Source organism: Nostoc sp. 106C, from assembly GCF_002154725.1.
GTDB lineage: Bacteria > Cyanobacteriota > Cyanobacteriia > Cyanobacteriales > Nostocaceae > Aulosira.
Map to the genome: position 1 here is coordinate 1 of NZ_MTAW01000127.1, position 115343 is coordinate 115343.

Genomic DNA, 115343 nt, shown 5'->3' on the forward strand with positions numbered 1-115343 from the left:
TTCGGTTTGGAGTGTCAGCTTCTCCCCCGACGGCAAGACAATTGCCTCTGCCAGTGATGACAACACCATCAAACTCTGGAGTCTGGATGGCAAAGAACTCAAAACCTTCAAAGGGCACAGCGATTCGGTTTCTTGGGCCAGCTTCTCCCCCGATGGTAAGACAATAGCTTCTACCGGTCGTGATAAGACAATTAAACTCTGGAATTTGGATGGCAAGGAACTCAAAACCTTCAAAGGGCACAGCGATTGGGTTTGGGGTGTCAGCTTCTCCCCTGATGGGCAGACCATCGCTTCCGCCAGTGCTGACAAGACCATCAAACTCTGGAGTCTGGATGGCAAGGAACTCAAGACCTTTAAAAGGCATAGTGATGGGGTTTCTAGCGTCAGCTTCTCCCCAGACGGCAAGACGATCACTTCCGCCAGTCGTGACCACACGGTAATTCTCTGGGATTTGGATTTAGATAATCTTCTGATTTTGGGGTGCAATTGGCTGCAAGATTATTTGCATAATCATCCTGAAACTTTAGCTGAACTACAGCCATGCCAAAACAAGTCTATGCTAATAGCAGCAGCGCCAACTTTAGTTGCCGAAGGTGAGGAGTTAGCCAGTGCAGGTGAATTTGAGAAAGCAGTTATCAAATTCAAACAAGCTAAAGAATGGAACCCTGAATTAGATATTAATCCAGAGACGAAAGCAGAAACTCTAAACTTGATTTTTCAAGGCAAAGAATTGGCGAAACAGATTGATATTCAGGGTGCAGTTGCTAAGTTCAAAAAAGCACAGCAGCTAACGCCTAACATCGACCCTGAGCCAGAAACAACAACCTTAGACAATAACCCAGAAGCATTTGCTAGAAAGCTTGCAATCTCAGAATTACTTAGTAAAGGAAAGGAACTAGTAAGCAACGGCGATGTCAAACAAGCTATTTCAGCCTACGCTAACGCTGAAAAACTCGACGCAAAACTCGAAATCTCTGCTGACGATTGGAACAGCCTGTGTTGGAGGGGTAGCTTGCATGGGTATGCATCTGATGTGATGTTTGCCTGTGAAAAAGCTGTTACCCTTGCACCCACACATGGAGGTATTTTGGATAGCCGTGGACTTGCTAGGGCGCTAACTGGCGATAGTAAAGGCGCAATTGAAGATTTCCAAGCCTTTATTAAATGGTCTGACAATCCTGAGAGGAAATCACAGCGCCAAGGTTGGGTTAATGCTTTAAGTGCGGGGAAAAATCCGTTTACAAAAGAAGAGTTGCAGAAGCTACGCCAGCAGTAGTGGACTGTCTAGGCTAAAATGTTGCATTAGGAACACCTGATTCTTGGGGTTCAAAAATCGGATAAAGATGTTTAAGTTTGACACGAGCATCTTCAGTAGTAAAACGCCAAATAACTTTACTAGCAGTGGAGTTGCGTTCCTGCTGCCAAGCTGCTAACTCCAGAGAAAGTTCTGCCACTGAAGAAATACGTCGCTCTAAACATTGTCGGCTTAAAACACTTAATTCCATCTCCGCAACATTGAGCCAACTACCATTACGAGGGGTATAGTGAATCTCCAGTTTTCGAGCTAAACGATGAGCTTCTGGGGCGGGAAAAGCTTCATACAAAGAGGCAATATTGTGAGTGTTCAAGTTATCACAAAGTAATTTGACTTTGTGGGCATGAGGATAGTCTTCATCTAATAACCGACGCACTTCAATAGCCCAATCTACACGAGTTCGATGGTCACGATTGCTGACTCTTCGCCAACCTCGATTCGGATCGAAGAACATAAATAAAGCTTGGACTCCTTCACGAGTGTAGTGATAATCTTCTTTAGCATCATGACCTGGTTCGGCTTTAATTGGCTCACAAACATGTCCAGTTAACTGTATAGAAGCTTCATCCATACAGATTAGCGGTTCCAATTCACTATGTAGTTGACTATAAAGATCCAAAACTACTTCCATTTGGGAAATAAAACGTGCTAAATCCCGTTCTGGGATACAAAACCTTTGTATTTTCCACGGGCGTAGCTCGTTTTTTTTAATATGCTTCTGACTGTCTCTACGGCAATTTCTGTGATGATATTTCTATTTTTAATTTCTTGAGTTAATAGTCTCAGACTCCAATGCGCTCTTCCTGTGGGTGGGTCAGAACAACACAGTGCGATGATTCGTGCTTCCGTATGACCATCAATTTTGGCTGGTACTGGTGGACTTTTTCGTTGACTGCGATTTAGAGCTGGTTGTTCACCTTGCTCCAAAAATCTTTTCCTTATTCTTCCTACTGTATTGCGATGTAAGTTGAGGGCTAAACTGATTTGTTCATCTGTCCATTTTTTCGTCGCACCCTCACCTTCATCACACATTAATAGCACTTGTGCGTGCAATATTTTTTTGGCTGGGGCATAACCATTACGACTTATCTCTTCTAGCTTTCGCCTTTGCTCTGTATTTAAAAGCACTTTGTCTCTACGACCTTTGCCCATCAACTTACCCCAATTCTCTGTCTTTTTTATTGCACTATTTTAGCCTAGACAGTCCAGTAGGGTGTGTTATGCCGTAGGCTAACGCACCTTGAATCGTTGATGATGCGTCGGTGCGTTGCGCTGCGCGACAACACACCCTACATTTACTACATTTACTTTTAAATTTCTCATTTTGAGCTTAGATATCGCGCTTGATGATTTCTTTAAATTAGCTACTCATTTTTATATTTTGAGTAAACAAAAAGGCTTGTAACTTTCTCATTTAGCTGTTTCAAGTAGGCAAAAAGCCATTTCACCTACCCAAAAAGCCATTTCATCTACTCAAAAAGCCATTTCACCTACTCATTTTGGTGTTTTCCGCAAGCAAAAAGCCATTTCACCTACTTAAAAAGCCTTATCGCTTACTCATTTTAGTAAATCACGCACTCATTTTGGTGTTTTCCGCAAGTAAAAAGCCTTATCGCTTACTCATTTCGGTAAATCACGCACTCATTTTGGTGTTTTCCGCAAGTTTTTGGGCTGATTACTTGCTCAAAAAGTGTGATGTCTGACAACACGCTGCTGTGCAGCTACGCTTTCTTGTTTTTTGCGATGCCTACGGCGGGCTACGCCTACGCATTTGTTCTCAAATCAAATTGGATAGTTGAATGTAGACACCCGAAGCGGGTTTCGGTGGGCAATGCCCACCCTACAGATACTCGTTTTTTACTATTAATTACAAATTACGTCTTATACCAATTTAATCTGAAGTTGCATATATCTTGATCCCCCTAAATCCCCCTTAAAAAGGGGGACTTTGATTCTAGTTCCCCCCTTTTTAAGGGGGGCTAGGGGGGATCAAATTCTATGCAAACTCATAAAAAATCGGTATTACTAACTTGTACTCTTGCAAGTCGAAGTATGACGATTTCGTATTAATTGATTCCTGCTCCAAACTGGGGAATTACTAACAAAAATTTTTGCCTTTAATAATTGACAAGTATAAAATTATACTTTATATTAAGAAATATAAAGGCGATCGCCCTTATGTAACATCCAAAAGATAAAGGCGATCGCCCAATCCCGCGAAGAAGAAAGCGATTGCCCTTATGTAACATCCAAAAAATAAAGGCGATCGCCCAATCCCGCGAAGAAGAAAGCGATCGCCCTTATGTAACATCCAAAAAATAAAGGCGATCGCCCAATCCCGCAAAGAAGAAAGCGATCGCCTTTATGTAACATCCAAAACGGAGTACGAATACCATGATGGCACAATCAGAAGATTCCGCCCAGTCAAAATTAGTACAGTTCTTAGGCGAAGATTCAAATACACCAAAGCCACATCAACCAACTCAAAACCCGTTTCCCAACAGAAAACCGATAAAGCATCTGCTGATTGGTTCAGCCAAAGCTGTTACCAGTACAATTCACTACTTGCAAGTAGTTGGCTACGCAGGCGTGGGGGAATGGAGTCCACTGTTACCCACCGATAAACCAGATGAGGTGATGAGTATTTTAATCCGCCAAATTCTTATGCAATAAACCTCAATCTTAGATCCCCGACTTCTTTAAAAAGTCGGGGATCTAAATCTTTTTAAGTATTTTTGTCCTTGATTTATGAGGACTTTTTTTAAGAAAATGTTAAGGCTTAGAGTGTGTCGTGCTACACTCAACAGACCCTAATTGCCTTGCGATCGCGTAAATGCAGCAGTCTTTAGAATGAACCACAGCCACGTTAAGCTGGATAAAAGTAGCAATTTGTTGCACTTTTGAGGATAAAATTCGCGCTTTGCTGTTAATTTTTAATTTTCCCTGCTTGAGATACCTGGAATGCTAGATCGAATTTTTGATTATCTTCATTTTCACTTCAGCGTTGAAGCTCCTATAGTCCTGCTAATCCTCGTGTTGTTAGAGGCTGTGCTATCTGCTGATAACGCGATCGCCCTCGCTGCGATCGCCCAAGGATTGGAAGACAAAAAGGTTGAGCGTCAAGCCCTTAACTTGGGTTTGGTTGTGGCTTATGTGCTGCGGATTACCCTAATTCTTACTGCCACTTGGGTACAAAACCTCTGGCAATTTGAACTTTTGGGTGCTGTTTACCTCCTATGGCTAGTATTCCAACACTTTACTTCCCAAGAAACCGATGAGGACGATCACCATCACGGGCCGCGCTTCAACTCTTTGTGGCAAGCGATACCTGTAATTGCCTTTACAGATATGGCATTTTCTTTAGATAGTGTGACAACTGCGATCGCTGTTTCTCAAGAAAGATGGCTAGTACTAACGGGCGCAACAATTGGGATCATTACCCTGCGCTTCATGGCTGAATTATTTATCCGTTGGCTAGATGAGTTTGAAAATCTAGAGGACGCAGGCTATATAACTGTGGCGTTAGTAGGTTTGCGTCTGTTATTGAAGGTGGTAAATGATAGTTTGGTTCCACCAGAATGGTTAATGATTACTGCGATCGGTCTGATCCTAGCTTGGGGATTTTCCAAACGTACTCTCATTGAAGTACCCCAGGAAGTACCTGAAAAAACTGAAGTGTCGAAGTAGAAAAGGAAAAAGGGACATCAGGATACTATTGGCGAATGGTGGGTTTGAACCCTCAATTCAAATTAAAAAAGTTCTCTCGCACACCCGATCTACCGCCCGCAGGCTGGAAGCCTGGGGCTAACGCTACAAAGCCCACCTTCGTGGGCTAAGAAAATTTAGCCCACGAAGGTGGGCTTTGTTCGATTAGCCACACCCTTCTAGGGTGATGGCGAGATTGTGGAATAAGCGAGAGTATTACCTTTGATTCGCCAGATGCATCCATAGGGACGCGGGGAAACGGAGAAAATTTTTATCTCCGCGTCCCTGCGTCTTCCCCTCTCCGCGTCTTCTTCTACTCGCGCAACCAACGAGTTAATTCTGGTTGCCAGTTTACTAATTCTTCGTCCTTAAACCACAGAGCAACTTCCTTTTGTGCTGTCTCCGGAGCATCAGAACCGTGGATGATGTTACGACCGATGTTGATCCCCAAATCACCGCGAATAGTTCCTGGTTCTGCGTTTAAAGGATTAGTCGCACCAATTAACTTTCTAGCAGAGGCAATTACGCCATCACCTTCCCAAACCATCGCTACTACTGGGCCTGAGGTGATAAATTCTACCAATCCTGCAAAAAAGGGTCTTTCGCGGTGAACGTCGTAGTGTTGTTCAGCTAATTCCCGGCTGGGTTTGAGCAATTTCAAACCAACAAGGGTAAAACCTTTTTTTTCCAAGCGACCGATAATTTCACTCACCAGTCCGCGCTGTACGCCATCGGGCTTAATTGCTAAAAATGTGCGTTCCAAAGCTATCTCCGAAAACTTAATAAATTTTTCAAGATCAATTGTCTTTTGTCCTTTGTCCTTTGCATTTAGTCATTTGTTGATAGTCTAGGGATTTCACCCATGTGACTAATGACTGATGAATAATGACTAGTAACACACGACTCTTGACCAATCAGAGTTTATCTCAGAAATTATCACTGGGAGCATTTGCGATCGCAATTAAAGAGGGAACAGGGAACTGGCAACGGGCAACAGGGCTTTATGTTAGGGAATACCTCATCCAAGACTCCTCCCAATAAGGGCTGTGAGAATTTCTGATTCCTATAAGGAAACAGAAAATATAAAAATCTGTTCCCTGTTCCCTATTCCCTGTTCCCTTGTTCAATGAATGCGTTAAATTGAAAATTCGTGGGTGAAACACAGAGGTCAGGAAGAAATGGGTGTTGAATCAACTGCTACATCTGAAGAGGTAGTTAAGCTGTCGTCCAATGGACACAAACCGGAAGTGAAGAACAATAAGCCCAAAAAGCTTTTACCACCTAGTACTAGTACAGAAGATTCGCCTCGTTCCTGGAAAATAGAGGACAGCGAAGCCCTGTATCGGATCGAAGGTTGGGGACAACCTTATTTTTCGATTAGTGCTGCCGGTCATGTCACTGTTTCCCCCAAGGGCGATCGCGGCGGTTCGCTAGACTTGTTTGAATTAGTCAACGCTTTAAAGCAGCGCAATTTGGGGCTGCCGATGTTGATTCGCTTTTCTGATATTTTGGAAGATCGGATTGAGCGCTTAAACGCTTGTTTTGCCAAAGCGATCGCCCGGTATAACTATCCTGGCGTCTATCGTGGTGTATTTCCTGTCAAATGCAACCAGCAGCGCCATTTAATTGAAGATTTAGTCAAATTTGGCAAACCCCATCAATTTGGTTTAGAAGCCGGTTCCAAGCCCGAATTAATGATTGCTCTAGCTATCTTGGATACACCAGGAGCATTGTTAGTTTGCAATGGCTATAAAGACCAGGAATACATTGAAACGGCGATGTTAGCCCAAAGGCTAGGACAAACGCCGATTATTGTCTTAGAACAAATTGAAGAAGTCGATCTAGTAATTGCTGCTAACCGTCAGTTAGGTATTAAACCTATCTTAGGAGTACGGGCAAAACTCAGTACCCAAGGCATGGGACGCTGGGGAACCTCAAGCGGCGATCGCGCTAAGTTTGGTCTAACTATGCCTGAGGTTATTGAGGCGGTTGACAAGTTACGCGAAGCTAACTTGCTAGATTCTTTGCAGTTGATGCATTTCCATATCGGCTCGCAAATCTCAGCCATTAATGTGATTAAAGATGCCATCCAAGAAGCCAGCCGCATCTACGTAGAGTTGGCAATGCTGGGGGCAGATATGAAATATCTCGATGTCGGTGGTGGCTTGGGCGTAGATTACGATGGTTCTCAAACTAACTTCTACGCCTCGAAAAACTACAACATGCAAAACTATGCCAACGACATCGTGGCAGAGTTAAAAGATACCTGTGCCGAACGGCAAATTCCCGTACCAACCTTAATTAGTGAAAGTGGTAGAGCGATCGCTTCCCATCAATCAGTACTGATTTTTGATGTTCTCAGTACTAGCGATGTCCCTCTCGATACCCCAGAACCACCACAAGAGGGCGAATCCCCAATCATTAATTATCTGTGGGAAACCTACCAATCAATTAACAAAGAAAATTATCAAGAGTTCTACCACGACGCCGCCCAATTTAAAGAAGAAGCCATTAGCCGTTTCAACTTGGGCATTTTGCGCTTAAGAGAACGGGCTAAAGCCGAACGCCTTTACTGGGCTTGCTGTCAAAAAATTCTTGAAATTACTAGGCAGCAAGAATACGTACCCGACGAACTAGAAGACCTAGAAAAAATTATGGCTTCTATTTACTACGCCAATATGTCGGTGTTTCAATCCGCACCCGATTGTTGGGCGATCGACCAATTATTCCCGATTATGCCCATACACCGTTTAGATGAAGAACCGACGCGGCGGGGAATTTTGGCTGACCTCACCTGCGATAGTGATGGCAAAATCGATCGTTTTATTGATTTGCGTGATGTCAAATCTGTTTTAGAGCTGCACACCTATAAGCCAGGAGAACCTTACTATTTAGGGATGTTCCTCAGTGGAGCTTACCAAGAGATCATGGGTAATTTACACAACCTATTTGGCGACACTAATGCAGTTCACATTCAATTGACCCCCAAAGGTTACCAAATTGAACATGTCGTCAAAGGCGATACCATGAGCGAAGTGGTGAGCTACGTGCAGTATGACTCCGAAGATATGGTGGAAAATATCCGCCAGCGTTGCGAAAAAGCTTTGGAGGAAAAGCGGATCACCTTAGCCGAATCTCAGCGCCTTCTGCAAACCTACGAACAGAGCCTCAGGAGATATACATACTTGAATAGTTAGGCAAAAAGTCAAGAGTCAAGAATCTAAAGTCAAGAGTCCAGAGTCCAGAGTCAAATGACAAATGACAAATGACAAATGACAAATGACCCTTGACTCTTGACTAAATCACAGTAGTATTGAGCAATTCTGCGATCGCTTGTCGCTCAGCTGGAGTATGAGATGGCGGTGTTTGACGGGCATCGGTAATTAACCAGTCTAAAGCCGCAGCTTGAACGTCAATAGTTGCCCCAGTTTTATCGACGCAGTAACGTCCAAACACGAGTTTATCAACCAAGCGGACTCCCGGGCCCAGACGCGACCATTCAAAAATCACGCTGTTTTCTACAGTCGCACCACTGCATATCCAACAGTTGGGGCCGATCATCGCTGGACCAACAATTTTGGCTCCGTCTTCGATTCTGGTCATAGCACCGATGTAAACTGGGCCTGTGATATCCACTTTGTCCCAATTTACAGCTACATTTAAGCCAGTGTAGATGCCAGGCGCAACTTCATACCCAGGGATTTGCACATTTTTAATTTCTCCTAACAGCACACCCTGAATTGCTCGCCAGTAGTCTGGTACTTTACCAATATCTACCCATTCAAAGTCCATAGGGATAGCATAAAAAGGCGCACCAATTTCCACGAGTTTGGGAAATAGCTGGCTTCCAATGTCGTACTCTACTCCAGAAGGGATATACTTAAATACTTCTGGCTCAAAGATGTAAATACCTGTATTAATGTTGGTGCTGAGAGCTTCTTCTGTTGAGGGTTTTTCTTGGAAAGCCTTAACACGTCCATCTTCATCAGTAACCACTACACCGTAGCTCGAAACCTCTTCCAGAGGCACGGATTTCGTAATAATAGTAGCGATCGATCCTTTGGATCTATGCCACTTGACAGCCGCTGTTAAATCTAAGTCAATCAACGCATCACCGCACAATACCACAAAGGTATCGTCAAAAAACGGGGAGAAATCTTGGATACGCCGCATTCCCCCAGCTGAACCAATTGCTTCCCCAACTAATTTACCGTCGTCATCAATTTTGCCTTCAAAAGAATAGGCAATCTGTACACCAAACCGCTGACCATCACGGAAATAGTTTTCTATTTCTTCAGCTAAATGGCTAACGTTGACCATAATTTGGTCAAATCCATGCTGACGTAACAGTTCTAGTAAAAATTCCATCACTGGCTTTTGCAGGATAGGAATCATCGGTTTGGGAATTGTATAGGTAATCGGACGGACACGAGTACCTTTACCCGCCGCAAGAATCATCGCCTTCATAAAGATTTATTCCTCAACCACAAGCCAGTTTACTTTCAACGAGTTATACTTCATTGGTTTACTGTTTTATTCATCCCTGATAGCACAAATTAGGTGAATTTGCTGGTTGTTGCAACAAGCGGTAAAACGAAATAACAAGCGATCGGTTATATATTTAATTTACTTAGATTTTAGAGTTTGCTGATGCAACAAGATTAAAGTTGCTCAGTTTATTGGTTGCTCCAAGGGTTGGCAGGTGCTAGCTGAATCTATAAGTAAGCGGATTTTAATTTCCTGGTAAAACTCCTCCTGCAATAGCTCTACCTTGGATTGAGCTGATAGCAGTAGCAGTGCCCAGAAAACACTAACTAAGTGGCTGTGTTCTGATACATGGGCTGAACCATTTTGGTATGGTTGTTTACTTTGAGTCCATAACTCCACAAGCTGTTCTAAATTCAGCCAGTTTTGCTCTAAATGTAACTTTGTTGCCGAAAGATGCAACACTTGCTCTAATTCTCCAGCTACTTCTGTCAGATTTTCCTGGTGAGCCAATTCTAGAGCTGCACGCATAGATTGGACAGTTGGCTGACGCCGAGGGCGGACAGGTTTGCTGGTTTTCTGTACAAGTTTTAGCTGATTCGCCATGACCTGCAATTGCTCAATTAACTCTTGCAGAGTCACGCGACGTTTCGGTGGTGGCATAGCTGCTGGACGACGACGCAAGTGATGCTCTAATGGCAGGCGAGGGGTTGGATGTAACAACCCATCTTCACTTTCTAGCAGATCTTCGCCTAGTGCAATTGCTTGTTCATCTGCGGCTGATTGTAATTGCATTAAGGTGTTGGCTTTAAACAATACCAACATTGATGCTGATAAGAAAGCCTGTCCAGATTGAGACAAGTCGGCTTCATAGCCTCTTGCTGTGGACTCCGGTGCCATTAGTTCTAAGTAACGGTCAATCACCTCAATGACCTGGACATCCCAAGGATCAATTTCTCCCTGCTCAGCTTGGTGGATCAGAAGTGTAATTGTTTCTAATAGCTCGGATGCATCCATCAATTAGTTTCTGTAATTAAGTTAAAAGTACGTGGATTAACAGTCGAATTATAGAACGAGCAATTATGCTTCTTTGCTGAAAGCATCAGTTGCTACTATCTAGATAAAATTAGCACAAGGCTTACCAGTTGCATTAAGAATCAAAACTTACGTAGGAAATTATACTTAATTTTTCTCAAGATGTGCATTCAATTTCATTGTGAATTCTATTGTCAGCCATTTTGAAATATAGGTTAATTGCACTTTGACTAGCCAATGCTATGGTTCTTTGCTGAAAAACTCAAGTATAATATGATATTTTTATAATTTTATCTATGTAAAAAATAGTAATTTTTAATACTTTTTTGGTGAAAATGTTAAGTATATTTAGTTGCTAAAGATGAGTAAGTTAAATAGAAATTTGATGAAATTGAAAGTAAAAACCTGAGTGAATTGAAATGGCGCGATGTCTACGACAAGCCGCTCCGCGTCTACGCTGTGTGCAATAAAATCCGATTCTAGAGGCTAGGTGTGGTTAGCGCAATTAAATTACAATTTTTCCTAGTCTTAAGATTACAAAAATTTTTTTAAGTTTTACCATCTTCATCGCAGTCAGATTCATAAGTAATTCTAAAAGGTGATACAAATTCACCGGATTGGCCACTCTTAATCGCATCAAAAGTCCCTTTAATAGTACCGGCAATCGGGACAGCAACGAGTGTTCCCAACAAACCAGCGATTTCAAATCCCATGAGAATAGCAACAAAAATCCAGATGGGATTAAGCCCAATAAAATCACCGAGTAACTTAGGCGCTAAGAGGTTATCTTTAAGCTGCTGCATCAGAATCGCCGCCAAAGCAACTTGAACTGCTAACCACCAATTTTGTAGCAGCACCAAAATTGTTACTAAACCAATAGCTAGAGTTGCTCCCACAAAGGGAATTAATTCACCTATGCCAATAACTATGGCAAATAGTAGGGCAAATGGAACCTTTAGAACTAAGAAAATAGGAGTTAGGGTAACTACCATAAATAGCCCCAATAACAACTGACTAAGGAAAAAATTCTGAAAATTTAAGCGTAAGGATGTAGTTAAGGGGATTCTAATATTAGACGGTAACAGACTGATCAGACCAGACCAGACGCGATCGCCATACAGGAGCATGTAAAACGCCAGCACGACTACTAATACCAAATTTAGTAATCCTGATAATAGCGTTCCAGCAAATCCTACCGCACCAGAAGCTAGCTGCTGCACTAAATTTTGAATATTAGCATTAATTTGATTACTTACCACTCTCAAATCTATGGGTAAACGCCGCTGTCTTGCCAACGCCTCCACATTCTCCAGGTTTCTTTGACTGCTGCTTAACCAATCAGGGATTTTATTCAATAGTTGTATTGTTTGGTCAATTAGGATCGGCACTAAGGTTATGCCTAGAATCACCACCAGTGTTAAAGTAACGAGCAAAACCACGATCACAGCCTGAGCATGAGTGATCCGCGCACGTTGAAAAAACTGAACTGGATAATTTAATAAAAAAGCCAGAATTGCTGCAATGCTCAGAATAGTGAAGGGATGCTCGAAATAATGAAACAGTACTGAGAGCAGCCAGACGTTGAGAGCGATAATCGGACCGCTCAGACCGTAAATTAATAAACGTTGAAGAGAGGCTGAACGGCGCATCATACCAATTTTGGATTTTAGATTTTGGATTGCAAGCCTTGAGTGTAAGAATTCTCTAGCGATCTCAAATACTACCTATCTCAATTTGGTATGTAATGCAATATTTTTTCGAGACTCCTAGAAAAAATTTGTTTAACTGGCATTGGTGCCAATCGCCATAATAGATATTTTGAACAAAGATGTATCTACCCATATTCGATCGCAAGGAAGTAAATCACGATGCATCAACCCATTGCCGACCTTCGCAAAGATTACACATTACAAGATTTGAGCGAATCTGAGGTTGACCCTAATCCTTTTATACAATTTAAACAATGGTTCGAGCAGGCATTGTCAGCCCAACTTCCTGAACCCAATGCTATGACTATAGCAACCGCTACACCAGACGGTAAGCCCTCGGCCAGAATGGTGCTACTTAAAGATTTTGATGAACGGGGCTTTGTTTTCTTCACCAACTATAACAGTCGTAAAGGGCAAGAACTGGCAGAAAATCCCCAAGCGGCATTGGTTTTTTGGTGGGCAGAATTAGAACGTCAAGTTCGGATTACTGGAAGGGTGGAGAAAGTTTCGCAAGCCGAGTCTGATCGGTATTTTTACAGCCGTCCCCAAAACAGCCGTCTCGGTGCATGGGCATCTAATCAAAGTGAAGTGATAGCCAGCCGAGAATTCCTAGAGCAAGGCTTACAAGAGTTGCAGCATAAATATGAAAATCAGGAAATTCCTCGCCCACCGCATTGGGGAGGATTGCGAGTAATTCCTACAGAAATTGAGTTTTGGCAAGGAAGGTCAAGCCGCCTGCATGATCGCTTGCTCTATAGTTACTTAGATGATGGCAGTTGGAAAATCGTGCGGTTATCACCTTAATGAGTGCTAGTTTAGATCCGCGACTTTTTGTAAAAGTCGCGGATCTAAATTGAACTACTTTATTCAGCAACAGCACTTTGAGAAACTGTTGGTTTTGGTGCAAACTGAATCCTAGGATCTGGCATAAATGTATATCTAAGATAAATTCCACCCCAGACAAACAAGGCAATCAGCAACGCCCCAATACCGAGAGGACTGGGAAGCCAGAAAACTACTTCTATGTGGTTTAACTCACCAGTTCTCAACTTCCACACCAATTGATTTTTGTTCTTTTCCGGCTCGATCGCATTTTCTGCGATCGGAATGTTTTTAGCGCCGAAAGGAGTTTTCAAACTAAAATCCAAATCGAGAATTGAACCTGTGTTCGCTAGAACATTACCATTGCTGGCAATCAAAGATAGCGATCGCAAATCCAAATCATAAATTAAGCGATTGCGCACAAAGAGTAAAAAGTTATTCTGCTCGATTAGCAAGTTTGATTCAATTTTCGGCAGTTCTGAATTAGATCCAGACTGTACGGATTCAGGTTTTTGATTGGTACGGGAATTAAAAAACTCGTTAAACTTCTCTTGCAGTTCCTGCCCATTACTAAAGGGAACTGTCACAATAATTTCTTCTGGAGAAATCCGTCGAGTTTTTCCTTCTAGTTTCCGCGCGCGACGTTCTATGCTGTTTAACCATTCATACACGTAATCGCCACTAAAACTAGTGAGCCGTTCTCCTAATTTAATATGTTGCACCAATTCGCCGTGATTGGAGTTGTCAAAGTTCACTCCTACGTCGTACTGGACACAACCAGATAACAGCAAGGATGCTAACAGTACCATCCACAAAATAGGTTTGGGGATTTTGGCGTTCCGGCTGTTTCCCGGGGTAGGAAAGTTGTGGTTAATCGACTTGTAACGAGTAAATTTTGTAAACAATTCTCTTTTTTTACTCACAAAACTTAATGGTCTAATTAACCATACTAAAATCTTTCCTAAAAACGACCAATTCATTAGTATAAATCTCCGAAACTAGGGAATATTTAACCAATCTTTACTTCTAACGCTTGGCACTGTTGATGTAAAGAAAGTTTTCCTTAAAAACTCAACCAAACCAAGTAAGAAAGCATTAATCCAATAACAATTAACGCTAGCCAGATAAAGCGATTATCTCTGGTATTGACTTGGCTGAGATCAACAAATTCCGGTTCCGCAGATTTCTTTTCCCCAGAAGATTGGCGAGGATTGACCGTTACACGAATTTGGGACTCATTTTCTGGTAATTTGCCCAAATCGGGAATTTCGGTCATCCACTCACTGGGTCTTTTAAGCTTTGGTGCTTTTAAGATGTAGAGTAAATGTCGAGCTTGCTTGTTAGTTTCTGAGTAGGGATGACGTTTAAGTTGTTCGCAAAGTGCGATCGCATCCTCAGTCCTTCCAGCAGCTTCATAAGCTGTCACTAGCCATATATCCACTTCACCCCCAAGGCGAGAATTGCGCGACAAGAGAGCGCTGGCTTTTTCCAGATTTTCTACAGCTTCTCGGTATTGCCCATTTTCAAAAGCAACTCTCCCAGCTTGGTAGCGAGATTTGGCTATTTCTAAACTTTCTGTATTCACGTTCTACACACAAATTAGTACTGCTTTAATTTATTTTGCCAATGTCAGTAATCTTTGTGGAATCTTTAATGAATCTGGCAAAATTAGATTAGATAGACATTTAAAATTTTCATTAAGTAGCTACAGGTATTTATTCGGTGTTTGTAGCTATTAATTCCAGGTTAACAAATTTACGGGGAAGCAAAATATGAATAACATCAAGAATTGGCTGGGCGCAGGTGTGACTCTAGCATTGATGAGCGCTACAATTGCCCCCGCTGCTGCTCAAACAGTGAGGATTATTAATGGCGTCGTAAAAGAAGTACCAGCTGAGAGTTCGTATATTTACAGTAGCCCGATTGAGACGTCCATACCTCTGAATCAAACCGAGAGTTCGTATATTTACAGTAGTCCAATTGCGACGCCCATACCTCTGAATCAAACCGAGAGTTCGTATATTTACAGTAGTCCGGTTGCACTTCCAATACCTTTAAATCGGGTAACGAACTATAGACGGTATAACAATGATTTCTACTATGGCCGTCGCTCTAATTACTACCATCCCAGAACCACTATTTACTCTTATCCGCAATACCAGCGAACCATCATCAATCCTAGTATTACTTACCCGAACATGGTTAATCCCATCTTCCGCAACGCACCGCTGAGAAATCCCGTGTTTGAAGAGCGTTCCAGGTATCATCAATACCGTCAACCATTTAGGGGAAGAACGCGGGGAGTTTTTATCTATCCGCGTTAAGCTGAATTCCATCTCTGAAGGGAGTGAAATTTCAGTGCAAAATACCTTGGATTGCATGAAGATACAGGGCTAGGTGGGCGATGCCCACCTTACGATTCTCTTGATTATCCTAGCCCCTAGTTGGGATTAGGACCTAAACTGGGAACTGAGAATCATTGTCCCAATCCCAACGTCGGTAAAGATTTCTAGTAGTAAAGCGTGGGGAATACGACCATCAATAATATGTGCGGCTTTCACGCCTTGAGCAAGCGATCGCACACAACAATTCACTTTCGGAATCATCCCACCACTGACTACACCAGAGGCAATCAAATCACGGGCTTCTGGAATATCTACTTTTGGAATCAACGTGGAGGGATCTTTGTAATCTTTTAAAATCCCTCTGGTGTCAGTCAGTAAAATTAACTTTTCTGCCCCTAGTGCTGCTGCTATCTCCCCAGCTACAGTATCAGCATTAATGTTGTAGGCTTGTCCTGTCTCATCTGCAGCGACACTTGAGACGACGGGAATATAGCCATTGCTAGCTAAAGTTTCCAAAATTTTGATATTCACATTGCTAACTTCGCCAACAAAGCCGATACCTTCTTGGCCTTGGGGACGAGCTGTAATTAAATTACCATCTTTACCACACAGTCCCACTGCCAAGCCGCCAGCTTGGTTAATCAGCTCGACAATTTCTTTATTAACTCGACCTACTAATACCATTTCCACCACATCCATTGTGGGAGCATCAGTGACTCGCAGACCATTCTTAAATTGCGCTTCAATTCCCAGTTTATTTAGCCAACTGTTAATTTCTGGCCCGCCACCGTGAACGAGAATTGGTCGCAAGCCGACGCAAGATAAGAAGACAATATCGCGGATAACTTTATCTTTGAGGGTGCTATCTTTCATGGCCGCGCCACCATATTTCACAACAACAGTGCGACCAGCGAATTGTTGAATATAAGGTAGCGCTTCACTTAGCACTTGTACACGAGTGGCTTCGGCTTGCCTAATGTACTCAGTATCGTTGACCATTATGAGGAGCTTTTAAGAATTAACACCTATCCAGTCAGTGTAGAAGACTTTGGAACTGGTAACAATCTCTTACGCAAAATTCGAGTATCACATTTGTTATTAGTATATTTCTCTACCAAGTAATGAACCTATAAATCTGCATAATTTTTTTATGCTTATTTTGTTGCAACCCAGATATTAGTAATAGAACAAGCTTACTTGTATTGCCAATTTTCATCTTTTTAACTGTAGTTAGCAAATTAAGTAATAATTCTAGCTAGCACTGTATTAATTAATCTATGAATTCTCAAAAAGAAACTACCTGTAAGTTGGCATCCTCAGGCAATTCCAGGCAATCCTTTTCCGCAAAATGCTGTAAAACTTTGGGGTGGAAATGTCAATTGGCGCACAGCAACAGCTTATGATGCCACTATAGCGATCGCTAAATGTTTACAACAAGCTAATACCCGCGATGACTTGCAAAAGGTGCTGCATAGTTCTAGTTTTTCCGCCAATGGTGCCACAGGCAAGATTCAATTTCTTCCATCAAGCGATCGCAGTGGTACAGTTATATTAGTTAAGGTGCAACCAAGTAGTAAATCTGCTACCGGCTATGACTTTGTGCCTTTTTAGTGCTGAGTGCTGAGTTGTGAGTGCTGAGTAAAGAGTAATTGTCAGTTTCATCGGCGGTTAATTATTCACAATTTTAGACTTTTTCAACTTTCATCTCTTGAGAAATTTCATAATTTTCTTCTTTTTCAGAACTCAGTATTCGTTACTCAGTACTTAATTTTGTTGGTGAACAACAGGCTTTTTCAAAATGCTAGGTATAGCTGCAACTACTTTAGTAGCAATTTGTTCTGGTGTTTCCCCTGCGCTGATGGTAATGTGCAAATCTGCTTGAGAGTAAAGCCGTTGTCTTTGTTCGAGAAGCGATCGCAATTTGCCTTGAGGATCGACATCTTGCAGTAACGGTCTTGTGCTATCTTCTTGCAAGCGGCTATAGAGTAGCTCTACTGGTGCGTCTAGCCAAACAATCAAACCGTGATGCAGGTAACTCCAGTTTTCTTGTCGCATTACAATACCCCCACCAGTCGCTATAGTCAACTTGGTAAAAGCACAAATCTGTGCTAGCACATCACTTTCTAACTGACGAAACACCGCTTCTCCTGATTCGGCAAATAGCTTATTGATGGATTTTCCAGCAGCTTGGACAATAACATCATCAGTATCCACAAATCCATAACCTAGATGTTTTGCCAACAAGCGTCCTACTGTCGTCTTACCACTACCCATCATGCCAATTAGGTATAGGTTAACCCCTTGCAATAAGCTACTCACGAGTCACTGTGCTCCAGTTATAAATTGTCTTAACTCCTATCTGTTACTTTAACAGTTATCAGTTATCAGAGCTTCATTGCTTACTTAAACAACACTAATCAGTGGTAATCGGGTTCTGTAATTTCTAACCCCGCCATCACTCTGGCAAATCTTCGCTAATTTAATACTCAATTTCTGCGTTGAGACCATTATCTCTAATATAATTTTTGAGGTGTTCTGCAAAAATTGTATGATTCATAAATAAGTTGCCATCTTTGTCTTTGCTTAATTGAAAGTTTTCTTCAATTAATCGTTCAACTATGTACTCGCTCAAAACTGGAGTCAGGGAAAAGCGAGATGCTTGTTTTTCAATTAGAGAGCGTCTTTGCAATAATTCCATACCCTCCAATATTAATCTGCGCGACATTTGCGGCGATAATCCTGGTAGTATTATATTTCTTTGTAAATCTCTAACTGAAATAAAACTTGGATGCAGAGACAGCCAGTATAACAAGTGTTTTTCTAACTGCGACAAACGATTGAACTGCTGATCGAAAATACCTCGTATGTTTCCAAAAACTATGGTTCCCTGTTCTATAAACTCAGCTATATTTCCATCAAATAATTCTTGAATTGTACTGGCAATAAATTTAATAAATAAAGGATTGCCTGCATACCTATCAAGTAATACTTTACATTCCTCGAGTGAGGATTTATTGATTAATCCTTTAGCTTTGAGAATTAAAATACCTTCTTCTGGATTTAAACCACTTAATTTTAAAGAACGAACAGGTAATTCTTGCCCTTCGAGAGCAGCAATTTCCTGAGGTTTTTCTCGACTAGTAAATACTACACAGCTTTGATGTGGCAAATCTCCTAATCTTCTAATTAGTTCGCCGTAACCTTCATATCCTTGACGATACCGGATTGAGGTAATAAGGTGAGTAGTCAAATTTTTTATACCTGTGCTGCTTAACCCATCACTATCATCACAGCCTAAAATCGAGTCCAAATGATCTAATACAATCAAACACCGAGAAGAACGCAAACGCTCAATCAGTTGCGAAATTCTACTTTCTAGTGCTTCTGCAATATTTATATTTGTATTGGCCGCTGGAGATACAAGTTGAATCAGTTGATCTAAGAGTAGCTCTAGAGGTGGCGCAAATCGTAGCGATCGCCAGATAACATATTCAAACTGATCCTTAATCTCGTCTAAGATCTGAACTGAAAAAGCAGTTTTACCAATTCCACCCATACCCAAGATTACCAGTACCTGACAGCGCTCTTGCACAATCGATTCTTGAACTTGAGCAAGTTCTTTCCGCCGCCCATAGAACACACTGGTATTAATGGATTCACTGTTATTTTGGGTCAGAGTTGATTGATCAGACAATAAATCCAAGTCCATATCTTTGTTGACTTTGATTGGACTAGTTATTGGTTGTAAGTGAAACCAACCTTTTTTATAACCCGCCTTTTCTAGCAAATGAGTAACCCGACTCCAAGTTTTAACTTTTACTGAGTCTCCCACCTGATTACTCAGCATTTCTTCTATATATTTATATAGTCCGTTAGATAGATAAACTCTCACAGTACTGCTACTGCCACTTTGGTAAACTACCTTGGCAATTTCCGCAGGACTACAACCACAAAGCAGACCTCTGAGAAATTTTTTTTCTACAGGTGTCAGAGCTTTTCCCTTCGCTGATGCTAAATCTACGTATAATTTTTCTAACTCCCAATTATTTCTAGCTTCTATAAAGTCTTCTTCTAGGCGATGAGAATCCCCTGCTGCCATTAGCGTTATTTATGTAATTAAAGTAACTCAGGCAATATATTAACGATTCTTTTATAAAATCAGAATAAATTAACGATGAATTTCTAACGAATTTAATAACAATCGTTAGGTGACTAGGTAGTTGTTGCTTGGTTATCTTTGGCTTAACTGAAATTTAATAAAGATTGTTTGAAACTTTAAGTGAACAAATCCTGTCTATCTGAATAGCTAATACTCTGTTTGCTGGAAAGATTTTAGTTTTACAAAATACTGTGTTTCTAGTAACACAATACAAACAATGTAAAATTGACTTCTTGCAAGCTTTTATTCCTAAATCTGGCAGATAAAGGTGTAAATAATGACTCACTTTCTAACTGAATATTGTACTAAAAAGTTTTGCCAACTTGACGGTTTCGTCGCAAAAATTACTGTAAATCTCACCTGAGTCAGTCCAGATCAATAAATGTGGTATGTATGAGGTGCCGATGATGACTCGAATTCGTGACGTTGTGCAAAAAGCTTTAGCAAGTGGCTATTTAACTGTGGAGGCAGAAAATCAATTACGGCGTCTGTTAACCACTAGGTATGATTTAGAAGATTTGAATGCTTTCATGACTTTGCAAGAAGCCGCTATGAATGGTAATGTCAGGCAGGAATCCCGCGAGCGTTGTGGGATTAAGTAAGCATGGTTTTACCGACGGGGTCGCTCATCCTCATCCTCAGAATCTTCGTCATCAAAAAAGCCCCAATCATCATCATCAGCTTGATTAGTGGTCGGAGGTTGATAGGGGGGGATGATCACTCGGTAATCAGCATCGTAAATTGATTCAGTTTTTCCAACTGCTGTATTTTTCGGCTCGCGATAGTTGTATGAGTAAACAGAACCAGATTGAGAAGAACTTTGAGGTTGTTGTTGACGCTCGTAGGTTTTAGAGTCTGAAAAATCTTGAGTTTGCTGTCTAGTCTGAGATGCTTCCCGTGGCTTTTCATCAAAGTTCCAGTCATTATCTTGAGTATTTGTATTCCAATCATCAAAAGCATCACTGGAACTATTATCTGTTTTACTAGCTGACGGTGGCGAACTAGCGGGGGGAGGACTTGGTTGTGGCCGATAGGTTGTCTTGGTACGCGGTGAGGCTGCTTTAGAGCGAGTTTGGCGTTGTTGTCTGCCAAAATAAGTTGATAATTTAAACAAAGTAGTAATAAATAGAGAAGTCAAAGCACCTGCGGTAGTAGCAAGTAACATCCACATGGCCAGTGGTAATGGTTGAGTCCGCATACCTAAAAATACTAACGATATGACAGGCGACCAATTTTGGGTTAACAACAGTGTTAGTCCCCCCAATATAGCCACCAACAGAATTAAGCGAATTACAGTCATAACAATTTTGTCAGTTGTCAGTTGTTAGGTGTCAGTTGTCAGGTTTTTTAGTATTGGCCATATACTACTGATAACTTAAAGGCAATTAGCTATTAGTTATGCTCACATCTTGCAGCAAAATCTGGCGATAATCATCGACAAGTGATCCTTTGAAAATCTGTTGGTAAAGCTTCAAAACATCAGGTCTGCGATTTTTGATTGCCAAGTGCAAGATGTGAGCATTTCCATCATTACCTTTTTCGGACTACCTGAAAATTCATGATGAATTCTTTGACGGTTCTTCGCGACGACCTTGCCATCGCTGAATCGGAATGCAGTCAATATCGAGTTGATCTAAAACACGAGCAACTACAAAATCAACTAAATCCTCAATGGTTTGAGGTTTGTGATACCAAGCAGGAATTGCAGGGACAACTCGAACTCCAGCTTCTGCTAAAGCAGTTAAGTTACGTAAGTGAATTAGGCTAAAAGGAGTTTCACGAGGCACAATTACCAACTTCCGACCTTCTTTGAGCTGCACATCCGCTGCCCGTTCTAGTAGATCAGAACTCAAGCCAACTGCTAGTTTAGCAACGGTGCTCATGCTGCACGGCATAACAATCATGCCTAAGGTACGAAAGGAACCACTAGCAATCCCAGCGCCAACATCGCTCCAAGGATGACAGCGTAGTTTACCAGAGACGCTGACTTGGGCTTGCTCGCGCCAGAATTGCTCTTGAGCGGCGGTTTCTGCTGGCATTCGGATATCCTGTTCCGATTGCCAAACCATGTAGGTTGATCTGGAGGCAACCAGTTCAATCTGATAATCTGCTTCTAGCAAAAATTTGAGAGCACGAACAGCGTAAATCAGACCAGATGCACCTGATACGCCGAGAATTAAAGGAAGTGTATTATTCGGCACTTTTCTAAAACGTTTATTTACTCATCCTCCTCGTAAGGTTCTAAGTCAGTAGGATCGAGATGGGATGCTAAGTAAATGTCTGACAAATCATCATTCTGGTTGCTGATATCTAAACCTTTAGCTACACCATCGCTACCAACAGTTACTAAATCGATTTGCTGACGGTAGTAATCGACACTTTTTACTTGTACAGAGACGCGATCGCCCAGTCTGTAAGAAGCACGATTTTTCCGCCCAAATAAGGCCTGTTGTCTGGCGCGATATTCATACCAATCGTCTTTGAGAGAACTGACATGTACTAGTCCTTCTACCCGTAACGGTACACCCAGATGACCGCTGGCTTCAACTTCCGCGGCAGGGACTTCAATTTCTACAAAGAAACCGTAGGATTGCACACCAGTAATTACTCCCTGAAAAACTTGACCGATCCGCTGTTTCATCAGTTGGGCTTTTTGCAGCCCGGCTAAATCGGCTTCTGCTTCTTGAACTTCTTTTTCCCGATCGTTAATTTGGATAATTACCCGCGTTAAATCGCTTTGGAGTTCCTGTTGTAATTCCGGAGGTAAGACGTTCCAGTTGATTTCTAAGTGGGAAGAGGAGTGGCGCAAGTTCACACGGTCTTTGACACGAGTGTTACGGCGATCGCGTCCGTGTTCTAGTAACGTGTAATACACTCTCTGCAAAAGCAAATCTGGATACCGTCGCAAGGGCGCACTAAAGTGGAGATATTGCGGTAACGCCAGTCCAAAGTGCGGGGCTTTGGTGGTACTGTAACTCGATGGCTTGAGGGTATCCTGCAACAAGTAAGTCAGCACTTGCTCAGATGCAGATTCTACAAAAGCTCTGGTTAAATGTTGATAATCTAGGGGTTGGATATCTACTTCTGGCTCTAAGGCTAGTTCCACACCAAGATTGATCGCTAATTTCAGCATTTCTTGGACATCTTCAGCATCGGGTGTACCCTGGACTCGCCAGATGGCTGGGACTCCCAAAGCGCTGAAATGGCTTGCTATCAGTTGATTTACCAATAGTACCAACTCTGTCAGCAGAGAATGCACGGGTAAATCATTTACCACCACAGCTCCCAAAATCCCCTCATCGTAGTAGGGGTTTTGACTAGGCGGCAAATTTAACTGCAAACTACCACGAGCCAAACGCACCTGTTTCACAGCTTTGCGTAATCCTTCCAGGTTTTGTAATGTCTGAACAACCTGTTCAGATTGATCTACAGATTGACCTGTGAGAATTGCTTGGGCTTGTTGTTTATTTAGGGACGTATCTACATTAATGACGCTAGGTTGAATCTCCCACTCTTCTATCTCTCCCGATTTGGGGTCGATATTAATCAAAAATGAGAGAGTTAAGCGATCGCTACCCGCTACTAAAGAACAGCGATCGGCTACAGTATCTGGCAACATCGGTAGTACTAATTCTCCCAGATACACTGACCTACCACGCTTCAGTGCTTCGCGATCAAGCGCTTCGTCTGGTTGGATATAGTGGGAAACATCGGTAATATGTACTCCCAAACGCCAAAAGCCAGCAGCGGTTTTTTCCAAACTAAAGGCATTTTCTACAACTTTCGGGTCACCGTTCACCCCCGCAATGGTGAAGGTAAATAAACTTCGTAAATCGAGGCGATTTTTCAGGTCTGCTTTCAGTAGTCTTTTTGGTAACTTTGTAGCTGCTTCCTGAACGCTATCAGGGAAATTACGAGCAAGATCGTGCTTGCAGGTGACCAAATCTATATCAGCAGCGGCTTCCGCGTCGCTACCGAGGATTTGCACCACCCGACCCAGTGGGGGATATTGTGCTAGGGGGTAACGTAGCACTTCTACGTGGGCCAGGTGATCGAGCGCCTCTTCTAATTTCATGCCATTTGTTTGCAGTTTGAGTTCAAACAGCAGGCGATCGTCTAGAGGAACCGCACGAAAGCCACTTTCTACTTGCTTAATCCGTGCCAGTAAAGTGTGATTGGAGCGTTCGAGAATCAGCTTAACTTCGCCTTCAGGAGAACGGCGGCGACTACCTTCTTTGAGAACTCTTACCAATACGCGATCGCCATTCCAAGCATTACTGAGATGGCTTTCACGGATGTAAATATCCTCAGCACCTTCCACATCTTGAATTGCGAAGCAAAAGCCTTTACTAGAACAACGGAGTTTTGCTTCGATCAATCCTTCTTCTACAACCCGGCGATACTTGCCGCGTTCCTTCACTAAAATCCCGATTTTCTCTAAAATATCTAGGGCAATGTGAAGTTTTTGTAAACTAATGTCATCCTCGCAGCCAAGTTTCTTTTCCAAAACTTTACGAGCTACCAATTTATCATCGGTGAAATTGGCAAGGAGTGTAGCGATTGAAAATTCCATGCAGTGAACCGACCTTTGGTCAAAACATCATTTTTCTTTTAATCTGGTTGTTTCCTGTATACCCTCATGGACTACAGACACTAGCTAGAAACTAAATACCCGCAAGCAGGGATTCTGAAGTTCCAAGGGATGTTGCCGACCCACCCTGCGAAAATCCGCAGAAGTGTCTACATTCTCACTGCACGACAATCTCAGAGTTCATCTGCATTTGAGTTCCTTCATCCAGTCCAACTGACAAAGCACGCCTGATAAGATTTTGCCCCACGAGGTAATTACGCGACCGATTTTTGAGAGGCTTGGTTGGTAGAACTATCCATGCTACCCAAAAATGTTATACAGGGGAACAGGTGTTTAATTGTCTAGACTCAAGGTACTTTTACGCCATTAGACTCTGATTTTTAACTAGGAGAAACTGCCGATAAACCTAACTTTCCCATATGTAGAATCGGTAACAATTAGGTAAGCAGCTTAACAGGCAGTGAGGGCGAACCTTATCTTCATTATTGTAGATTTAGAGCGCACTTCCAGAAAATAGTTCTGCATATCGAATTGGGTAATTAGTATAGCATTGAAGGCGATCCTACTCAGATTTAGCTCTCAGTAGCCAAAAATGTTTTTGCAAAAGAGCTACTGCTACAATCGGGACACAGGAGTGAGGTAAGAACAGTACTTTGATCCATGAGAGCATGGCAAAGTAAATCATCATCTAGCCAAAGTGTCAACTCAAGCCAAGCTGCTTGAGAAATTTAGGCTGGAGAGGATGTCCAATCCTAGTAATCAACCAAAGTAACTTTGTCTCGTGCGTAGTAAGCACACTTTGTGCTTAAGAGAGCGTTTAAGCACTCACTACATACTCGCAAAATTTGTTTGGCAAAATACTAGTACATCACGCTAAAAATCAACATATCATCTGAAAAAGTCTTAAGAGCTACACAATACAATTCTTTTGACTTTTGACTTACTCGGCAGCGGTACTAGCTTGTATATATAGGTAGTATCAACCCCCTTATTCAACAGACTTAAAATTGGTGGCAGTATTATGTTGGCTCAATTCCAGAGCTTGTATCCCAAAGGTAGTCTTATTTCTGAGTTAGTGCAAATTTTTCAAGGAAAATATATTGTCCGTGCTAGCGTGCAAATTGAAGGTGTTACCCGCGCCACCGGTTTAGCAGCAGCAGAAACAGTAGAAGCAGCAGAAGACCAAGCACGAAATAGGGCGCTGATGGTTTTGGGAATAGCAAACGTGCCTCAGCAAACAGTAGCGTTTTCCCCACAACTCACACCACAAATGCAGGCTAACCCTTCCTTAAGCAAAACTCGTGGGTCGAATGAGTCTGCCTATACTTCTGCAAAAGAGACAGACTTTGTTAGCAGTGATTGGTCAGTAGCAAGTAGTAAGGAAGTATTGATACCGCCTTCCAGTGGACAGCACAGCCCACCAAATTCTGTTACCACTGACAAGGAAAAATTACCTACAGACAGCCACAGCACAAGTAAAAGTGATATCTACAGCCAAGACTTAGATGAGCATTTTCCTATAACTACAGAGCTAGAAGCTCAATTTGATACCCCAATCGAAAATTTAGAAATTACATCTCGTAACCAACCTGAAAGTCAACCCTTATTAGGGATTACGGCTAGTAATGTCACCCCGTTTACACCGCGCAGTTATAGTTCCTCAGAAGATGTAGGTACGCCAACAGCGACGGGGAAGAAAAAGAAGAAAAGCGAACCCGTGGATTTATCTGATGTAATTGCCAAAACTGATGTTGAACTTCAGCGCTTAGGTTGGACACCAGAACAGGGGCGGGAGCATTTAATTAAAACTTACGGTAAACGAGGGCGGACTTTGCTTACAGAAGATGAATTACATGGATTTCTCAAATATTTGGAATCTCAACCGACACCAAAAGACCCGTTAATGGGATTTTAATCGGTTTGTCTATTTGTCATTTGTCATTTGTCATTTGTCATTTGTTATTAACAAAGACCCCCCTTAACTTTTCCTCGTTGTTAGTGAAGAGGGTTGAAGGGGGGTCAATGGCATAGATGAAGGTCTATAACCACCAGTCAATTACAACGAATGACCAATGACAGTGACCAATAACTTATAACTAAACAACAGCCATTGGTCGGCTACCTGCGGAATGACGGTCAATCACTTGGTCGATTAAGCCATAGTCTCTAGCTTCTTCTGGCGACATGAAAAAGTCGCGTTCAGTATCTTCCGCAATGCGCTCAAGGGGCTGACCCGTATGTTCGGCTAAATAGTCATTTAACCGCTTTTTGTGGTACAAAATTTCCCGCGCCTGAATTTCAATATCAGTTGCTTGTCCTTGAGCACCACCTAGAGGTTGATGAATCATAATCCGGGAATGGGGTAAACTCATTCGCTTACCCTTAGTACCTGCACTGAGTAAGAAAGCACCCATGCTGGCAGCTAATCCGGTACAAATGGTACAGACATCAGGGCGAATATGCTTCATAGTGTCAAAAATGCCCATACCAGCCGTCACCGAACCGCCTGGAGAATTGATGTACAAATAAATATCTTTCTCCGAATCTTCAGCATCTAAAAACAGTAGTTGGGCAACAATCAAGTTCGCTATGGAATTATCAACCTGTTGTCCTAAAAAGATGATCCGCTCACGCAACAGCCGTGAGTAAATATCAAAGGCGCGTTCGCCGCGACCCGATTGTTCAATGACTATAGGAATCATGCAGCCTGCTTGTAGCTATTTAAATCCATTTTATCGAGGACAACGGCTAATTGCTGTCTCTCACTACAGTAGAGCTTATTTTTTCTTTGTTTGACAAAGAAGATTAATTTCAACGGGCACTTTTTATCCGTAGGTTGGGTCTTAGCAAGTATCACCCAATCATCAGTAGTCACTAACCCTCTAATTTTAGGGTCTGCTGCACAATATTTGTAGCTTAGTGACCAAAGTAACCAACACATCCACATTAATAGTGGAAACTTGTCAAGTATTGGTAACTTTTTAAACATTTTTTCAATATTACTATGAGTAATTATCCGGAATGTCTATCAAAATCCGGTAATTCAATAGTAAAGGGTGTAGTTAAACAAACCAATTCTATCGAGAAATGCTGTCCACCAACAGGGAGACCTGCCATGCTGGAAAAACTTGTGCAAGCCGCCATCATCACCTTTTTACTTCACCTCATAGCAGGACTCAGCCCAAATACTAGAGTTCAGACAAAAGTAGCCATGCCTTTGCCGGAAACACCAGCCGCAATTGTCGGCTCGTTGTTTTCTTCTTTGCGGTAATAAGATTTTGTGAACTACCACCCACTGGTTCTGCATTCTCTACACTTTGGCCTCTTGACCTTAGTCATACCAATTCAAATAATGTTTGCGACACATCAATATATTCTAGAGGTCACGGCAGTGCCGTGCCCCTACAATCTGTCGCATTCTTTTTTCAAATTGGTATCACTACATATTGCTGCCAGAAACTCTATTGCCCCTTTAACTCATCATGCTCATGCTTGATATTGCTAAAGGGGCAACTCGGTTTTATATCAATACGGTTCAGTCATAGCAAAATTAGGACTTACGCAAAAGTCATGGAATTACGTCATTACGAGCGAAGCGACGTAATCGCCCCAAACTCTGCGATTGCTTTCCTACACTACGTTCCGGTCGCAATGACAAATTTTGCTTGCGTAAGTCCTGAAAATTTCAGAGGATGCTTTATGCAGTCCGGTAGTGAGTGCATTGAACTCTTGCTGCATCTGTAATGTTAGGGATCTTAAAAAGAGAACTTAGTGCTGCAAAAAATAAATTATCCAAATTTCTGAACTCAACACGACTTTTCCTCCCTCCTGCTCCCTTGCAAAAAGAGCGATGGGATATTTTTTTATTTGGAAGTTCCTTAATGCGTTGAAGTTCAAAAATTGTACGTACTTCTAACCCCTCAACAATCAGCTTTTGAACCCAGTGATTAAATATCCAGCGACCGAGTGCATCTAAGGGTAAGATAGCGATCGCCACAAGATCAGCAATGTAGTTGTTAGTACTTAGCCCTATAATGCGGAAAATCTCAATAAACAAGGCAATCGAGTTTTTGTAGCTAAATGTTGACTTCTTCGCTAACGCTTTTGAACGATAGACTGAGCAAAGAAGGCAACTCACTCCCATCCGCTCATGACTAATCGTCTTATTGAAGCTAAGAGTCTCTACCTCCGCAAACACGCACTAAACCCTATTGATTGGTGGCCTTGGTCTGAAGAAGCTCTCGCAACTGCAAGAGCAAAAAATCGACCGATCTTTCTCTCTATTGGGTACTCTAGTTGTCACTGGTGTACTGTCATGGAAGGTGAGGCTTTTTCTGACCTCGCTATTGCTGAGTATATGAATGCCAATTTCCTCCCCATCAAAGTAGATAGGGAAGAAAGACCTGATATTGATAGCATCTATATGCAAGCTTTGCAAATGATGAGCGGTCAGGGAGGTTGGCCATTAAATGTGTTTCTTTCTCCAGAAGATTTAGTACCGTTCTACGCTGGTACTTATTTTCCTTTAGAGCCGCGCTACGGTCGTCCTGGGTTTTTGCAAGTGCTGCAAGCGATTCGTCGTTACTACGATTCAGAAAAAGATGATTTACAGCAACGCAAAGCTGCAATGGTCGAAGCATTACTCACCTCGGCTGTGTTACAAGATGGTCAGGCGGGGGATGTTGCAGAAAATGAATTACTCCGCCAAGGCTGGAAAACTAGCACAGCGATACTTGCTCATAATGAAACTAGTAATAGCTTCCCGATGATTCCCTATGGGGAATTAGTATTGCGCTTAAATCGATTGAATATTGCCTCTGAGTATGATGGCGTACAAATTGTTACCCAGAGAGGTCTAGATTTAGCCTTGGGTGGAATTTACGATCATGTCGGTGGTGGCTTTCACCGCTATACTGTTGACCCTACTTGGACAGTACCCCATTTTGAAAAGATGCTCTACGACAACGGTCAGATTGTCGAGTATCTAGCAAATTTGTGGAGTGCAGGAGTACAAGAACCAGCATTTGAACGAGCGATCGCTAAAACTGTAGAATGGCTCAAAAGAGAAATGACTGCGCCTGAAGGTTATTTCTACGCAGCTCAAGATGCTGATAGTTTCACCAACTCTACAGCAGCAGAATCAGAGGAAGGCGCATTTTACGTTTGGAGATACAGCGAATTAGAACAACTGCTCACCACTGAAGAACTTACCGAATTACAACAGCAATTTACTGTCAGTCCTCATGGCAACTTTGAAGGGCAAAATGTGTTGCAAAGGCGACATCTTGGGCAACTAAGCGACAAGCTAGAAATCGCTTTAGAAAAGTTATTTATTGCTAGGTACGGTGTAAATGCTGAATCGCTAGATACTTTCCCACCCGCACGCGATAACCAAGAAGCTAAAACCACCAACTGGCCAGGACGCATTCCCTCGGTGACAGATACCAAGATGATTGTGGCTTGGAATAGCTTAATGATTTCTGGTTTAGCAAGAGCGGCGGCGGTATTTCAACAACCATCGTACTTGGAAATAGCAGCAAAGGCGGCAAACTTTATTTTGGTGCATCAGTTTGTCGATGGGCGTTTTCATCGACTCAATTATGACAAGCAACCCCACGTTTTAGCTCAATCTGAAGATTACGCCTTTTTTATTAAAGCTTTGTTGGATTTACACCAAGCTTCTTTGGGGATGGGAAATGTCTCTTCCCCTGCTTTCTGGTTAGAAAAAGCGATCGCACTGCAAGATGAATTCAACGAATTTCTTTGGAGTGTAGAATTAGGTGGCTACTACAACGCCTCATTTGATGCTAGTCAAGATTTAATTGTCCGCGAACGCAGCTATGCAGATAATGCTACACCATCAGCCAATGGCATTGCGATCGCTAATCTTGTCCGGCTCACTTTACTCAGCGATAATCTGCATTATCTAAATTTAGCCGAACAAGGTTTGAAAGCATTTAAGAGTGTTATGGGTCGTGCGCCTCAAGCTTGTCCCAGTTTATTTACGGCTTTAGATTGGTATCGAAACTCAACCTTGATTCGCAGCAATCCTGAACAAATCCATTCTCTTACCCCCAAGTATTTGCCTACTGTAGTATTTTCTGCGGTATCAAATTTACCAGAAAATAGCGTTGGCTTAGTATGCCAAGGTTTAAAATGCCTAGCACCAGCAGAAAATATAGAGCATTTGTGGCAGCAAGTGCAGCAGAGTCAAAGTAGGGGATAAGGCAGATGAGGGAGATGAGGAGGACATAGAGAAGCGGGGACGCGGGAAAATGAACAATGACCAATGACTATTGACTATTGACCAATGAATAAACAACCTGTACTGAAAAACATTAGTCCCTTAATTCCGGCTGGTAGCGATCTGGAAAAATCCATTGCTTTTTATGAACAAAAGCTTGGCTTTAAAACAGTACATAAAGAAGGCAATCCAGTCAAGATGGCAATTGTCAAACGCGACTTTGCAGAAATTTTTCTGCTGGAGAATGACGATAGACATCTTGCAGAAGGGACATCCTTTCGCATCCAAGTTGATAATATTGAGCAACTGTATGAAGAATTCCAAGCAAAAGGCGGAGAAATTATTCATCCAAATGACCAGTTACAAACAAAACCTTGGGGAATGAAAGAGTTTGCGATTACTGATATAGCTGGCGTATGCATTACATTTTGTGAGCCGGTAAATTTATGATTACCAGCAGCGAATTAACTGCTATTGTGCTAGCAGGTGGACAAAGTTCGCGCATGGGTGAAGATAAAGCCCTGATCCAAATTCAAGGAATACCTTTGCTACAGAGTGTTTGTAGCATTGCGATAGCTTGTGCTGACACCGTTTATGTAGTCACTCCCTGGCCGGAACGTTATCAACACTTGCTTCTACCTGGTTGCCAATTTATCCCAGAAATCCCCTCATCCCCCTCATCCCTCCCATCCCACGGACCACTGGTAGGATTTGCTCAAGGAATGGCACAGGTACAAACAGATTGGGTACTTTTGCTGGCTTGCGATTTGCCCAGGTTAAGAGTTGAGATGTTGCAAGAATGGATAATTAGACTTGATAGCGTAGGGGATGATGCGATCGCAGCTTTGGCTCATCATGCTAAAGGATGGGAACCTCTATGTGGTTTTTATCACCGTCGCTGTTTACCAGAACTCCTAAATTTTATCAATCAAGGCGGGCGATCGTTTCAAAAGTGGTTAAAACAACATCCTGTGCAAGTTTTACCAGTGCTAGAACCAGAAATGCTCTTTAACTGTAATACACCAGAAGATTTGGCTGGTAATTAATAAACTTCACGCAGAAGTTAGAGAAAGGGTAAGGACTGAAAGCAAGTTAATTTTTTTACATTTAATTTTTCCTTAACCCTGGCAAAAGCTGTTTACCTTTAAAAGGTTAGATTTTCTGTATTAAAAATAGCAATTATCCTCAGCGTCAAAGTTAAAGATTAAAAATTTTGGAATTATTAATGAAGGTAAAAAAATTTACTAAAAACTCTTGAAAACCTTAAAATATTTGTTTTTGGATAGCAATAATCTATGGAACTAATAAACTATATTAAAAATAGGATTTCTCACTAAACCTTGTATAGATGCTAGCGAGTAACGCAGTCATGTCTTCCAGAAAGATTTTGACTTGTGTCTGTACTCGCTTTTTCTTTAGATAGTTTTGTATAATAATTTACAAAAAAAATATCAGATACTTTTTAAGTCTTTAACACCAATTCACTAAACTTAGACTATTTATAATTTGCTAAATTTGATTAATATAATACTGAGTTTGCTATTTATTACATAGATAATCACTAAGGATTTTATAATGTATCATCGTTTGATATTATCTGCATTAGCACTTTTATTAAGTATGTTTTTAGCTGCTTGTAACACTGCAACCATTCAGCAGCCATTAACAAAAATACCTACTAACACTAGCTCTCAAGAATTACCAAAACAATCTGCTAAGAGAGTTGTAGCTCTCTCTTCGCTTTCTGGTGATATTATTTATCAACTTGATAAAACAAAGCTAGTAGGTATTACTGGCAGCAAATTGTTTAAAGATGACTCAAGATTAACCAATATTCCTCGTGTGAGTGAGGGACAAAGTCCACCTAATTTAGAAAAAATTATCGCCCTGCAACCAGATTTAGTTATTGGTGCGGAAGGGTTTTCTAATCAACCAATTCAAAAATTGCAAGAGCTAGGTATTCCGACTTTGCTCACGCAGGTTAATAGTTGGGAATCGCTAGAGAAATTGACTCAAAAACTTGCTGAGTTAATTAATGCCGATCCTCAGCCTTTATTAAACAGCTACAAAAGTTTCTTGGCAAATAAACCGACTCATAGCCCTTCCACTTTAGTACTGGTTAGTCGCCAACCGATTTTGGCACCAAATAAAAATAGTTGGGCTGGGGATTTACTGACGAAGTTCCAAGCAAAAAACCTTGTAGCAGAATTACAAGGAAAAAGCCCTATCAATGGGTATGTGACGCTTTCAGCAGAGAAAGTTCTAGAAGCAAATCCAGATGTTTTAATAGTAGTTAATAATGCCGATCCGCAACTTCTAGAGTCTCTGAAAAAACAAAGTTTTTGGCAGCAACTCAAAGCCACTAAAAATAATCATGTCTATACTTTTGACTATTACGGACTTGTGAATCCAGGTAGTATAGATACAATTAAAAAAACTTGTCAGCAACTAGCACAAGCATTATCTGCGCAATAACGAAATTTAGCTTTCAACTTAACGCTCTTCCGTCACTTTGGGCAGAGAAAATAAATGTAGGTTGGGGAGCCACTCACGTGGGCGGGTTTCCCGACTTGAGTGAAGTGGCGTTTGAACGCAGTGAAACCCAACTAGATCAAGGTTTAAGGATGTTGGGTTTCGTTCCTCAACCCAACCTACGCCTAAATTTATAAAAGTCCGGCATAATAAGGGTGGTAGATTTTTATCTCACGAGAGTGATTAAAGAGCGTTAAGTAGGTCGGCGTGAATATTTATCGTTGGGATGAGGCAGGAGGCAGGAGGAAAGAGGGTTTAAGCCTATTTGATTTTTCTTAACATAGTTTTGTTTTTCCACACCGTTCTACTTAGTATGTTTAATCAAATTAAATTGTAGGGTGTATTATGCCGCATTCTTATCACCATCAGCAATCAAAGGTGCGTTATGCTAAAGCGATAACACACCCTAATTCTAATTTTTTATTTTGAATTTTGAACTGCTTATCTTATATTTTTAATCTTTTACTGGAGCAATTGGTTTATGTGCAGATTTGATAGTTTTTGCATTTTGAGGAGAACTACCAGTTATACTGCGCAAATAAGTACCTCCGACGGTAAGCAAAAATGTTAGGTAACCTACTGCTTGTACAAGGTAGAGATTTTCTCTATAGCCAAACAAAGTTTTGAGAATGATACCCGGGAACTGTTCATCAGGTAAGATTTTAGAAGTATTCCAAACCATTGGGCCCAAAATACAAGAGTGAACTTTAGTAAAGCGCTCGTAATAGAAACAATAGCTTTCTGTAGCACGACTACTAAGGGCGAGATTAGCTACAGATTCGTCAAAATGTTTCAACGCAGAAACTACCAAACCAGCAACTATCAAAACTAATAAAATGCCCATTACTTGAAAAAATTGGCGAATATTAATTTTGACACCCCATTTAAATAACAGTACTCCAATGGCAACTGCTGTCATTAAACCAGCAATAGCGCCCAAAGCGGGCATAAATCCTTGTTGAAAATTAGCAGCAATAAATAGAACAGTTTCAAAACCTTCACGAACAACTGCAACTAAAATTAAGGTAAAAACGCCCCAACCTGCATTTGAATTTTGTGTTAGCGCTTCCGTTACAGCTCCCTCAACATTAGCTTTCATGAATCTGGCTTGTTTAGTCATCCAGATCAACATCCAGCTGAGCATGATAATTGCTAATACGCTGAATATACCTTCCAACATCGGCTCAACTACAGAGGTGTATTGAGGATTAATTGCACCTAATGCTTGAATTACCCAGCTAAAAAGTACGCCTATCAGCGCACTGACGACAATACCAACACCAACACCAGCATATACCCAAGAGTTAAGTCGAGATTGTTTGCCTTTTTTCAGTAACGCCAGCACAATTCCAACAACAAGGGCTGCTTCTACTCCTTCTCGGAGTGTAATTACAAAAGTAGGTAAGGCAGTACTAAAATTCATCTTTTGTCCTTTGTTCTTCTCTTACAAAGTTGAGGCAGTCCGGTGGCGGGGTTCCTCCGCTTAAAGGAACTGCCGTCTGTTCGCCGGAAGCCGGCGCTCAAAGCCAGTACTCTCCGAGAAGCCGCCCGGAGGGCGTCTACGTTCAAGTCGGGAAACCCTTTCGGCAGTTCCTCCTGGGGGAACCCCCAAGATCGGACTGCCTCACCACACGACTGGCTCGACTTTGCGATTTGTCATTAGTCATTAGTCATCACTTATTAGCTAATGACTAATGACTATTAACTATTAACTAAAATCGCGTAACATTTTTTTCAGTTCAAGATTATGCATCTCTTCTTGACCAATCATGCCACGAGCGAACTCTTCTAGATAAATGCTGGCATTGGTGACAGTTTCTAGGAGAGTTTTATACAAATCTAGCGCCTTCTTTTCATGGGATAAACTTTCTGCCAAGATATCCTTAACTGAGTGTTGATAAGTTTCTTCCATTTGAGCAATTTTCAGGGAAGGATGCCCATCCAAACCAGTGAGAATTTCTCCTACTTGTTGCGCATGAAGGAGAGATTCACTGGCTTGTGCTTTAAAAAAAGCCACAATTGGTATACGGTTAGGACCAGTCACCATCAGGGAATAATGTGTATAGCGCACTACTCCAGCTAATTCAAATTCCATGATGGCGTTTAGTAGGTCAATGGTCTTTTTGTGGTCAAGCTCTTGCATCAGTTGTTAAGTTAAACAAAGGTTACGAATGTAGAGTCATGAGTAAGAAGTTAGGAGTGATACTCTTTTGAAGTGTTAAAAGTTGAGATGGTCTTCACTCTTAGCTCCTAACTATTTCCTCACTATTTAATCATTTTAAACTCCTCTCTCTACATCTTTAATGCAGGCAAATTGCTATTGCTGTGCTTGGGTGCTGGCTTTGTCAATTACTTGTTGAGAGTTTTGTTCAATGGTTTTCACTAGCTTGGTGACATCTTCAGGGGTTTTAACTGGCTTGGCTGGTGGGATAGCGGCGGGCCAAACTTTCAACAGGTCAGCAAAACTCGCTTCAATTGCTTTGTTTGCATCCGGGCTTGTTTGTGCTACTTGGCTAGAAATACTTTTATACAAATCATTCGCGTAGATGACAAAGCCACGAGAGTCTTGATATTCAATGGCAGCAGCTATTTTACCATTGGCGATCGCAGCTCCATATTCTGAATTTGCGGCATCTAACAATTCGTTAATTACCTGGAGCACAAATTCCGGTTTCGAGCGTTGAGATTCTGGTAAAGTGGCGATCGCTCCATCAACAGCTTGCACTGAAGAAGTAAAATTAGTTTTGACTTTGGCATTCTTGGGATTGGATTTAACTAAATCTTGCAAACTTACCAAAGTTGTTTTAAATTCTTTAACCTTGCGCTCATTCAATTGATCTTCTACATCAACATAAATCTCCTCAACTGGATGTCCAATATGAGGTTCAGCCTGTTTTGGTTGATTTTGATCCAAAAGTTCTTGAGCTACTAAAAGATGCCCTTTCATTAAGCCCAACTTGGTCATGTAATCAACATCTTTTGCCTCTCCTGTAAGTACTACTTCCTGAACGCTAACTAAGTCTTTGATTTGGTCAAATTGCTCTTGAGTAATTACCTTTTTACTCACTAAATCTTCTGGAGCAGCGTAGGGACGGCTAGCTTGAATTTTATTTGATAATGCTGGCACACCCAGCTTGGCTTCAAACTTATCTAACTCCGACAAAATCGCAGTATTAATATTAATTTTTGCTTTGCTACCGTGGCTATTGTGACTTGCTGCTTCAGTAACTTGAGCAGGAGAGTTAGCAGCCGAAGGTAAAGGTGAATTATTTGCAGTAGGCGTACCATCACTACAAGAACTTAGAGAAACTATGGCACAAGCAGTAATAGCCAAGCAGATATAGCGTAATTTGATCATTTTTGTTCCTAGAGAGTTTGCAAGCAGATAATTTCAAAGAATTCCAACTATTACTAGCAGGTAAAATTGATAGGATTTTTTAGTAGTTACTATTTTCATTTATCACAAATGATATTTCCTATCAACTAAGTCATAAAAATTTGATAGTAATTTAATAGTTTTTACAACTTTTTCGAGTTGGTACATATCAAAATTTAGACAAATTAATTTTTATTCCCAGGTTAAAGCCTGGGAATGCTAACATTAAAAAACAAGAAAAATTAATTAGGCTCCATATCAGCTATCTGTATTGATACTGTATGGGGTCTTTACTTTACAGAATCATTGCTGATTTTGCCGTCTATCTGTAAAGATTTCACATGAAAACCTTGAAACTTAGGCTTTTGACTAACACGAATCATTGCTGTTGGGTAGCTGGCAGCTAATAAAGTAAAAACCCCTACCAATATCCAGATATATTTATGCATATCGCGGGAGGAAATTCGACTTGGTTGTTTCTCCATAACTCAAATTTTTCTTGACTTTTGATTAACTCAACGGTAGATAAGGAAATAGAGGATGCCAACTCATAGCAGTGGCAGCAATAATTAAGGTAGACATCCAAAAAAATATTGTTCTGGATGTAATTTTTTTGCTATTCCATAGCACAGAAAGAATAGACCAACTTACAAGCCAGCCCAGTAGCAACATCGTTTCTTTGCCAGTATAACTGCCAATATTTCCCCATAGTTTACTAGGGTTATGGCTTCCCGGTATCCAACTACCTAGTCCCCAAACTATATTTTCGATATCTTTAGATGTATCTGATAAATGGTGGGTAACCATCATCGCAAAACATCCAATGCCAACACTGAGCAATGCTGCTGCTGCGGGGCCAGAAACAGTTGGAGGATTATTTGAACCTGCGGCTAAAATTCTGGGAAAACCTTTCAATTTTTCCCAAATTCGGGTGTATAAAGGTGGAAATTTTAATTTCTCACTACGATATATTTGTCTACTCATTTAATCATCCGCAATGTGAATTTTTTGTCATCCAAGTTTTTGTATTTACATATTACAAAGCATGGATTTTGGCAACACCAATTCCTGTGACTAACCCACCCATAGCAAAAAACATCATCGCCATCAAAGCCACACAAGTAGCTGTTAGAATCGAGCGATTTTGCTTCTCCAAAATTGAGTCACCATACTTCCATAAAATCCAAGTACAAGCTACGCCTAATGGCAAGGTAAACAATACGCTAAATTCGTGATATTCCATAAGTACGTATTGAGCCAAAGGCGAGTTTTCTTTTAGCCAAGCTCTAGCACCACCAACTTCTGCACCTGCACGGTAGCGCATATATGCTAAGTTGCCAGTGGCAATCCCCAAAAAGGCGATCGCACTTGACCAAAATGTTAAAGTACGCATCTGAGGCAAAATTTGACCGACTCCCCGCAATAAGGGAAAGGCTAAATGCCCGGTATATACAGTAACTACTGTGGCAAGTAATGCGCCAAAGCCATGTATTGTTCCTAGCCATCGCTGCCAAGGACTAGGATGCAATAGATTAATGAAGGGTAAAAATAAAAACATTCCCGCTGACAAAATGCTTAATCCATAAACAGCCACCTTTGCGATATCAAACTGTCTGGGAAAAGGGCTGGAAACCGAATCAACCTGTGAATCTACCGCCATAACAAAACTACCAAGCAATTGAAAATTGAAAATTCAGAGTCTCATCACAAATGACAAATGGCCCTTGATCCATAACTCATGAATTCATGACTTCAAATACACCCATGCAACCGTTCTCTGCGATCGCATCTTGATGGGGATGAAACATATACTTACCTGGATAGCGAAAAGCAAATTCCAAGATGTGTCTTTCTGCTACACCCATCGTGATTACATCGGTTTTCTCGCTAGGAGTCAAAGTCATCCCTGTGCGATAGACATTAAAGAAATTGGCATGAAGGTGAAATGTCACTGCCGGATCGTATTCAATGATGTTAAGGACATACAGCCGAATTAACTGATCTTTGTAAATTCGGATGGGATTGTCCATGTAGTGGTGAGGCAGTCCATTGAAAGCGTAATATTCATTGTGGCTATCGTCATTTACGTCATACCCAGCCATCACTAGTACGATCTCATCAGCTGGCGGACGGGGAGTTGGCGGATCGATGATAAACATCCCGTATAGCCCCTTGGCAATGTGACGAGTAACGGGTTCAATGTGGCAGTGATACAAATGAACGCCGTAAGGTTCAGCATCAAATTCATAAATTGTGGCAGTACCGTTACTGACTGGGCGAATACCATCCATGTCTGATGAATGAATCCCATGAAAATGTAAAGAGTGGGAATGTCCTGCATTATTGAGAAATAGTATCCGCACTCGTTCGCCCTGTTTGACCCTGAGTGTCGGCCCTGGTATATGACCGTTTAAATCCCAGATGTTGTAAGAGACAGCACTATTGAGCTGAATTACAGAAGTACCCGCAGTTAACCGAAATTCTCGGATAGTGCGTCCATTTTCTTGCTTTAGCGTCCCATAATCGAAATTTCTTAGCATCTTCATGGGTTGAGCCACGCCTTCAGGTGCTGCAATTTCGAGATCTGGCACTTTGACTATTGACTTACTTTTGGCATTTGCCATGTGCCAAAGTGCTGCCACTCCTGTCACACCAGTACTACATAGACCCAGCTTCAGCAGTTGACGACGGCTCCAAAATGTTTCTTTCCCCAAAGCTAAGTTGTTGGGCATGACATTAAATAACGGTTAGCGCTACAATGAAAAGTTGCAAATTATTTGCAATTACTCTTGTGTATATTAGAGGACTTAGGAATTATTGTCAATAATCCTCAAATATTTTCCAATAGCTAATATGAGACGTTAATCAAGTTAATTCGCTACAGCAAACTAGAAAAACGACCTCAAATTATCTCTTATTTATTGACTTACGTAATTATTTTTACTGATTTGTAAGTCAGATATTTTACTAATAAATCTTCTTATTTTATATAGATTCCTGATACCGATGTTTTTTAGCTGTTGACGCTTCTTTCCTGTAAATATTTTAGTTACGTTACTAAATCAGTAAATTATATTGAATATTCTGCTATCAAGAAAAATTTTATTTGTAAAGTTTAAATTGTGATATTAATCACTTACTAAAGATAAATGTGCAAAGAAAATCAAGCCTAAAGAAGTAATTAGACACTATTGAAGATCACTATTTTGTCTTATGAGAATTGTTGACTATAGTTAGATATTTATTTTTGGCCACCTGCTGAGAAAAATAGATAAATATCAAATGAATCTGTGGCTAAAGATAGATAAATATAAATAATCGTCACTTATAAAAAGCTGAAATACAGTTCATAGCACCCTGTAGCAGTGTAAATCTAGCCAGTTTCTTACTTAATCTAAAAATAAACTTAACAAAAATTTAAATATTAAAAAATAAGTATATTATTTAACGCATATTTTATTGTCAATCTGCCAGAAGAATCACTATAAAATCCCCCAAGGGGGCATTGTAAAAAGAGTTAAATTTCTGCTTTTTATTAATTTAATGCCGCAGTTACATTGAGTAATTTGTGTGAATAAAAACATGACACACGGGGCACATCATGCATATTCCTGATGGATTTGTTTCTGTACCAGTGGCAGGGGCTACGGGTCTAGCGAGTGCGGCTGCACTCGTAATTGCTTTAAGGCGATCGCAAGCAGCTTTTGGAATTCGTCGCGCTCCAGTACTGGGTTTAACTACAGCCTTTATTTTTGCTGCTCAGATGATTAATTTTCCAGTGGCCGGGGGCACCAGTGGACACTTATTAGGAGGAACCTTAGCAGCAGTTATTTTAGGTAGCCCTTGGGCAGGAACATTGTGCATCGCTACAGTATTAATTATTCAAGCTGTGCTATTTGCCGATGGTGGAATCACAGCTTTAGGAGCAAATATTTTCAACATGGCAGTTATTGGTGTTTGGGTAGGCTGGGGCTTAACACATACATTGCAAAGGTTATTTGGTGGATCGAGAGGGCGCTTACCCCTAGCGGCTGGTATTGCCGCAGGTGTGAGTGTAGTAGTAGCAGCAGTAGCTTGTGCCATTGAGTTAGCGCTTTCAAGAACAGCGCCAGCAGGCATAGTTTTACCAGCAATGACTGGTACTCATATCCTGATTGGTATTGGTGAAGGACTAATTACTGGAGGCGTGTTGACGTACCTCGCTAGAGAAAGACCTGATTTATTACCAGGGGAACAACACCAATTTCGTGGTTGGTTAGTACCTATTGTCAGCATTGTTTTAGTGGCTGGGGTACTCTCACTGTTTGCCTCAGCTTGGCCTGATGGCTTAGAAAGAGTTGCCGAAAACTTAGGGTTTATCCACTTAGCCGACAAAGTGCGAGTGATTGTCCCAACGCCCTTAGCTGATTACAGTATTCCGGGTTTAGGAACAATTGGCACCAGTATCGCTGGGCTTGTAGGAGCTGCGGTTTGCTTTGCTGTCGCTTTTGGGATAGCCAAGGTGGTGAAACCGAATAATGCTTAAAATTTCCTTACCTTTACGCTTGCAACTTTCCCTAGTGATTGTCATCGGGGCAGCTTTGTTAAAGCATCATGCTTGGTATAACTTGGGTACATACGGAGCGATCGCAATTTTGTGGGCTTGGGTGTTACGTGTACGCCTTCCCCAGCTAGGAAAATTACTCGGCACTGAATTAATCTTTCTATCTTTGCTGGCTTTGCCCTTGGGATGGGAGCGCGCTAGTTTTTTGCTAGTTCGTTCTCTCATCTGCCTGATCGTTATGAATAGTTTTTTGTTAACCTTACCAGCTCATAGCTTCGGCATCGCACTCAAAAGCTTAACCCTACCATTACCGTTAAAAGAAAATTTGCTCTTAGCTGGACAATACTTGGAAATTTTGCTGTCAGAAGTCAAAAGAATGCAGCGTAGCGCTCAATTACGAGGTTTAAATGGTTCGGCTGGCTGGCTGCGCTACGCCAGTGCTGCCATGATTGGAGCCTTGTATCTCCGTAGCCTCGATAGGGCAGAGCGCGTTTACACCGCGATGGTAACTCGTGGTTACAACGGGCAGTTACCCATAGACTCGACATTAAGACTAAAAGAGCGTTTTGTGCTGTTAGCAGCTTGTGCGATCGTTGCTTGTTTAACCATCAGTTCCTACCAGTTAACCGTTAACAGTTAACACTTAGTAGAAGTGCAGTTGTAAATTTTGAGTTGTGAATCTTGGAATCTTTAACTTCTAATCCCAAATCTTCAACCCGTAACCCCCAGGCTGCTGTAGTAGAGGTGCAAAATCTGGTATATGCTTATGCCAACTCCGAAGCAGTATTAAAAGACATTTCTTTTAAATTGAATCCAGGCGATCGCGTGGCGTTGATGGGTGCAACTGGTTCTGGCAAAAGCACCTTACTAGAAAATCTCATTGGCTTAAAACAACCACAAAGCGGGAAAATTTGGATTAATAACATTCCCGTAGAACACAAAACACTATCTCAAGTACGTCGTCAAATTGGTTTTAGCTTCCAAGATGCCAACGATCAGTTATTTATGCCGACTATCTTAGAAGATGTGACCTTTGGGCCCCGCAATTATGGTGTACCACCAGCCATAGCAATTGATCGAGCACGCCAGTTATTAGCTGATTTTGGGCTTGAAGCCTATGCCAACCGTTCTGCTCATCAACTCTCTGGAGGACAAAGACGCTTGGCTGCTTTAGCAGCAATCTTAGCCTTAGAGCCTACTATTTTGATTTTAGATGAGCCAACTAACGGTCTAGATCCTGCATGGCGGCGTCACTTGGCGCAGGTGTTATTAAATTTGCCAGTGCAAGTGATGTTAATTGCCTCCCATGACCTCAATTGGTTGGGTAAAGTGACTCAACGTGCTTTAGTGCTGGCTGGTGGCCGCATTCCCATAGATAAAGACATTCAACCACTTTTACAAGATGGCAATACTTTAGATGAGTTGGGTTTGCCAGTAGATTGGTAATCCGCAATCATAATGCGGGATACTTCATCCCGCTTCTTGTTACTGTTTGGTAGATTGCTGGCAAAACTGCAAAACATGAATTGTTAACTGCTGTTCCACACCCATGATCTACTTCAAGATAGAAGCAGTAATTTGATTGATGTATCCAATTAGTTTAATTCATCACAAAATTACTGAATTATTGGATACTATGGTTGGGATTTTACTGCTGGTGGGTCTTCATGTTTGTTTTGCGTAAATATAACGTTATTGTTCCTGTTAGCCTGAGTATCGCTTTGCTGATGAGTGGTTGCAATCAGAATAAAGTTACCCAGTGTCAGCGATTGATTCAGGCGGTGAATGAAGGAAATTCTCTAATTGATAAAAATAAAGGGCAGCAGGTGATCACAAGCTTGCAACTGTCCAAGGATTTAGAAGCTGTTACCAAATCTATAGAGGATCTGAACTTACAAGATCCCAAGTTAAAACAATACCAAAGTCGTTTTGCGAAGGTATTCAGGAATCTTAGTCAAGCGATCGCTAAAGCAGCTAAAGCTCTTAGCGCAGCTAAGACAGCCGAAGCCTCGGAATCTGGTAGGGAAAAACTGCAAAAAGCTAGAACAGAAATCGACACAGCACTGACAGCAGTCAGCAAAACTGCTGGTAAAGATTCCGATAAGTTAGTGGGTGAACTTAATAAATACTGTAGCCAACCTGAGTAAATGAAAGCTACTGAACTTTTAAATTAATAGGAGCAATTAGCAGATGAAATCCAGTTATATTTAATGATATTTGGTGAAATGACTAGGTTTACGACTTTTAAAGTTAATCTACGAGTTGCAAAACTTGATTCCCGAGTCGCAAACTTGCTCTGCTTTGGATAAAGCTGTTCTTGTTAAATGAAATTAGGACAAACTTAACTGTTCAGCTTTTCCAGTAGTGTTACCAAATGCTGCAAATTACTCAAGTTGCATTCAGGCGGAGGTTGATCAGCGCGATCACTCTGCCGATTATTTTGTTATTGCTATTGTCAGGAGCCTCGATCTGGCAAATTACCCGCCTGCTTTCAGCTATGCAGTGGGTTGATCATACCGATCGAGTGATTGCTCGGGCAAATCATTTGCAAAAATTGCTGCTGGATATAGAAACTGGAGTCCGGGGTTATCAGATCGCAGGTACTCCAGAGTTTTTGGAACCCTACCAGCAAGCTAGCTCTCAGATTAATACTGCTTTTGATCAATTGGGTGACTTAGTTACCGATAATCCTGGACAGGGTAAACGCTTAACTCAGATCAAATCAGAGCAAACAGTATGGAAAAGCTCCATTACCCAAGCGATCGCTCGTAAACAACGCGGTGAAGTTGAACTTGTATCAGAGCTGAAGTCTCGCAAACAGAGAATGGATGCAATGCGCCGCCAGATTGCTGATTTTATCGCTACCGAAGAGCAGCTACGCAATCAGCGTGCTCAAACAGCACAAAAGACTACTGAGCGAGTCATCTTCACCAGTGTTAGTTTATCAATCGGAATTGGTAGTTTTCTTAGCTACTTTATCAGGTGGCAGTTGGCAAAAGTTTCCCAGAGTTATGAAAAAGCTCTCTCAACTGCCCAAGAACAAACAGAAATTGCTCAACGTTCGGCTCAAAGACTGGTTGCTTTACATGACATTGATCTGGCAATTTTAGCAGCCGAGTCTATTGAATTGCTAATCCGAACTGCTCTCACAAAAATGCATCAATTAGTACCCTATCAGCAGGCATTTGTTGCCCTGTTCGACTTTGATACAGGAGTTGGTCGGATTATAGCTGGTAACAGTGTCACTGGAGAATTACAAATTCCTGAAGGTACTCAGATGTCACTGACAGACTTTGCAGCTGAGCAAAACTTGCAGCAAGCTATCTATTATATAGAAGACTTGACAACTGCCAATTCCTATCCGCTGATTTTAGCTCAGCTACGCTCAGAGGGAATTCGCTGTTGTCTGTGTATTCCGATGCTGGTTGAAGAAACGCTGCTTGGGGAACTCTATCTAACCACGTCTGAAATCGCCGCCTTTGATACTCAGACTCAGGATATTGCTCGTGAAGTCAGCGCGCAATTGGCGATCGCTATTCAACAATCTCTGCTACGTGAGCAACTCCAACGCTACGCCTCAGAGTTAGAGCAACGTGTTAGCGATCGCACTGCCGATTTGCAAGCAGCAAATCAAGAGTTAAAAGCTTTTACTTATTCCATTTCCCACGATTTACGGGCACCATTACGCACTATGCAAGGTTTTGCCCAAGCATTACTAGAAGACTATGGCAACCAACTTGACTCGGTGGGGCAAGAATACATTGAGTATATTACTGAAGGCGCTGTGCAGATGGATACTTTAATCAATGATTTACTCACATACAGTCGCCTCAGTCGTGTTGACATTCAACTGCAACCTGTGGATTTAACTTCTGTTGTAGAAGAAGCGTTAAAGCAAATTAGCAGCCAAATTCAGGAGCAACAGGCCAAGGTAACAATAATTCCACCGCTGCCAAAAGTAATAGCGCACCGCCCTACCCTAACCCAAGTAGTCACAAATTTACTAAGTAATGCGATTAAGTTTGTCAAGCCAGGAATACAGCCAAAAGTCGAGGTTTATGCACAGGAACAACAGAATTGGATACACTTATGGGTGATAGACAACGGCATTGGCATTGCGCCCGAACATCAGGAGCGCATCTTCAATGTCTTTGAACGACTGCATGGTGTTGAAACTTACCCCGGTACAGGGATTGGTTTAGCCATTGTGCGGAAAAGTATTGAGCGCATGGGTGGCCGAACTGGGGTTGAGTCACAACTAGGTATCGGCAGTCGTTTTTGGATTGCTCTACCAAAAGCTACTTTTCATCCTTATGCCACAAGGAACTCAAGCACTCCGCATTCTAGTAATTGATGATAATCCAGGTGATCGCGCTTTAGTCATTCGACAATTGCGACGAGAATTGACGCAACTTCAAGCACAAGAAATTCGCGATGCCGCAGAATTATCAAATGCGATCGCAATAGATAATTTTGACTTAGCGATCACTGACTATCAACTGCTCTGGAGTAATGGGCTAGAAGTACTACGAACCATTAAGCAGCACTATCCTTCCTGTCCGGTGATTATGTTTACCAATACAGGCAGTGAGGAGATTGCGGTAGAGGCGATGAAATCAGGGTTAGACGACTATGTTCTTAAACAACCCAATCGCTACACGCGTCTAGCAACTACTGTCCGAGTGGTTTTAGAACGGGTAGAAATTCAACGACGAGCTAACCTAGTCGAAATTCGCCTTCAAGGATTACTTAACCAACTGAAGTTGGGTGTTTTTCGTTCCAATTCCTTGGGAGAGTTATTAGAGTACAACAGAGCATTTCTGGAATTATTGGGTGTAAATTCATTGGCGCAAGCTCAGGCAATGCAGCCGTTGAATTTGCAGGAGAATTATGCACAACTCATAAGCCTGTCTCCGCCTCAGCAGCAAGAACTTGAAGTACAGTTACGCCGTGCTGATGGAACGCTGATGTGGGCTTTGTTAACTACAACCTTGAGCGTGATTCAAGGTGAAACCGTAATTGATGGCTTAATCGAAGATATTACTGCTCGCAAACAGGCTGAAATTGAAAAGTCTCAACTCAACGAAATCTTAGAGCAGCGAGTCAGGGAGCGTACCAGACAGTTAGAGGATACAAATCACCAGTTGGCTGAGACGAATCAGAAATTAGCTGTTGCCAATCAAGATTTGGAAGAATTTGCTTACACTATTTCCCACGACTTACAAGAACCATTACGTGCTATCTCTGGGTTCAGTTCCATCTTGCTCAGTAACCAAAGCGAACAATCCCGAGTCAACCGTCAAGACTATTTGCGCCGGATTATTAGCAGTACACAGCAAGCAGACCGACTCATTGAAGATTTACTGGCTTATAGTCGTCTCAGCCGCACTGATATCCCACTACAACCGATTAATTTAGCCTTATTAATTCCAGAAATTCTCAGGCAGTTACAACCAGAAATACAGCAGCGTCAGGCACAAGTGCGGATTGAAGCGCCTTTAGCTGAAGTTATCGGCAACCGCACCATTTTGATACAAGTTCTGACCAACCTTCTAACTAACGCTATCAAGTTTGTCTCACTAGGAATGAAACCCCAGGTACGTGTGTGGAGTGAACAACGAGATAGCTTAATCCGCCTTTGGGTGGAAGACAACGGCATTGGGATTGCACAACAGTATCAACAGCAAGTGTTTCAAGTATTTAATCGCTTACATAGTAATGAAGTTTATCCTGGCACAGGCATCGGTTTAGCTATTGTGCGCAAAGGAGTTGAACGTCTGGGAGGAAACGTTGGTGTGGAATCCCAGCTGCAACAGGGAAGCCAATTTTGGATAGAATTACCAAAAGCTTTAGATTGAAAATGAATCCAGATCCAGACCAGATTCTGCTTGTAGAAGATAATCCTAAAGATGTTTTGCTGATGCAACGAGCGCTGCGTAAGGCCAACATCTTCAATTCGCTTCAAGTGGTAAACGATGGCGATGCCGCAGTGTTGTATCTGTCTGGAAAGGAACCTTATAGCGATCGCATTCTTTATCCTTTACCTGTGCTCATTTTACTTGATCTCAAACTACCGCGTAGGTCAGGGCATGAAGTGTTAATGTGGTTACGACAGCAACCAGTACTCAAGCGCATCCCTGTGGTAGTTCTCACCTCTTCTAAGGAGTATGCCGACATTAATCTTGTTTACGACCTGGGTGTCAATGCTTACATAGTTAAACCTGTTGCCTTCAACGATCTAGTAGAAATAGTTAAAACCCTTAACTTACATTGGATCATTTTTAATGAAAAGCCACAAGTCGGAACTGTGTAACATTATGAAGAAAGGCAGAGGGCAGTGGTTCGGCTCTCTTTGGCTACCCTCAGGGCAAGTCGCTTACCAAGCAGGCAGGGGGCAGAAGGCTGTCTCAATGAAAAAATTTCACAGCCATAAATAAAAACCTCTCTTGTGTCTGTGTGGTTTGATATTTTTTTACCACAAAGACACGAAGGCACAAAGTATTTTGAAGTTAGGCATTCACGCCCTGTTTTGAACCAAGCTAGAAAATTCTTACCGCTTCCTCCTGCTCCATTTCCCAGCTACTTCATAGAACCTCGATGTTACGCATTCTCCTAATTGATGACAATCCTAATGACCGTCATCTGGCTATTTATGCCCTAAAGCAAGAGTTCTCTGATCTTCAAATTCAAGAGATTGGTCAAGCACAAGATTTAGAGCAGGCATTGGCGGTAGGGCAATTTGACTTGGTAATTACCGACTACCAACTGCGGTGGAGTGATGGCTTGACTGTGCTCAAGGCAATTAAAAGCCGCTATCCTGACTGTCCAGTGGTGATGTTTACCAATAGTGGCACCCAGGAAATCGCTGTTGAAGCGATGAAGTTAGGCTTGGACGACTACGTAATCAAGTCAGCTAGCCAATTGCGTTTACCCAAAGCCGTGCGTCGTGCTTGGGAAAATACTGAAGCTAAACGCAAAGTAGCAGGACTAGAGACACGCTTGCAAACCCTGCTGAATAATTTAAATGTGGGGGTATATCGTTTACAGGCGGATGGAACTTTATTAGAAGGTAATCCCGCGTTTTTCCGTCTAGTCGGTTTAAACCACCTCAATAATCTCCCCGAAAGTAAAACTCTTGAGTCTTATTTTCAGCCAGAAGAGTATGCCGAACTGCTGAGTCAATTAAAACACAATAGCCAAGGGCGCGATGCCTACGGCGGGCTTTCCTGCGGAACGCTACGCGTAGCTTGCTTCCCCGAAGGGGTACACCTACACCAAGTTCCAGAGAAAGAGGTGCGCGAAATCCCACTGCGACGAGCTGATGGCACAGTAGTATGGGTACGGCTCAGTAAAACCTTCACTACAGTTAATGGCATCATCATAATTGACGGGTTGATGGAAGATATTACCGAGCGCAAACTCTCTGAGCAGCAACTGCGGGAATCGCTGGCACGTGAACAAATACTTCGTACTAAAGCTGAGGCACTAGAGCACCGCTCCAGTTTTCTGGCTGAGGCCAGTCGGCTGTTGGTTTCTTCTTTAGACTACCGCACAACCTTAGCTCTGGTGGCATGTTTGGCAGTGCCTACTCTCGCTGATTTATGTCTGGTAGATGTTGTTGGCGACAATAAGTTAATTACGTATAGCGAACCAATTGTCGCAGCATCTAACTCAGAACTAGAAGCACTAGCACTCGAACTCAGGCGCAGCAACCCACCGCCAGCCAACGCCAATTATGGCTCCCCCAAAGTACTACGAACTCAACAGCCAGAGTTGGTAATGGAAATTCCTGATACGTCAACGCTCGCTACTGTAGAAGATGCAGCACATGTCAACTTTATTCAACAACTAAATATCACCTCTTACCTGATCGTGCCACTGATAGCACGGGAGCGAAAACTAGGCACAATGACATTTGCTTTAGTTCAGTCGCAACGTCATTATGGTCGAGCAGAGCTAGAAATATGTCAAGAACTAGCTCAACGAGTTGCCTTGGCAATTGATAACGTCAGACTTTACCTTGATGCCCAAAAAGCTAACCGAGTAAAGGACGAGTTTTTAGCGATCGTTTCCCACGAACTGCGCACACCACTCAACGCGATGCTGGGATGGACGAACTTGCTCAGAACTCGGCAGATGGATGCCGTAACTCAGGCAAAAGCGTTGGAGACTATGGAGCGCAATGCCAAACTCCAAAGCAAGCTCATTAATGACATTCTGGACATTTCCCGCATCACTCAAAAAAGCCTGCATTTGAATCTACACCCTCTTTACCTGCCTCCAGTTGTCAAGGCTGTGATTGATGACTTACAGCTAATCGCCCAAGCTAAATCCATCATTGTTGAGTCGAGTTTTGATGCTGCGGTTGATCGAGTATTAGGCGATACAGATAGATTACAACAAATAGTGTGGAATTTACTATCAAATGCTCTCAAGTTCACTCCGCAAGGCGGACGGGTAAGCGTTGAACTCAAGCAAATTAATTCTTGCGCTCAGCTCACTGTGAGTGACACTGGGCAAGGAATTAGTGCTGACTTTCTCCCCTATGTATTCGATGCCTTCCGGCAGGCAGATGCAACCACGACTCGAATACATACAGGATTGGGATTAGGATTAGCGATCGTTCAACATTTAGTTGAAATGCATAACGGCAGAGTTTTTGCCACTAGTGATGGCGTAGGCAAGGGAGCCACATTCACAGTGCAATTGCCTATGTATCAGCCTAAACTTAGGCAGCCCAATCAGGACAACCAAGCCAGAAGAGAGAATTTTCCATCTCTTCATGGCTTACGGATACTAGTAGTAGATGACGATCAAGACACCCGTGAAATGCTCACGTTCATCCTTGAGCAATGCGAAATACAGGTGAGCACAGCAGCATCTGCCACTGAAGCTTTAAAAGTACTTTCCCAATCCAAACCTGATATTCTGCTATGTGATGTGGGAATGCCAAATGAAGATGGTTACTCGTTGATTAGCAAGGTAAGAAACCAAGAAAAAGACAGCGAAATGATCCCAGCCGTTGCCTTAACTGCCTTTGCTAGAGATGAAGATCAAGAAAAGGCAATAGCAGCAGGGTTTACCAAACACATAGCTAAACCTGTCAATCCCTTTGAATTAGTGACAGTAGTTGCCAGCTTAGCTCAACGTACTTAAACTACCTGAGTATGTATTGATAGCTAATAAATAACTTAATTTTTAATAAACGGTAGTTATGAATCAAAACATGAATTTATTTATTACGTGTTATTACTTGATAGAGTCGTAATATTTAACACTTTATTATCTTTTTAAGTCCAACGGATTTGCCTCTAATAATTTTCTAGCTATACTAATGGATTAACCCGCTTAATTCAGCAATGAGATAGTGGCTATTTTCTTTATTTGAGTTAGAACTTACCGTAACCCTTTAATTTTGCTCATATCATTCTGTGTATTAGGTTTGTAAGAACCTAAAAATCTTGTTTGCAGTCTAAGAAAATAGATTTTATTGGAGATTCACAAAAACAGCAGTTCGATTTGAAATTTTTATTAGTATATAACTGAAATTCACACCATATAGCAAATCCACATTAATCACACCATTGCGAGTCAGCATCTATGAAAGCGGAATTGATAGAATTGATAGCCAGATTTCTCCAGGTCTTACGAATTAATATGAGATGGATGACTTGGAATCTGTTCCTAGCTTTTATTCCTTTGGCCTTGAGTGTTTGGCTATTTCGGAGAAATCGTGGACGGTCTTGGGTGTGGTGGTTAGGATTCATAGTTTTCTATGCTTTTTTACCAAATGCACCTTACTTATTGACCGATGTCATTCATTTGATAGATGATATCCGCACAATTCAATCAGTGTGGGTAATTACCTTGGTGTTAATTCCTCTTTATTTATTAGTAATCTTGGCTGGATTTGAAGCTTACGTAATATCTTTAATTAATTTAGGTTATTATTTACACCGGATTGGCAAGAGTCAATGGATTCTATGGGTTGAGTTGATTACCCATGCTCTCTCTGCTGTGGGTATTTATTGGGGCCGCTTCTTGCGTTTCAATAGTTGGGATTTCATTACACAGCCAGATGCTGTGCTGACCAAAGGTGTGGAAGAACTTCTGGGCAAACAGCCCTTAGTTATTATTTTGATCACTTTTGTGATCCTTATAGGTTTGTACGCGATTATGAAACGAGTGACTTTAGGGTGGGTTCGACAACCACAAACTGAGATACCCATCAATTCACAACAAACGAAAAATGGGTAGCAGAAGAGCTGGAGGAGACAAAGGAGAAATAACCAATGACTATTGCCTTTTGACCTCAATAACAAAAGATATATGTACCAGTTGGGTAAGTCTTAAGAAAGATGAAACTTCTCCCTCCTTGACGTGAAATAAATCCAGGTAAAACGGTTGTGGCTTCAAATGCCGCATCTAGAACACATTTCATCAGACTTAGAAATATTAACGTTCTGATGTGATGTGTCTAGTCTCGTTGCTAGGAGGGAGATCATATGCAAATAATTTCTAGAGAAGAAATCAAGCCGCTGCTAGAACAGCCAAAGGGAAATTGCGTTTCAATTTATATGCCAACGCATCCAGCTGGGCCAGAAGTGCGACAAGACCCAATTCGGTTTAAAAATTTAATTAAAGAAGCTGAAGCTCGGCTGATTGATGCTGGTCTGGAACCGCAAGCAGCAACGGCATTGTTGCAACAAGCCATTGATCTTGATACCCAAGAATTTTGGGAGCAAATGGGAGAGTTGGGACTGGCAATTTTTATCTCTAAAGATTTTTTTCGTTACTATACCCTGCCAGTCAATTTTCAAGAGTTGGTTGTAGTTACAGACAGATTTCACATCAAGCCACTGCTACCGATTTTGAATGGTAATGGTCGTTTCTACCTCTTAGCTTTAAGCCAACAAGATGTCAGGTTTTTTGAGGGCACACACTACACCATTAACAAAGTGGAGGTAGAAAATCTGCCTAAAAGCCTAGAACAAGCTCTTAATCAAGATGAAACTGCCAAAGAAGGTCAGTTCCGCATTGCCACATCTAAGGGAGGAACTGCTAATTCCTTTGTACAGCCAGGTGCGTTTCACGGACAAGGAAGTCCTGATAGAGATCAGCACCAGGAAGAAATTCGACAATTCTTTTTCGTGATTGATAAAGCATTGCATGAGAAACTGCGAGACGAAACAGCGCCTTTGGTGATAGCTGGGGTAGAGTATCTTCTACCTTTGTACAGACAGGCGAATTCTTATCAGCATTTGATGGAAGAAGGTATTACTGGTAATCCAGAAATTCTCAACGCTCAAGAGTTACATGACAAAGCTTGGCCGATTGTTGAGGCTGATTTTCAAAAGTCACAACAAGAATTTATGGAGCGTTTCCAGCAATTGTTTGGTGGTGATAGTGACAAAGCTACCAACGACCTTAAACAAATCATTCCCGCGGCTTATTATCAACGAGTAGATTCATTGTTGGTTGCAGTTGGTCAGCAGCAATGGGGTTTGTTCGATCCGAGTTCGGAAACTGTTTATCTACACGAAGAAAAAGAAACTGGTGATGAGGATTTGTTAGATTTGGTTGCTACTCATACCTTATTAAACGGTGGTACTGTCTACGCCGTTCCACCAGAACAAATACCTTACAGCACTCCTGTTGCAGCAATTTTCCGATATTGAAGATTATCATGGTGTTGTATAAAATCGGTCTTCATATATACAACACCAATAATGATTTCTATTCGTTCCAGCTTCAATCATTCTTTAATCGCTTTTGCGCTTGTGAGTGCTGCGGCTGTATTGGCTCAAACTGCTACAGCTGCAACAATAACTGGCAAATCCGGTAATGTACAAGCACAAATATCCTATGAGAAACCACAGGAATATCAGTATAAAAATGTGCGGTTAAAAATTATCCGCTCAGGTCAAACGGTTTTAGATCAAAAGCTGCCCCAAGACAGTGAATATGACCGACCTGTGGGGGATTTGTTGGCAGCGCCAGACAATAAGTTACCAGTGCTAGATTTAGACGGTAATAAAGAACCAGAAATAATTGCTGATTTCTTTACAGGGGGAGCACATTGCTGTACTTATTCACTAATTTACCGTTACGACAGTAAATCGAAGCAGTACAAAAAGATTCGTCATGAATGGGGTAATGGTGGCTATCGACTCCGAGATTTAGACAAGGATGGATTACCAGAGTTTGATAGCCGAGACGATCGCTTTGCTGCTGCTTTCACTGCTTATGCGGCTTCTGGCTACCCACTGCAAATTTGGCAGTATCGGCAAGGCAAGATGGTTGATGTTACGCGTCGCTATCCCAAGTTAATTGCCAATAATGCCACAGAGCTGTGGCAAACTTACACTCAGGCACGCCAACAAGGCGATGATGGTAAGGGATTTCTCTCAGCATACTTGGCAGATAAATATATGCTGGGTCAAGGAGAGGATGGTTGGCAGCGGGTGCAGCAAGCTTATAAAAAAAGCGATCGCTCTCAATTTTTCGCGGAATTACGTAAGTTTTTACGTGAAACTGGATACATTAAATAGTCATTTGTCATTTGTTCTTCCTGTCCCCCTGCTCTCTACTCCTTAACCCTTGAGTTGACGCCGTGCGGCTTCTAAAATTAGGCGTTGTTCGGCACGGGCGATCGCCTGATATGTTCGCTCTACTGCTTCTGGCTCTACAGAAATTGCTGTAATGCCCCATTCCACCAGCCGATCGATGATTTCTGGATACAGTGCTGGTGCTTGACCGCAGATTGCACAAGGAATTCCGGCATCTTTGGACATCTTAATCAGTTGGGCGATCGCACCCATGACGGCGGGATGCAGTTCATTAAATCTTCTTGCTAGCTGTTCTTGCTCTCGATCTACTCCCAGCAAGAGTTGTGTGAGGTCATTTGTCCCAATTGAAATTCCAGCTACACCTGCTTTGACATAATCTGGAAGCAAAAACAGTACGCTTGGGACTTCTGCCATAATCCATAGTTGAAACTGCGGTACTTGGGTTAATCCTGCTTGCTCAACTTTTTGGCGGCAAAGGGAAAACTCTTCTACACTGCGAACAAAGGGCAACAACAGCTGGATATTGGTGTAACCGGCTTTTTGTACGGCTGCTAAGGCAGACAATTCCAACTCGAACACTGCGGGATTAAGTAAATAGCTAAAGATGCCGCGTTCACCCAAGACAGACTTTGGCGAAGATTGGGCTAGATTAGGAAACGATGGCAACTCATGCGATCGCCAATCCAAAGAGCGATATAGAACTGGTCGCGGTGTAAAGCCACGGGCAAATTGCATAATCTGCTCAGTCCAGCGTTCTAATAATTCTGCCTGACGCCCGTCTGCTAGCCAGCTATTGGGGTGTTGTCCGTCTAGTATGGTTAGCATCATCAGTTCTGAGCGCAATAAACCTACCCCATCCACAGGTAAATTTTGTAATTGTTCTATTAAGCTGGTTTGGCTCAAATTCAAGAGCAGTTGGGTCGCAATTATCGTTTGCGGGCGAGTTAAGTCAGAACCAGGCGCTAGAGGTTGCCAAGAATTGGAAGACAATGAGGGTACGGAGGAATGAGAGTCATTAAAGTGTAGATTTTCCCTTGCACCCCATTTTTGCGGAATGCCTTCTGATGCTATATGTTCTTTAATCCGAGAAACTTCTCCGCGATCGCCATCTACGAGTAGTCTTTCTCCAGATTGAATTAAGGCAGTGACATCTATTGCACTAACAACTGCCGGGATTCCTAATTCTCTAGCGAGGATTGCGGCATGGCTGGTCAATCCTCCTTGTTCTGTAATAATACCTACAACTTTTTGTAATAATGGCAACCAATCAGGTTTGAGCGTGCGTGCAACTAAAATCACACCTTGGGGTAGCTGTTCTAGTTTTGATGAAGAATTACTAGCAATCACATAGGCAGTTGCCGTCACCCGTCCTCTTGCTGCCCCTAGCCCTTTGATGATCTGTAGATGGGGTATTGCAGATTGGGGGGCGCTAACTTGTGTGAGGTAGAGCTTAGGAGTTAAAGCTTCCTGTGAAATAGTCCATTTGATATAAAAATTTTTACCTAATTCATTTACAAGTTGATTTCCTAAAACAATTACTTGTTGCAAGAAATCTTCAGGCAAAGCATACTGTTTTTGTTGAGTTTCCTCAAGCAGATAAGCAACTAAACAAGCATTATCTAATGTCAATATTGATTGTGGTAATGATTGCAAGTCATCTTTAGTTGCTGTATTGTCAACACGATAAGCTAAAATTTTACTGCCTAGCTGTTGCTCTATTAACTTCCCGGTTTCTGGTTGGATATAGTAAACATCTGGTAAGACTTCACCATTAGCGATCGCCACTCCCAATCCCCAAGTAGCTGCAATTTCCCATCCAGAGGTATTGGCGTTGAATAAGCCGCTAGCAATGGCATTGCGGATAGGTTGTACCAAAACTGCCAAATTAACTTGTTGCAAGTTAGTACCTAAGCGTTGCCAATATAGTAGACTTCTCGCACGAAATAGCTGACTCCAAGTACGCTTTAATCCGAGAGCGATCGCCTCCTCATTACAAGGGCAAAATACTGACTCTAGCAAACCAGATATATTCCCTACTGGCTGTGTAGTATTTGACACTATCACAGTTGGGCGCAAAATTAGATAGTTACTTTCCCAATCTCTGGCTGCTGTGAGAATTTTGCCCACCCAAGGCGATGGTACAGTGGCAGTAATAATTTCTTGACGCAAGCGATTAGCTACCTGCTGAAGTTGCCGCCAATTAGCGACATCTAAATGCAATGAAGAATGGGGTAAGTCGGCGACTAATGACTCTGAACTATTAAGAGTTTCTAAAAATTGTTGCAGAATTTCTGTCCCAACTACAAAGCCAGGTACTACAGGATAGCCGCGCTGCATAATTCGGCTCAAGTAAAACGCTTTATCACCTACTTTGTCGCGGTCTTGAAATTTAATTTGGTCAAGCCAGTAGAGTTTGTCCACTCAATTTTGTTGTTCTCATTTGTCATTGATTTGCTAGAGCCACCGTTGTGACCATCACTGTAACAATTCGGATCAAATTATCTCTGGTACTTAACGTCAAATGGCTCTTTTTTCTCTGACTGTGCCTTAAACTTCACGTTGTCTGAGCATGTAAGTTTCCTCATCTTTATCTGGGAATAAGTGCTTTACCAGAATATAGCCTGGGTCACTTTACCTAGAGCACTATAGTTCTTCGTGGAGTTTGACTATCCTTAGAACTGCTGGCTCTCTTACCGATGTACGTCTAATTTTTTACCCAGTGTCTGGCACAACTAAATTTATAGAGAATCAGAAGTCAAGTCTGAAAACTATACCAGTATTAGTTTTTTCCAAATTTAACACTCTTAGTTATTGCCTGAGTCTCATTACCTTGTAAATGCATAGTTTTCTTTGATTCATGCTATCTGCACTCCCCAAAAGTGATATCTCATTCATTTAATTATTGAGTCTATAGTTAAATCTAGTAATTTGCAGTAAAATGTTAGGATTAGATGATTTTACAGAATTCAATATTCTTAGAACCAATAAGCCTTAATTGACTAGCTTTACCAATAGCATAAATATTACTGTGACTGTTGATTAGAATCATCTATCCCTAGTCGAAATCATCAGTTCTTGTTTTATAATCTGCAAAATTATAAATTTTTATTAAGTATTTTTAAAAAATATCATACTCAACATTTCAGTATGACTTAGGTTTGAGATATTCTCATCCAGACAGTGGAGTTAAACTCATCAAATAAGTTAGATTATTTTTTTCTTAATTTTAATAACTAAATTACCAATTAACATAAGATATAATTACCTATACCCAAAGCAAGTACTGTTCATTACTAACTACATAATAATCTGATTTGATTCCTTAACTACTCATAGAGGATGGGGAGCAGAAAAGAACAAAGATATAAATGTACCTAGCTTCGCAAAAATTAAATAGAAGTATTATATTTGAAGTTCGATGAGCAATGATGATCTGCTAAATATCACCTTTAGGCTATGCATGGCACTACTGTGTGGGGCAATTATCGGCTTAGAACGGCAGCTGAGACACAAGCCAGCAGGTTTAAGAACTCATATGTTAGTCAGTCTAGGTTCAGCTCTATTTACTGTCATACCTCTGCATACAGTAGGGCTAAAACCCAGTGCAGACGCTCTTAGTCGAGTTATTCAAGGTATTGCAGCTGGCGTAGGATTTCTTGGTGCTGGAGAGATCTTGCGCGAATCTTCTCAAGACTCACAGCGATCTGAAGTTCACGGATTGACATCAGCTGCGGCTGTTTGGGTTTCGGCAGCTCTAGGAATTGCTGCTGGATGTGGCTTGTGGCAATTAGGGTTAATGGGCGCTTTGCTAACTTTTTTAGTTCTCAATGTTTTCAAAAAATTTGAAAAAAGAAATAAGTGATAGGTCATTAGTAAATATGACTATCAACTGACAAATAAGTAAAAGCTTAATCAAACAATTTTAAGACTTTAGCAAAAATATTTTCTGCCGATCTAGTTTCAAGAATTAATCTGACTAAGTTAACAAATTCCCAATTAGTTTGAATATCATTTTCAATTGTTTTACTAGCCGCATAAAAGCTGACATCGTTGTAATTTAGTTCATTAGTAGTGCCAGTTTGAAATCGCGCTCTTCTACTATCCCAAGAAAGGGATTTACCACGTAAAGTAAATTGAAACCATAAAATTTCATCATTTTTTAATTCAAAGAAAACATCAAAATACGGTTCTTCTCCTTGGAACCACATTCTAGTTGTACCTGTTTGCTGTGATTGTTTAAGTAGCTTCTGCTCAATTCCTCTTAATGATGCACCTAGTGCAGCAATCTCATCTTTATTTAATATCTGATTTTGTTGAGACATATCTAAATGTACTGTAAATCTATAGCGTTTATGGGTTGGAAACAATTTGCTCTAGTAAAGGCATAGGTAATAGTACTGCTAGCCAATGACAACCCTTCAGGAAATGCGGAATTGAAAATTCGCAAACTTTATTTTAGGCTTTCTAGCTCTTTTATTAGACTATCTGTATTGCTGCTGAGGTGTACTAAATTATTGTATTCCATCCACATAAAGTCGCTGGAATTTATGATAAACGAAAACTAAGTTAGTGTGAAATAATCCTAAAAGACCATTTATAAAGTAAATATTAAGTAGGGTCTGTTACAGCTATGCAAAGATTTGGGAGTTTGAGAGAGGGATTATTTAGCCGTAGAACACCATCTTTCTCGGTGCGTTAAACTTTGCTATAACGCAACGCCAGTTGCTACAACGGAGGGAACCTCCTCAACGCACTGGCTCCCCTACGATTTAAACTTTACTTTATAAATAACCTCTAAATAACTTCAGTGAATTCAACTAGAAAATTAGAGTTTTTACTAATAAAAAAATTTGTTAATAAATAATATTTTTCTTCAAATTTATCAAACAATATTATGACCAATTGCGGAACGAATAGAAAAAATATTCAACAGTGACTTTATACGCATATTGATAATTGCCAGCAACAATTTAATTTTTGTGTCTGGATTTAGCAAATAGGATTTGGCAATGAGATCTCTCCTGACTTGACAAGCAAAATTTGGGATGAATTCAACCACTGTGAGTCAAAAGAGCCTAGGTGAGTTGTCGTAATTAAAGTTTGAAATCGGTCTTGAATTGCATCAAGTAACTGATTTTGACGGTAGAGATCTAATTCTGCTAAAACATCATCTAGCAATAACAGTGGTGCCTCTCCCACAACTTCTTCAATGAGTTGTAATTCGGCTAGTTTGAGGGCTAAAACTAAGGTTCGCTGCTGACCTTGAGAACCGTATTGACGAGCGGGCGTTTGGTTAATAATTAATTCTACTTCGTCACGATGAGGGCCAACAAGAGTAGTGCCTTGGCGAAGTTCAGCAACTGCTCGCTGCTGAATTTTTTCTAGAAAAGCTTGCTGCACTTCTTGGGGATAGTTTTCCCCCAAAGGCACACTAGGCGCATACTTGATCTCAAGTATTTCCGTACTACCACTGATAATAGAGTGCCACTTAGTAGCAATCGGTGCCAATCTTTGTATAGCTCGTTCGCGCCGTCTAATGACTCTTGTACCTGTGGTAGCTAATTGTGCATCCCAGACAGCCAATTGTTCTGAGTGCTGAGTACTGAGTGCTGAGTCTTGAGTACTTTTTAAATAAGCATTGCGTTGCCGCAAAACTTGATTGTACTGCTGCAAAATATGAGCATAAACAGGTTCAAGTTGAATTAATAGAGTATCGAGCCAGCTGCGACGACCTTCGGGACCGCCACGCACTAGATCTAAATCTAAACTAGAAAACTCCACTGCATTCAAAATGCCAAGAAAGTCCATTTGACGGCGCACAGACTCGCCATTAAGAGCAACGCTGCGACGACCATTACGGCGGAAACTTAAGGTGAGGTCACTAACACCAGCTTTCCGTTCTAAGGAGGCATTAATTTGGGCGATCTCCTCGCCTTCTTGAACTAAATCACGATCGCGCGCCATCCGATGCGATCGCAATGTTGCCAACAACTCCACCGCCTCCAACAAATTTGACTTTCCCTGAGCATTATTGCCTACCAAAATCGTTTTGGCAGCAGTAAACTCCACTTTTTGGTCTTTATAATTGCGAAACTGTCGGAGGTGAATGGATTTGAGATACATAGTGGAGAAATTACAAGATGGGGAAGAGAACGCGGAGACACAGGGACAGAAAGACGCGGGGAAATTGCTCTTTGCGTCCCCGCGTCCCCCTTTCTTTGCGTCTTTCCAATCACCCTCACACAGTCTTTTTGCCAACTAATCGGAAGAATATCTTCTCCAATTCCACCCAAACAAACATCAAGGCACTAAAACCAATACAAATAGCTAATTCTGTACTATCTAGCAAGTGAGTACCAAAGAAATCTCGCAGGGGTGGAACGTAAATTAGCATCAGCTGCAAAATTGTGGTGACAACCACAGCTCCTAATACAAAGAGATTAGAGAACGGATTCATCTCTATGGTTAGTCGGTTATTTGAGCGAATAGCTATGGCATGACCCATTTGGGCAATACATAGGGTAGTAAATACCATAGTTTTCCAAGCATCGCGATCGCCTCGATATCCTGGTGCATGAGTATGGCTGTAAGCCCACCACATTAAAGCTATGGTAATAATCGCAAAGATAATACCAATGCGAATCATATAAGAACCCAAACCCCTAGCAAAAATACTTTCTCGGGGGCTGAAAGGTGGACGCTTCATCACATCTGGCTCAGGAGGTTCCACTGCTAATGCTAGGGCTGGTAAACCGTCTGTGACCAAGTTCATCCAAAGAATTTGTAGAGGTGTAAGCGGAACGCCTCCCAGACCAATTAATGGCGCAGCGGCAATTGTCAGTACTTCACCAATGTTACTGCCCAGGATGTATTTGATAAAACGGCGAATGTTGGTGTAAACGACTCTACCTTCTCTAGTGGCGGCGACAATTGTAGCGAAGTTGTCATCTAGCAGCACCATGTCGCTGGCTTCTTTACTGACATCGGTGCCGGTGATGCCCATCGCAATGCCGATGTCTGCTTGTTTTAACGCTGGGGCATCATTTACACCATCACCTGTCATCGCCACAAATCTACCCCGACGTTGCAGCGCTTTGACAATTCGCAGTTTGTGTTCTGGGGAAACACGAGCGTAGATACTTACCAAGTCAACATTTTGCTCTAGTTCTTCATCGCTCATCCGTTGCAATTCTTGACCTGTAAGAACGCGAGCGCCTTCCTCGGCTATACCTAGATCGGTAGCAATAGCCCTTGCTGTCAATTGGTGGTCACCAGTAATCATTACTGGACGAATACCAGCTTCGCGACATTCTTGAACTGCTGCTCTTACTTCTGGACGTGGTGCGTCTAGCATTCCCACTAATCCCAACCACACCAAACCTTGCTCTGAGGTTTCATCTGAACCTTCTGGCGGGATTTCCGCAAGGGGTTTGTAGGCAAAACCCAGCACCCGCAAACCTTTACTCGCCATTTGGTCGTTTTCTGCCAAGATTTTTTGGCTTTGTGCCTCTGTTAAGGAGACTGGGTGCGTACCCAAATAAATTTGACTGCAACGCGCCAAAATTAATTCTGGGGAACCTTTGGTAAACATCAGGTAATTTTCAGATTGCAAAAAGCCAGAAATTGCTGGATCAATTCCTGTCAACGAAGATTCACCTGTAGCGACTTCTTCAACTTGGGAAATTACGCTCATGCGCTTGCGTTCTGAAGAAAAGGGAAACTCTGCAACTCTAGGTAATTTACTACCCCACTGATCTTTTTCGATACCGGCTTTTCCTGCCAAGGTGAGTAAAGCCCCTTCCGTGGGGTCGCCTAAAATTGCCCATTCCCCTTTTTCTTTTTGCAGCACAGAATCGTTACAAACGGCACAAGCGACTAGCAAAGCAGCAATTTCGGGATATTCATCTACAGAAATTCTTTGCCCATTTAATTGAAAATCGCCTGTAGGTGCGTAACCTTCGCCTGTAATCCGAAAAGTAGAATTATTTGTATAAATTGATTGCACTACCATTTTGTTCTGAGTCAGCGTGCCAGTTTTATCAGAACAGATGGTAGTTACAGAACCCAAAGTTTCCACTGCTGGCAGTTTGCGAATCAAGGCATTGCGGCGTACCATGCGCTGAGTTCCCAATGCCAGTGTCACAGTGATTACGGCAGGTAAACCTTCTGGTACTACAGCCACCGCCATACTTAAGGAAACTTCCAAAAGTTCTTGTAAGTTGCTAAAACCTCTAGCCTGGATGATACCGCCGATGACAACGATCGCTACAAGAATCAAAGAACCAGTCACCAGGACATTGCCTAGTTGAGTCATTCGCTGCTGTAAAGGCGTAGGTTCACTTTCCACCGATTGCAACATGGTAGCAATTTTGCCTAGTTCCGTTTGCATACCAGTGTTGGTGACTAGCACCTTACCTCGTCCTTGGACAACTTCCGTTCCTTGAAAGACGACATTGAGGCGATCGCCTAATGATGTTTCTTCTGGCAATTGTAATTTTGCCTGTTTATTTACAGCTTCGGCTTCACCAGTTAACGCCGATTCCCGGATTTGCAAATTAGATTGTTCAATTAAGCGTCCATCTGCGGCTATCTGCACCCCAGCTTCCAGCAGCATTACATCCCCTGGGACTAATTCCTTAGCTGCTACGTCTACCAGTTTGCGATCGCGGATGACTCGCACTAAGGGAGAGGAGAGTTTTTTCAGGGCTGCTAGGGCTTTTTCTGCACGGCTTTCTTGCACATAGCCCAGGATGCCGTTGAGGATGACAATTGCCATGATGGCGATCGTATCTTTGAATGGCACTTCACCTGGCTTTAAGTTGCCTCCTCGCCAAGCCACTAGGTCTAAAACCCCAGAAATTATAGCTACAGCAATCAGCATCAACAACATAACGTTCTTGAACTGATCCCACAGAATCTCCCAAGCGCTACGGCCACCATGTTCTTCAAGTTCATTGGGGCCGTATTTATGCAACCGCTGTTCAACTTCTTGGGGTGTCAAGCCACTGTCTGCATTACTATCAAGCAGGTCTAGCGCTTTATCAACTTCTAAACTATGCCAAACGGCGGCACCTTCAGGCAGAGAATTAGCAGACATCGTGTAAGTCACAGGAAATGGTTACAAAATTCGATCATAATTTAGTGATGGCAGGAATTCCATCAACTAAAGTAACATTAAGGCTTTCGCCAAGCTGTATTAGTGTAGATGTGATTCCTGGCATTTGTCACTTTCTCCTCTGGGGATTTGTGTGTGTTATTTCCTACGGAAGAGTTTTTTTGGAACACATTGCACTGATAATTGTAAGTAACACCAGTCTGAAGCTTGGTCACATGGGACGTACCACAATTTATTCTAGGCGTGCTAAACGGTTAAATGAATATGCTTAATATGAGTTTTGCACTTCCCAGTATGACCGTTAGCCAGATGTTTGGGCAAAGAACAATTCGACCGCTAAGTGCTGCCGCATTGGGTGGCATTGCTTTCATTAAAGATACACTCATTGCTATTGATACTGTTAAAGGTCATCTGCTAGAAATTGACCCCATATCTGATAACAGCAAAATTCTTAATTCTCATCAAGTCAAAGAATTTACTGAAGTCACAGGTCTAGCAGTTTGGGAAGATACCCTTTGGGTTACCCGTGGCAACAGTGTTTATCGCTGTAAGCTGAATGCTTTAGGTCTAGAACATTTCGTAACATTGCCTTATCCGGCTGACGGTGTTGCTGTTTGGGAATCAACCATCTATGTCAGCTGCCAAAAGTTAGGCTACATCTTGATTTTTGAATCCGATAGCCGCAAAGAAATTACTAGATTTTATGCACCTGGAGTTGGTGTCGAAAATTTAGCAGTTAGTCAAGACACTCTGTGGGTCAGCGATCGCACAGAACAAACAGTTTATTGTATCGATCGGGCAACAGGGGAAATTCAATTCAGTGTGCTGACGCCCTTTGACTCGCCTACAGGTATAGCTATACATAAAGACGCTGAGACAGCCAAAGAAAGTCTTTATGTCGCTTATGCCTCTGAGGAACCTTATATCCGGGATAATCCTAATGCCGATCCCAATCATGAGCTAACATATCGCGATCGCACTTTTATTCATCCCCTGTATTATCATTACGAGCCAGAGAAGCGTTACGCCCTCTCTAATGGCTATCTCATTGAAATGTCCTACGCTGAGGAAATTTCACCCTTAGAAGAGGTTTATTTAACAAATTTAGAGTGGCGGATAGCCTTACCTTCAGAAACCGAACGCCAAAAGGTCAAACAAGTTGAACCCATTGGCTTACCTTTTACAGAAGAAGCGATCGATGGGCAACGGGTAGCTGTATTTAAATTTGATACCCTTACCCCCGGCGAACGGCATATATTTGGCTGGAAAGCAATTTTGGAAGTACGCGGGATTAAGTATCGCATCACACCTAAAGATGTAGAAAATATTCCTGAACTAGCACCAGAATTTGAAACCCGCTACCTGGTGGATGATGATGATTTAGCAATGGATACTACCATTGTCCGCCGTGCTTCTCGGGACGCAGTCGGCTCGGAAACCAATCTGTTGCGGAAAATGTACAGCATCCGCAATTATGTTTACGATGAATTGTCTTATGGTATTAAACCATACATTGATACACCAGATATCGTTTTAGAACGGGGTGTTGGTTCCTGTGGGGAATATGTGGGTGTATTGCTGGCTCTATGCCGTTTAAACGGGATTCCTTGTCGCACGGTGGGTAGGTACAAATGTCCTCCGCATGGTGAACTACAAGGTGTGCCTTTACAACCAGATTTTAATCATGTTTGGTTAGAGTTTTACATACCCAACATTGGTTGGTTGCCAATGGAATCTAACCCTGATGACGTGGGAAATGCAGGACCTTATCCTACACGCTTTTTTATGGGCTTATGCTGGTATCACATCGAAATTGGCAAAGGTGTTCCTTTTGAAACCCTTTCTAGTCAAGGTGTACGTCTTACCAAAGAAGATATCCCCCTTGGCGACCTGGCAATTAATCATATCCGATTTACAATTCTTAAAGAGTTGCCGCCGTTTTAAATTGATCATTTGTCATTGGTCAAAAGTCAACAATCAAAAAGCAATAGGCAATAAGTAAAAGTAAATAGACATTTGTCATTTTTCCCCTGCTTTTCCTGCGCCCTTGCCCCCTGCCCAACTAGCCATTAACCTTTAAAATGGGCATAGCGAAAGATTGAGGCTGTTGAGTATCAGCAAAATCACAGATTGAGCGAAATGGGCAAAAACGGCAGTGATATCCTGGATTGGGCGGAAACACCTCACTGAATTCGCTACTTTCTTGCTGATATTTGTGTAAATCTTGCTGATGCTTTTGGGCAATGTGAGCTAACTCAAATTCTAAGGATGCTAATTCGTGACGATTAATCCGAATTAATTCTGATTTTTTACAAAGTTCTAAATTATAGAACGATGCAACAGCTTCATGTCCAGGGTAAAGATAACGAGCAGCTAACAGATAAACTAATGCCTGTCGCTGGTCAAAAGCGGCCTTACCAGTTTTAAAATCTAAAATATGTAATGTGTGATCGCTATCAATAAATACACAATCCATAGCCGCATATAAACGGAAGCAATAATCATCCTGGTCAATTAAAATTGGTCTGGGAAAGCCTTCATCTCCTGGAGTTAATTGGAGGATTTGTTTATTCAACAGCAAGGGAGCGTCGTGATATTTTTGCAAGATTTGCAGCACGCGCTGTTGAACTTCATCAGAGGAATGTCTTAATTTTAGCAACTGAGCAACTTTGGCTACACCGTCTGTTTGATTTAACAGATGTCGATGATGATGAAATTCGTACACGCCTTTTTGGGCGAGTATACCAATTCGCTGGGGTGCCGTAGCTTTGGCTAATAATGCTTTAACTTGTGGTTCATGCTGACGTGCTTTGACAAACCCCCGTCTCATCTGGCAATGCCAGCGTTCTTGCCCTATAGCTGGGGCAACTAAAGACCAAAGGTGATAACTGGCAAAAGGTCGGTCGGGGATTGACATTGCTAACGCGCAGTGAGAAAAATAACGGTGGAGATACTTGCGGCTACGCACGCTTTGCGCGAAGCTTCCTATAGTAGTGAAGTTGGACGGGAGACTGTGGCAAAATGAGCAACCGTAGCAATTCCAGCAAGATTAAATTTGGCACGGATGGATGGCGAGGCATTATCGCTGATGATTTTACTTTCCCCAATGTGAGAAAAGTTACAAGAGCGATCGCTAGTTACCTTGAAACGGCCTATAGCAAAGACAGGCCAGTACTTGTTGCCTACGATACTCGATTTTTAGCTGACCAGTTTGCCCAAACAGCCGCCCAAGTCTTGGCTGACTTGGGGTGGACAGTAAAAGTTACTGATCGGGATTGCCCCACACCAGTAATTGCCTACAACGCCCGTCACCTAAATTCGGCAGGGGCGTTGATGTTTACGGCAAGTCATAATCCTGCACCTTACTGTGGGATTAAATATATCCCTGACTATGCTGGTCCTGCCACTCCAGAGATTACTGATACTATTGTGGCAAATATCGAAAGTGCATCAGATGAGCCGCCAAGTGGTAGCCCATCGGGTTCTATTTCTATTTTCGATCCGAAACCCGATTATCTGCAATTTATCTACACCCTAATTGATGTAGAAAAAATCAAAAGCGCCCAGCTAAAGGTAAAATACGATGCTTTGTATTCTACTTCTCGCGGCTATTTAGATGAAGTTTTGCAACAAAGTGGTGTTCAGTTAGAAAGTTTCCATACTTGGCGGGATGTTTTGTTTGGCGGCGGAATGCCAGAACCTAAAGGTGAACAACTCGTTGAGTTAGTTGAAGCAGTACGGGCTGGTAAAGCAGATTTAGGTTTAGCAACCGATGGCGATAGCGATCGCTTTGGCATTGTCGATGAACAAGGTAATGTCCTCACCCCTAACACTGTGCTGCTATTACTAGCACGTCATTTAATAAAAAATAAAGGCAAAAGTGGCGCTATTGTCCGCACTGTAGCTACAACTCACCTATTAGATAATTTCGCAGCTAAATACGGGCTGCCAATTTATGAAACAGCAGTAGGCTTTAAATACATTGGTGAAAAAATGCGGGAAACCACCGTATTGATTGGTGGAGAAGAATCAGGCGGTTTGAGCGTTATCGGGCATATTCCCGAAAAAGATGGCGTTTTAGCCGATATGTTAGTAGCAGAAGCGATCGCCTATGAAGGTAAACCCCTAAGTCAACTAGTCAAAGAAGCGATCGCCGAAGCTGACGGTCCGCTTTATAACAACCGCCTCGACTTGCACCTTACAGAAGCCCACAAAACTGCTGTTATCGACTTCTTCACCAAAAACCCACCCACAGAAGTTGCGGGAATTAAAGTTAAAGAAGTTGGTCGCAAAGACGGTATTAAGCTCTACTTAGAAGAAGGTAGCTGGATACTCCTACGTCCCTCCGGTACAGAACCACTGGTACGCGTATATCTAGAAACCAATTCACCCGAAAAACTCACCAAAATTGCCCAAGAGATGGAGAGTGCGATCGCTAAACTAGAGTAGAACCTCACCCCCAACCCCTCTCCGTATACGGAGAGGGGAGTAACTAATTATGAAAAGTATTGCTAATTTGTTAATATCTATAGTTGTAGCTGTGTGGGTAATGGCGATCGCGCTTCTTTCAGTCCAAAATGCCACACTAGTACGGTTAAAATTCTTGTCATTACAATCGATTCAAATACCAGTAGGTTTAGTGCTGGCTTTTTGTGTTTGTATCGGCTTAGTTGGTATAGCAGTGCTGCAACCTCTGTGGGGTCTTGCTGATTCTAGAAAAGGGAATTCTCGCTTTGATGAAGATGCCGAGTTTTTTGTTGATGATGAAGATTTTTGAGGGATAAATTAACCGTAGATAAACGTCTGTGAATTAATTTGCATTGGTGAGTTTTGTAAAAATTGCTTTTACTTATTCCTCACGGGCAAAATCTGCTATTTCGGCTTCAGTAATTCCTTTTTGAATCTCTTCAATTTGCCACAGTAGGTTAAAAAGTAATAACTAATCACAAGTTTTTCAATTAACTCACTTTGTTCATTCGTATATCTGTAAATTACCAAAATATTATTACGATTGAACTAGGAAAGCGAGGTGGTAAGCCTTATATTCGAGGTATGAGAATTACTGTATATGATGTTTTGTCATATCTTGCTTCTGGTATGACATACAAATAAGTACTTAATGACTTTCCTTATTTAACACAAGAGGATATTTTAGCTTGCCTAAGCTATGCGGCTGATAGAGAAGGGCAAATGCTGACGATCCAAGCATGAGCTTCGATTCTTCCTGACAGCAGACAATTGTAGGGGCGGGGTTTCCCCGCCCTTTACGACAATTCATGAAACGGAAGGTATTTTTTTAGATTAGTTGTAGCTTGAGATAATCAATAAAATCCAGCAGTTCTGTATCAGAGAGATGATGACGCGATCGCCTGCCATATTTCTGCTGTAAATACTCCCTTCCTTGCTCTGGAGACCAATTTAATTGTGCTAAATATGTATCTGTTTGAGCTATTAAAACTGCATGGAGTTCAGATTGTGTTGTATTAGTAAATGTTTGTATTCGTTCTTGCTTTGAACTGTGATTATCATTAATTTTTATACTAACTTTTTGCCCTAAAGCTTGCCAGTTAATCTCTCTATGTCCGTCCCAACTCACGCCTACAGAGCGGTAAGTTACTGGATCGTAAATACTACAAAATACTACTGTTTTATCTCCAGGACTAACAGCGAGAGTCAGTGGATTATGCAGTTGTTCAGCAGTCAGGGCATCTAAAGATAACAATAAACTTTTAGAAAAGTAAGAGTCACTTCCTGAACGGACAATATAAGGTTTGTCTGCAAAAATGTATAAATCTGTTTTTTCAGCTTCTCCAAAGGATGTTTCAATCTTTTTATTAACTTCTATCCCTGTAATTACTCCCGTCAAAGCTTTTTCATATATTGGAATATGTTTTCTCTCTTCAGTGAGCATATACCAACAGTAATCATTTTCTCTACTAACAAATACATATTGAGGTTTAGGGATAGATCCGAACCCTAATTTAACTTTCATAATTTTGATGATGATTTTTGTAAATAGACTAACTAGGCAGGTATTTTTGATCAAATGTACCGTCAAGTTATTCTTTTTCTTACAAATATAATTCCCTCACCATCAAGCAAATTAACATTAAGCCCATCTAAACTACGGCTATTAGTCAAATGAGGTCTTCCAGCACTCTCAACAACCGTAGAGTGGACACAAAAACTTAAGCTAAAAATTAGCTTAGCAACTCGTATCAACCATGCACACTTTGCAAGAAAAGTGAATCAAAGTACAGATGATAAAAGAGCTTTCGTCTAGATACAACACCCAGTTGAGAACATTGTTTTGCCTTAAAAAAATGCACTTTACACAAGTTTCCTCACCTTTGCGTGTTTAAGTCAAACTTTCAGGTTCCACACCCAAATCTCTTAACCTTCCTTCTAGTATTTGCGCCCTTTGTTCCGCTTCTAAGCGCTGCTGTGCCTCAAAATTAACCCGTTCTTCCGCTTCCTGAATGCGTTCTTCTGGTGTGAGTAACCTTTGCCCTTGCTCGTCGTACCAGTACAACCATTCCCGTGCAATACCTTGATAAATTCCTCGTTCTCGCCCAATTCCTAAACCAATCTCTGGTAACCAAACAGGACTACCTGACATAAGTAAATATTCACCATCCACAAGTCGATAAACTTCTAAAAGCGGCTTTTTCCGGCGTAGAGGATTGTAGATTGCGTAGTATAAAATACCTAGTTTTTTGGCATAAAATTCTTTCTTACTACTGTATTCGCCCCGATGTATTTGAGAAGCAACCTCTAGTACCAAAATTGGTAACTCTTTTTCTTCCCATAACACATAACTCAAGCGTAAGTATTCATCTATGAAGCGCTTAACTCCCAAGCTCAGAAAACCATCAGGTACAAGAGCTGGTTGTTTGGGATCATAATAAATACCCATATTTACACCAAAGAACCAATCCCAACGCTCTGACCAGATCATAGCCAGCGTACTTTCGAGCAAAGCAGGGATTAGATGTTGTAATTGATTATCCACAGGGGTGTCATCAGAGTTGGGTAGCTCTTCGGAAGATGGCAAACAATGTAACGGGTTGTAGTCTAACATGAGCGGTATGGCAAATACTTACTCTAGATAGATTGTAGGGAATGAAGTTAACTACGCACACTAATGCTTTGCATATTGACAATAGGCATTAAAAAAGAGCGGAAATAAAACCCGCTCTCAAACTAGTAGTATAAAACTATCAATCTTTTTCTAATTACCAATGGCCGGAGCAATCAAAGAAACCTTTGGTGCTTCTTTTTGCTGTGCTAATGTCGGCACTGAATCACGCAACCGTGCTGTTAACTGTACTGTTGTTGAGTCATACATCTGAGTCAGCAACTTTGGATAGAAACCAATACCAATAATTGGTACTAACAAACAGGCGATGATAAAGACTTCACGAGGTTCTGCATCTATCAGTGCTTGGTGAGAAACTAATTCTTCGTTCTCTTGACCGTAGAAAATTTCCCGTAACATCGATAGCAAATAAATTGGCGTTAAAATTACACCAACTGCCATCAAGAATACCACGATGACTTTGAATGTTGAGTTATATGCATCGCTGGTAGCAAAGCCTACAAACACCATTAATTCTGCTACAAAACCACTCATGCCTGGCAAAGCTAAAGAAGCCATAGAACAGGCTGTAAACATAGCGAAAATCTTCCGCATCTTCTTACCGACACCACCCATTTCATCCAGCATTAGGGTATGTGTCCGGTCATAAGTTGCACCAACCAGGAAGAATAAACTTGCCCCAATCAAACCGTGGGAAACCATTTGTAATACTGCCCCACTTAATCCCAAATCTGTGAAGGAGGCAATACCAATGGTGACAAAGCCCATGTGTGAAATTGAGGAGTAGGCAATTTTCCGCTTCAGGTTGCGCTGGGCAAAGGATGTCAGGGCAGCGTAGATGATATTCACTACCCCCAATACCACCAATACTGGCGCAAAATAAGCATGGGCATCGGGTAGCATTTGAGCATTCATCCGAATTAAGGCATAACCACCCATTTTCAGCAGAATACCTGCCAGTAACATATGCACGGGGGCTGTAGCTTCACCGTGAGCATCTGGTAGCCAGGTATGCAAAGGAATAATTGGCAACTTAACGGCGTAGGCAATCAGAAACCCAGCATATAGTGCTAGTTGGAAATTGAGAGCAAAGTCCTTAAGAGCGATCGCTCGCATATCGAAAGTTACTGTATCGCCGTAAAATCCCATTGTCAGGGCAGACAGCAAAATAAACAGCGACCCGCCAGCGGTGTACAAAATAAACTTTGTCGCCGCGTATTGCCGCCTTTTGCCCCCCCAAATTGACAGCAGGAAGTATATCGGTACTAGTTCCAGTTCCCACACCAGGAAAAATAACAGCATATCCTGGACGGCGAACACGGCAATCTGACCGCCATACATTGCCAGAATCAAGAAGTAAAATAACTTCGGCTTAAACGTTACAGGCCAGGCCGCTAAAATCGCCAGCGTGGTAATGAATCCAGTCAAAATAATCAGGGGCATTGATAAGCCATCTGCCCCTACTGACCAATTCAAATCCATCTGGGGTACCCAGGGGTAACTCTCGACCAACTGCAAATCGGGATTTGAGAAATCGTACCCAGTATAAAAAGCGTAAACAATCAGTGCGAAATCTATCAGCCCTACAATCAGGGAATACCAGCGCACTGTTTTGCCATCTTTATCTGGGATGATGGGAATTAGTAGCGACGCGACTATTGGCAACAGAATAATCGTTGTTAGCCACGGGAAATTAGCTGTATTCATCGCAATTCGTCTGCAATCAAAATCATGTTTGGCAAAAAGTCACTAGCTATTAAGTAACAGCTTTTTAGAGATTTGGTCTCCCTTGTTAGGTTGATTTAATAAAAATGAAGAAAGATGAAGGTAGGTAAATGTATCAACCTGCCTTCATCTCTATCAAAGATACTATTTGACTATTCACTAAACACTGAGCTATCAGAAGTAATTTTTCGCCATTACTCAGAAATCAGCACTGAAATTAGGTAATACCAAAGAGAATCACTAACCCCAAAACTGCACCAAAGATAATCAAGGCGTAGAATTGAGCACGACCGTTTTCTAAGTATTTCAGACCCTCACCACTGACAAGGGTGAAAAAACCTGTGAGGTTAACAGCACCATCAACAACCCGGAAATCCACTTCCATGACTTGTCTAGCTATACGACGCAAGCCGATAACGAAGACACGATGGTAAATGTCATCAAAGTACCATTTGTTGAGGGATAGCTCATAAAGTGGTTTGATTTTAGCGGCGATCGCAGCTGGGTCGATTTTGCCGCGCAAGTACATCAAGGAAGCCAAGGTAATGCCAATTAAGGAAATACCTACGGAAGCCCCCGCCATAATGTAAAATTCCGTCGGGTTAAACTCGGCGGCTTTCTCTAGGACTTCGGTGAGAGTTTCTGTGGGCGGGAAGATAAATTCCTCGAAGTAGTTAGCGTAAGGTGTACCTACCAAACCAATCAAAATTGAAGGCACTGCTAACAGTGCCAATGGCAGGGTCATTGTCCAAGGTGACTCATGGGGAGTATCACTGTGATGCCCGTGAGAGTCATGGGAGCCATGATGATCGCCAGTTGCAGCCAATTCGCCTTTTTTCATTGCCCCAGGGCCAAAAGTCGGGGCTGGTTCTGCTGACTCTAATTCTAGGATGATTGTAGCTGCTTTCTTGAGCCTGTCCTTGATTTTCTCGTCAGTACCCCGGAATTTGCCTTCAAATGTCATAAAATACATTCTAAACATATAGAAAGCTGTAATTCCGGCAGTTAGCCAGCCAATTACCCACAAAAATGGGTTAGCTTCAAAAGCCTTGCCGAGAATTTCATCTTTTGACCAGAAACCAGCAAAGGGTGGCACACCAGAAATTGCCAAGCAACCAATTAAGAAGGTAATCCCGGTGATCGGCATATACTTGCGTAATCCCCCCATCAACCGCATATCCTGCGCTAATGCGGGGTCGTGTCCGACAACTCCTTCCATACCGTGAATCACAGAACCCGAACCCAAGAACAGCATCGCCTTGAAATAGGCGTGGGTCATTAAGTGAAACAATCCCGCACTGTAGGAACCTACTCCCATTGCCATCACCATGTAACCCAACTGGGAAATGGTGGAGTAAGCTAAACCTTTTTTGATGTCATTTTGGGTAATCGCAATACTTGCCCCCAAAAACGCCGTAAATGCCCCCGTAAAGGCAATTACGTTCATTGCTGCTGGAACATGCTCAAAAACTGGGTACATCCGGGCAATCAGGAAAACCCCGGCTGCTACCATTGTTGCGGCGTGGATTAAGGCAGAAATAGGGGTCGGGCCTTCCATCGCATCTGGTAGCCAGACATGCAGAGGAAATTGGGCTGATTTCGCCACCGGGCCGAGGAAAACTAAAATCGCCAACAGAACAGCCAGGAAATTGCTGATAGAACCCGATTGCACTAGTTGAGCTAGGCGATCGCCCATGACACCAAAATCAAAGCTTCCTGTCGCCCAGAACAGTCCTAAAATGCCGAGTAATAGACCGAAGTCTCCCACACGGTTGGTGACAAATGCTTTTTGGGCTGCATCTGCCGCTGACTTGCGATCGTACCAAAAGCCGACCAGCAAGTAGGAGCACATTCCTACCAATTCCCAAAATACATAAACCTGCACTAGGTTGGAGCTGACCACCAGACCCAACATTGAAGAACCAAACAAACTGAGATAGGCGTAAAACCTGACGTAGCCAGGGTCATGAGCCATATAGCCATCGGTGTAGACCATTACTAAGAAAGCTACTGTGGTCACAATCACCAGCATCAGAGCTGTCAGGTGGTCGATCGTGTAGCCCATACTCAGGTGAAAATTGCCTGCTGCTGCCCATTCTAGGGTGCGGATATAAGTTGGATGTCCTTGAATTTGGCTCCACAGCAAGGCAAACGACAGCCCCATTGCTGCTCCCATCAGGGAGATAATCACCACAGCATTTAGCTGTCGCAGGCGGTTTGTCACCTGATTTATCGAAATTAATCCTAGACCGACTAGCATTGCCCCTAAAAGAGGCAATACAGGAATCAGCCAGGCATATTGATAGATTACTTCCATCACTGACGCGTACTTTTAAGATTCTTGACTAAGTTAGGACAGCGCTGCCGACGGTATTGAGAAGACTGGGACGGAGAGAAAAGTTTATAGACACTGTCTTCGGTCGCCAGAATTGTACTCTTTTGGAGAACCCGCAGGGTAGCAAGTGGCATTTTTAAGGGCACAGGCGACTGCGTTAGCGCATCATAACTTTAAAGCAATCTCCGTTGCGGTCAACCGTCCGTCCTCAAACAACTGTCTAGGTCGAACTGTTAATAATTGTGACACACACCCTTTAGCATAAAATACCCCACCCGGAGGTCTTTGGGTGGGGCGTTAAGCTTGGTTTTAGATTTGCTTTAGCAAGGTGATAGTTAATAGCCAATCGTCAAGAGTGAAGATACCCAAAATTGAGTATTGACTTTTGAGTTTTTAAGACTATCGACATCCTAAATCTACGGTTTTTTGACTATTGTAGGTTTGAGAGCGATTGCTGTAGCTAACTTTGATGTCTTCTAAAGCTAGACGTAAATCGTCTCTGCCACGAAAACCCTCAAGACGATACTGGATAGTGCCATTTTCAATTAACAGTAAAGTTGGCAGTGATTTTAGTCGATATGTAGTAGACAATTTAAAATTTTGGTCAGCATTAACCCCAACTAATTTAATTTGCTCCCCGCATTGGGCTTTAAATTGCAACAACAAGGGGTGGATAATGCGGCACAAGCCACACCAAGGTGCTTCAAAATTCACTAAAACCGGAATAGGAGATTCTAAAACTTCTTGAGTAAATGTCCGCTCACTAACCGACAACACCATGACGCCTCTAGAATTATAGGGTTTTTATATCAAACTAACTATCAACAGGTAGCGTTGGCAAGCCACTTCTGTCGATAGACGCTCTCAGGGAACAGATAGTTAAACAAATTGAGCGTGTTGTTTGCGGCACTGATAAAAAAGCCAGGACGACATTAGCGGTGGCTTTTTTTGGATTCTCAACTCTTGATAGCCACTGCTGCCTAGGAATTCAGGCTGAATCTGCTATTTACTCCGCTCAAAAGTTATTTACTAGCAATTACCAATCTAAATTCTTCAACCGACTACATACACCCCCACTGACAGCTATTTGAATTTATCCTACATTGATTTGGTAGCAATTGATAAGTTGAGATTTTCATGTATTTGAGTAGTATCTTCTGATATTGGGGATCGCCTAAAGCTACCATGTTAACTTACTAGTTGCTGCCAATAACAGGGGGTGCGACCACCAAAGCAAAGCTACAAAAATGGCAACTCCTAAATAGGCAGGGCGAAGAAATTCTGACCATTTAAGACATTGACGACCTTCCATAATTGCGCGAAAAGGAATAATTGAAGTCCGCTGTTTAACAAGTTCAAAGGCTTCACCATAGCGTTGCGTTAGGCGGCGATCCCCGTGCCAAACACCAAACAAATGATGCAACACTAAACCAATAGAGGTAATCAGAGTAAAGGAAGTACCTAGCCAAAGAGTATGAGCAACACACCAAATTATTTGTCCTACCATTTGGGGATGACGGGTGATGCGAATAATTCCCGTCTCGTAAAGATAGACCTGAGGCTTTTGAATGGCGGCAATCTCTAGTAGATTGAAGGTAGCAGGATACAAAAACAAAAAGGAAATCGCTGACAGCACCCAAACTAAAATCTGCACACCTGGTACATCTTTCACCTGCCAAAGTTGCAAGCCATCATAACGATGATTAAAAAAGTAAATAATTAATATTACAGCTAACGGCAGGCTAACTAAGGCAAATAAAATTCGATAAAGCCTTGGCCCGATGTATTTTTCTGCCCAAGGCCGTAAGGCAGCTCCCCCACTGTGAGCGATCGCAAAAACTAACTGTAGCCCCAATATGACAAAATGACTGGGGGTTAACCAAGAAATCAGCATCATACTTATACGTAAGTGAAGTAAATTAAAGAAAACTTAGTTCAGTACAACCAATACCACAAAGTATTTAAACGGGGACTTTAGTCAAGATGTTGTGCTACTGTCTTTTTCGAGTCAAGCTTCCAAGCTTAAGATGCAATGAATCATGCCGACTTCGCTGGGTGTGAAATGCTGATTTCTTGCCAAAGCCGCTCCTTTCTTGTTTGTGGGTTTAGCCTATGTCTGACCTTCCTTTCACTTTAGATCAGTTACGTATTCTCAAAGCGATCGCCGTAGAAGGGAGCTTCAAGCGCGCCGCTGATAGTCTTTATGTCTCCCAACCTGCCGTCAGCTTGCAAGTGCAAAATTTAGAACGGCAGCTGGATGTCCCTTTATTTGATCGTGGAGGACGTCGTGCACAATTAACAGAAGCTGGGCATCTACTTCTGAGTTACGGGGAAAAAATTCTTAGTCTGTGTCAGGAAACCTGCCGTGCTATTGAAGATTTACAAAATCTCCAAGGTGGCACTTTAATTGTCGGCGCTTCTCAAACCACTGGCACCTATCTGTTGCCCAGAATGATCGGTATGTTTAGACAAAAATATCCCGATGTGGCGGTACAATTACATGTTCACTCGACGCGCCGCACCGCTTGGAGTGTAGCTAATGGACAGGTAGATTTAGCCATCATTGGCGGCGAAATTCCCAGTGAATTGGCAGAATCTTTAGAAATGATTCCTTACGCTGAAGACGAGCTGGTGCTGATTTTACCCATCTTTCATCCCTTTAGCAAACTTGAAACTATCCAAAAAGAAGACCTTTATAAACTACAATTCATCACTCTAGATTCGCAATCGACTATCCGCAAAGTAATTGATCAAGTACTAGCACGCTGTGAAATTGATACGCGGCGTTTTAAAGTCGAAATGGAATTGAATTCCATCGAAGCAATTAAAAATGCCGTTCAATCTGGTTTGGGGGCTGCTTTTGTTTCCACCTCCGCCATCGCTAAAGAGTTGCAAATGGGCGTGCTGCATTGTGCCCCGATTGAAGGTGTCGTTGTTAAGCGCACACTGTGGCTGATTTTTAATCCAAATCGTTATCGCTCCAAGGCAGCGGAAGCTTTTAGCCAGGAAATTTTGCCCCAGTTTGCTACCCCTGGCTGGAACCATAACATGTTAAAACTGTCGCAAAAAAATTTAATGGTAAATACATTGGATGCAGTGACGCCAGTCGCCACTGACGACGGTTAACCTCTGGTCTATTAGTTATTTAGTTATTAGTGAGCTAGTGCTATCTTGGGGAGCCACAGCGTTGGGGAAGCAGTACGTTTACCTCTGTTAAAGCAACTACCGTTGGCTTTGCCGACTTGTAGACGCCCTTCGGGCGGCTTTGCGCAGGAGAGCAAGTGGCGTGGTTTCCCCGATGAGCAACTAGCGTAGACGTCCGGAGGGCGGCTGCTCATAGAGTACCCAGGTCATGAGTCTTTAGTTAAATAGACTTACCACTGACAGCAGTACAGCGGTTACTCTACCTCGCCTCTTGTCAGCATTTACTAAAGCGGCTAACGCCGAAATTGCTAGGTTGGGGATATTTATCTACGCCGCGCTGTACGATGGACTACTGACTATGGACTATTGACGAATAACTAAAATGGAAGTTTACTGCACTCGTCCCCGCTGTCCACGTCCACAAAACTATTTTGCGGATTTAGATGATAATACGACGCTAAAAACAGCTCAGCAAAAATACTGTACTACCTGTGGAATGCCACTAATGCTTGATGGTCGATATGTACCAATCAAGCTTCTAGGTAGAGGAGGGTTTGGAGCCGCATTTTTAGCACGCGATCGCCGGATTCCGGGAATGCGCCAATGCGTAGTTAAGCAGTTTCAACCTACGGGAAATTTAACTTCTACTCAACTGCAATTAGCCCAGCAGCTATTTGAAAGAGAAGCAGAAGTTCTTGCACAAATAGGAAACGAACACGAGCAAATTCCTGACTTGTTTGCGTTCTTTCCAATGACAATTCCTAGCTTACATCCAGGACATCAAGACCAATTTTTTTATTTAGTACAAGAATATATTAATGGGCAAAATCTTGAGGAAGAATTAGTAACCAAAGGCAAATTTTCTGAACAAGAAATTTTAGAGGTACTACAAGAAATTCTTAAGGTACTCACGTTTGTTCATGACAGAGGCATTATTCACAGAGATATTAAACCCTCTAACATCATGCGTCGTCGTGATGGCAAACTTTTTCTGCTAGATTTTGGTGCGGTCAAGCAAGTGACAAATGCTCCTGCCACGTCTTCTACAGGAATTTATTCTATGGGATTTGCACCACCTGAGCAGATGGCTGGAAACCAAGTCTTCCCATCTACAGATTTATATGCCTTGGCTGTAACTGTTTTGACCTTGCTAACTGGTCAAGAAGCAACTAAGTTATTTGATGGCTATAGTAACCAGTGGAATTGGCGAGCACAAGCTATTATCAATCCTCGCTTAGCCGATATTCTAGACAAGATGCTCCTCCCAGCAGCAAATCAACGCTTTCAGTCAGCCCAAGAGGTATTAAATGCATTGAGAGAAATTTATACACCACAGTTAGTACCACCTACAGAAATTCCACCCAAACCCCATGTAGCTACATCGCCACCAGCAACACAAAATTATAGTCCTGTTGCATCACCATCGCCACCGATAATACCAGCCTTTTCTACATGGGAATTGTTAGGGGGAGCCGCTTTTAGTGGGTTTGAAGGCGCATTAATAGCGATCGCTGGTTTCAGTCTGCTACATAACCCGATCATTACTTTAGGTATTTCATTTGTGATTTTGGGAATACTGATTTTTGCCCAAGCGAGAAGGTGGATTGAAAAGTTAGATTTATTAATTATTCCGGGAATTACTTTTGCTATTGTCTTTTTTGTGCCCTTGTTACGTGGTCAACTTGGCATTCAGCAAATCTTGCTATTAGCAGTTGCCGCAGCTTTAGTAACTATTGCACTCACAGCACTATTTCGTCTGATTTATAAATTGCTTTCTCTAATTCTTTAAACCCTTATAGCGGTTCCCAATCTAGTAAAGTACATTTTCAAAGCTAATAACCTTGTCTAACAAGATTTGAGTGTACCTCAGTAGCTCAGGAAACGCTATACCTGTGAAGACGATTGGCTAGAGTGACTGTCGTGATTACCAAGTCGAACTTTTTGCTAAGTTTAGCAGTAGTAAAATATTAACCTATTCTTAACCTAAAATCAACCTCAAAATGGGACATTGCGTTTATAGATAAAAATCAAAATAACAACTATGTCGCCAAAAAACGGGACTAATGAAACTGGGGTTTTGGTTTTAACTTTGGCGATTACACTAGGGTTAGTAGGTGGTGTATTTTGGTGGTTGGCTAACAATTCTGGTGTGATCAACAGTTTGAGTATTAATCAATCTCGCCCGAATGAAGACACATTTACTCAAAAAATAAATGTTCCCTCAGGGTTATTTAGTTATGGGGGTAGTACAACTTGGGCCCCTATCCGCAAAGAAGTAGACCCAGAAATTCAAAAGCTTTGGCCTAAATATCAATTACGTTACACCGATCCCACGACTGGTGCTCCTGGTTCTGGTACGGGGATTAAAATGCTTTTAGATAACCAGCTGGCTTTTTCCCAGTCATCTCGCTCCCTTAAAGATGAGGAATACCAGAAGGCAAAACAACGAGGCTTTCAACTACAAGAAATTCCTGTGGCGATTGATGGGATTGCGATCGCAGTTAATCCCAAGCTTCAAATTCCGGGGTTAACTCTAGCACAACTTAAAGATATTTATACGGGAAAGTTGACTAACTGGCAACAGGTGAATGGCCCTAGTTTAGCGATTACACCTTATTCTCGGCGTTTAGAGGAGGGAGGTACGAGCGAATTTTTTGATCAAAATATCATGGGAGGAGAAAAATTTGGTACCAATGTCCAATTTATCCCGACTACAACTCAAGCCTTAAAAGAAGTGGCAAATAATCCAGGGGGAATTTACTATGCCTCTGCCCCGGAAGTTGTTGGACAATGTACTGTTAAGCCTTTATCACTAGGACGAAAATCCGATCAACTAATCTCGCCCTACAAAGAGCCTTTTATTCCTCTGCAAAACTGTCCGCAACAGCGTAACCAAATCAATGCAGCCGCGTTCCAAAAAAGTGAATACCCAATCACTAGACGGTTATTTGTAATTGTTAAACAAAATGCACAAAGCGATCAGCAAGCAGGAGAAGCTTACGCTAACTGGCTACTGACGGCTCAAGGTCAGGAATTAATTGTTAAAGCCGGATTTGTCAGAATTCGCTAATAAAATACTCATACTCTAAACTACACTCTCAAGTAGTCAGTACTTGTATTTAAACGACATACAGGCTCATGTGCTATGTCCCAAAAAAATGAAATACCTCTTCTTATCTTGTCTTTTGCAATCACTGCTGGGCTAATAGCAGGTGGCTTCTGGTGGTTTACCAAGAATACTGGTTTTAATCTCAATCAAAGTAATTCTAGCAATACAAATAACCCCCAGGTTTCAACAGAAAAACCTAGCGGTAAAACCTTCACTTCTATAAAAAATGTCCCTACAGGATTATTTAACTACGGAGGCAGCACATCTTGGGCACCAATTCGATTGACAGTTGATTCAGTAATTACAGCAGTGCGCCCAGAGTTTCGCCTGCGTTATGTAGAAACTAGCAAAGCAACTCCTGGTTCTGGTACTGGGATACAATCACTCATCGATGGTCAATTAGCCTTTGCTCAGTCATCCAGACCAGTTTTGGATCAAGAGTTGAGCCGTGCCCAGCAGCGTGGCTTTAGTCTCAACCAAATTCCTGTGGCAATTGATGGATTAGCAGTAGCAGTTAATCCTAGCCTGAATATCCCAGGGTTGACATTGGACCAGATCAAGTCTATTTACACTGGCAAAATTAATAATTGGAGTCAAGTGGGTGGTCCTAATATTCCAATCAAGCCTTATTCCCGCCGCATCACCGATGGCGGCACAGTAGAACTTTTTGTCCAAGATATATTGGGTGGTCAACCTTTTGGATCGCAAGTGGAGTTAGTATCCACAACCACCCAAGCCTTACAAAAATTAGCTGGTAGTCCTGGTGGTATCTATTATGCTTCTGCCCCAGAAGTGGTTCCTCAATGCTCAATTAGACCCTTGCCCTTGGGGCGGACGCAAGGGAATTACACTGCTCCCTACCAAGAACCATTTGTCCTCCCGAATGAATGTCCTGGTAAACGCAACAAATTGAACATTGAGGCTTTTCAATCAGGAAAATACCCGATTACACGCAATCTGTTTGTGGTGGTCAAACAGACTGGTCAAATCGAGCAGCAAGCAGGTGTTGCTTATGCCAACTTACTATTAACTGAGCAGGGGCAGGAACTGATTACCCAGGCTGGGTTCGTCAAAATTCGCTGACACCTGCTATTGATAGCAGATCTGAACTTTTAGCTCGCTCTATTAATCGACTCTGCAGGTAAGCAAATTAGATTGTCCCCTTGAGTAAGGATTAAGCCACGTTGACGTAACTTGCCCATTAAACGGGTAACGGTAACACGAGTCGAACCGATCGCACTACCAATTTGGGCATGGGTTAGGGGGAAAGGCAGACAATAGCCGCGGATAATATCGGGATCGGTTTCGCTCATTGCAGGCTCCCCATATTCCTCAATCAACAAAGTGAGGAATCCTAAGAGTCGGTCAATTGTGCGCCGTTGTCCCAAAGCACTCAGCCACAGCAACTTACGTTGGTGCTGATATCTAAAGGCATCCATAACTTCGCGACGGAAGTGAGGCCAGTTATCCAAGTCATGCCAGTACATCCACAGCACCGCAGTTTGGTCAACATGGGCGTAAGCCTGGAGTGTGAATGGTGACTGAGCAACAATTTCAAACGGTTGTCCGGCTCCGACAAAACCCAAGAAAGCTTCTTCTGGGGTTCTATTAATGCGTCGAGATGTTAGCTGGCTGGCAGTAGCGCTGACTTGGGCGGTTCCTACCATACGAATCGCACCCCTTTGCACCAAATATAGCAATCCAGGTCGAGCTGGAATGCGCTCATCTTTGCTGAAGGTGCGGCAGCGGTAGTGTTCTTGAGCCCAATCAAGAATGCGTTGCCAAGTCAAAAAAGGACGTGAAGCCTCTGAAAAGGAGGATGGAGATTGCATAGGTAACAAAGAGCGTTCGGCTGAAGACAAAGACGTCATAAAAAGGTGCAAGGAGTGTCTTTGTGTTGGCGAGATAGGCTTAACGCCTAAAAGCGCCAGCCATCCAAAGAATAGAAAGCAAATAACTCTCTACTCTTTTTGTTATACTTCTTACTGTACAATGATGGTAGTAAAGTTTACCCACTATTCATTGAATATTCATCAAATTTTATTCTACTCTCATTTTTCTTTATCTAGAAGAAACTTATAACTTTAGATAGATGACAGAAAATCAACGAATTGGGGATGAGGCTGTCTTCATCAATAACTACGTGCATTTTCAGCTACTAGTTAGTAAATACACAGCAACTAAGCAGTTAATATACAGCCACATAATCAAGTCCCCAAGTGTTTATACCTGTCAGCCAGAAATACCATGCATAAAAGAAGGAAAATTTCCTCTATATAAAGGTAGAGATGTAAAAAGGATTTTATATATTTCCGGTATAGCGCTACGGCTAGAAAAATCTCAGAATCAACAAGCTTTGATTATAGCTAATGAGATAGCCTCAGACTTATCGGCGACTTGTGGAGACGTTTTTACTGTCCAAATTGTTCCTCCAGGCTGGATTCATTTAGAATTGGCTCACCCAATCTTAGCGGCCTGGTTACAAAACCTTGCTGTGGGAATTTTATGGGAAGGGCGGGATCAAAGTAGAACCAATAATCCGACAATCACAAATCCAAAGCGCTTGTTTGCTGTGCAATACGCTCATGCCCGCTGCTGCTCGTTATTGCAGCAGGCTCACCGAGAAGAATTAATTAAACTCAAGGAAGTGCTCTCAGGCACAGAAATAAGTTTTGAGCAGCAACAACCACTACTCAGCATTTCCGAGCCAGCTTTTTGGAGTATGTGCTTGCCTAATCCTATACCTTGGCTCAACAGTGATACAAAACTTCGCCTAAATCATCCAGCTGAAGGTCGTTTGATTGGTGAGTTAGTGCAGGTGGTGGATGATTTGGAGTGCAAGAGTTTTGGCAGTTCAGTTAATTGGGAAAAAACCGCGCTGAATTTAAGTCAAGCTTTTGAAAATTTCTGGAGCCAGTGCCGCATTTGGGGCAAGGTAAAAATTACATCACCGCTACTAGCGCAAGCAAGATTGGGATTGGTCATGGCTACTCAGTCTGTATTAAGGTTGTTGCTAAAAGACAAACTAGGGGTTTTTGCTCCTTTAGAGTTATAAGTAAAGTAGTCTTTATTAGCATGTAATTTCTCAGTAAACCCTCTGAGGGAAGAAATATAAATTTATATAACATCTATTGACCCAATTAATCACATCGGCTATATTATCAGGTGTGTGAGGAGCGAACCAGCAGGGGCACCGAGACGAAACACGGCCAGTCGTCGGTGTCCTTTCTGATTTTATACAGGTCAAGTTGTTTGGATCAGCCCTAAGATAGTAAAAATTGTTCAATTGCTACTGCGGCTCCATCTTGCTCTACAGTAGGAGCTACCCACTGAGCAATCGCTTGCACTGCTGCTGGCGCATTCCCCATAGCTATACCAACGCCAGCATACTCTAGCATTTCTAAATCATTGAAATTATCACCAATAGTCATAACGTTAGTGCTTTGCAATCCCAATAATTCTTCTGCTAGATAACGCACAGCAGTTCCTTTGTTTACAGAGGCGTTAGTCGCTTCAAAAAAGGTGGCAACAGATGTTGTTAGGTAAAGTTCAGCAGGTGTATATTGGCGGCGCAAATTGCCTAATATCTTGTCGATCACAGCGGTGTCATCACACAAAGCCAGAACTTTTGTTGGTTCATTATTTAAGGTTTGGCGCAAATCACCCACAGGAATCGCGGTGATGCCAGAACGTTCTGCGTAGATTTTGGTTTCTCTTGTTAATTCCCGCACATAAAGCTGATCATTGATATAAAAATGAACAGATAAGAGTGATCGCAACTGCGGTTGTTCAAAATAGTCTAGTAACTGGGATGCAATCTCTCTAGAAACAGTCAAATGGCGATGAATCTTCTGAGTAGCTGGGTCTTGAATCCAAGCTCCCTGATATGCTGCTAAGGGTAAAACAGAGCTAATTTCTTGGTGAAAGCGCAAAGCTGAACGATACATTCTACCAGTAGCGATCGCCACTTGAATTCCTCGCGCTTGTGCTGCGGCGATCGCTTGCTTTACGGGTTTGCTAATAGTGTTAGACTTTCCTGAAATTGTGCCGTCTATATCTAAAACCAGTAGTTTAATTTCTTCTGTAGCTATTGCTGGATTGCCAGTTGATGCAAAATGAGTAGCAGCTTTATTCATGAATTCCCCAAGTTTTAAACTCCCAGTAAGAGGTTATACCATTTTTGATTTTCAAAACAGTAGTTTATGTTGTTTGATAAACAGGCAAAAACCCGGATTTCAATTAATCCGGGTTCTATATATAGCCAACTGTCAAAAACATCTGCAAAAACAGTAATACTTAACCAATATAAAACTGGTAGTATATATCAGCTATTATGTCATCATTTGCAATGATTAACGATAGCATCAACTTGTTAATCTCTCTGGCGACAACGTAAACTCCGCTATTGACAGAAGGCCTAAAAAGTTGATATCTTGAGTCGGGTTTTCTTGCTTTTTGACAACATACCAATTCCTGCAATTAAGCCAAGCCCAAGAGCAGCAGATGGTTCAGGTACAGACTTCAATTCATCATAGTCATACGTGACTTTTATAGCTGCTTTGGCTTCTGTGGTGATGGAGGAAATCATATTACCCGAGCCTGTAACCCCTGATTGGGCTAAAGCTGAGAACAAGAATTCTAGGTTACCACCACCAATAAAAGACTGCAAAAATTGGCTATCAGTATAGGTTTTTGTATCAGATTGTGAAGCTGACAATCCCGTAACACTTTGTCCAGAAGTTCCACCAAAATCTAGAGTGCCGTCAGATGCACCAACTTGGTAATTAAAGGAATTTTGGGGATTGAGAGCAAACAAAGACTGATTATTCAGTTTTAAGCCTAGGTTACTAGCAAGATTGACTGTTACTGGAGTTGAACTGGGACTAAGATTTTCAAATCTTGCTGTTCCCAATAAGTCCCCAGCAAATTCTATTTTTACACTCTTGAGCGTACCAAGAGATGCATCAAACTTCTGAACACTAAGAGGTGAATCAATGATATTTGTTAGCCCAAATCCTGTGGAACTTGAACTAGTGAGAGAAGCTGCATTAGCCACTCCACTTGTAGCGACAATACCTGCGAAGGTTGTAGCAGTAGCTAAAGTCTGGAAAAATTTGGAATTCATAGACTAATTATTTTCTGAAACTATGATTGCGATATTCCTCATCTATTTCTAACTTTGAAATATTACTTTTAGCTTTGTTAAATATACTTAATTTTATATGAATGTTTTATGAAGTAAGAAGTGGAAAATAATTATTTCCCTCTTAAAAAGCTATTTGTTTAAACTTTCATGAGTAGAGCTAGCTTGAAAGTCAAAAGTTAGAATTTTACAGTCTTTTCATAGCTATGGATCTTCAGTGCTGAAACAGGAGGTAGTTATGAGAAGGGTTTTCCTTTGTCAGAAACTGCGGTAGGGTATTTTGACCAGTACACAGCAATACTAGTAATAATTATGGTGCTGAAGCTGCGTCGCTGTTACCTAGTTCCGAGATGTAAGCTTCTGGCTAAAATAAGGCTATGTCCCAAACTTCTTTTTCTACAACGGCAACACGCCCTACATTCATCCTCGTAGATGGGCACTCGCTAGCATTTCGCTCCTACTTTGCTTTTGCTAAAGGACGAGATGGTGGGCTACGTACAAAAACGGGGATTCCTACTAGTGTCTGTTTTGGCTTCATCAAGTCTCTGTTAGAAGTCATGGCAACACAACAGCCACAAGCAATGGCTATAGCCTTTGATTTGGGCTTGCCAACCTTCCGTCATGAAGCCGACGATACCTATAAAGCCGATCGCCCAGGCACACCAGAAGATTTTGTACCTGATTTGAAAAATCTCCATGAGTTGCTTGCAGGCTTCAATCTGCCCATTTTTACGGCTCCAGGTTATGAGGCAGATGATGTTTTGGGAACTTTAGCACAGCTAGCCACTGCGGCTGGATATAAAGTGAAAATTCTCACAGGCGATCGCGATTTATTTCAACTCATTGACCTCGAAAAGCAAATCACTGTTCTCAATTTTAGTCCAGATGCCTGGAAGCGCTCCACAAATGGCATCACGGAATTTGGACCAGAACAAGTTCAAGAAAAGTTGGGTGTCTTACCTACACAAATTGTTGATTTTAAAGCTCTTTGTGGTGACAAATCAGATAATATTCCTGGTGTGAAGGGAATTGGGGAAAAAACAGCAGTACAGCTACTTCATACATACGGTTCCTTAGACAATATCTATGCCCAATTAGATGAAATTAAAGGAGCAACTCAGAAAAAACTCGCAGTAGGTAAAGAAGATGCTGAAAAGTCACGTTACTTGGCAAAAATAGTTTTAGATGTTCCGCTAGAAGTAAATTTAGAAAATTGTAAATTAACAGGATTTGATCAAAACGTTCTCGTACCAATTTTAGAGAAATTAGAATTAAATCGTTTCTTAAGTCAAATCAACCAAATTCAGCAAAAATTTGGTGGACAAGTGGCAGAACTTTCAGCACCAACAACAGCAGCACAACTCAGTACTGACAGCGATGATGGTGAGTTGTGGTTCTTTAGTGCTGCGGATACAGCAGTAGCAGCTACAAAGCAGCCTGCTTCAGCAATTCAACCACAGATCATTAATACCGAAGCAAAGCTCACCGAATTGGTGAACCTGTTGCAAACATTTACCAACCCAGAGATACCCGTCACTTGGGATACCGAAACCACAGATTTAGAACCACGCGACGCTGCTTTAGTGGGTATTGGTTGCTGCTGGGGTACAAAACCAGATGAAATAGCCTATATTCCTGTTGGTCACAAAACTGGAGAGAATCTAGAGCAAGATCTAGTGCTAGCAGCACTACGTCCAATTCTCGAAAGTGCTGATTATCCCAAAGCTTTGCAAAATGCTAAGTTTGACCGTCTAGTTCTTAGGTGTCAAGGAGTAAAATTGGCAGGAGTGGTATTTGATACCATGCTAGCTAGTTACCTGCTAAATCCAGATAGTAGCCATAATTTGAGTGATTTAGCTCAAAAATATCTGGGTTTAACTGCTAAAAGTTATGTAGATTTAGTTCCTAAAGGCAAAACTATTGCTGACTTAGATATTGCTAGTGTCGCAGATTATTGCGGTATGGATGTCTATTCTACATTTGGATTAGTGCCAAAGTTGCGTGAGGAACTACAGAAAATTCCAGCTTTATATCAACTAATGTTGGAAGTAGAACAGCCGCTAGAGGAAGTTTTAGCGGAAATGGAATACACAGGTGTTCGGATTAATTCAGCTTATCTCAAAGAACTTTCACAGCAATTAGAAACAGATTTGACCAAGTTGGAAGAACAAGCTACTGAGATAGCAGGAGAAAAATTCAACTTAGGTTCTCCCAAACAACTGAGCTATATATTGTTTGAAAAATTAGGTTTAAGTACTAAGTATTCGCGAAAAATACAAACTGGTTACTCTACAGATGCAGCGACGTTAGAGAAACTCCAAGAAATTGATCAAACCGGTTTTGTTGATGCCATCATTGAGTACCGTACTCTTTCTAAATTAAAGTCTACTTATGTAGATGCATTACCAGCATTAGTACGTCCCGATACTCACAGAGTACATACAGATTTTAACCAAGCAGCGACATCGACTGGCAGGTTATCTTCTTCTAATCCGAATTTACAAAATATTCCGATTCGGACAGCTTTTAGCCGCCAAATTCGTAAAGCATTTTTACCAGAACCAGGCTGGTTAATGGTGGCTGCTGATTACTCGCAAATTGAGTTACGCATATTGGCTCATTTAAGTCAAGAGCCAGTTTTGGTGCAAGCATATCAGCAAAATGAAGATATTCACACTGTGACAGCAAGGTTAGTATTTGAGAAAGAAGATGTCACATCAGACGAACGTAGATTGGCAAAAACCATTAACTTTGGTGTGATTTATGGCATGGGGTCTCTGAAGTTTTCTCGTTCAACTGGCGTAGATAAAGCCATTGCTAACGAATTTATTAAGCGCTTTAACGAGCGCTATGCAAAAGTATTTGCATATTTGGAACGTGTGAAAAAAGAAGCGATCGCCCAAGGTTATGTAGAAACAATTCTCGGTCGTCGTCGTTATGTTGAGTTTACCAGCAATAGTTTACGTCAATTAAAAGGCAGCGATCCAGAAGCTATTAACCTTAGTAAATTAAAAAATTTAGGGCCTTACGATGCCGGTTTACTGCGCTCCGCAGCTAATGCACCAATTCAAGGTTCTAGTGCTGATATTATCAAAATTGCAATGGTAAGACTGCATGAGGTTTTAAGTAAATATCAGGCGCGGTTGTTATTACAAGTTCACGATGAATTAGTGTTTGAAGTTCCGCCCTCAGAATGGGAAGAATTACAACCACAAATTAAGTCAGTAATGGAAAATGCCGTGAAATTGACTGTGCCTTTAGTAGTCGATGTACGTGCTGGAGAGAATTGGATGGAGACGAAATAGATAAATTGAGATATTTATACAAATTTGAAGATAACATTTAAGTTAGCTCAAGAATTGCTTGCAGCTTTAAAAATTTGTTATGCAGTTAAATTCGACTCTGGAATGTTGGAGACTGGATGTGGTTTGTAGCCTAAATTTGTTAACTTAGTACTCATCTTCAACTAAAGAATAAGTTTTTAACCACTCAATTTTTCTCTATAAACGCAGAAAATCTCCCCTATCTATCAACTCCGGAATTCTCTGAGCAATTACTGATTGCGGCAAAACTTGCGATCGCCATCATTTTCAGGGTATTGCCAAGAATAGGCAAAATGGCTCACTCCTTTGATTTGGGGGGCAAATTGTCGAAGCGCCTGCATTTGTGCTTCTAGAGATGGACGATTGCTAATCGAAGCTCCCCATTTACCTGCTAAGGCTGGAATCACTTGCGTACCTGGTTTAGCCATACTCAAGACTCGTTGTATTTGTGCCACAATACAACTGGCATCACCGCAAGTGGCATAAGCCATAGGATGCCATTGCAAGGAGCTAGGAAACCGATCCCAAGGCTGTAAGCGCGAATCATATCCTTGTCCCAAAGTTTGGTTACCTTCAGGGAAAAACACTGCTCCAGCAGGAATACCTTGTTGCTGTGCTGGATAACTTGCTAAGGCGACAAAATCCAGGATACCTTGCATGGCATGGGCAACAGCGAGCTGCCATAAATCCCATTGCAAAAGCGGTTGTCTGTCGATGGGATTGAGAAGAGATTTTTGCGCTGCTGACAAAGTTCGACCTTGCCATAAGGCTTCTCCTTCTTGAGGATAAAGTTGATCGACTTCAGCAATATCTGCTGCGGTTACATATCCCTTACTTAAAAAGCGCCGAATCAAGTCTAGCCCTTTGTTATTTTGTGCTCGTCGAAATAAAGCTTCTTGAGTTGCTGAACTAAATAGCCATAAGTCTGTAACTTTGGTAGCTATAGAATCACTTCCTGCTTGACGCGGATAGCGCACATAGTCAAACAACAACCCATCTGGGCGACGGCGCAGTACTTCCTGCACCATTTGATAGTAGTCGCGTTTCGCCTGTGAGTTGTATGGGTCGATAAATACATGAGTGCCGTTATCTACAACATATAAGCTAGTTTGACCTTTGCCATTACGCGCGATCGCTCCTTCTCTGTCTCGACGCTCTGCATAGCTATAGCCAAAATTGATAGTGTACATCCAGGCGTAAACTTTCAAACCCCGTTGTCGCCCTTTTTTAATCGCATTTGCGAGTAGATCTACCTTTTCTGCACCAGGAGTACGGATCACAGAAGGCCAAATTGTCGGGTTAGCTGCTGCTGGTAAAAGTACCCGCCCATCATAAAAAACTTCCAAATTAACTTGGTTATAGCCAAGGTTAACTATTCGATCCATAATTTGGTCGAGTAAACCAGGATTAATGTCACAAGGATACAAGCGTAACCAAATTGCTTGATTTTGCGGCCAGTTACGGTTACGGCACTCCTTTATTTCCTGTGCATGTTGTTTTAATATCTGCTGGTAGCGCTTTTGGGCATCTGGATTGCCTCTGAGTGCTGAAACACGTAAGTTATCTTTTTCTTTGACTGCTGTTGATGATAACTGGCAATATTCCTTGACTTGCGCCTGTACTGGTTGGCTCCCAAAATTGGGAATTAAAAGGCTACTACTGAAAATAGCTGCAAGAAGGCGTCGGACAAATAACTTTGATTTTGTAACTTTCAAGGGACGGTTAGACATACTTCAAGGTAGCAGAGCACAATACTAGACTTCTTGTAGAAGTTAGGTAAAGCATAAAGATAAAGTCAAGGGTCAAAGAATGGAATTTTCCTTATCCCCCATAATCTTTATCTCTATCTCTTACCAAAAGTACTTGTACAAGAGGTCTGATCATCAACCTCAAAATATATTAGCTGAGGTGATGTGGATAAAATTCTATGTTTAAAAAATAGGGGTTTTGAAGCCTATTTTTGAAAGACTCTCAAACCCCTATTTCTGTTGCCGCAATTTTTTATTTAGTTAAGTTCTAGGAGATACTCAGGTAATTTCCCAATTTCTGGTTATTTGCTTTGTCGCCAATGATAATACCCGGTATATATGTAAATCAAAAGTCAAAATTTAAAAGTTGTTTACTTAATGAAACCAAACTTAACAAACTAGCCAAGAGCCTCAATCAAGTTGGGACTCTTGACTCTGTTTTGTAGAAAGTTAAGCACCCCGCCTCAGCGCCGTCTCTACCTGATTAAACTCCTTTTCTAAGCGATCTTTGAGTTTTTGTGGCACAGGACGATTGGGGTAAGAACTGTAGTGTCCTGCTAGGGAGTTTAAAGCTGTTCGCATGGTAGTAAAGGAGCTCAAACCAGACACAGAGTTAGCTCGCTGGTAGCGAGCTGAAAAGTCATTTATTTTTTGACGCGCTTCTGCTTGAACTGCTGCTTTATTTGGTGAATCTTCTGATATCTCTAGGACATTTCTTAAAATCTGGACTACCGCTAAGGTGTCTTGACGATAATCCCCTGTCAAACTATCAGGACTAGAACAGCCCATTAAGCTGATGGCTACAACTAAAACCAGGGCAAGCAGACGCGACCAATAGCGCTTCATAAGCATTTAGTGAAACAACGCATAAATCAACGTCCATAGTATCTTGGATTGGTATCTTGGGGATCATTCAAAGTGCTAAGTGCTGAGTTATGGTTTGTTAACTCGTTATTCTCAATTCATTACTTTTTGATACAGAGTGTCCCTTTGTTGATAAGGTCTTCCTAAAGAAATGATCGCCTTTTGTAAGGTTTCTACTTCCATTGATGTACCGCCCAAGGCTCCTGCCATTGTGGTAATGTGTTCCTCCATCAATGTGCCACCAATATCGTTGCAACCCCAAACTAAAGCCTCTTTAGCACCAGTCAGCCCCAGCTTTACCCAACTCGGCTGATGATTGGGAATCCAATTTCCTAAGTAAATCCGCGCCACAGCAGTCAGTATTAGGCTATCAGTTAAAATTGGTTGATCGCGCCCCACTCGACGACGTAAAGCTTTAGGTGCTTCTTGTCCAACAAAAGGTAATAAAATAAACTCAGTAATTCTTGCTGAATAGCCGCGGTTAATGGCAGTTTGTTGGAGCGATCGCAATTTTTCTAAATGTCTTATTTGTTGTTCTGGACTTTCGATATGCCCTGAGAGCATAGTGCTAGTGGTGTATAAGCCTAATTGATGTGCTGTACTAACAATTTCTAGCCAAGTAGCTGTGTCAATCTTCTCCGGACACAGTACCCGCCGTACCTGATCATCCAACACCTCAGCTGCTGTTCCTGGCATTGAACCTACACCAGCATCCCCCAAAGCCGCAATCACATCAGCATAATTCAGTCCATCAGCTCTGGCGATAAATTGCACTTCCTGAGGAGAAAAAGCGTGCAAATGTAGCTGGGGAAATTCCTGTTTGATGGTTTCCACCAACTTGAGATAATAAGGCAAAGATTTACCGTTGACCTTAGCTTGTGGGTTTAATCCCCCTTGCATACAGATTTCCGTTGCGCCCCGTAGCACTCCATCTGTAGCTTTCTCCAAAATTTGTGCCCAATCTAACCAGTAAGCACCATCATCACCATCATCACGCCGGAAAGCACAAAAACTACAGTGCTGCTCACAAATATTAGTAAAGTTAATATTGCGGTTAACTACGTAGGTGACTGTATCACTGGCTTGAATGCGGCGGAGTTTATCAGCTGTGCTTTGAATGGCAGCGATCGCCTCTAGGTCTGTTTGTTTTAACAATACCACTCCCTCTGCAGGAGATATATCATATCCCATTAGGGCACGGTCGAGAATAGCGTCAACAGTTTTAATAACCACAGTTCATCAAACAAAACCACATTTCTCATTTTGGCAATAAATTAGCTGATGCGTGTCACAGGTGAAAGGAATATCTATAGTATCTATTCCGGGTGTGACTTCCTCAAAATTTTCTATAAATGAGAATACCAAAAAATATCAAACCAAATAATTTGAATAGAAATTTTTTGTAAAATAAAATTGCTATTTTTATTTTTAAATATATTATTTTGGAATCTTTTTTTGTTTTAAGTAATAAAGATAAAATTTTATGGTTGTAGGTTATTAATTAAACTTTTATATTTCAAGTTAATTGAAAATATTCAGATCCAACCAGATAAACAATCTATAAAAGTATTATTAATCCAGAAAATATTGTATAATACTCAAATGCTACGATTAATAAGTAACATAACATAAAGCCGCTGTGAATTAATCTGCACTCTTATCGCACCTGTTTAGCAGTATAGCCAATGTCCATCAACCTAAAGTGTAAAATTATATTTTTAGGCTGAGACAAGTTTATATAAAATGTTAATCAACATCAATAAATAGCATAAAAAGTAGTGTAGGTTATATTAAAATCCAGTTAATTAGCAAGATAATTGTTCATTAATATACTCTTTTACTATTTGGATTCTGCTGAATGACTCACAGCCAAACCAATTCACTATTATCAGTCCCAACTGGTAAATTACAAATATCGGAATTGCCTCCTAAAATTGCAGATACTAATGGAGAAGCTATGCTTCTTTCTCTAGTAATTCCAACTTACAAAGAGCATGACAATATCAAGAATGTGGTTAAGGTATTGAGCCAGTTGTTGGATGAGTCTATTCCAGGACAGTATGAACTGATTGTGGTAGATGATGATAGTCCAGATCGAACTTGGGAAGTAGCACAATCCCTGACAGAGAAATACCCACAATTGCAGGTAATGCGACGCCAACAGGAACGGGGGCTATCTTCGGCGGTGATTCGTGGATGGCAAGTAGCAAGAGGAAGTATTTTAGGTGTGATTGATGGAGATCTACAGCATCCACCAGAAGTGTTGACACAATTGTTGGCTGAGATTGAACAGGGTGCGGATTTGGCAGTAGGTAGTCGTCATGTAGAAGGCGGCGGTGTTAGTAGTTGGAGTATTATCAGACGGTTATTGTCTCGTGGCGCTCAGGTTTTGGGATTGATTATCTTACCAGGAGTACTGGGAAGAGTTTCTGATCCCATGAGTGGTTATTTTATGGTGCGTCGAAATGCGATCGCAGCAGCAACACTCAATCCAGTAGGATACAAAATTCTCCTAGAAGTCATTGGGCGAGGAAGAGTTCGTGAAATTGCTGAAGTAGGCTATGTGTTCTGCGAACGCAAAGAAGGCGAAAGCAAAGTGACATGGAAGCAATATGTCGATTATTTACGCCACTTACTACGGTTGCGCCTTTCCACAGGACGTTTAGAACGGGTTAGCCAAGCTACAGGAAAGTTAGAACAATTGAGTCAAAACATTGGTTTCCCTATTGGTCGATTTCTCCGCTTTGGATTGGTGGGACTCAGTGGGGTATTTGTAGATATGACAATACTTTACTTGCTCAGCGACCCTACAACTCTAGCTTTACCTTTGACTCGCAGCAAAATCATTGCCGGTGAAATTGCAATTTTCAACAATTTTTTGTGGAATGACGCTTGGACTTTTGCTGATGTCTCCATGAAGCAGCAAGAATGGCGTCAACGTTTGAAGCGCTTTTTCAAATTCAATTTAATTTGCTTAGCCGGATTGATATTAAATGTGCTGATTTTGAATCTCGTATTTAATTTTCTTATTCCCAACCGCTACATCGCCAACATAATCGCGATCGCAATTGCTACTATCTGGAATTTCTGGGTGAACTTGAAACTTAGCTGGCGGGTAACTGATGTTAAATAGTCAACTATCAGAATTTATGGTTTCTTGCTACTTTGTATAACTTTCCGGTAAACCCACTGGTGACAAACCAGCGATCGCCCGTAAGTTTTGGCAACGAATCAACTCGGTAAAATTTAAACCAGAACGTCCCTCAATCTTGGCTATTTCTTCAATTGCTGATAACAAATGCTCGGCGGCTTCAGCTTCTGAGTAACCCCGGCGTTGTGCAATGCGAATTGCGGCTGCATCAGCATTTAATTCTAATTCTGGAGATTTATTAGTACGCCAGATCCGAAAGCTGGCGAGCGCGCTTAATCCTACTGCGATCGCTATACCCACCACATCTGACTGTGTTGATTCTATGACTCCACCCAACAACCCTATCAGTACTACACCTTGATAAACGTCGGGTTTGAACCACCTCACCCCCGTCAACCAGCTAACCGTTTGCAACAGCAGTAAATCTCGTTGTGGTTTTGTCAAACGAAACCATAAATCGAAATTAATATATATTGGTCGCTCTTGATTCCAAGGAAGTGGAAAGAAACTGTCAATTACCTTTGCCTGTTCGGGTTTGCTGACGATTTTTGTCATCATACGCCCCGAAGCAGGCATAACATCTAGCAAACGGCGAATTTCAACGTTTGGCTCCATAAATTTAATGATTAGCCATTATATGCATCGTACCTAATTCTGCAAAGAATTAACTTTTCGTGCTAACCTTTGATTTGTAATAACTTTTTACAAAAGTTACCTCGGCAAATTATTATTTGTCAAAGGCACAGACCAAAGCATCAACAAGCTAATTGAGTAGTGTATAGTGTAGCGGGATTATATGGTACCCGATTGCATAGAAGTTCAAAACTTTGACGTTTTGAATAACCATTTAAGAATTTAAATTTTAATTACATGGACGCTTTTGCTCCCACACCGCCTGAATGGACAAATAAGGCAATTCATGCTTATCAGTTTTGCTGTCCTAACTGCAATTCAAGTAGCCGAGAAGCCATAGAAGTTTGGATGAATCGGCGATCGCCTGTGATGACAGAAGACCATCGCCGCAAATGGCAGGAGTTCTACAATTGTCACTGTGGTTGTGCATGGTGGGCTTGGAGTAGCGATCGCCCACCAATAGATCTGTCTAATCAACGTGATGTTAAGCCCACATAGCTATAGGTATTATTAACCACATAAAAAACCCGCCTCTTGGCGGGTTAAGTTTTAGTTACTCAAAGGTTAGTAGAGCTAATTGCATGACTACTAACCTACAACCAACTTTAGAAAGTAAAGGTGGTACGGAGAGTACCTACGTAAATCGTGTCATTTCTGTCGTTATGCTCGGGATTGAAGATCACCAACAAAGCTGGGGTGACAGAAATATTATCACTTAGCTGCATTCTGTACTGACCCTCTAGGTGATAAGAAGTCCCTGCATCTTTTTGCTCTACGCCGTTAGCCGCCCTAACGTCACTACTTGTCACTTTAGGTGGTTGACCAAATATAAAACCAAGTACATTTCCCTTTCTGCCAAAGTCTTGGAGAGCAGCGGTAACACCCCAATAGAAAAGGTCTGCATTATTACCAGGGTTGACAGTGTAGCTAGTCAAAGGTGCTCCACCAGCAGGGTTAGCAACAGTTGATGTAACAGCCGTACTGTTCGCCGCTTCGGCGTTACTATAACCTACCCAACCAGAAAAAGTTAACTGAGAACTAGGTTTGAAGACAGCTTCAAAACCGTAGTGGTTAGCGGAAGTAGGAACATTACCAAAGGGTGTACTTGCCAAGTTACTACCTGTAGCTTCAAACAGGTTTACACCACCAAGATTATTTTGAAACGATCGGACGTAGGTCAATCCCAAATTAAGTGTCTTGCTGGGTTGGAAAGCTATCTGAGCCAAGGCTGCGTAGTTACCGTCTGTTAAACCTGCGCTCTCAGCTGGATTACTAGCTGTATTATTCCGACCACCAGCTAAATAACCTACAGACGCACTTAAAGCTCCACTAGGATTAAAGGTTACAGTCGCACCCGCACCACCTTGTCCTTGTCTGTAAATTGGGCTGAACCGACCATAACGGGAAATAGCCCCCCTAGCGCTGCTAGCAAAAACAGGGTTGAAGCTGTTGGTGTTTTCCCAAAACTCACCATTGTTAGCATCAACCTTAACGCGTAAAGCATCGCTCAAGTTAAAGGCATAGTTGATTTTATCTATGGCAACGCTATTGGGATTAGTATCAAATCCGTCATATGCTAGACGGGTCATGTTGGTACCGGTGGAAGCAGCACCATAAATAGCGTTACCGTTATTGAAAACATTCCCTGCTTGCAAACGGACTTGCAATTGATCTTTACCAGTGAAGCTGCTGAGCAAGTTCAGACGAACTCGGTCATTAAAGGTTATGTTACTGTCTAAATTTCTTCCTGTAACCCTTCCTGTTGGATCGTTGATCAGCGTCCGGGAGCCAATGGCTTGATCGCCGCCAAAGGAATCAGATGCGCTAAAAATCGCTTCACCAACCAACTTAGTAGTAGTAGAGAACTGATTGGCTTCTAGTTCCGCAGTACGGGCTTCTAAAGCATCCACACGACCGCGCAAAGTAGCTAATTCAGCCGCAAATTCTTCTTGTAAACGCTGTAAGGTAGCTAGGTCTTGTTTCGTTACCAAGTCACTGGTAGCTGTCGCAATTAACTCGTTAACTCTATCCAAACAAGCATTCAAACCAGCAGCGAATTCATAACGCGTTAACGCACGGTTACCACGATAAGTACCGTTGGGATAACCTGCAATACAGCCATAGCGCTCAACCAAGGATTGTAAAGCCTGAAATGCCCAGTCTGTGGGCTGTACATCCGAAAATTGTGAAACGGATGTAACCTGATCCATGCCGCTAGAGTCTTGCGACAACTGAGTAACAGGGGTTACCTGTTCGTTAGCTTCAGCAGCCAAGCTACTATTCGCAGCCAAAAATGTAGTAGCAACAACAAGTGGACCGATCTTTATAAGATCCCAGAATACTTTTGTCATTGTTCTTTTTCTCACTCACACCTAGCTAATTCACTTTAATGCAAACTTCCCAAAAATTTTGAAATTGGGAAATCTACTTATTAAGTCACAATGATATTACCAAACTTAATTGGTAATTCTTACAAGCAAACCAAGATTATATTACCCTATTTTGCAATGAATTTATTAGGTAAGCGAAGAATCATCCGTCGTTTATTACGCAAAATTTGCCCTTCTTCTTCAAATTGCTGTAAAAGTCTTGTTATGGTTACTCTTGTCGTATTTAAAACTTCTGCTATTTCTTGATGAGTCACATTTAAGTCAAGCAGTATGCCATCTTCTACTTCCCGACCAAATTTTTCACTTAACCATACTAAAAAATGCCACAAGCGTAGTGAAATTGGTTTACGATGTACTATACTTAGCAATTCCTCAGCTTGTTGAATGTGGGACAATAAAGCGTCGATATCTTGATGCCAAAGCTGAGGCGGTATAACACTCACTTCCACGCTTGTTAAAGATTCAATTTGATAGGGTTTGATTTTAGATAAGGGATAGCCAATGATATCGCCAGGTCCCCAATAACCAAGAGTAATAAATGTTCCATCTTCACTCCAAGTTAAGGTACGAACGGCCCCCCGCTCAATTCGCCAAAGTACTTCACTCCGGAGTGGAATTACCTCTCTACGAGTAAATATCCTTTGAGGTAACTGTCCATTTACTATGAAATTATTTAATTTAGTAGAAGATTCTGCGATAGGGCTTGGGGAATACATTCAGATTATAGATTTTGATGGAGTAGAAATGTCTGAATAATCTAATCAATAATCAAATTTACTTTGACACTTGATTAATAGATTACAATGTTTGGTGAAATTAATTCGGAAGTTTTTAGTATGGAAAGTTATAGGAATCCTGCTCAATAAAAATATTCAACAATAAAATAAATGATCGCTGTTTTTGGTTAATTATTTATAGGAATTTAAAAATCTAAGACTAAGTATGATTTCATTTTTAATTATAAATCTATAAATCATTTGCATAAAAGATTAAAGTCATTGGAATATCTGATTCTGAATATAGACATTAGCTAATAGTAGCCCGCACATATGAGTCAATTTAAATTATTTAGTTTTGTTTAGAATTGAATTAGTAGCTTATTTTTGCGTTGACTAGGTTGATTTAATTAAAAGTTAACTAAAATCTTCATACTTAACTATGTTGGGTGAAGAAAATTTTTTTGTTTAGCGTAATTTAGCAAAGTTAAAAGGATTTACTGGCATTTTTAGCTAAAACTAAGTATTACTTTTGACAAAATTATTAAACTTTTTAGAATACAAATCTGTTATATTCCATACATTTATCTACTTAAATAAATCTCAGATAAGTAGAACGGTGCAAATAAACTAAAGTATGTAACGAACAGTAAAGTTGCCTAAAAACCTCTTTTCTTCTGCCTTGTCATAACGACAATTTTTAACACCACCCTACTTAATATAAATAAGACTAAATATTTTTTAAGTGGAACCCCTGGTTCTTGTTTGTCTTTTACTAATCCACATTTACTAGCTTGTGATCTTGCTTTGATTCTTTAAATCAGATGTACTTTTTTATACAAAATTTTATCAACTCAATATTGATCTCCTTGAACTTTTTCCCTAAACATAAAGATATCCAAAAAGTGATACTTATCAGTTTGCTGCGCAAGAACTATCACTGTGTTATTTTGGCTTAACTTTAAATTTGAAAGTTTAAGAATAGGTAAGCTTTTAGTGAAATGTATGCGACTTCACTAATTTTTCATTTGATATTTTGCTTTTATAGTCGTTATTGTGCCAGTATCGTAAAAAGTTATAGTAATTGAAACTCTCAGTTATCAATGCTTTCAGCGATTATGATGCTTTAAGCAAGCTCTGTGAAATATTGAGTTAAAAAAGAAATACTGATGTTTTAGTATGTGCTGTTGTGACTAATAGGCAAGCAAAGCATACCTAAGGATTGGCTATTAACCAATTCCCAATTCCTTGTTTTAGGGTTTAGCAGTTTTAATCAGGAACGTTGACCAGTAACAATATATGCTACTCGTTGACCAATGTTAGTAGCGTGATCTGCCATGCGTTCTAGGCAGCGAATTGCCAAAGCTAACAGAACAATTGGTTCTACTACGCCAGGAACATCCTTTTGAAAAGCTAAAGTCTGATAGAGGCGTTCATACGCATTATCAACAACATCATCTAATCGCTTAACACTTCGCCCGCCAGCTTCATCCAAATCAGCTAAAGCTACTAAGCTAGTAGCTAACATAGCTTGAGCGTGATGGGACATAACTGCAATCTCTGGTAAAGACGTATGAGGCGGGTAAGGAAAAATTTTAATGGCAATTTCAGCAAGATCTTCAGCGTAATCCCCAATCCGCTCTAAATCTCGCACTAGCTGCATAAAAGCACTCAAGCAACGTAAATCTTGTGGCGTAGTTACTTGCAGTGTCATGATTGCCGTACAGTCTGACTCGATTTGTCTATAAAAGCGATCAATTTTTTTATCTAATTGAGGAAGCTCCTCAGCTGCTGTTAGATTGCGGGAAAATAAAGCTTGGTGGCTAAGACGAAACGATTGTTCTACCAAAGCTCCCATGCGTAATACATCACGCTCTAAGCGCCTAATAGCGCGCGCCAACTGGGGTCCATCGGGATTGGGACTATAAAAGACAGCTTTCACACTTGTATTCTCAAACGTGAAGATATTTTTTAACTATAGTCTTGGCTTGAAGTATTTGCCATCACTTCCGGAAGTTGCACTTGTATCCATGCTCCACCAGTTTCGGGGTGATTCATGGCTTTGATTAAACCACCGTGGGCGAGAACAATTTGCTTAACTATTGCCAAACCTAAACCACTACCTACAATTGTAGTTGTGGAATTACTCTCTTGTAGTGAATCTCGCGTTCGTGCTTTATCTCCTCTGTAAAAACGCTCAAAAACATGGGGTAAATCTGTTTCTGAAAATCCAACTCCGGAATCAACGATATTAATTTCCAGCAAAGCAGAAGTAGGATTGCTTTTATGGGTATCTTTTACCGATAAGATTTTGGCTTGGACTTGAATAGTTGTACAAGGAGGACTGTATTTAATACTGTTGTCTAGCAAGTTGAGAAAAACTTGGTACATCCGGGAGCGATCTGCTTTAATCCAGAAAGATTCTGGTCCAGAATAGTTAAGATTGAGATGCTGCCTTTGTGCCAATGGTTCTAAAGTTTCCCAAACAGATGCAATTAGCGATCGCACTTCCATTGCTTCAGGATGCAGTTGAATGCTTGGGTCTGTTTCCATTTGAGTAAGGTCCAACCAACCTTGTACCAAATTAATCAAGCGATCAACTTCTTGCATGAGGCGGTTAACCCAACGATTTAAAGGTGGTTCTAAACGGTTTTGTAAAGTTTCTACAACCAAACGAATCGAAGTCAGTGGTGTTCTAAGTTCATGTGCTAAATCCGAAAAAGAACGATCTCTGACTTGATTCATATCTAGCAGGGGTTGGCGATTTTCTAAAAATACTCCTACTTGCCCGTTATGTAAGGGAAAGCTAGATGCTCGTATAGCTAGAGATTTTGTTTCTAACATTGCTGTTGCATTCTCACAAGAAGGGTGAAACACCCACTCTTTCACTCGTGGTTGTTGGCAATCGCGAGTTTGCTCAATTAAACGGTCAAGTTCATAAGAACGCACTAATTCCAGTAACAACCGCACTTGTCCTGGTTGCCATCTCTCCAGATACAATATCTCCCGAGCTTGCTGGTTACACCACAACAGTTGATTTTCTTCATCCACCTGCAAATATCCCAATGGTGCAACATCTAGCAGTTGTTGGTAGGTTTCCAGCGACTGTTGTAAATCCTGCCGTTGCTGCTTCACCAATGCTATTTCCTGCCGTAAATGAGGAATCAGCGGCAGTATTACCTTGGAAGAGTGAGAATTTAAAGGTTTGAGTACTCGCTCCAAGTAGCGGTCTAGTTGAACCTGTTGCCAAATCCAAAACCCAACGCCTACTGCTAAACCCAAACAAAATCCCAATAAGAGCATTTAAGTCATTAGTTTTTTGATAACAAGTAAAAACTAACAACTATCCTAAGCAATTATCCAAATCGATAGCCAAAACCTCTGACAGTCACAATGTACTCTGGACGACTAGGATCTAACTCTAATTTTTCTCGCAACCAGCGGATGTGAACATCTACAGTTTTGCTATCTCCGACAAAATCTGGTCCCCAAACTTGATCCAGCAATTGTTCGCGTGACCATACTCGACGGGCATAGCTCATAAACAGTTCTAGAAGCCGAAACTCTTTGGGCGACAGACTTACCTCTTGACCGCGAACCAGCACACGACACTCTTGAGGATTCAAGCTGACATCCTTGTACTTTAATACGGGTAGTTGAGGCAATGTGCTGAAACGCTGGCGGCGAAGTAAAGCACGACAGCGAGCAACTAACTCCCGCATACTAAAGGGTTTGGTGAGATAGTCATCTGCTCCTACTTCTAAACCTAGAACACGGTCAGTCTCACTACCTTTGGCACTAAGCATTAAAATCGGTACTGGGTTTCCTTGATGACGTAGCAAGCGACAAATATCTAAGCCATTGATCTGCGGCAGCATTAAATCAAGGACTACCAAGTCAAAGGAAACTTCTCCTGAGTTCGGTTCAAAACTTTTGAGATATTCTACAGCCGATCGCCCATCAGTAGCCGTTACTACTCCATAGCCTTCTTCCTCCAACGCTACCACTAGCATTTCCCGGATTAGTTCTTCATCTTCTACTACTAGAACGCGGCTTGTTTGCCCTATATCCGCTTTGGCAGAAAACTTGGTTGATTCGCTGGTATACATTGAGATCACAAAAGTTTGGGTCTGTACTGCTATCAAGACGATGACTGAATCAATTATCGAGCCTCAGTGCATTTACGCCTCTAAGCATAATGCTTTACTTGATAAAACGTAACATTCATCACATAATCTCAAATATTATAAATCACTACTGCTACCTACAAGCAGATAAGAGTGTTTTTCAGAGCTTGAAATATTGAATTTTTGTATGCACGCAATTCCTACTTGACAATAACGGAATTAGTTGAGTATATTTTCATAGTACACAAGTACTATAAATTAAAGAAAGCTTTTCCCTTGAAACAAGCGGACACTTGTGTAGATAGTTCTTAAGGATTTTTAGTGTCTGTTGATTCTTTGTTTCAGTATTTGCACTGCGTGAAAAACGCATATTTACAGGCTACTCTGATGTCTGCATAGGTAAGTCTTGGTATGGCTTGCTACTCACTACATTGTTGCATGTTTAAAGGAGTTGAAATATGACTACAGTTGCAGTCAAAGACAGCAAACAACAAATAGTACAGGCATTTCAACAAATTATTACAGAAAGGAAAAAATTAGATTCAAAAATAGCCACTAAACAAGAGGAAGCAGAAAAGGCAAAAAATCAAGAAATTCTAGTAGCTGCTTCTACATACACTGTTGATAGTATTGTTAAAGGTTTAGCTGATTTACAATTAGAGTTTGGTGGTATTGTCAATGCCCTATCTGAAAAATTAGCTCAAGAAAATTCCAAATTAGATGAATTAAACCGAGCTATAGAAATTGCAAATCAGCAGTTACAAGAGCTTCAGCAAATCAGGATTGTAGCAGATGTTTTAGATATTTTAAATCAAGAACATCAAGAAAAGCTAAAAATATTAGAACAAGAAATTTCCAGTAAGCGAGAAGCTCTTGAAAAAGAAATTATAACTAGGCGTAAAGAGTGGCAAAAAGAGCAAGCAGAATACGAAGAAGCACTAAAATCTTATAACGAATTATTAGTTAAACAACGTACCTCCGAAGCAGAAGAATATCAGTATAAGTTAGAAACAACACGAAAACTAACTACAGATGCTTATGAGGCAAGAAAACGCAACTTAGAACGGGAAATACAAGAAAGTACTCAACAGAAACAGAAAAACTGGGCTGAACGTGAAAAAATCCTCACTGAACATCAACCTTTGTTTACAGAATACGAGAAAAAAATCGCAGCATTTCCTACTGAGTTAGAAGAAGCAGTTAAGAAAGCTAGAGAAGAAGCAATTAAAGAGACAAGCCAAAAAGCTAAAGTCGAAGCTGATTTGTTTGAAAAAGAATGGGAATCAAGCAAACAGAGTTATGAATTAAAAATTCAATCTTTAGAAGAAACTATTAAGAAACAAACTGAGCAAATTGAAGGAATGTCTGCTCAATTACAAACTGCCTTGAAACAGGCGCAAGACTTAGCAATGAGAGCTTTTGATAGTTCTAATGCTAAATAGTGATTAATCCGATGATGACAATCTTAATTGTCTTGATAAGTTAATTTTAAAATTATGGAGGTTTGTTGTGGTAGTTAAAAAACCAACTGATAAGAGCACTAAAGCTGAAATCTTGCAAGCTTATGAAGAGTTAGCAAAAGAGACAGCAGCCGTTAAAACACAACTGAATCAAGCACTGAAAGAAAGCCAAGCTGTTGCTAAAGAGAAGCCCAAATTAGAGATAAAGACTACTATGAATCCGCAATCTACTGTTCAGCAAAAGATGAATTATACAATTGAAAGCTTGGCTAAAATTCAGTTAGGCTTTGGTAGTGCGGCCAATGAATTATCTGAACAGTTAACTACGCAAGCATCTAAATTAGCAGAAATTAGAGAAAATGTAGAGAAAGAAGTAGAACAGCTAAAGCAACTACATAATTTAGAAATATCTGAAGATATTTTGGATACTCTGATCGCAAACTATGAAGATAATTCTAAAAACTATCAAGAAGAGTTTAGCCAGCAGAAAGAAGTTTTATTACAAGAAATTGATGAGCAAAGGAAAACTTGGATAAAAGAACAAGATGAAAATAGCAGATTAATCAAAGAACGAGATGAAAATCTCAAAAAGACTCGGCAAAGAGATGATACAGAGTATAAATATAATTTAGAACTTCAACGGAAATTAGCAAAAGATGAATACGAACAGCAGCAAAAAGAGTTAAATAAGCAATTAGAAGAATTTCAGCAAGAAACAGAGAAAGAATGGGCTGAGTGCGAAAAAATAATTGCTGAAAGAGAAAAACAATTTGAAGAATCTAAAGCTAAGGTAGAAGCATTTCCGAAAGATAAAGAAGCTGCTCTCAAAAAAGCAACAGAGGAAGGCAAGGGTATTGCCTACTATCAAGCTAAAATAAAATCAGATTTATACAGTAAAGAAGTAGAAGGACAAAAGCGTTTTTATGAACAAAGATTGCAATCTTTAGAACAAAATATTACTAATCAAGACACTCGCATTCAAAACCTTTCTAAGCAGCTTGAATCTGCCCTCAAGCAAGTTCAGGATTTAGCAGTGAAAGCTATTGAAGGAACTGCAAATGTAAATTCATATCAAGCAATCAAAGAAATAGCCTTAGAACAAGCGAAAAGTCAAGTGAAGAATAAATAAGCCAATTGTATTTTCCAGATAAATGTAGAGATGTAACTCGAGTTACATCTCTACAAAACAGCATTTTTATATTTATCAAAAGTCTTGACTTAGAGTTAGTTGTCTCTTTTAGGCGGAATACCATTATTTATCGGTTTTTTTCTACTTGTTGCTTGATTAGCTATGTTTTTATTATTTGATGATTGCTGAGAATTATTTTGTGTGTTAGACATAAGACTAAACCCGTGAATAATTTATTTATCTATGTTTTAAATCTACATAGTGTGCAGCTAGATCTCCGGAAATTATTTAAATACTTTATATTCAAGTTAATTCAAAACAGTTAAAAATAGGCACTCAAAAAAATAGAGACGCTATAGCTTTACGTCTCTAAAACAGAGGAAACCCATTATTTTTATTTATTTAAAAAGTTTAAAAAATAAATTCTCAAAAATTAAACAAACAGAAACTTAGTTTGTTTCATCTAATTTTTTAGGCTGCTGTTGATTATCAGGCTTTTTGTTGCTGTTGAACCTGATAGCACCAGGCTCAGTTTTGGCTGGCTTGCCATTGTTGGGAGGTTTTCGACGAGCCATAGAAACACAATCTTTAATTGTTAACTCTCTACAAATTGAACTACAGGAGTATAAATTATTAATCCGGAAAATTTAGGAAAAGAGCTAATGTGTAGCCTAATATATCTTGCTGCTGGTAGATACTCATCAATTTTCCGTAAAAGGATAAGTATCCCATTTTGGCAGTCGCCCTCAGACTAGAAGTCTGGGGCTACACAAACATAGCTTGCCTCCGCAGGCTAGATGTCGCCAGGGATTTTTCCTAGGTGGGATATTCGCCCTTTCTATCTTCTGGCCGGATTAACTTTGTAATCTGGTTCCAGAGGGAAGGTAATGTTAAGCAAAGGTGGAAAAATCTAGATTGGGTGGAATATCTTGAATACGCCCTGGACCGATCGCACGCAGTGCTTCTTTGAGGTCAATATCGCCAGTGTACAAGGCACGACCTACAATTACACCAGTAACGCCTTGTGGTTCCAATGCCAACAAGCTCAACAAATCGGTAACAGAACTCACCCCTCCAGAGGCAATTACTGGTATAGAAATTGTGGCAGCGAGTTCTCGCAACGCATCTAAATTCGGCCCGGCGAGAGTTCCATCGCGGTGGATGTCGGTGTAGATGATCGCAGCTGCTCCCAATTCTTGCATTTGTACAGCTAGTTGAGTAGCTAAAACTTCTGAAGTTTCTAGCCAACCGCGAGTTGCTACTAGTCCGTTACGGGCATCAATACCGATAACAATCTGTTCGGGAAATTCTTGGCAGAGTTGCTGTACTAGCTGGGGTTGTTCTACGGCAATAGTTCCCAAAATCGCCCGCTGTACGCCTATATTCAATACTTGCTGCACGCTGGCCTTGTCGCGCAATCCCCCGCCTACTTGAATCGGTACTGATACAGCTTGGGCGATCGCTTCAATTGCCCCCAAGTTTACTACTTTACCCGCTTTAGCACCATCGAGATCAACCACGTGTAGCCTAGCAGCACCCTGATCAACCCACTGTTTGGCAACATCAGCAGGATTTTCACTAAAAACTTGCGATCGCTCGTAGTCTCCCTGATAAAGTCGCACACAGCGGCCTTCTAGTAAATCAATTGCTGGAATTACATCCATTTACCTCATCCTCAATGCAATCACAAAGCTAGCTATACGTGGGTTTTTTCTGTGGAAGTTTTGAGTTTTAATTGCCTTACAGCTTGCCAGAAACCCAGCACAACCAAAATATTAGCAAGGGTCAAAAACACTTCTGCACCACCATGCAGCCAATCGACATCTGCTAAAGCCTTGCCATAATGAACTTTGGCATAAATTCCCGCTGGGATGGTGACACCCACAAATACTAAAGTGCCGTAAAATCCATACAAAGCCAAACGTGGCATCTGCTTACTGCGGCTGATAAACCACAAGAAACCCAAATAAGGAAACAGCGAAAGGGCAAAAAGGGCGTCTTTAGATATCATCGCTCTAATTTGATAGGTTGGGCTACAACAGGATTAATTCCTTTGTTAGCAGTCTTGGTGGAACGCCAAATCCACACCGCAGCTGCCCAAAGGGTAAAATTACCAACTAAGGTCATGGTAGCTTGAAGCGTTACCAGCCATTCTAAAGATTCGGGATTGTCGAAATAGTGCCAGGTGCAAGCACACATAGCACTAACCAAAGCTGGTAGCATGGCGAAGGATAATCCCCACCAAGTCCGGTTACCAGTAAGTTCGCCGTAAGTCCAGATTAACCAAATGGCGGCAATCCACTCAATGACGCTAGAAACATGAATAATCCAGGTGGGAATTGAAAGGGCGTGCATAAGTAAGTCAAGGGTCAAGGGTTTAGAGTGACGTGGAGAGGGGGAGACGTGGCGACGCGGAGATATTTGGAATAAATTTTCCCGGTGTCTGCTTATATTCGTGGCGTTCGGTCAAGAGTCTTTTGTCCCCCTGCTCCCCTCCTTCTCCTCTCCCCATCTTCCCACAAGAAAAATCCGATTTTTTGGGAAGTATGCCAGCCATCTCACCTAACATTTGTATAAGTGATAGATAATCAGGTGCAAAGAAACTCGATTAGCTAAATCCAAAATTAAAAATGAAACCGATGCGGGCGTTATTATCTGGGTATTACGGAAAAGGTAATGGTGGTGACGAAGCTTTATTGGCAACGCTGTTGCAAATGCTACCGCCTCATGTCACACCTGTAGTGCTTTCTGGTAATCCTGACCAAACCCGCGATCGCTATGGTGTAGAATCTCACAATCGCATGGCTGTTTCAGCTGTACTGCAAGCTTTGCGCTCTTGTGATGCTTTTATATGGGGTGGTGGCAGTTTAATCCAAGATGTTACCAGTGCCATTAACCCATTTTATTATGGGGGATTGATGACTTTGGCACAGAAAATGGGTTTAAAAACTGTAGCTTGGGCCCAAGGAATTGGTCCCTTGAAGCGTCGGCAAACTCGTTGGTTAGCCAGACAGACCTTTGCTAGTTGTACCAAAGTTAGTGTACGCGATCGCGCTAGTGCTGCTTTGTTATCTGATTGGCAAATTCCTTGTCTGCTTGCGCCCGATCCAGTTTGGGCGTTGGAGTCCAAGCCTGTACCCGGACTTTGGGATTTACCTGCTCCCAGAATTGCTGTAACTTTGCGATCGCATCCTCAACTTACAGAAACGCGCTTGGCAAACTTAACTCGCGCTTTGGCTGATTTTCAAAAAGCCACGCAAACTTTTATACTACTATTGCCATTTCAAAAAAGTGAAGATTTAGAAATTGCTTCAGCAATTCAACCTCAACTCAAAAATGTTAGTCACATTATGTGTCTGGAAGATCCACAACTTTTAAAAGGTGTGTATCGCGGTGTGGAAATGGTTATTGGGATGCGTCTACACAGCTTGATCATGGCAGCAGCTGAAGGTTGTCGCTGTTTTGCTCTCAGTTATGACCCCAAAGTGAATCGCCTCATGGAAGACTTAGAAATGCCTGGGTGGGATTTGGCCGCTATACCAGAGCAACCCAATTTAATTAGTACAACTTGGATGGAGCATTACGCTAATGGCGATCCGCTTTCACCAGAGCAAATTCAATCTTTGGTAGATCGAGCCTTAATGCACCGTGAGTTATTGAGTGAAGCGTTAACAACTTAGACCTCTTATCATAAGTCGATTTTTTTTGGATATTGAACCACAGATAAACACAGATGAACACAGATAGACATCGGTGTTTATTTGTGTTCATCTGTGGTTTTTTATTCTTATTGAGATTTTTGCCAGAAGTCTATTGGCCACTTTCATAACCATTAAAGAGGGAACGGGCAACAGAGTATTTTCAAATGAGATTTAGACCTTTTTTTGGATATTGAACCACAGATAAACACAGATGAACACAGATAGGCATCGGTGTTTATCTGTGTTCATCTGTGGTTTTTTATTCTTATTGAGATTTTTCCAAGAAGTCTATTGGTCATTTTCATAACCAATGACAAATTGACAAATAACTAAAACCTACTTACCAAAGCCTTTACCTCTACTAGCAGAAGGAAGACAAAGGCAGTTTTCTATCTGACTGAGCAAAGTTTGGCTATCTAAATGTTGACCGATCAACACTAGCTGATTTTTTGGTTTACCTTTCCACTCATCATCATCCATTGTGAAGCGCTTGCCGCACAAGTGGAAAATATGACGTTTGGGGCTTTCATCAAACCACATAATCCCCTTTGCCCTAAAGACATCAGTGGGTAGTTGGTTATCTAAGAAATATTGAAACTTCCTAATAGAAAAAGGTTTATCACTTTCAAAAGACAATGAGGTGAAACCATCATTTTCTAAGTGGTCGGAATGATGGTGATGATGCTCATGGTCATGATCGTGATGTTCATGACCGCATGTAGAATGATCGTGGTCGTGGTCATGATGATCATGATTGTGCTCATGCTGCTCATGTTCATCCGCCACGTTATCAAAATACTTGTCAGACTCAAACAAACCAACACTAAGAATTAAGGGAAGTGGTACTTCTGAACGCGTGGTGCGCAGAATTCTTGCTCCTTCCTTAACTTCACCAATTTTTCGTTCTAATTCATTTAAAGCAGCTTCATCAACTAAATCTGCTTTATTCAAAATAATGACATCACCATAGGCAATCTGACTATATGCCGCCTGAGAATTAAATAAATCTAGGCTGTAATTTGCCGCGTCTACTACGGTAATAATTGAATCCAAACGAGTTAAATCCCGCAGTTCTGTGCCGAGAAATGTTAGGGCTACTGGCAATGGATCTGCTAGTCCAGTTGTTTCTACAACTAAATAATCTAACTTCTCTTCTCGTTCTAGAACTTTGTAAACGGCGTCAACTAAATCACTATTAATGGTGCAACAAATACAACCATTATTTAATTCCACCATGTTTTCATCGGTGGAAACAATTAATTCGTTATCGATGCCAATTTCACCAAATTCATTGACTAAAACAGCGGTTTTTAAACCCTGCTGATTAGTCAGGATATGATTAAGTAATGTCGTCTTACCACTACCGAGGAAGCCTGTAATAATAGTTACAGGTATACCTTGTTTTGGCGCATCCATTGCTTGAGATTCAGGAGTAACTGCTGATTGCATAGCGCTCTAATCAAAACAAATAAAGTCAAAAAGTAGGAGTGTAGCGCAGAGAGTCCAGAAAACACTAGGATAGGGATGCTGGACTCTCATCCCAGGTGCTTTACCCTATTATTACGTATCTACCTATTTCAAAATTATTATCTGAACCTGTACTTGCTTTAATCTGCATCTAGATAGGTAGTCAAGATGTTTACCACAATTAGGTTTTACCATTCTGAATCTTGAATTTTGAATTTTCAACTGCTTATGACCCTAACCCTTTACAATACCCTCACCCGTCGCCAGGAACCCTTTGAAACAGTAGAACCGGGCAAAGTTAAGATGTATTACTGCGGCGTGACGGTATACGACTACTGTCATTTGGGTCATGCCAGAGCTTGTATTGTTTGGGATGTAGTGCGGCGATACCTTCAGTTTATCGGCTATGAAGTGCGCTACATCCAGAATTTTACCGATATTGATGACAAGATTCTGAATCGAGCGCGGCAAGAACAATCATCAATGGAAGCTGTTGCCGATCGCTTCATTAAAGCCTATTTTGAAGATATGGGTAGGCTGGGAATCAAAGAAGCTGATGAGTATCCCCGTGCTACCCACACGATGAATGGCATTCAACGGCTGATTCATGATTTAGAAAATAAAGGCTATGCTTATCCAGCATCGGGTGATGTTTACTATGCTGTGCGGCAGTTTTCTGAGTATGGTAAGCTTTCTGGGCGGAAGCTAGAAGATATGCAAGCGGGGAAAAGCGATCGCGTCAACTTAGAAGATCCAGAATACCAAAAGAAAAAAGACCCCTTTGACTTTGCTTTGTGGAAAGCAGCAAAACCGAATGAACCTGCTTGGGAATCACCTTGGGGTGCAGGCCGTCCGGGGTGGCATATAGAATGTTCCGCAATGGTGCGCGATCGCTTGGGCGATACCATAGACATCCACGCTGGCGGTGCTGACTTAATTTTTCCCCACCATGAAAACGAAATTGCCCAATCAGAGGCGGTGACAGGCAAACCTTTATCTCGCTACTGGCTGCACAACGGCATGGTAAAAGTCGATGGCGAGAAAATGTCCAAGTCTTTGGGTAACTTTACCACCATCCGCGATTTATTAGATCGAGGCGTGGAACCAATGGCGGTGCGGTTGTTTGTCCTGCAAGCCCAATATCGCAAGCCCATTGATTTTACCGATGAAGCGATCGCTGCTGCCACCAACGGCTGGTATACCTTAAAAGAAGGTTTGCTCTTTGGTTATCAATATGGTGAACAACTTGGTTGGGAATTAAAGGACACAGAGGCGCAGGGACATGGAGAAGAAATCTCTACCTCATACATAGAAAGTTTCAAAGAAGCCGTGAATGATGACTTTAACTTCCCTGGTGGGTTAGCAGTAATCTTTGAATTAGCTAAGGAACTGCGCCGTGAAGGAAATATCATTGTGCATGAAGGCAAAACGGAAACACCAGCAGATGAATTACGCCAACAATGGCAAACACTTGTCACCTTGGCTGGAGTCTTAGGTTTAGAAGCAAAGTTAGAAGATGAAACTTCTGTGAGTAATGGTTTGAGCGATGTAGAAATTGAAGATTTAATTCAACAACGCCAAGCAGCTAGGAAAGCAAAGAATTTTGCCGAAGGCGATCGCATTCGTGACGAACTACAAGCTAAAGGTATTACTCTAATTGATAGCCGGGATGGCACCCGTTGGCACCGTAATTAGAGGTTAGGTTTTAGAAAAATATTACCTAATCCCCAATACCTAATCTTTAGTACCTAGTTATTATGTTCTTGGAACTAACAAAAGCGATCGCTGATTTCAATATTCCTGCTGATTGGGTTGGTATTAGAGTTGTTAAAGAAACAGCCTCTAACCGTCATGTTCGTGATGGCTTACCGCAAGCTAACGGCAAATACTCCACAATGGGGGCAATGTTGGAAGTTTTGGTAAATGGCTGTTTGGGTTATGCTGCTACCAATTCTCTAGATATTGCTAGCTTACAAGCTGCTGCGGAAATAGCGTATAAACAAGCACTAGTCGCCAGCGAATGGTGGATTTATCCGTTCGGTGAAACTGAGCGTCCTAAAGTTGTGGGTGAATATATATCACCATTTTTAGAACCATTAGATGCTCTCAGTCCTGGGGAAATCAACTATTTGCTGGTTCGGATTTGCCAGACGTTGAAAGTTAGCGACAAAATTGTGCAAACCACAGCTAGCTTTACCAGCAGCGAAAAAGAGACATGGTTTGTTAGCAGTAATGGCTCCCAAGTGTACCAAAAGTTTCTTTCTTTGGGCAATCATTACGGAGCTACTGCCCAAGATGGAGTGATCGTGCAGCAGCGTACCAACAACGGTTGGCACGCAAACTGTTACCAAGGTGGACTGGAACTATTAAAACAAGAAGGCTTATGGCATCGGGTGCAACAAGTTGGTGCGCAAGCAGTCGAACTATTGACAGCAAATGAGTGCCCGAATACACGCACTAATGTAGTGTTAGCACCAGACCAAATGATGCTGCAAATCCATGAAAGTGTCGGACATCCCCTAGAAATTGACCGAATTTTAGGAGATGAGCGTAACTACGCTGGAGGTAGCTTTGTCAATAAAAGTGATTTTGGCAAGCTAGTCTATGGTTCGCCATTGATGAACATTACCTTCGACCCCACCGTACCTGGTGAATTTGCCAGCTATGGCTTTGATGATACTGGCGCTGAAGCAACACGCGAGTATGTGATCAAAGAAGGCATACTTCAGAGGGGTTTAGGTAGTCTAGAAAGCCAAGCCAGAGCTGATGTAGCAGGTGTAGCTTGTGCCCGTGCTTCCTCTTGGAATCGCCCCGCGATCGACCGCATGGCAAACTTGAATTTAGAGCCAGGAAATGCCAGCTTTGACGAAATTATAGCCGGGATCGAACATGGTGTTTACATGGAATCTAACCGTTCTTGGTCAATAGACGATCGCCGTTATAAATTTCAGTTTGGTTGCGAGTATGCCAAATTGATTGAAAACGGTAAACTTACTAAAACCCTCCGTAACCCCAACTATCGAGCCACAACTCCAGAATTTTGGCAAAGCTTAATCAAAGTAGGTGATGCTTCTAATTGGCAAATTTACGGTACTCCTTTCTGCGGTAAAGGAGAACCAAATCAGGCAATTTGGGTAGGACATGGTTCACCAGTTTGTCTATTTGCTAACGTCGAAGTGTTTGGCGGTGGTAGTTGAATAATCAGTCATTTGTCATTGTCTACATTCCTTTGTCTGTTTATCTCCCTCATCTCCTTCATTTTTCCTGCTCATGAAAATTGACGAGTTATCTGCTTTAGAAGTCAGCTTCAATCAATTAATTGAAACTCTACTCATCAAAAAAACTGCAACTGAAGAATTCACTGTGAAACTCAGCAGTGAGCGGAGTCAATTTACTCGTTTCAATCACGCTAAGGTGCGACAAACTGGTTATGTCGCTGATGGTTGGATTGAACTGACTTTAATGGAAGATCAGCGCAGTTGTTTTCGGCAATTTCCCTTCACTGGCAATTGGAATATTGATTGGCAAATAGCATACAACTCTTTACAAGAGTTACGTGCAGAGCTTCGTTTGTTACCTATCGATCCATATCTAGTTTTGCCATCAGGAAATAATACGAGTAGAGAGGTAAATTCTGGTAAATTATTGGCAAATGAGGATGTAGTACCAACAATACTAGAGCTAGTTGCAGAATTAGATTTTACTGGGATATATGCCGGGGAAATTGTCATTAAAGCTTATGGCGATTCTCAAGGACAAAAACATTGGTTTGCCACAGATACATTTACTTTAGACTATTCTTTATTTAAAGAATCAGGACAAGCAGTTAAAGGCACATTTGCAGGTAGCAATTGGAATCAATCTGCTTATCAAACTAGAATTAGTGAAGATAAAAAACAATTAGAACTACTTTCCCTCGCCGCTAAAGAATTACCGAGAGGAAAATATAAAACTTATTTTGCGCCTGCCGCAGTTGCCGATTTAGTAATGATGCTCTCTTGGGGGGCTGTGAGTGAAGCCGATCTCAGACAAGGGAACAGTGCACTGGCTACACTATCTCGACAAGAAAAATTTCTTTCGCCAGAGTTTAGTTTAAAAGAAAACTTTCAACTAGGATTGGTGCCGCGATTTAATGCGTGGGGAGAAATGGCAGCACCAGAGTTACCAATAATTCAAAAAGGATTTTTAGTAAATACTTTAATCAACTCTCGGACTGCTAAAGAATATCAAAAAATTGCTAACGGTGCTAATAGTTCAGAAACTTTACGCGCACCAGAAGTAAGCCCAGGAAATTTGGCATTTGAGCAGATTTTGCCAAGTTTAGATACAGGTTTATATGTATCGAACTTGCATTACTTAAATTGGAGCGATCGCCCCACAGGTAGAATTACAGGTATGACCCGTTATGCTTGTTTTTGGGTAGAAAAAGGTGAGATTATCGCCCCCATCGAAAACTTACGTTTTGATGAAAGCCTCTATCGCTTTTGGGGAGATAATTTAGTAGATTTTACCAATTTTCAAGAATTTATCCCCGAAGTCGGAACCTACGAAAGCCGCCAACTCGGAGGCAGTCTTGTTCCAGGAATGTTGGTAAAAGATTTTACATATACTTTATAAGTAACTACGGAATTGCGTCAACCAGTAGGTGTTAAAGAAACGAGGTGCAAAATTTTAGCTGGATTTACTGCTGCATCAAGGTTTGAGCCTTATTGCTCAAAAAACAGGTTGACGCAAACTCTAGAATTCAGGCTGGGAAAGGATTTCAGAAAAAATATTACCTTATCTCTTGACGATACCTAGCGCTGGAATGCTAACATGACTCCAGATCGACGCCACTGCACCTTGAAAACTAAATACAGTTTGCCTTTCAACACCGGGCCGTTGAAATACAATAAAATCCCTATCAGGGATTGAAACAATTACCTAACTATCGAAAAACAACAGTATGATGTTGAAATACAATAAAATCCCTATCAGGGATTGAAACACGGACGGGCATGGAATTGCTACGGGCGGATGCCACTGAAGAAGTTGAAATACAATAAAATCCCTATCAGGGATTGAAACATTGTGGTGGCAAGTCCTAGTTTCGTACTCATTGGTTGAAATACAATAAAATCCCTATCAGGGATTGAAACGTTGATAGGCGTAGGCGCAGATTTAAATAAGTGTAGTGTTGAAATACAATAAAATCCCTATCAGGGATTGAAACTGTTTCGTCATCCCACCAAAAATCATTCCCTTCAAGTTGAAATACAATAAAATCCCTATCAGGGATTGAAACGCTTTTAAATTTTTTCTGACAGACATTTGGAGTGTTGAAATACAATAAAATCCCTATCAGGGATTGAAACTATGCTTATCTCCCCGGAAAGAAACGGATAAGCCGTTGAAATACAATAAAATCCCTATCAGGGATTGAAACTACTTACTAACGGATTACCCAATTGACTTAGAAGGTTGAAATACAATAAAATCCCTATCAGGGATTGAAACTATTACGCGCAACAGTTTAATATCGATCTCCCTGTTGA

At 41.5% G+C, this 115343-nt stretch carries 96 protein-coding genes, 2 pseudogenes and 1 CRISPR repeat array (1 of these 99 running past the window's edge); of the genes and pseudogenes, 47 read left to right on the plus strand and 51 right to left on the minus strand.

The annotated features are described in order from the left end of the window. Positions 1-1276, plus strand: a pseudogene (locus tag BV375_RS18860) (PD40 domain-containing protein); the annotation flags it as partial. A 13-nt stretch (positions 1277-1289) separates the two neighbouring features. On the opposite strand, the gene BV375_RS18865 reads toward BV375_RS18860, so the two are convergent. Then, positions 1290-2467 (minus strand): IS630 family transposase gene (locus tag BV375_RS18865; protein ID WP_143842132.1). Its coding sequence is split into 2 segments (ribosomal slippage): positions 1290-2035 and positions 2035-2467, totalling 1179 coding nucleotides; the frame shifts between segments, so codons are not numbered across the junction. A 1086-nt stretch (positions 2468-3553) separates the two neighbouring features. Continuing rightward, complete coding sequence (locus tag BV375_RS36980) at positions 3554-3721, minus strand: hypothetical protein (RefSeq protein WP_166507478.1); 168 nt, start codon at positions 3719-3721, stop codon at positions 3554-3556. Between BV375_RS36980 and BV375_RS18875 the strand changes: the two genes are divergently transcribed. Beyond that, on the plus strand, positions 3710-3988 hold the full coding sequence (locus BV375_RS18875) for a hypothetical protein (protein WP_086763111.1): 279 nt from the start codon (positions 3710-3712) through the stop codon (positions 3986-3988). The genes BV375_RS36980 and BV375_RS18875 overlap by 12 nt on opposite strands. 288 nt (positions 3989-4276) lie before the next feature. Then, on the plus strand, positions 4277-5002 hold the full coding sequence (locus BV375_RS18880; RefSeq protein WP_086763113.1) for a DUF475 domain-containing protein: 726 nt from the start codon (positions 4277-4279) through the stop codon (positions 5000-5002). Positions 5003-5333: 331 nt separating this feature from the next. Here the strand turns inward: BV375_RS18880 and ndk are convergent, their stop codons facing one another. Continuing rightward, complete coding sequence (gene ndk / locus BV375_RS18885) at positions 5334-5783, minus strand: nucleoside-diphosphate kinase (RefSeq protein ID WP_086685507.1); 450 nt, start codon at positions 5781-5783, stop codon at positions 5334-5336. Positions 5784-5905: 122 nt separating this feature from the next. On the opposite strand from ndk, the gene BV375_RS36985 reads away from it, so the two are divergent. Next, positions 5906-6061: a hypothetical protein gene (locus BV375_RS36985; protein WP_166507479.1), complete on the plus strand. Its 156-nt coding sequence runs from the start codon at positions 5906-5908 to the stop codon at positions 6059-6061. Positions 6062-6198: 137 nt separating this feature from the next. After that, positions 6199-8217, plus strand: coding sequence for a biosynthetic arginine decarboxylase (gene speA / locus BV375_RS18890; protein ID WP_086763115.1), 2019 nt, complete (start codon positions 6199-6201; stop codon positions 8215-8217). Between the two features lie 100 nt (positions 8218-8317). On the opposite strand, the gene BV375_RS18895 is transcribed toward speA, so the two are convergent. The 3 genes from BV375_RS18895 to BV375_RS18905 form a co-directional block, all read right to left on the minus strand. After that, on the minus strand, positions 8318-9487 hold the full coding sequence (locus BV375_RS18895) for an NDP-sugar synthase (protein ID WP_086763117.1): 1170 nt from the start codon (positions 9485-9487) through the stop codon (positions 8318-8320). Between the two features lie 204 nt (positions 9488-9691). After that, positions 9692-10522, minus strand: coding sequence for a ScpA family protein (locus tag BV375_RS18900; protein ID WP_086763119.1), 831 nt, complete (start codon positions 10520-10522; stop codon positions 9692-9694). A 566-nt stretch (positions 10523-11088) separates the two neighbouring features. Further along, complete coding sequence (locus tag BV375_RS18905) at positions 11089-12189, minus strand: AI-2E family transporter (protein ID WP_086763324.1); 1101 nt, start codon at positions 12187-12189, stop codon at positions 11089-11091. Positions 12190-12408: 219 nt separating this feature from the next. Between BV375_RS18905 and pdxH the strand changes: the two genes are divergently transcribed. Beyond that, complete coding sequence (pdxH, locus tag BV375_RS18910; RefSeq protein WP_086763121.1) at positions 12409-13053, plus strand: pyridoxamine 5'-phosphate oxidase; 645 nt, start codon at positions 12409-12411, stop codon at positions 13051-13053. A 59-nt stretch (positions 13054-13112) separates the two neighbouring features. Here pdxH and BV375_RS18915 read toward each other — a convergent pair whose 3' ends face one another. Together BV375_RS18915 and BV375_RS18920 are read right to left on the minus strand one after the other, a co-directional pair. Then, positions 13113-14051 (minus strand): DUF3153 domain-containing protein, encoded by a 939-nt coding sequence (locus BV375_RS18915; protein WP_086763122.1) that lies wholly within the window; start codon positions 14049-14051, stop codon positions 13113-13115. 83 nt (positions 14052-14134) lie between these two features. After that, complete coding sequence (locus BV375_RS18920; RefSeq protein WP_086763123.1) at positions 14135-14656, minus strand: tetratricopeptide repeat protein; 522 nt, start codon at positions 14654-14656, stop codon at positions 14135-14137. A gap of 187 nt (positions 14657-14843) precedes the next feature. On the opposite strand from BV375_RS18920, the gene BV375_RS36090 reads away from it, so the two are divergent. Next, on the plus strand, positions 14844-15395 hold the full coding sequence (locus tag BV375_RS36090) for a hypothetical protein (RefSeq protein ID WP_143842134.1): 552 nt from the start codon (positions 14844-14846) through the stop codon (positions 15393-15395). A gap of 126 nt (positions 15396-15521) precedes the next feature. Here BV375_RS36090 and argB read toward each other — a convergent pair whose 3' ends face one another. Next, positions 15522-16418: an acetylglutamate kinase gene (argB, locus tag BV375_RS18925; RefSeq protein WP_208095831.1), complete on the minus strand. Its 897-nt coding sequence runs from the start codon at positions 16416-16418 to the stop codon at positions 15522-15524. A 462-nt stretch (positions 16419-16880) separates the two neighbouring features. Between argB and BV375_RS38205 the strand changes: the two genes are divergently transcribed. Then, positions 16881-17027, plus strand: coding sequence for a hypothetical protein (locus tag BV375_RS38205; RefSeq protein WP_243713987.1), 147 nt, complete (start codon positions 16881-16883; stop codon positions 17025-17027). A gap of 153 nt (positions 17028-17180) precedes the next feature. Here BV375_RS38205 and BV375_RS18935 read toward each other — a convergent pair whose 3' ends face one another. Next, positions 17181-17735, minus strand: coding sequence for a shikimate kinase (locus BV375_RS18935; protein ID WP_086763125.1), 555 nt, complete (start codon positions 17733-17735; stop codon positions 17181-17183). A gap of 160 nt (positions 17736-17895) precedes the next feature. Next, entirely contained in the window at positions 17896-19515 is a 1620-nt protein-coding gene (locus BV375_RS18940; protein ID WP_086763127.1) for an NB-ARC domain-containing protein, read from the minus strand. Between the two features lie 467 nt (positions 19516-19982). Between BV375_RS18940 and BV375_RS18945 the strand changes: the two genes are divergently transcribed. Further along, positions 19983-20177 (plus strand): hypothetical protein, encoded by a 195-nt coding sequence (locus BV375_RS18945; RefSeq protein ID WP_086685481.1) that lies wholly within the window; start codon positions 19983-19985, stop codon positions 20175-20177. Positions 20178-20185: 8 nt separating this feature from the next. Here the strand turns inward: BV375_RS18945 and BV375_RS18950 are convergent, their stop codons facing one another. The 3 genes from BV375_RS18950 to BV375_RS18960 form a co-directional block, all read right to left on the minus strand. After that, complete coding sequence (locus tag BV375_RS18950; protein ID WP_086763129.1) at positions 20186-20875, minus strand: hypothetical protein; 690 nt, start codon at positions 20873-20875, stop codon at positions 20186-20188. 256 nt (positions 20876-21131) lie between these two features. Beyond that, positions 21132-21776, minus strand: coding sequence for a flavin prenyltransferase UbiX (locus BV375_RS18955; RefSeq protein WP_086763131.1), 645 nt, complete (start codon positions 21774-21776; stop codon positions 21132-21134). 17 nt (positions 21777-21793) lie between these two features. Then, positions 21794-24148 carry a ribonuclease R family protein gene (locus tag BV375_RS18960; RefSeq protein WP_086763133.1) on the minus strand — a complete coding sequence of 785 codons (2355 nt, stop codon included), beginning with the start codon at positions 24146-24148 and terminating at the stop codon, positions 21794-21796. Positions 24149-25187: 1039 nt separating this feature from the next. Here BV375_RS18960 and BV375_RS18965 point away from each other — a divergent pair. Then, positions 25188-26081, plus strand: a complete 894-nt coding sequence (locus tag BV375_RS18965) for a hypothetical protein (RefSeq protein ID WP_086763135.1) — start codon at positions 25188-25190, stop codon at positions 26079-26081. 181 nt (positions 26082-26262) lie between these two features. Here the strand turns inward: BV375_RS18965 and clpP are convergent, their stop codons facing one another. After that, positions 26263-26868, minus strand: coding sequence for an ATP-dependent Clp endopeptidase proteolytic subunit ClpP (clpP, locus tag BV375_RS18970; RefSeq protein ID WP_086685471.1), 606 nt, complete (start codon positions 26866-26868; stop codon positions 26263-26265). Between the two features lie 302 nt (positions 26869-27170). On the opposite strand from clpP, the gene BV375_RS36095 reads away from it, so the two are divergent. Beyond that, entirely contained in the window at positions 27171-27437 is a 267-nt protein-coding gene (locus tag BV375_RS36095; RefSeq protein WP_143842136.1) for a hypothetical protein, read from the plus strand. A 426-nt stretch (positions 27438-27863) separates the two neighbouring features. On the opposite strand, the gene BV375_RS18980 is transcribed toward BV375_RS36095, so the two are convergent. Beyond that, complete coding sequence (locus BV375_RS18980) at positions 27864-28223, minus strand: hypothetical protein (RefSeq protein WP_143842138.1); 360 nt, start codon at positions 28221-28223, stop codon at positions 27864-27866. A gap of 93 nt (positions 28224-28316) precedes the next feature. Between BV375_RS18980 and BV375_RS18985 the strand changes: the two genes are divergently transcribed. From BV375_RS18985 to BV375_RS19000, 4 genes are all read left to right on the plus strand, one after another. Next, positions 28317-30392, plus strand: coding sequence for a thioredoxin domain-containing protein (locus BV375_RS18985; protein WP_086763141.1), 2076 nt, complete (start codon positions 28317-28319; stop codon positions 30390-30392). A gap of 84 nt (positions 30393-30476) precedes the next feature. Beyond that, complete coding sequence (locus BV375_RS18990) at positions 30477-30860, plus strand: VOC family protein (RefSeq protein WP_086763143.1); 384 nt, start codon at positions 30477-30479, stop codon at positions 30858-30860. Next, positions 30857-31456, plus strand: coding sequence for a molybdenum cofactor guanylyltransferase (locus tag BV375_RS18995; RefSeq protein ID WP_086763145.1), 600 nt, complete (start codon positions 30857-30859; stop codon positions 31454-31456). The genes BV375_RS18990 and BV375_RS18995 overlap by 4 nt, the downstream gene beginning before the upstream one ends. A 529-nt stretch (positions 31457-31985) precedes the next feature. Continuing rightward, a complete protein-coding gene (locus BV375_RS19000) occupies positions 31986-32885 on the plus strand; it encodes an ABC transporter substrate-binding protein (RefSeq protein ID WP_086763147.1) in 900 nt (299 codons plus the stop codon). Between the two features lie 511 nt (positions 32886-33396). Here the strand turns inward: BV375_RS19000 and BV375_RS19005 are convergent. The 7 genes from BV375_RS19005 to BV375_RS19035 all read right to left on the minus strand — a co-directional run bounded on the left by BV375_RS19005 (position 33397) and on the right by BV375_RS19035 (position 39050). Then, complete coding sequence (locus tag BV375_RS19005) at positions 33397-34365, minus strand: FTR1 family protein (RefSeq protein WP_086763149.1); 969 nt, start codon at positions 34363-34365, stop codon at positions 33397-33399. A 285-nt stretch (positions 34366-34650) separates the two neighbouring features. Beyond that, positions 34651-35085, minus strand: coding sequence for a ferritin-like domain-containing protein (locus BV375_RS19010; RefSeq protein ID WP_086688261.1), 435 nt, complete (start codon positions 35083-35085; stop codon positions 34651-34653). A 174-nt stretch (positions 35086-35259) separates the two neighbouring features. Next, complete coding sequence (locus BV375_RS19015) at positions 35260-36300, minus strand: helix-hairpin-helix domain-containing protein (protein ID WP_086763150.1); 1041 nt, start codon at positions 36298-36300, stop codon at positions 35260-35262. Between the two features lie 308 nt (positions 36301-36608). Then, positions 36609-36803: a hypothetical protein gene (locus BV375_RS19020; protein ID WP_086763152.1), complete on the minus strand. Its 195-nt coding sequence runs from the start codon at positions 36801-36803 to the stop codon at positions 36609-36611. A gap of 25 nt (positions 36804-36828) precedes the next feature. After that, positions 36829-37302 carry a hypothetical protein gene (locus BV375_RS19025; protein WP_086763154.1) on the minus strand — a complete coding sequence of 158 codons (474 nt, stop codon included), beginning with the start codon at positions 37300-37302 and terminating at the stop codon, positions 36829-36831. 52 nt (positions 37303-37354) lie between these two features. Continuing rightward, a complete protein-coding gene (locus BV375_RS19030) occupies positions 37355-37978 on the minus strand; it encodes a hypothetical protein (protein ID WP_086763156.1) in 624 nt (207 codons plus the stop codon). Positions 37979-38054: 76 nt separating this feature from the next. Beyond that, a complete protein-coding gene (locus BV375_RS19035; RefSeq protein ID WP_086763158.1) occupies positions 38055-39050 on the minus strand; it encodes a multicopper oxidase domain-containing protein in 996 nt (331 codons plus the stop codon). An 869-nt stretch (positions 39051-39919) separates the two neighbouring features. On the opposite strand from BV375_RS19035, the gene BV375_RS19040 reads away from it, so the two are divergent. The 11 genes from BV375_RS19040 to BV375_RS19090 all read left to right on the plus strand — a co-directional run bounded on the left by BV375_RS19040 (position 39920) and on the right by BV375_RS19090 (position 53412). Beyond that, positions 39920-40843, plus strand: a complete 924-nt coding sequence (locus BV375_RS19040) for an energy-coupling factor ABC transporter permease (RefSeq protein WP_086763160.1) — start codon at positions 39920-39922, stop codon at positions 40841-40843. Then, entirely contained in the window at positions 40836-41501 is a 666-nt protein-coding gene (locus BV375_RS19045) for an energy-coupling factor transporter transmembrane protein EcfT (protein WP_086763162.1), read from the plus strand. Before BV375_RS19040 ends, BV375_RS19045 begins: the two co-directional genes overlap by 8 nt. Positions 41502-41542: 41 nt before the next feature. Further along, positions 41543-42307 (plus strand): ABC transporter ATP-binding protein, encoded by a 765-nt coding sequence (locus BV375_RS19050; protein WP_086763164.1) that lies wholly within the window; start codon positions 41543-41545, stop codon positions 42305-42307. 221 nt (positions 42308-42528) lie between these two features. Continuing rightward, entirely contained in the window at positions 42529-43008 is a 480-nt protein-coding gene (locus BV375_RS19055) for a hypothetical protein (RefSeq protein WP_086763166.1), read from the plus strand. A gap of 227 nt (positions 43009-43235) precedes the next feature. After that, positions 43236-45215: a CHASE3 domain-containing protein gene (locus tag BV375_RS19060; protein ID WP_086763168.1), complete on the plus strand. Its 1980-nt coding sequence runs from the start codon at positions 43236-43238 to the stop codon at positions 45213-45215. Beyond that, entirely contained in the window at positions 45175-46719 is a 1545-nt protein-coding gene (locus tag BV375_RS19065) for an ATP-binding protein (protein ID WP_086763170.1), read from the plus strand. Before BV375_RS19060 ends, BV375_RS19065 begins: the two co-directional genes overlap by 41 nt. A 2-nt stretch (positions 46720-46721) precedes the next feature. Beyond that, the gene (locus BV375_RS19070) at positions 46722-47174 is read left to right on the plus strand and encodes a response regulator (RefSeq protein WP_086763172.1); all 453 of its coding nucleotides are present in this window, start codon (positions 46722-46724) and stop codon (positions 47172-47174) included. A 284-nt stretch (positions 47175-47458) separates the two neighbouring features. Then, a complete protein-coding gene (locus tag BV375_RS19075) occupies positions 47459-50017 on the plus strand; it encodes a response regulator (protein WP_086763174.1) in 2559 nt (852 codons plus the stop codon). Between the two features lie 444 nt (positions 50018-50461). Next, positions 50462-51118, plus strand: coding sequence for a DUF1361 domain-containing protein (locus BV375_RS19080; RefSeq protein WP_086763176.1), 657 nt, complete (start codon positions 50462-50464; stop codon positions 51116-51118). A gap of 248 nt (positions 51119-51366) precedes the next feature. Next, positions 51367-52539: a hypothetical protein gene (locus BV375_RS19085; RefSeq protein ID WP_086763178.1), complete on the plus strand. Its 1173-nt coding sequence runs from the start codon at positions 51367-51369 to the stop codon at positions 52537-52539. A 51-nt stretch (positions 52540-52590) separates the two neighbouring features. Beyond that, positions 52591-53412, plus strand: a complete 822-nt coding sequence (locus tag BV375_RS19090; protein ID WP_086763180.1) for a hypothetical protein — start codon at positions 52591-52593, stop codon at positions 53410-53412. A gap of 42 nt (positions 53413-53454) precedes the next feature. Here BV375_RS19090 and BV375_RS19095 read toward each other — a convergent pair whose 3' ends face one another. Continuing rightward, positions 53455-55851, minus strand: coding sequence for a putative PEP-binding protein (locus BV375_RS19095; RefSeq protein WP_086763182.1), 2397 nt, complete (start codon positions 55849-55851; stop codon positions 53455-53457). 997 nt (positions 55852-56848) lie between these two features. Between BV375_RS19095 and BV375_RS19100 the strand changes: the two genes are divergently transcribed. Continuing rightward, positions 56849-57292 (plus strand): MgtC/SapB family protein, encoded by a 444-nt coding sequence (locus BV375_RS19100; protein ID WP_086763184.1) that lies wholly within the window; start codon positions 56849-56851, stop codon positions 57290-57292. A gap of 46 nt (positions 57293-57338) precedes the next feature. Here the strand turns inward: BV375_RS19100 and BV375_RS19105 are convergent, their stop codons facing one another. The 3 genes from BV375_RS19105 to BV375_RS19115 all read right to left on the minus strand — a co-directional run bounded on the left by BV375_RS19105 (position 57339) and on the right by BV375_RS19115 (position 62527). After that, positions 57339-57752: a hypothetical protein gene (locus BV375_RS19105; RefSeq protein WP_086763186.1), complete on the minus strand. Its 414-nt coding sequence runs from the start codon at positions 57750-57752 to the stop codon at positions 57339-57341. A 667-nt stretch (positions 57753-58419) separates the two neighbouring features. After that, a complete protein-coding gene (gene recF, locus BV375_RS19110) occupies positions 58420-59553 on the minus strand; it encodes a DNA replication/repair protein RecF (protein WP_086763188.1) in 1134 nt (377 codons plus the stop codon). A 115-nt stretch (positions 59554-59668) separates the two neighbouring features. Beyond that, complete coding sequence (locus BV375_RS19115) at positions 59669-62527, minus strand: cation-translocating P-type ATPase (protein WP_086763190.1); 2859 nt, start codon at positions 62525-62527, stop codon at positions 59669-59671. A gap of 17 nt (positions 62528-62544) precedes the next feature. Between BV375_RS19115 and BV375_RS36100 the strand changes: the two genes are divergently transcribed. After that, positions 62545-62817 carry a hypothetical protein gene (locus BV375_RS36100; RefSeq protein WP_143842140.1) on the plus strand — a complete coding sequence of 91 codons (273 nt, stop codon included), beginning with the start codon at positions 62545-62547 and terminating at the stop codon, positions 62815-62817. A gap of 1 nt (position 62818) precedes the next feature. Continuing rightward, the gene (locus tag BV375_RS19120; protein ID WP_086763192.1) at positions 62819-64489 is read left to right on the plus strand and encodes a transglutaminase domain-containing protein; all 1671 of its coding nucleotides are present in this window, start codon (positions 62819-62821) and stop codon (positions 64487-64489) included. A gap of 118 nt (positions 64490-64607) precedes the next feature. Here BV375_RS19120 and BV375_RS19125 read toward each other — a convergent pair whose 3' ends face one another. After that, positions 64608-65462, minus strand: coding sequence for a PD-(D/E)XK nuclease family protein (locus BV375_RS19125; protein ID WP_086763194.1), 855 nt, complete (start codon positions 65460-65462; stop codon positions 64608-64610). A 104-nt stretch (positions 65463-65566) separates the two neighbouring features. On the opposite strand from BV375_RS19125, the gene BV375_RS19130 reads away from it, so the two are divergent. From BV375_RS19130 to BV375_RS37675, 3 genes and pseudogenes are all read left to right on the plus strand, one after another. Next, entirely contained in the window at positions 65567-66994 is a 1428-nt protein-coding gene (locus BV375_RS19130; protein WP_086763196.1) for a phosphoglucomutase/phosphomannomutase family protein, read from the plus strand. A 49-nt stretch (positions 66995-67043) separates the two neighbouring features. Next, the gene (locus BV375_RS19135; protein ID WP_086688845.1) at positions 67044-67322 is read left to right on the plus strand and encodes a DUF1049 domain-containing protein; all 279 of its coding nucleotides are present in this window, start codon (positions 67044-67046) and stop codon (positions 67320-67322) included. 203 nt (positions 67323-67525) lie between these two features. Then, a pseudogene (locus BV375_RS37675) lies at positions 67526-67756 on the plus strand (DUF433 domain-containing protein). 85 nt (positions 67757-67841) lie between these two features. Here the strand turns inward: BV375_RS37675 and BV375_RS19145 are convergent. From BV375_RS19145 to BV375_RS19170, 6 genes are all read right to left on the minus strand, one after another. Further along, the gene (locus BV375_RS19145) at positions 67842-68537 is read right to left on the minus strand and encodes a hypothetical protein (RefSeq protein WP_086763198.1); all 696 of its coding nucleotides are present in this window, start codon (positions 68535-68537) and stop codon (positions 67842-67844) included. Positions 68538-68903: 366 nt separating this feature from the next. Further along, a complete protein-coding gene (locus BV375_RS19150; protein ID WP_208099149.1) occupies positions 68904-69626 on the minus strand; it encodes a Uma2 family endonuclease in 723 nt (240 codons plus the stop codon). A 150-nt stretch (positions 69627-69776) separates the two neighbouring features. Continuing rightward, positions 69777-71351 (minus strand): NAD(P)H-quinone oxidoreductase subunit 4, encoded by a 1575-nt coding sequence (locus BV375_RS19155; RefSeq protein ID WP_086763202.1) that lies wholly within the window; start codon positions 71349-71351, stop codon positions 69777-69779. Positions 71352-71586: 235 nt separating this feature from the next. Next, a complete protein-coding gene (locus tag BV375_RS19160) occupies positions 71587-73686 on the minus strand; it encodes an NAD(P)H-quinone oxidoreductase subunit 5 (protein ID WP_086763204.1) in 2100 nt (699 codons plus the stop codon). A 417-nt stretch (positions 73687-74103) separates the two neighbouring features. Beyond that, positions 74104-74484: a thioredoxin family protein gene (locus BV375_RS19165; protein ID WP_086763206.1), complete on the minus strand. Its 381-nt coding sequence runs from the start codon at positions 74482-74484 to the stop codon at positions 74104-74106. Between the two features lie 400 nt (positions 74485-74884). Then, positions 74885-75601 (minus strand): NnrU family protein, encoded by a 717-nt coding sequence (locus tag BV375_RS19170; RefSeq protein WP_208095837.1) that lies wholly within the window; start codon positions 75599-75601, stop codon positions 74885-74887. 215 nt (positions 75602-75816) lie between these two features. On the opposite strand from BV375_RS19170, the gene BV375_RS19175 reads away from it, so the two are divergent. From BV375_RS19175 to BV375_RS19190, 5 genes are all read left to right on the plus strand, one after another. After that, positions 75817-76830 carry a LysR family transcriptional regulator gene (locus BV375_RS19175; protein ID WP_086763208.1) on the plus strand — a complete coding sequence of 338 codons (1014 nt, stop codon included), beginning with the start codon at positions 75817-75819 and terminating at the stop codon, positions 76828-76830. A gap of 45 nt (positions 76831-76875) precedes the next feature. Next, positions 76876-77019, plus strand: coding sequence for a hypothetical protein (locus BV375_RS36990; protein ID WP_166507480.1), 144 nt, complete (start codon positions 76876-76878; stop codon positions 77017-77019). A gap of 211 nt (positions 77020-77230) precedes the next feature. Further along, positions 77231-78637 carry a serine/threonine-protein kinase gene (locus BV375_RS19180; protein WP_086763210.1) on the plus strand — a complete coding sequence of 469 codons (1407 nt, stop codon included), beginning with the start codon at positions 77231-77233 and terminating at the stop codon, positions 78635-78637. A 252-nt stretch (positions 78638-78889) separates the two neighbouring features. Then, a complete protein-coding gene (locus tag BV375_RS19185) occupies positions 78890-79918 on the plus strand; it encodes a PstS family phosphate ABC transporter substrate-binding protein (protein WP_086763212.1) in 1029 nt (342 codons plus the stop codon). Positions 79919-79993: 75 nt separating this feature from the next. Then, complete coding sequence (locus BV375_RS19190) at positions 79994-81040, plus strand: PstS family phosphate ABC transporter substrate-binding protein (protein WP_086763214.1); 1047 nt, start codon at positions 79994-79996, stop codon at positions 81038-81040. A 29-nt stretch (positions 81041-81069) separates the two neighbouring features. Here BV375_RS19190 and BV375_RS19195 read toward each other — a convergent pair whose 3' ends face one another. After that, positions 81070-81828 (minus strand): Crp/Fnr family transcriptional regulator, encoded by a 759-nt coding sequence (locus BV375_RS19195; protein ID WP_086763216.1) that lies wholly within the window; start codon positions 81826-81828, stop codon positions 81070-81072. A gap of 221 nt (positions 81829-82049) precedes the next feature. On the opposite strand from BV375_RS19195, the gene BV375_RS19200 reads away from it, so the two are divergent. Next, entirely contained in the window at positions 82050-83012 is a 963-nt protein-coding gene (locus tag BV375_RS19200; protein WP_143842142.1) for a DALR anticodon-binding domain-containing protein, read from the plus strand. A gap of 208 nt (positions 83013-83220) precedes the next feature. Here BV375_RS19200 and BV375_RS19205 read toward each other — a convergent pair whose 3' ends face one another. After that, the gene (locus BV375_RS19205) at positions 83221-84093 is read right to left on the minus strand and encodes a Cof-type HAD-IIB family hydrolase (protein ID WP_086763217.1); all 873 of its coding nucleotides are present in this window, start codon (positions 84091-84093) and stop codon (positions 83221-83223) included. Between the two features lie 281 nt (positions 84094-84374). Continuing rightward, positions 84375-85082 (minus strand): choice-of-anchor E domain-containing protein, encoded by a 708-nt coding sequence (locus BV375_RS19210; RefSeq protein ID WP_086763219.1) that lies wholly within the window; start codon positions 85080-85082, stop codon positions 84375-84377. 395 nt (positions 85083-85477) lie between these two features. Between BV375_RS19210 and polA the strand changes: the two genes are divergently transcribed. Beyond that, positions 85478-88405: a DNA polymerase I gene (gene polA / locus BV375_RS19215; protein WP_086763221.1), complete on the plus strand. Its 2928-nt coding sequence runs from the start codon at positions 85478-85480 to the stop codon at positions 88403-88405. Between the two features lie 248 nt (positions 88406-88653). On the opposite strand, the gene BV375_RS19220 is transcribed toward polA, so the two are convergent. From BV375_RS19220 to cofH, 3 genes are all read right to left on the minus strand, one after another. Next, positions 88654-90153 carry a family 10 glycosylhydrolase gene (locus tag BV375_RS19220; RefSeq protein ID WP_086763223.1) on the minus strand — a complete coding sequence of 500 codons (1500 nt, stop codon included), beginning with the start codon at positions 90151-90153 and terminating at the stop codon, positions 88654-88656. Positions 90154-90621: 468 nt separating this feature from the next. Beyond that, complete coding sequence (gene psb27 / locus BV375_RS19225) at positions 90622-91017, minus strand: photosystem II protein Psb27 (protein ID WP_086763225.1); 396 nt, start codon at positions 91015-91017, stop codon at positions 90622-90624. Between the two features lie 111 nt (positions 91018-91128). Beyond that, entirely contained in the window at positions 91129-92268 is a 1140-nt protein-coding gene (gene cofH / locus BV375_RS19230) for a 7,8-didemethyl-8-hydroxy-5-deazariboflavin synthase subunit CofH (RefSeq protein WP_086763227.1), read from the minus strand. A 625-nt stretch (positions 92269-92893) separates the two neighbouring features. On the opposite strand from cofH, the gene BV375_RS19235 reads away from it, so the two are divergent. After that, positions 92894-94168, plus strand: a complete 1275-nt coding sequence (locus BV375_RS19235) for a glycosyltransferase (RefSeq protein WP_086763229.1) — start codon at positions 92894-92896, stop codon at positions 94166-94168. A gap of 27 nt (positions 94169-94195) precedes the next feature. Here BV375_RS19235 and BV375_RS19240 read toward each other — a convergent pair whose 3' ends face one another. Further along, positions 94196-94801 (minus strand): DUF3318 domain-containing protein, encoded by a 606-nt coding sequence (locus BV375_RS19240; protein ID WP_086763231.1) that lies wholly within the window; start codon positions 94799-94801, stop codon positions 94196-94198. 255 nt (positions 94802-95056) lie between these two features. On the opposite strand from BV375_RS19240, the gene BV375_RS19245 reads away from it, so the two are divergent. Beyond that, on the plus strand, positions 95057-95317 hold the full coding sequence (locus tag BV375_RS19245; RefSeq protein ID WP_086763233.1) for a hypothetical protein: 261 nt from the start codon (positions 95057-95059) through the stop codon (positions 95315-95317). Between the two features lie 107 nt (positions 95318-95424). Here the strand turns inward: BV375_RS19245 and BV375_RS19250 are convergent, their stop codons facing one another. The 5 genes from BV375_RS19250 to BV375_RS19270 form a co-directional block, all read right to left on the minus strand. Next, the gene (locus BV375_RS19250; protein WP_086763235.1) at positions 95425-97170 is read right to left on the minus strand and encodes an iron uptake porin; all 1746 of its coding nucleotides are present in this window, start codon (positions 97168-97170) and stop codon (positions 95425-95427) included. Between the two features lie 146 nt (positions 97171-97316). Further along, positions 97317-97925 (minus strand): Crp/Fnr family transcriptional regulator, encoded by a 609-nt coding sequence (locus BV375_RS19255; RefSeq protein WP_086763237.1) that lies wholly within the window; start codon positions 97923-97925, stop codon positions 97317-97319. 1273 nt (positions 97926-99198) lie between these two features. Next, on the minus strand, positions 99199-99867 hold the full coding sequence (gene phoU, locus BV375_RS19260; RefSeq protein ID WP_086763239.1) for a phosphate signaling complex protein PhoU: 669 nt from the start codon (positions 99865-99867) through the stop codon (positions 99199-99201). A gap of 29 nt (positions 99868-99896) precedes the next feature. Beyond that, positions 99897-101228 (minus strand): ATP-binding protein, encoded by a 1332-nt coding sequence (locus tag BV375_RS19265; RefSeq protein WP_086763241.1) that lies wholly within the window; start codon positions 101226-101228, stop codon positions 99897-99899. 53 nt (positions 101229-101281) lie between these two features. Continuing rightward, positions 101282-102034, minus strand: a complete 753-nt coding sequence (locus tag BV375_RS19270; protein WP_086763243.1) for a response regulator transcription factor — start codon at positions 102032-102034, stop codon at positions 101282-101284. Between the two features lie 476 nt (positions 102035-102510). Between BV375_RS19270 and BV375_RS19275 the strand changes: the two genes are divergently transcribed. Then, positions 102511-103494 carry a hypothetical protein gene (locus BV375_RS19275; protein WP_086763245.1) on the plus strand — a complete coding sequence of 328 codons (984 nt, stop codon included), beginning with the start codon at positions 102511-102513 and terminating at the stop codon, positions 103492-103494. A 67-nt stretch (positions 103495-103561) separates the two neighbouring features. After that, positions 103562-104641 (plus strand): hypothetical protein, encoded by a 1080-nt coding sequence (locus BV375_RS19280; protein WP_086763247.1) that lies wholly within the window; start codon positions 103562-103564, stop codon positions 104639-104641. A 449-nt stretch (positions 104642-105090) separates the two neighbouring features. Here the strand turns inward: BV375_RS19280 and BV375_RS38750 are convergent, their stop codons facing one another. The 4 genes from BV375_RS38750 to BV375_RS19295 all read right to left on the minus strand — a co-directional run bounded on the left by BV375_RS38750 (position 105091) and on the right by BV375_RS19295 (position 106996). Beyond that, positions 105091-105216, minus strand: a complete 126-nt coding sequence (locus tag BV375_RS38750) for a hypothetical protein (protein WP_279432937.1) — start codon at positions 105214-105216, stop codon at positions 105091-105093. A gap of 315 nt (positions 105217-105531) precedes the next feature. After that, positions 105532-106305: a 1-(5-phosphoribosyl)-5-[(5-phosphoribosylamino)methylideneamino]imidazole-4-carboxamide isomerase gene (gene hisA, locus BV375_RS19285; RefSeq protein WP_086763249.1), complete on the minus strand. Its 774-nt coding sequence runs from the start codon at positions 106303-106305 to the stop codon at positions 105532-105534. Positions 106306-106337: 32 nt separating this feature from the next. After that, positions 106338-106652, minus strand: a complete 315-nt coding sequence (locus tag BV375_RS19290) for a DUF3593 domain-containing protein (RefSeq protein WP_086688878.1) — start codon at positions 106650-106652, stop codon at positions 106338-106340. Next, positions 106649-106996 carry a DUF2499 domain-containing protein gene (locus BV375_RS19295; RefSeq protein ID WP_086763251.1) on the minus strand — a complete coding sequence of 116 codons (348 nt, stop codon included), beginning with the start codon at positions 106994-106996 and terminating at the stop codon, positions 106649-106651. Before BV375_RS19295 ends, BV375_RS19290 begins: the two co-directional genes overlap by 4 nt. 284 nt (positions 106997-107280) lie before the next feature. Here BV375_RS19295 and csaB point away from each other — a divergent pair, with 284 nt between their 5' ends. Further along, complete coding sequence (csaB, locus tag BV375_RS19300) at positions 107281-108321, plus strand: polysaccharide pyruvyl transferase CsaB (RefSeq protein WP_086763331.1); 1041 nt, start codon at positions 107281-107283, stop codon at positions 108319-108321. Between the two features lie 357 nt (positions 108322-108678). Here csaB and BV375_RS19305 read toward each other — a convergent pair whose 3' ends face one another. Next, positions 108679-109791: a GTP-binding protein gene (locus tag BV375_RS19305; protein WP_086763253.1), complete on the minus strand. Its 1113-nt coding sequence runs from the start codon at positions 109789-109791 to the stop codon at positions 108679-108681. Between the two features lie 246 nt (positions 109792-110037). On the opposite strand from BV375_RS19305, the gene cysS reads away from it, so the two are divergent. The 3 genes from cysS (at position 110038) to BV375_RS19320 (ending at position 114426) form a co-directional block, all read left to right on the plus strand. Next, on the plus strand, positions 110038-111504 hold the full coding sequence (gene cysS / locus BV375_RS19310; RefSeq protein WP_086763255.1) for a cysteine--tRNA ligase: 1467 nt from the start codon (positions 110038-110040) through the stop codon (positions 111502-111504). A 62-nt stretch (positions 111505-111566) separates the two neighbouring features. Then, positions 111567-113006 (plus strand): TldD/PmbA family protein, encoded by a 1440-nt coding sequence (locus tag BV375_RS19315; protein WP_086763257.1) that lies wholly within the window; start codon positions 111567-111569, stop codon positions 113004-113006. A 73-nt stretch (positions 113007-113079) separates the two neighbouring features. Next, positions 113080-114426: a TldD/PmbA family protein gene (locus BV375_RS19320; protein ID WP_086763259.1), complete on the plus strand. Its 1347-nt coding sequence runs from the start codon at positions 113080-113082 to the stop codon at positions 114424-114426. A gap of 263 nt (positions 114427-114689) precedes the next feature. Continuing rightward, positions 114690-115343: direct repeats of the CRISPR family, unit length 37 nt; unit sequence GTTGAAATACAATAAAATCCCTATCAGGGATTGAAAC (it continues 749 nt past the right edge of the window).

Excerpts from the sequence above, each read along its gene's own strand:
- BV375_RS18875 (WP_086763111.1), top strand. The coding sequence starts at position 3,710 with ATGATGGCACAATCAGAAGATTCCGCCCAGTCAAAATTAGTACAGTTC.
- BV375_RS18880 (WP_086763113.1), top strand. The coding sequence starts at position 4,277 with ATGCTAGATCGAATTTTTGATTATCTTCATTTTCACTTCAGCGTTGAA.
- BV375_RS36985 (WP_166507479.1), top strand. The coding sequence starts at position 5,906 with ATGACTAGTAACACACGACTCTTGACCAATCAGAGTTTATCTCAGAAA.
- speA (WP_086763115.1), top strand. The coding sequence starts at position 6,199 with ATGGGTGTTGAATCAACTGCTACATCTGAAGAGGTAGTTAAGCTGTCG.
- BV375_RS18895 (WP_086763117.1), bottom strand. The coding sequence starts at position 9,487 with ATGAAGGCGATGATTCTTGCGGCGGGTAAAGGTACTCGTGTCCGTCCG.
- BV375_RS18900 (WP_086763119.1), bottom strand. The coding sequence starts at position 10,522 with ATGGATGCATCCGAGCTATTAGAAACAATTACACTTCTGATCCACCAA.
- BV375_RS18905 (WP_086763324.1), bottom strand. The coding sequence starts at position 12,189 with ATGCGCCGTTCAGCCTCTCTTCAACGTTTATTAATTTACGGTCTGAGC.
- pdxH (WP_086763121.1), top strand. The coding sequence starts at position 12,409 with ATGCATCAACCCATTGCCGACCTTCGCAAAGATTACACATTACAAGAT.
- BV375_RS18915 (WP_086763122.1), bottom strand. The coding sequence starts at position 14,051 with ATGAATTGGTCGTTTTTAGGAAAGATTTTAGTATGGTTAATTAGACCA.
- BV375_RS36090 (WP_143842134.1), top strand. The coding sequence starts at position 14,844 with ATGAATAACATCAAGAATTGGCTGGGCGCAGGTGTGACTCTAGCATTG.
- BV375_RS18940 (WP_086763127.1), bottom strand. The coding sequence starts at position 19,515 with ATGGCAGCAGGGGATTCTCATCGCCTAGAAGAAGACTTTATAGAAGCT.
- BV375_RS18945 (WP_086685481.1), top strand. The coding sequence starts at position 19,983 with ATGACTCGAATTCGTGACGTTGTGCAAAAAGCTTTAGCAAGTGGCTAT.
- BV375_RS18950 (WP_086763129.1), bottom strand. The coding sequence starts at position 20,875 with ATGACTGTAATTCGCTTAATTCTGTTGGTGGCTATATTGGGGGGACTA.
- BV375_RS18960 (WP_086763133.1), bottom strand. The coding sequence starts at position 24,148 with ATGGAATTTTCAATCGCTACACTCCTTGCCAATTTCACCGATGATAAA.
- BV375_RS18965 (WP_086763135.1), top strand. The coding sequence starts at position 25,188 with ATGTTGGCTCAATTCCAGAGCTTGTATCCCAAAGGTAGTCTTATTTCT.
- clpP (WP_086685471.1), bottom strand. The coding sequence starts at position 26,868 with ATGATTCCTATAGTCATTGAACAATCGGGTCGCGGCGAACGCGCCTTT.
- BV375_RS36095 (WP_143842136.1), top strand. The coding sequence starts at position 27,171 with ATGAGTAATTATCCGGAATGTCTATCAAAATCCGGTAATTCAATAGTA.
- BV375_RS18985 (WP_086763141.1), top strand. The coding sequence starts at position 28,317 with ATGACTAATCGTCTTATTGAAGCTAAGAGTCTCTACCTCCGCAAACAC.
- BV375_RS18990 (WP_086763143.1), top strand. The coding sequence starts at position 30,477 with ATGAATAAACAACCTGTACTGAAAAACATTAGTCCCTTAATTCCGGCT.
- BV375_RS18995 (WP_086763145.1), top strand. The coding sequence starts at position 30,857 with ATGATTACCAGCAGCGAATTAACTGCTATTGTGCTAGCAGGTGGACAA.
- BV375_RS19000 (WP_086763147.1), top strand. The coding sequence starts at position 31,986 with ATGTATCATCGTTTGATATTATCTGCATTAGCACTTTTATTAAGTATG.
- BV375_RS19005 (WP_086763149.1), bottom strand. The coding sequence starts at position 34,365 with ATGAATTTTAGTACTGCCTTACCTACTTTTGTAATTACACTCCGAGAA.
- BV375_RS19010 (WP_086688261.1), bottom strand. The coding sequence starts at position 35,085 with ATGCAAGAGCTTGACCACAAAAAGACCATTGACCTACTAAACGCCATC.
- BV375_RS19015 (WP_086763150.1), bottom strand. The coding sequence starts at position 36,300 with ATGATCAAATTACGCTATATCTGCTTGGCTATTACTGCTTGTGCCATA.
- BV375_RS19020 (WP_086763152.1), bottom strand. The coding sequence starts at position 36,803 with ATGGAGAAACAACCAAGTCGAATTTCCTCCCGCGATATGCATAAATAT.
- BV375_RS19025 (WP_086763154.1), bottom strand. The coding sequence starts at position 37,302 with ATGAGTAGACAAATATATCGTAGTGAGAAATTAAAATTTCCACCTTTA.
- BV375_RS19030 (WP_086763156.1), bottom strand. The coding sequence starts at position 37,978 with ATGGCGGTAGATTCACAGGTTGATTCGGTTTCCAGCCCTTTTCCCAGA.
- BV375_RS19035 (WP_086763158.1), bottom strand. The coding sequence starts at position 39,050 with ATGCCCAACAACTTAGCTTTGGGGAAAGAAACATTTTGGAGCCGTCGT.
- BV375_RS19040 (WP_086763160.1), top strand. The coding sequence starts at position 39,920 with ATGCATATTCCTGATGGATTTGTTTCTGTACCAGTGGCAGGGGCTACG.
- BV375_RS19045 (WP_086763162.1), top strand. The coding sequence starts at position 40,836 with ATGCTTAAAATTTCCTTACCTTTACGCTTGCAACTTTCCCTAGTGATT.
- BV375_RS19055 (WP_086763166.1), top strand. The coding sequence starts at position 42,529 with ATGTTTGTTTTGCGTAAATATAACGTTATTGTTCCTGTTAGCCTGAGT.
- BV375_RS19060 (WP_086763168.1), top strand. The coding sequence starts at position 43,236 with ATGCTGCAAATTACTCAAGTTGCATTCAGGCGGAGGTTGATCAGCGCG.
- BV375_RS19065 (WP_086763170.1), top strand. The coding sequence starts at position 45,175 with ATGCCACAAGGAACTCAAGCACTCCGCATTCTAGTAATTGATGATAAT.
- BV375_RS19070 (WP_086763172.1), top strand. The coding sequence starts at position 46,722 with ATGAATCCAGATCCAGACCAGATTCTGCTTGTAGAAGATAATCCTAAA.
- BV375_RS19075 (WP_086763174.1), top strand. The coding sequence starts at position 47,459 with ATGTTACGCATTCTCCTAATTGATGACAATCCTAATGACCGTCATCTG.
- BV375_RS19080 (WP_086763176.1), top strand. The coding sequence starts at position 50,462 with ATGAAAGCGGAATTGATAGAATTGATAGCCAGATTTCTCCAGGTCTTA.
- BV375_RS19085 (WP_086763178.1), top strand. The coding sequence starts at position 51,367 with ATGCAAATAATTTCTAGAGAAGAAATCAAGCCGCTGCTAGAACAGCCA.
- BV375_RS19090 (WP_086763180.1), top strand. The coding sequence starts at position 52,591 with ATGATTTCTATTCGTTCCAGCTTCAATCATTCTTTAATCGCTTTTGCG.
- BV375_RS19100 (WP_086763184.1), top strand. The coding sequence starts at position 56,849 with ATGAGCAATGATGATCTGCTAAATATCACCTTTAGGCTATGCATGGCA.
- BV375_RS19105 (WP_086763186.1), bottom strand. The coding sequence starts at position 57,752 with ATGTCTCAACAAAATCAGATATTAAATAAAGATGAGATTGCTGCACTA.
- recF (WP_086763188.1), bottom strand. The coding sequence starts at position 59,553 with ATGTATCTCAAATCCATTCACCTCCGACAGTTTCGCAATTATAAAGAC.
- BV375_RS19115 (WP_086763190.1), bottom strand. The coding sequence starts at position 62,527 with ATGTCTGCTAATTCTCTGCCTGAAGGTGCCGCCGTTTGGCATAGTTTA.
- BV375_RS36100 (WP_143842140.1), top strand. The coding sequence starts at position 62,545 with ATGGTTACAAAATTCGATCATAATTTAGTGATGGCAGGAATTCCATCA.
- BV375_RS19120 (WP_086763192.1), top strand. The coding sequence starts at position 62,819 with ATGAGTTTTGCACTTCCCAGTATGACCGTTAGCCAGATGTTTGGGCAA.
- BV375_RS19125 (WP_086763194.1), bottom strand. The coding sequence starts at position 65,462 with ATGTCAATCCCCGACCGACCTTTTGCCAGTTATCACCTTTGGTCTTTA.
- BV375_RS19130 (WP_086763196.1), top strand. The coding sequence starts at position 65,567 with ATGAGCAACCGTAGCAATTCCAGCAAGATTAAATTTGGCACGGATGGA.
- BV375_RS19135 (WP_086688845.1), top strand. The coding sequence starts at position 67,044 with ATGAAAAGTATTGCTAATTTGTTAATATCTATAGTTGTAGCTGTGTGG.
- BV375_RS19145 (WP_086763198.1), bottom strand. The coding sequence starts at position 68,537 with ATGAAAGTTAAATTAGGGTTCGGATCTATCCCTAAACCTCAATATGTA.
- BV375_RS19150 (WP_208099149.1), bottom strand. The coding sequence starts at position 69,626 with ATGTTAGACTACAACCCGTTACATTGTTTGCCATCTTCCGAAGAGCTA.
- BV375_RS19155 (WP_086763202.1), bottom strand. The coding sequence starts at position 71,351 with ATGAATACAGCTAATTTCCCGTGGCTAACAACGATTATTCTGTTGCCA.
- BV375_RS19160 (WP_086763204.1), bottom strand. The coding sequence starts at position 73,686 with ATGGAAGTAATCTATCAATATGCCTGGCTGATTCCTGTATTGCCTCTT.
- BV375_RS19165 (WP_086763206.1), bottom strand. The coding sequence starts at position 74,484 with ATGGTGTTGTCGGTTAGTGAGCGGACATTTACTCAAGAAGTTTTAGAA.
- BV375_RS19170 (WP_208095837.1), bottom strand. The coding sequence starts at position 75,601 with ATGATGCTGATTTCTTGGTTAACCCCCAGTCATTTTGTCATATTGGGG.
- BV375_RS19175 (WP_086763208.1), top strand. The coding sequence starts at position 75,817 with ATGTCTGACCTTCCTTTCACTTTAGATCAGTTACGTATTCTCAAAGCG.
- BV375_RS19180 (WP_086763210.1), top strand. The coding sequence starts at position 77,231 with ATGGAAGTTTACTGCACTCGTCCCCGCTGTCCACGTCCACAAAACTAT.
- BV375_RS19185 (WP_086763212.1), top strand. The coding sequence starts at position 78,890 with ATGTCGCCAAAAAACGGGACTAATGAAACTGGGGTTTTGGTTTTAACT.
- BV375_RS19190 (WP_086763214.1), top strand. The coding sequence starts at position 79,994 with ATGTCCCAAAAAAATGAAATACCTCTTCTTATCTTGTCTTTTGCAATC.
- BV375_RS19195 (WP_086763216.1), bottom strand. The coding sequence starts at position 81,828 with ATGACGTCTTTGTCTTCAGCCGAACGCTCTTTGTTACCTATGCAATCT.
- BV375_RS19200 (WP_143842142.1), top strand. The coding sequence starts at position 82,050 with ATGACAGAAAATCAACGAATTGGGGATGAGGCTGTCTTCATCAATAAC.
- BV375_RS19205 (WP_086763217.1), bottom strand. The coding sequence starts at position 84,093 with ATGAATAAAGCTGCTACTCATTTTGCATCAACTGGCAATCCAGCAATA.
- BV375_RS19210 (WP_086763219.1), bottom strand. The coding sequence starts at position 85,082 with ATGAATTCCAAATTTTTCCAGACTTTAGCTACTGCTACAACCTTCGCA.
- polA (WP_086763221.1), top strand. The coding sequence starts at position 85,478 with ATGTCCCAAACTTCTTTTTCTACAACGGCAACACGCCCTACATTCATC.
- BV375_RS19220 (WP_086763223.1), bottom strand. The coding sequence starts at position 90,153 with ATGTCTAACCGTCCCTTGAAAGTTACAAAATCAAAGTTATTTGTCCGA.
- psb27 (WP_086763225.1), bottom strand. The coding sequence starts at position 91,017 with ATGAAGCGCTATTGGTCGCGTCTGCTTGCCCTGGTTTTAGTTGTAGCC.
- BV375_RS19235 (WP_086763229.1), top strand. The coding sequence starts at position 92,894 with ATGACTCACAGCCAAACCAATTCACTATTATCAGTCCCAACTGGTAAA.
- BV375_RS19240 (WP_086763231.1), bottom strand. The coding sequence starts at position 94,801 with ATGGAGCCAAACGTTGAAATTCGCCGTTTGCTAGATGTTATGCCTGCT.
- BV375_RS19245 (WP_086763233.1), top strand. The coding sequence starts at position 95,057 with ATGGACGCTTTTGCTCCCACACCGCCTGAATGGACAAATAAGGCAATT.
- BV375_RS19250 (WP_086763235.1), bottom strand. The coding sequence starts at position 97,170 with ATGACAAAAGTATTCTGGGATCTTATAAAGATCGGTCCACTTGTTGTT.
- BV375_RS19255 (WP_086763237.1), bottom strand. The coding sequence starts at position 97,925 with ATGTATTCCCCAAGCCCTATCGCAGAATCTTCTACTAAATTAAATAAT.
- BV375_RS19265 (WP_086763241.1), bottom strand. The coding sequence starts at position 101,228 with ATGCTCTTATTGGGATTTTGTTTGGGTTTAGCAGTAGGCGTTGGGTTT.
- BV375_RS19270 (WP_086763243.1), bottom strand. The coding sequence starts at position 102,034 with ATGTATACCAGCGAATCAACCAAGTTTTCTGCCAAAGCGGATATAGGG.
- BV375_RS19275 (WP_086763245.1), top strand. The coding sequence starts at position 102,511 with ATGACTACAGTTGCAGTCAAAGACAGCAAACAACAAATAGTACAGGCA.
- BV375_RS38750 (WP_279432937.1), bottom strand. The coding sequence starts at position 105,216 with ATGGCTCGTCGAAAACCTCCCAACAATGGCAAGCCAGCCAAAACTGAG.
- hisA (WP_086763249.1), bottom strand. The coding sequence starts at position 106,305 with ATGGATGTAATTCCAGCAATTGATTTACTAGAAGGCCGCTGTGTGCGA.
- BV375_RS19290 (WP_086688878.1), bottom strand. The coding sequence starts at position 106,652 with ATGATATCTAAAGACGCCCTTTTTGCCCTTTCGCTGTTTCCTTATTTG.
- BV375_RS19295 (WP_086763251.1), bottom strand. The coding sequence starts at position 106,996 with ATGCACGCCCTTTCAATTCCCACCTGGATTATTCATGTTTCTAGCGTC.
- csaB (WP_086763331.1), top strand. The coding sequence starts at position 107,281 with ATGCGGGCGTTATTATCTGGGTATTACGGAAAAGGTAATGGTGGTGAC.
- BV375_RS19305 (WP_086763253.1), bottom strand. The coding sequence starts at position 109,791 with ATGCAATCAGCAGTTACTCCTGAATCTCAAGCAATGGATGCGCCAAAA.
- cysS (WP_086763255.1), top strand. The coding sequence starts at position 110,038 with ATGACCCTAACCCTTTACAATACCCTCACCCGTCGCCAGGAACCCTTT.
- BV375_RS19315 (WP_086763257.1), top strand. The coding sequence starts at position 111,567 with ATGTTCTTGGAACTAACAAAAGCGATCGCTGATTTCAATATTCCTGCT.
- BV375_RS19320 (WP_086763259.1), top strand. The coding sequence starts at position 113,080 with ATGAAAATTGACGAGTTATCTGCTTTAGAAGTCAGCTTCAATCAATTA.